General features: G+C 70.9%; 98 protein-coding genes, 3 tRNA genes, 3 pseudogenes and 1 riboswitch (2 of these 105 only partly in view). Of the genes and pseudogenes, 46 read left to right on the top strand and 58 right to left on the bottom strand.

Annotated features, from left to right (window positions below):
• From trxB to ACFU97_RS22665, 6 genes are all read right to left on the bottom strand, one after another.
• Positions 1-473: the start of a thioredoxin-disulfide reductase gene (gene trxB, locus ACFU97_RS22690; protein WP_384259279.1), read on the bottom strand. Its footprint begins 496 nt before the window's first position; only the first 473 of its 969 coding nucleotides appear in the window; it begins with the start codon at positions 471-473; the stop codon falls past the left edge of the window.
• Between the two features lie 169 nt (positions 474-642).
• On the bottom strand, positions 643-1587 hold the full coding sequence (locus tag ACFU97_RS22685; RefSeq protein WP_384259276.1) for an anti-sigma factor family protein: 945 nt from the start codon (positions 1585-1587) through the stop codon (positions 643-645).
• Complete coding sequence (gene sigM / locus ACFU97_RS22680) at positions 1584-2309, bottom strand: RNA polymerase sigma factor SigM (protein ID WP_384259274.1); 726 nt, start codon at positions 2307-2309, stop codon at positions 1584-1586. The genes ACFU97_RS22685 and sigM overlap by 4 nt, the downstream gene beginning before the upstream one ends.
• Positions 2310-2340: 31 nt before the next feature.
• Positions 2341-4059 (bottom strand): serine/threonine protein kinase, encoded by a 1719-nt coding sequence (locus ACFU97_RS22675; protein ID WP_384259272.1) that lies wholly within the window; start codon positions 4057-4059, stop codon positions 2341-2343.
• 138 nt (positions 4060-4197) lie between these two features.
• On the bottom strand, positions 4198-6477 hold the full coding sequence (gene murJ / locus ACFU97_RS22670; RefSeq protein WP_384259269.1) for a murein biosynthesis integral membrane protein MurJ: 2280 nt from the start codon (positions 6475-6477) through the stop codon (positions 4198-4200).
• A 43-nt stretch (positions 6478-6520) separates the two neighbouring features.
• Positions 6521-8911 carry a DUF6049 family protein gene (locus ACFU97_RS22665; protein WP_384259267.1) on the bottom strand — a complete coding sequence of 797 codons (2391 nt, stop codon included), beginning with the start codon at positions 8909-8911 and terminating at the stop codon, positions 6521-6523.
• Positions 8912-9189: 278 nt separating this feature from the next.
• On the opposite strand from ACFU97_RS22665, the gene ACFU97_RS22660 reads away from it, so the two are divergent.
• Entirely contained in the window at positions 9190-10635 is a 1446-nt protein-coding gene (locus ACFU97_RS22660; protein ID WP_384259264.1) for a CCA tRNA nucleotidyltransferase, read from the top strand.
• A 137-nt stretch (positions 10636-10772) separates the two neighbouring features.
• Here the strand turns inward: ACFU97_RS22660 and ACFU97_RS22655 are convergent, their stop codons facing one another.
• From ACFU97_RS22655 to ACFU97_RS22640, 4 genes are all read right to left on the bottom strand, one after another.
• Positions 10773-11114, bottom strand: coding sequence for a hypothetical protein (locus tag ACFU97_RS22655; RefSeq protein ID WP_384259262.1), 342 nt, complete (start codon positions 11112-11114; stop codon positions 10773-10775).
• Between the two features lie 243 nt (positions 11115-11357).
• Positions 11358-12620, bottom strand: a complete 1263-nt coding sequence (locus tag ACFU97_RS22650) for an MFS transporter (RefSeq protein ID WP_384259260.1) — start codon at positions 12618-12620, stop codon at positions 11358-11360.
• A 95-nt stretch (positions 12621-12715) separates the two neighbouring features.
• Positions 12716-13798: an inositol-3-phosphate synthase gene (locus ACFU97_RS22645; protein ID WP_384259258.1), complete on the bottom strand. Its 1083-nt coding sequence runs from the start codon at positions 13796-13798 to the stop codon at positions 12716-12718.
• A gap of 44 nt (positions 13799-13842) precedes the next feature.
• The gene (locus ACFU97_RS22640; RefSeq protein WP_384259256.1) at positions 13843-14526 is read right to left on the bottom strand and encodes a PadR family transcriptional regulator; all 684 of its coding nucleotides are present in this window, start codon (positions 14524-14526) and stop codon (positions 13843-13845) included.
• 353 nt (positions 14527-14879) lie between these two features.
• On the opposite strand from ACFU97_RS22640, the gene ACFU97_RS22635 reads away from it, so the two are divergent.
• Positions 14880-17540, top strand: coding sequence for a transglycosylase domain-containing protein (locus tag ACFU97_RS22635; RefSeq protein WP_384259253.1), 2661 nt, complete (start codon positions 14880-14882; stop codon positions 17538-17540).
• Between the two features lie 167 nt (positions 17541-17707).
• Positions 17708-19216 carry a glycosyltransferase family 87 protein gene (locus tag ACFU97_RS22630; protein ID WP_384259250.1) on the top strand — a complete coding sequence of 503 codons (1509 nt, stop codon included), beginning with the start codon at positions 17708-17710 and terminating at the stop codon, positions 19214-19216.
• A gap of 145 nt (positions 19217-19361) precedes the next feature.
• On the opposite strand, the gene ACFU97_RS22625 is transcribed toward ACFU97_RS22630, so the two are convergent.
• The 3 genes from ACFU97_RS22625 to ACFU97_RS22615 all read right to left on the bottom strand — a co-directional run bounded on the left by ACFU97_RS22625 (position 19362) and on the right by ACFU97_RS22615 (position 22110).
• Entirely contained in the window at positions 19362-20393 is a 1032-nt protein-coding gene (locus ACFU97_RS22625) for an alanine racemase (protein ID WP_384259248.1), read from the bottom strand.
• Positions 20394-20494: 101 nt separating this feature from the next.
• Positions 20495-21616, bottom strand: coding sequence for a peptidoglycan bridge formation glycyltransferase FemX (femX, locus tag ACFU97_RS22620; RefSeq protein ID WP_384259246.1), 1122 nt, complete (start codon positions 21614-21616; stop codon positions 20495-20497).
• A 179-nt stretch (positions 21617-21795) separates the two neighbouring features.
• Positions 21796-22110 carry a hypothetical protein gene (locus tag ACFU97_RS22615; RefSeq protein WP_384259244.1) on the bottom strand — a complete coding sequence of 105 codons (315 nt, stop codon included), beginning with the start codon at positions 22108-22110 and terminating at the stop codon, positions 21796-21798.
• A gap of 287 nt (positions 22111-22397) precedes the next feature.
• Here ACFU97_RS22615 and rpsF point away from each other — a divergent pair, with 287 nt between their 5' ends.
• From rpsF to rplI, 4 genes are all read left to right on the top strand, one after another.
• Positions 22398-22688 carry a 30S ribosomal protein S6 gene (rpsF, locus tag ACFU97_RS22610; protein WP_006604399.1) on the top strand — a complete coding sequence of 97 codons (291 nt, stop codon included), beginning with the start codon at positions 22398-22400 and terminating at the stop codon, positions 22686-22688.
• Positions 22689-22763: 75 nt separating this feature from the next.
• Complete coding sequence (locus ACFU97_RS22605; RefSeq protein ID WP_384259241.1) at positions 22764-23354, top strand: single-stranded DNA-binding protein; 591 nt, start codon at positions 22764-22766, stop codon at positions 23352-23354.
• A gap of 56 nt (positions 23355-23410) precedes the next feature.
• Complete coding sequence (gene rpsR / locus ACFU97_RS22600; protein ID WP_003949403.1) at positions 23411-23647, top strand: 30S ribosomal protein S18; 237 nt, start codon at positions 23411-23413, stop codon at positions 23645-23647.
• Between the two features lie 18 nt (positions 23648-23665).
• Entirely contained in the window at positions 23666-24112 is a 447-nt protein-coding gene (rplI, locus tag ACFU97_RS22595; protein WP_010032778.1) for a 50S ribosomal protein L9, read from the top strand.
• A gap of 123 nt (positions 24113-24235) precedes the next feature.
• Here the strand turns inward: rplI and ACFU97_RS22590 are convergent, their stop codons facing one another.
• A complete protein-coding gene (locus ACFU97_RS22590) occupies positions 24236-25582 on the bottom strand; it encodes an MATE family efflux transporter (protein WP_384259239.1) in 1347 nt (448 codons plus the stop codon).
• A gap of 452 nt (positions 25583-26034) precedes the next feature.
• Here ACFU97_RS22590 and dnaB point away from each other — a divergent pair, with 452 nt between their 5' ends.
• Together dnaB and ACFU97_RS22580 are read left to right on the top strand one after the other, a co-directional pair.
• On the top strand, positions 26035-27513 hold the full coding sequence (gene dnaB, locus ACFU97_RS22585; RefSeq protein WP_384259237.1) for a replicative DNA helicase: 1479 nt from the start codon (positions 26035-26037) through the stop codon (positions 27511-27513).
• Positions 27514-27603: 90 nt separating this feature from the next.
• Positions 27604-28989 (top strand): serine hydrolase domain-containing protein, encoded by a 1386-nt coding sequence (locus ACFU97_RS22580; RefSeq protein WP_384259235.1) that lies wholly within the window; start codon positions 27604-27606, stop codon positions 28987-28989.
• A 54-nt stretch (positions 28990-29043) separates the two neighbouring features.
• Here ACFU97_RS22580 and ACFU97_RS22575 read toward each other — a convergent pair whose 3' ends face one another.
• Together ACFU97_RS22575 and ACFU97_RS22570 are read right to left on the bottom strand one after the other, a co-directional pair.
• Positions 29044-29496, bottom strand: coding sequence for a GNAT family N-acetyltransferase (locus ACFU97_RS22575; RefSeq protein WP_384259233.1), 453 nt, complete (start codon positions 29494-29496; stop codon positions 29044-29046).
• Between the two features lie 38 nt (positions 29497-29534).
• A complete protein-coding gene (locus ACFU97_RS22570; RefSeq protein WP_384259231.1) occupies positions 29535-30401 on the bottom strand; it encodes a GNAT family N-acetyltransferase in 867 nt (288 codons plus the stop codon).
• A 146-nt stretch (positions 30402-30547) separates the two neighbouring features.
• Between ACFU97_RS22570 and ACFU97_RS22565 the strand changes: the two are divergent.
• Both ACFU97_RS22565 and ACFU97_RS22560 read left to right on the top strand, forming a co-directional pair.
• Positions 30548-31068: pseudogene (locus ACFU97_RS22565) on the top strand (HAD family hydrolase); the annotation flags it as partial.
• A 243-nt stretch (positions 31069-31311) separates the two neighbouring features.
• Positions 31312-32469 carry a globin domain-containing protein gene (locus ACFU97_RS22560; RefSeq protein WP_384259229.1) on the top strand — a complete coding sequence of 386 codons (1158 nt, stop codon included), beginning with the start codon at positions 31312-31314 and terminating at the stop codon, positions 32467-32469.
• Positions 32470-32517: 48 nt separating this feature from the next.
• Here the strand turns inward: ACFU97_RS22560 and ACFU97_RS22555 are convergent, their stop codons facing one another.
• From ACFU97_RS22555 to ACFU97_RS22535, 5 genes are all read right to left on the bottom strand, one after another.
• Entirely contained in the window at positions 32518-33000 is a 483-nt protein-coding gene (locus ACFU97_RS22555; RefSeq protein WP_384259227.1) for an NUDIX domain-containing protein, read from the bottom strand.
• An 88-nt stretch (positions 33001-33088) separates the two neighbouring features.
• The gene (locus tag ACFU97_RS22550; protein ID WP_384259224.1) at positions 33089-33994 is read right to left on the bottom strand and encodes a LysR family transcriptional regulator; all 906 of its coding nucleotides are present in this window, start codon (positions 33992-33994) and stop codon (positions 33089-33091) included.
• 242 nt (positions 33995-34236) lie between these two features.
• Positions 34237-35388 (bottom strand): cystathionine gamma-lyase, encoded by a 1152-nt coding sequence (locus tag ACFU97_RS22545; RefSeq protein ID WP_384259222.1) that lies wholly within the window; start codon positions 35386-35388, stop codon positions 34237-34239.
• A complete protein-coding gene (locus ACFU97_RS22540; RefSeq protein ID WP_384259220.1) occupies positions 35385-35876 on the bottom strand; it encodes a low molecular weight protein-tyrosine-phosphatase in 492 nt (163 codons plus the stop codon). The genes ACFU97_RS22545 and ACFU97_RS22540 overlap by 4 nt, the downstream gene beginning before the upstream one ends.
• 7 nt (positions 35877-35883) lie before the next feature.
• Complete coding sequence (locus ACFU97_RS22535; protein ID WP_384259217.1) at positions 35884-36261, bottom strand: phage holin family protein; 378 nt, start codon at positions 36259-36261, stop codon at positions 35884-35886.
• Positions 36262-36320: 59 nt separating this feature from the next.
• Between ACFU97_RS22535 and ACFU97_RS22530 the strand changes: the two genes are divergently transcribed.
• From ACFU97_RS22530 to ACFU97_RS22515, 4 genes are all read left to right on the top strand, one after another.
• Entirely contained in the window at positions 36321-36638 is a 318-nt protein-coding gene (locus tag ACFU97_RS22530) for a cupin domain-containing protein (protein WP_384259215.1), read from the top strand.
• 149 nt (positions 36639-36787) lie between these two features.
• A complete protein-coding gene (locus ACFU97_RS22525) occupies positions 36788-37000 on the top strand; it encodes a DUF5326 family protein (protein ID WP_384259212.1) in 213 nt (70 codons plus the stop codon).
• A gap of 197 nt (positions 37001-37197) precedes the next feature.
• Positions 37198-38184 carry an IclR family transcriptional regulator gene (locus tag ACFU97_RS22520; RefSeq protein ID WP_384259210.1) on the top strand — a complete coding sequence of 329 codons (987 nt, stop codon included), beginning with the start codon at positions 37198-37200 and terminating at the stop codon, positions 38182-38184.
• A 98-nt stretch (positions 38185-38282) separates the two neighbouring features.
• The gene (locus tag ACFU97_RS22515; RefSeq protein WP_384259207.1) at positions 38283-38720 is read left to right on the top strand and encodes an SsgA family sporulation/cell division regulator; all 438 of its coding nucleotides are present in this window, start codon (positions 38283-38285) and stop codon (positions 38718-38720) included.
• A gap of 104 nt (positions 38721-38824) precedes the next feature.
• Here ACFU97_RS22515 and ACFU97_RS22510 read toward each other — a convergent pair whose 3' ends face one another.
• Positions 38825-40267 carry a YibE/F family protein gene (locus ACFU97_RS22510; protein WP_384259205.1) on the bottom strand — a complete coding sequence of 481 codons (1443 nt, stop codon included), beginning with the start codon at positions 40265-40267 and terminating at the stop codon, positions 38825-38827.
• A 70-nt stretch (positions 40268-40337) separates the two neighbouring features.
• A riboswitch (TPP riboswitch) is annotated at positions 40338-40527 on the top strand.
• Here ACFU97_RS22510 and thiC point away from each other — a divergent pair.
• Positions 40520-42334, top strand: coding sequence for a phosphomethylpyrimidine synthase ThiC (gene thiC / locus ACFU97_RS22505; protein ID WP_384259203.1), 1815 nt, complete (start codon positions 40520-40522; stop codon positions 42332-42334). It overlaps the preceding riboswitch by 8 nt.
• 324 nt (positions 42335-42658) lie before the next feature.
• On the opposite strand, the gene ACFU97_RS22500 is transcribed toward thiC, so the two are convergent.
• From ACFU97_RS22500 to ACFU97_RS22490, 3 genes are all read right to left on the bottom strand, one after another.
• Positions 42659-43525: a hypothetical protein gene (locus ACFU97_RS22500; protein WP_384259200.1), complete on the bottom strand. Its 867-nt coding sequence runs from the start codon at positions 43523-43525 to the stop codon at positions 42659-42661.
• Between the two features lie 194 nt (positions 43526-43719).
• Entirely contained in the window at positions 43720-44796 is a 1077-nt protein-coding gene (locus ACFU97_RS22495) for a metallophosphoesterase (RefSeq protein ID WP_384259198.1), read from the bottom strand.
• Positions 44797-44998: 202 nt separating this feature from the next.
• Entirely contained in the window at positions 44999-46111 is a 1113-nt protein-coding gene (locus tag ACFU97_RS22490) for a LacI family DNA-binding transcriptional regulator (protein WP_384259196.1), read from the bottom strand.
• A 397-nt stretch (positions 46112-46508) separates the two neighbouring features.
• Here ACFU97_RS22490 and hisC point away from each other — a divergent pair, with 397 nt between their 5' ends.
• Positions 46509-47588 carry a histidinol-phosphate transaminase gene (hisC, locus tag ACFU97_RS22485; RefSeq protein WP_384259194.1) on the top strand — a complete coding sequence of 360 codons (1080 nt, stop codon included), beginning with the start codon at positions 46509-46511 and terminating at the stop codon, positions 47586-47588.
• Positions 47589-47604: 16 nt separating this feature from the next.
• Here hisC and ACFU97_RS22480 read toward each other — a convergent pair whose 3' ends face one another.
• Complete coding sequence (locus ACFU97_RS22480) at positions 47605-47979, bottom strand: cyclophilin-like fold protein (protein WP_384259192.1); 375 nt, start codon at positions 47977-47979, stop codon at positions 47605-47607.
• A 210-nt stretch (positions 47980-48189) separates the two neighbouring features.
• On the opposite strand from ACFU97_RS22480, the gene ACFU97_RS22475 reads away from it, so the two are divergent.
• From ACFU97_RS22475 to ACFU97_RS22460, 4 genes are all read left to right on the top strand, one after another.
• Entirely contained in the window at positions 48190-49698 is a 1509-nt protein-coding gene (locus ACFU97_RS22475; protein WP_384259189.1) for a cytochrome ubiquinol oxidase subunit I, read from the top strand.
• Between the two features lie 18 nt (positions 49699-49716).
• On the top strand, positions 49717-50721 hold the full coding sequence (cydB, locus tag ACFU97_RS22470; RefSeq protein ID WP_384259187.1) for a cytochrome d ubiquinol oxidase subunit II: 1005 nt from the start codon (positions 49717-49719) through the stop codon (positions 50719-50721).
• A gap of 12 nt (positions 50722-50733) precedes the next feature.
• The gene (gene cydD, locus ACFU97_RS22465) at positions 50734-54225 is read left to right on the top strand and encodes a thiol reductant ABC exporter subunit CydD (protein WP_384259185.1); all 3492 of its coding nucleotides are present in this window, start codon (positions 50734-50736) and stop codon (positions 54223-54225) included.
• A gap of 71 nt (positions 54226-54296) precedes the next feature.
• Positions 54297-55982, top strand: a complete 1686-nt coding sequence (locus ACFU97_RS22460; protein WP_384259183.1) for a GAF domain-containing sensor histidine kinase — start codon at positions 54297-54299, stop codon at positions 55980-55982.
• A gap of 65 nt (positions 55983-56047) precedes the next feature.
• Here the strand turns inward: ACFU97_RS22460 and ACFU97_RS22455 are convergent, their stop codons facing one another.
• The 7 genes and pseudogenes from ACFU97_RS22455 to ACFU97_RS22425 all read right to left on the bottom strand — a co-directional run bounded on the left by ACFU97_RS22455 (position 56048) and on the right by ACFU97_RS22425 (position 62716).
• Positions 56048-56917, bottom strand: a complete 870-nt coding sequence (locus ACFU97_RS22455; RefSeq protein WP_384259181.1) for a Cof-type HAD-IIB family hydrolase — start codon at positions 56915-56917, stop codon at positions 56048-56050.
• 94 nt (positions 56918-57011) lie between these two features.
• Positions 57012-57917, bottom strand: coding sequence for an LLM class flavin-dependent oxidoreductase (locus ACFU97_RS22450; RefSeq protein WP_384259179.1), 906 nt, complete (start codon positions 57915-57917; stop codon positions 57012-57014).
• A 42-nt stretch (positions 57918-57959) separates the two neighbouring features.
• Positions 57960-58414, bottom strand: a pseudogene (locus ACFU97_RS22445) (hypothetical protein).
• A 26-nt stretch (positions 58415-58440) separates the two neighbouring features.
• Positions 58441-58989, bottom strand: a complete 549-nt coding sequence (locus ACFU97_RS22440; RefSeq protein ID WP_384259177.1) for an RNA 2'-phosphotransferase — start codon at positions 58987-58989, stop codon at positions 58441-58443.
• A 123-nt stretch (positions 58990-59112) separates the two neighbouring features.
• Positions 59113-60045, bottom strand: coding sequence for a MerR family transcriptional regulator (locus ACFU97_RS22435; protein WP_384259175.1), 933 nt, complete (start codon positions 60043-60045; stop codon positions 59113-59115).
• A gap of 71 nt (positions 60046-60116) precedes the next feature.
• Complete coding sequence (locus ACFU97_RS22430) at positions 60117-61877, bottom strand: SDR family oxidoreductase (protein ID WP_384259173.1); 1761 nt, start codon at positions 61875-61877, stop codon at positions 60117-60119.
• Positions 61874-62716: a M24 family metallopeptidase gene (locus tag ACFU97_RS22425; protein WP_384259170.1), complete on the bottom strand. Its 843-nt coding sequence runs from the start codon at positions 62714-62716 to the stop codon at positions 61874-61876. Before ACFU97_RS22425 ends, ACFU97_RS22430 begins: the two co-directional genes overlap by 4 nt.
• A gap of 260 nt (positions 62717-62976) precedes the next feature.
• On the opposite strand from ACFU97_RS22425, the gene ACFU97_RS22420 reads away from it, so the two are divergent.
• The 5 genes from ACFU97_RS22420 (at position 62977) to ACFU97_RS22400 (ending at position 66782) form a co-directional block, all read left to right on the top strand.
• Entirely contained in the window at positions 62977-63951 is a 975-nt protein-coding gene (locus ACFU97_RS22420) for an ABC transporter ATP-binding protein (RefSeq protein WP_384259363.1), read from the top strand.
• Positions 63941-64849 carry an ABC transporter permease subunit gene (locus tag ACFU97_RS22415; RefSeq protein WP_384259168.1) on the top strand — a complete coding sequence of 303 codons (909 nt, stop codon included), beginning with the start codon at positions 63941-63943 and terminating at the stop codon, positions 64847-64849. The genes ACFU97_RS22420 and ACFU97_RS22415 overlap by 11 nt, the downstream gene beginning before the upstream one ends.
• The gene (locus ACFU97_RS22410; RefSeq protein WP_384259165.1) at positions 64846-65757 is read left to right on the top strand and encodes an ABC transporter ATP-binding protein; all 912 of its coding nucleotides are present in this window, start codon (positions 64846-64848) and stop codon (positions 65755-65757) included. The genes ACFU97_RS22415 and ACFU97_RS22410 overlap by 4 nt, the downstream gene beginning before the upstream one ends.
• Positions 65758-65767: 10 nt before the next feature.
• The gene (locus ACFU97_RS22405) at positions 65768-66487 is read left to right on the top strand and encodes an ABC transporter permease subunit (RefSeq protein ID WP_384259163.1); all 720 of its coding nucleotides are present in this window, start codon (positions 65768-65770) and stop codon (positions 66485-66487) included.
• Positions 66488-66581: 94 nt separating this feature from the next.
• Entirely contained in the window at positions 66582-66782 is a 201-nt protein-coding gene (locus ACFU97_RS22400; RefSeq protein ID WP_384259160.1) for a hypothetical protein, read from the top strand.
• Between the two features lie 361 nt (positions 66783-67143).
• On the opposite strand, the gene ACFU97_RS22395 is transcribed toward ACFU97_RS22400, so the two are convergent.
• The 9 genes from ACFU97_RS22395 to ACFU97_RS22355 form a co-directional block, all read right to left on the bottom strand.
• The gene (locus ACFU97_RS22395; protein ID WP_384259158.1) at positions 67144-67962 is read right to left on the bottom strand and encodes an HAD family hydrolase; all 819 of its coding nucleotides are present in this window, start codon (positions 67960-67962) and stop codon (positions 67144-67146) included.
• Positions 67959-69236, bottom strand: coding sequence for a serine--tRNA ligase (gene serS / locus ACFU97_RS22390; protein ID WP_384259156.1), 1278 nt, complete (start codon positions 69234-69236; stop codon positions 67959-67961). The genes ACFU97_RS22395 and serS overlap by 4 nt, the downstream gene beginning before the upstream one ends.
• Positions 69237-69788: 552 nt before the next feature.
• Positions 69789-70721, bottom strand: coding sequence for a prephenate dehydratase (gene pheA / locus ACFU97_RS22385; protein WP_384259153.1), 933 nt, complete (start codon positions 70719-70721; stop codon positions 69789-69791).
• Positions 70722-70814: 93 nt separating this feature from the next.
• On the bottom strand, positions 70815-72104 hold the full coding sequence (efeB, locus tag ACFU97_RS22380) for an iron uptake transporter deferrochelatase/peroxidase subunit (protein WP_384259151.1): 1290 nt from the start codon (positions 72102-72104) through the stop codon (positions 70815-70817).
• A gap of 8 nt (positions 72105-72112) precedes the next feature.
• The gene (locus ACFU97_RS22375) at positions 72113-74110 is read right to left on the bottom strand and encodes a copper resistance CopC/CopD family protein (protein WP_384259148.1); all 1998 of its coding nucleotides are present in this window, start codon (positions 74108-74110) and stop codon (positions 72113-72115) included.
• 13 nt (positions 74111-74123) lie between these two features.
• A complete protein-coding gene (locus ACFU97_RS22370) occupies positions 74124-74585 on the bottom strand; it encodes a copper chaperone PCu(A)C (RefSeq protein WP_384259146.1) in 462 nt (153 codons plus the stop codon).
• Positions 74582-75235 carry an SCO family protein gene (locus ACFU97_RS22365; protein WP_384259144.1) on the bottom strand — a complete coding sequence of 218 codons (654 nt, stop codon included), beginning with the start codon at positions 75233-75235 and terminating at the stop codon, positions 74582-74584. The genes ACFU97_RS22370 and ACFU97_RS22365 overlap by 4 nt, the downstream gene beginning before the upstream one ends.
• Positions 75236-75324: 89 nt before the next feature.
• Entirely contained in the window at positions 75325-76056 is a 732-nt protein-coding gene (locus ACFU97_RS22360; RefSeq protein ID WP_384259141.1) for a YcnI family protein, read from the bottom strand.
• Positions 76057-76192: 136 nt separating this feature from the next.
• Positions 76193-77074, bottom strand: a complete 882-nt coding sequence (locus ACFU97_RS22355; protein WP_384259139.1) for a hypothetical protein — start codon at positions 77072-77074, stop codon at positions 76193-76195.
• A gap of 223 nt (positions 77075-77297) precedes the next feature.
• Here ACFU97_RS22355 and ACFU97_RS22350 point away from each other — a divergent pair, with 223 nt between their 5' ends.
• Entirely contained in the window at positions 77298-77735 is a 438-nt protein-coding gene (locus ACFU97_RS22350) for an ATP-binding protein (protein ID WP_384259136.1), read from the top strand.
• A 233-nt stretch (positions 77736-77968) separates the two neighbouring features.
• Positions 77969-78793: pseudogene (locus ACFU97_RS22345) on the top strand (triphosphoribosyl-dephospho-CoA synthase); the annotation flags it as partial.
• Positions 78794-78815: 22 nt separating this feature from the next.
• On the opposite strand, the gene ACFU97_RS22340 reads toward ACFU97_RS22345, so the two are convergent.
• From ACFU97_RS22340 to ACFU97_RS22330, 3 genes are all read right to left on the bottom strand, one after another.
• On the bottom strand, positions 78816-80183 hold the full coding sequence (locus tag ACFU97_RS22340) for a PLP-dependent aminotransferase family protein (RefSeq protein WP_384259134.1): 1368 nt from the start codon (positions 80181-80183) through the stop codon (positions 78816-78818).
• A gap of 131 nt (positions 80184-80314) precedes the next feature.
• Entirely contained in the window at positions 80315-81772 is a 1458-nt protein-coding gene (locus tag ACFU97_RS22335; protein WP_384259132.1) for an aminopeptidase P family protein, read from the bottom strand.
• 97 nt (positions 81773-81869) lie between these two features.
• Positions 81870-83381 carry a PP2C family protein-serine/threonine phosphatase gene (locus tag ACFU97_RS22330; protein WP_384259129.1) on the bottom strand — a complete coding sequence of 504 codons (1512 nt, stop codon included), beginning with the start codon at positions 83379-83381 and terminating at the stop codon, positions 81870-81872.
• Positions 83382-83873: 492 nt separating this feature from the next.
• Between ACFU97_RS22330 and ACFU97_RS22325 the strand changes: the two genes are divergently transcribed.
• Positions 83874-84539: a bifunctional DNA primase/polymerase gene (locus tag ACFU97_RS22325; protein WP_384259127.1), complete on the top strand. Its 666-nt coding sequence runs from the start codon at positions 83874-83876 to the stop codon at positions 84537-84539.
• A gap of 56 nt (positions 84540-84595) precedes the next feature.
• Positions 84596-85192, top strand: coding sequence for a hypothetical protein (locus tag ACFU97_RS22320; RefSeq protein WP_384259125.1), 597 nt, complete (start codon positions 84596-84598; stop codon positions 85190-85192).
• A 243-nt stretch (positions 85193-85435) separates the two neighbouring features.
• Here the strand turns inward: ACFU97_RS22320 and ACFU97_RS22315 are convergent, their stop codons facing one another.
• The 3 genes from ACFU97_RS22315 to ACFU97_RS22305 form a co-directional block, all read right to left on the bottom strand.
• Positions 85436-86398 (bottom strand): DUF5926 family protein, encoded by a 963-nt coding sequence (locus ACFU97_RS22315; RefSeq protein WP_384259122.1) that lies wholly within the window; start codon positions 86396-86398, stop codon positions 85436-85438.
• 116 nt (positions 86399-86514) lie between these two features.
• Entirely contained in the window at positions 86515-87075 is a 561-nt protein-coding gene (locus ACFU97_RS22310; RefSeq protein ID WP_384259120.1) for an ATP-binding protein, read from the bottom strand.
• Between the two features lie 254 nt (positions 87076-87329).
• On the bottom strand, positions 87330-88157 hold the full coding sequence (locus tag ACFU97_RS22305; RefSeq protein WP_384259118.1) for a glycerophosphodiester phosphodiesterase: 828 nt from the start codon (positions 88155-88157) through the stop codon (positions 87330-87332).
• Positions 88158-88414: 257 nt separating this feature from the next.
• Here ACFU97_RS22305 and ACFU97_RS22300 point away from each other — a divergent pair, with 257 nt between their 5' ends.
• A complete protein-coding gene (locus ACFU97_RS22300) occupies positions 88415-89950 on the top strand; it encodes a S1C family serine protease (protein ID WP_384259116.1) in 1536 nt (511 codons plus the stop codon).
• Between the two features lie 109 nt (positions 89951-90059).
• Positions 90060-90146 (top strand) — tRNA-Ser (locus ACFU97_RS22295).
• An 87-nt stretch (positions 90147-90233) separates the two neighbouring features.
• On the opposite strand, the gene ACFU97_RS22290 is transcribed toward ACFU97_RS22295, so the two are convergent.
• The 5 genes from ACFU97_RS22290 to ACFU97_RS22270 all read right to left on the bottom strand — a co-directional run bounded on the left by ACFU97_RS22290 (position 90234) and on the right by ACFU97_RS22270 (position 96096).
• On the bottom strand, positions 90234-90923 hold the full coding sequence (locus tag ACFU97_RS22290; RefSeq protein ID WP_384259114.1) for a GAF and ANTAR domain-containing protein: 690 nt from the start codon (positions 90921-90923) through the stop codon (positions 90234-90236).
• Between the two features lie 48 nt (positions 90924-90971).
• On the bottom strand, positions 90972-91967 hold the full coding sequence (locus tag ACFU97_RS22285) for a hypothetical protein (protein ID WP_384259111.1): 996 nt from the start codon (positions 91965-91967) through the stop codon (positions 90972-90974).
• Between the two features lie 117 nt (positions 91968-92084).
• Positions 92085-93926 carry an asparagine synthase (glutamine-hydrolyzing) gene (gene asnB, locus ACFU97_RS22280; RefSeq protein ID WP_384259109.1) on the bottom strand — a complete coding sequence of 614 codons (1842 nt, stop codon included), beginning with the start codon at positions 93924-93926 and terminating at the stop codon, positions 92085-92087.
• A gap of 814 nt (positions 93927-94740) precedes the next feature.
• Entirely contained in the window at positions 94741-95184 is a 444-nt protein-coding gene (locus ACFU97_RS22275) for a hypothetical protein (protein ID WP_384259107.1), read from the bottom strand.
• Positions 95185-95229: 45 nt separating this feature from the next.
• Positions 95230-96096, bottom strand: a complete 867-nt coding sequence (locus tag ACFU97_RS22270; RefSeq protein WP_384259105.1) for a bifunctional DNA primase/polymerase — start codon at positions 96094-96096, stop codon at positions 95230-95232.
• A gap of 343 nt (positions 96097-96439) precedes the next feature.
• Between ACFU97_RS22270 and ACFU97_RS22265 the strand changes: the two genes are divergently transcribed.
• The 6 genes from ACFU97_RS22265 to ACFU97_RS22240 all read left to right on the top strand — a co-directional run bounded on the left by ACFU97_RS22265 (position 96440) and on the right by ACFU97_RS22240 (position 101937).
• Entirely contained in the window at positions 96440-96751 is a 312-nt protein-coding gene (locus ACFU97_RS22265; protein ID WP_384259102.1) for a hypothetical protein, read from the top strand.
• Positions 96752-96922: 171 nt separating this feature from the next.
• On the top strand, positions 96923-97825 hold the full coding sequence (locus ACFU97_RS22260; protein WP_384259100.1) for a bifunctional MaoC family dehydratase N-terminal/OB-fold nucleic acid binding domain-containing protein: 903 nt from the start codon (positions 96923-96925) through the stop codon (positions 97823-97825).
• A complete protein-coding gene (locus ACFU97_RS22255) occupies positions 97822-98217 on the top strand; it encodes a MaoC family dehydratase (RefSeq protein WP_384259098.1) in 396 nt (131 codons plus the stop codon). Before ACFU97_RS22260 ends, ACFU97_RS22255 begins: the two co-directional genes overlap by 4 nt.
• On the top strand, positions 98214-99380 hold the full coding sequence (locus tag ACFU97_RS22250; protein WP_384259095.1) for a lipid-transfer protein: 1167 nt from the start codon (positions 98214-98216) through the stop codon (positions 99378-99380). The genes ACFU97_RS22255 and ACFU97_RS22250 overlap by 4 nt, the downstream gene beginning before the upstream one ends.
• A 181-nt stretch (positions 99381-99561) precedes the next feature.
• Positions 99562-100119: a SigE family RNA polymerase sigma factor gene (locus ACFU97_RS22245; RefSeq protein ID WP_384259093.1), complete on the top strand. Its 558-nt coding sequence runs from the start codon at positions 99562-99564 to the stop codon at positions 100117-100119.
• Between the two features lie 138 nt (positions 100120-100257).
• A complete protein-coding gene (locus ACFU97_RS22240) occupies positions 100258-101937 on the top strand; it encodes a long-chain fatty acid--CoA ligase (protein WP_384259091.1) in 1680 nt (559 codons plus the stop codon).
• 39 nt (positions 101938-101976) lie between these two features.
• Here ACFU97_RS22240 and ACFU97_RS22235 read toward each other — a convergent pair whose 3' ends face one another.
• Together ACFU97_RS22235 and ACFU97_RS22230 are read right to left on the bottom strand one after the other, a co-directional pair.
• The gene (locus ACFU97_RS22235; protein WP_384259089.1) at positions 101977-106053 is read right to left on the bottom strand and encodes a PAS domain-containing protein; all 4077 of its coding nucleotides are present in this window, start codon (positions 106051-106053) and stop codon (positions 101977-101979) included.
• 265 nt (positions 106054-106318) lie between these two features.
• Entirely contained in the window at positions 106319-106795 is a 477-nt protein-coding gene (locus ACFU97_RS22230) for an SSI family serine proteinase inhibitor (protein WP_384259086.1), read from the bottom strand.
• Between the two features lie 190 nt (positions 106796-106985).
• Here ACFU97_RS22230 and ACFU97_RS22225 point away from each other — a divergent pair.
• The 3 genes from ACFU97_RS22225 (at position 106986) to ACFU97_RS22215 (ending at position 107885) form a co-directional block, all read left to right on the top strand.
• Positions 106986-107076: transfer RNA gene (locus tag ACFU97_RS22225), tRNA-Ser, on the top strand.
• 197 nt (positions 107077-107273) lie between these two features.
• Positions 107274-107346, top strand: a tRNA-Arg gene (locus ACFU97_RS22220).
• 86 nt (positions 107347-107432) lie between these two features.
• Positions 107433-107885, top strand: coding sequence for a hypothetical protein (locus ACFU97_RS22215; RefSeq protein ID WP_384259084.1), 453 nt, complete (start codon positions 107433-107435; stop codon positions 107883-107885).
• Between the two features lie 102 nt (positions 107886-107987).
• On the opposite strand, the gene ACFU97_RS22210 is transcribed toward ACFU97_RS22215, so the two are convergent.
• The 3 genes from ACFU97_RS22210 to ACFU97_RS22200 all read right to left on the bottom strand — a co-directional run bounded on the left by ACFU97_RS22210 (position 107988) and on the right by ACFU97_RS22200 (position 109070).
• Positions 107988-108233: a hypothetical protein gene (locus tag ACFU97_RS22210; protein ID WP_384259082.1), complete on the bottom strand. Its 246-nt coding sequence runs from the start codon at positions 108231-108233 to the stop codon at positions 107988-107990.
• Between the two features lie 187 nt (positions 108234-108420).
• Positions 108421-108819, bottom strand: a complete 399-nt coding sequence (locus tag ACFU97_RS22205; protein ID WP_384259361.1) for a hypothetical protein — start codon at positions 108817-108819, stop codon at positions 108421-108423.
• A 47-nt stretch (positions 108820-108866) separates the two neighbouring features.
• On the bottom strand, positions 108867-109070 hold the full coding sequence (locus ACFU97_RS22200; RefSeq protein ID WP_384259079.1) for a hypothetical protein: 204 nt from the start codon (positions 109068-109070) through the stop codon (positions 108867-108869).
• Between the two features lie 268 nt (positions 109071-109338).
• Between ACFU97_RS22200 and ACFU97_RS22195 the strand changes: the two genes are divergently transcribed.
• The 5 genes from ACFU97_RS22195 to ACFU97_RS22175 all read left to right on the top strand — a co-directional run.
• Positions 109339-110214: a DUF2797 domain-containing protein gene (locus ACFU97_RS22195; protein WP_384259077.1), complete on the top strand. Its 876-nt coding sequence runs from the start codon at positions 109339-109341 to the stop codon at positions 110212-110214.
• A gap of 25 nt (positions 110215-110239) precedes the next feature.
• Positions 110240-111124 (top strand): amidohydrolase family protein, encoded by an 885-nt coding sequence (locus tag ACFU97_RS22190; protein WP_384259075.1) that lies wholly within the window; start codon positions 110240-110242, stop codon positions 111122-111124.
• Between the two features lie 183 nt (positions 111125-111307).
• On the top strand, positions 111308-112048 hold the full coding sequence (locus ACFU97_RS22185) for a response regulator transcription factor (protein WP_384259072.1): 741 nt from the start codon (positions 111308-111310) through the stop codon (positions 112046-112048).
• Positions 112045-113655: an ATP-binding protein gene (locus ACFU97_RS22180; protein ID WP_384259070.1), complete on the top strand. Its 1611-nt coding sequence runs from the start codon at positions 112045-112047 to the stop codon at positions 113653-113655. Before ACFU97_RS22185 ends, ACFU97_RS22180 begins: the two co-directional genes overlap by 4 nt.
• 14 nt (positions 113656-113669) lie before the next feature.
• A protein-coding gene (locus ACFU97_RS22175; RefSeq protein ID WP_384259068.1) for a glycosyltransferase crosses the window boundary here: on the top strand, positions 113670-115070 show its 5' portion. 126 nt of this gene lie beyond the right edge of the window; the window shows 1401 of its 1527 coding nt (coding positions 1-1401); its start codon is at positions 113670-113672; the stop codon falls past the right edge of the window.

Genomic DNA, 115070 nt, shown 5'->3' with positions numbered 1-115070 from the left:
GCGGTGTCACCGCCGCCGATGACGGCGATGTCCTGGTCCTTGAAGAAGAAGCCGTCACAGGTGGCACACCAGGAGACGCCGCGCCCGGAGAGCGCGTCCTCGTTCGGCAGACCGAGCTTGCGGTGCTGGGAGCCGGTGGTGACGATGACGGCCTTCGCCTTGTGGACGGTGCCCGAGGTGTCGGTGACGGTCTTGATCTCACCGGTCAGGTCGACGGAGACGATGTCGTCCGGGACGAGCTCGGCGCCGAAGCGCTCGGCCTGGGCGCGCATGTTGTCCATGAGCTCGGGGCCCATGATGCCGTCCCGGAAGCCCGGGAAGTTCTCCACGTCGGTGGTGTTCATCAGGGCGCCACCGGCGGTGACGGCGCCCTCGAACACCAGCGGCTTCAGCGACGCGCGCGCGGTGTAGAGCGCCGCCGTGTAGCCGGCGGGCCCGGAGCCGATGATGATCACGTTACGGACGTCGCTCACGGCTTGATTCCTCGTCTCTGGACTGCGTCGTCGGACCGGAGGGAGCCCCTCTTGAAGCTCTCACCCCACCCAACGGATCCTAAGGGGCGCGCATTCCCACTGTGTCCGGGCACACGGGGCCGCCACACCGTACGGGATACCACGCAGGGACAAGACCAAGCGTGCCCGTTCAGGGGCGCGTGTAGGAGTGCTTCAGAAGGACCTTCGCCTTGACGGAGGACGGATGGGTCACGCACGTCGTGTCCACGATGTACGCGTTCACTCGCGTGGCGACGGAAGGGTCGGGCATGACCACGAGAAGAGCGTCCGTCCCCTTGTAGGTCCCCTGCTGGGTGGCGAGCGCCGGATCGGATCGTCCGATGCCCTTCTGGACGCAGGGTGGGACCGTGGGCTCCTTGAAGACCTTGGGCTGGTTGGTGCCGCCCTCGACGCCGAGGCTGTGCGGAGTGTGCGAGCCGCTCCCCGAGCTCTGGCCCTTGAGGAGACCGGCGATCTGGTTGCCCAGCTTGCCTTCGGAGAAGGTGTCCGCGGTGGCGGACTGCCGGCCCTGAGCCTGGTTGGAGGGCGGATTGCCGTCGTCCAGCGTCGACAACAGGACGGAGCCGAGTCCCAGTGCGGCGACCGTGAAGACGGTGCCCAGGACGGCGATCCTGCGGCGACCGCTCCGCCGGCGCTCGGTGCGCTTGCGACCCGGACCGGTGGTCGAGGTGCGGGCGTGTCCTGCGGGACGGTCCGCCGTCGATGTTTCACGTGAAACATGGGCGCCGTCGCGGTCACCGTCGTCTTCGGCGCCGCGCGTAGAAGTAGAAGAAGAGGACGCGCTGACGAGTGCCGGAGCATCCGCGTCACCGGGAGCCGTCGCGCTCAGCAGCGCCTCGGCCGCGAGGGCGGCATCGATCCGCTCGGCGACATCGGTGGGCATGCGTGTGGGTCCCGGCAGGGAACCGAGCACCCCCCGGATCTCCTCCAGCGACGCGTAGACGTCCGCGCACAGTTCGCACGCTTCCAGGTGCTGCCGTACGGCGGCGGTCCGGGACGGCTCGAGCAGTCCTTCGGTGAGGTCGGAGATCTCGGTGACGTCCGGGTGCCCGGCCATGTCCGTCGTGGATGTCACGCTCGACCACCTCCGCCCTTCACTGCAGCTGAATCGCTCGGCCCGGTATCGCGTGGACCGTGGTTCGGCGGTCCCGCTGCGGGTGGGACGGATGTCCCCTGCGTCCGGTTCCGCCCGTCACCCCGTTCCTTGCCTTCGCCGGCGTTCTGCGGTCGGAGATGGGTGAGCAGCGGCAGCAGTCTGGCTCTGCCACGGGCGCAGCGGCTCTTCACCGTGCCGGTCGGCACATCGAGCAGGCGGGCGGCCTCGGCGACCGGATACCCCTGCATGTCCACGAGGACGAGGGCGGCGCGCTGGTCGGGCGGGAGGGTTCCGAGAGCTTCCAGCAGCTGACGGTGCAGATCGTTGCGCTCGGCAGGCGCCGATGCCTCCTCGTGCGGCTCCAACAGCTGCTCCAGCCGCTCGGTGTCGTCGACGGGAGAGGTCTTCCGGGAGGCCGCCTTCCGTGCACGGTCGAGGCAGGCGTTCACCGTGATCCGGTGCAGCCACGTCGTGACGGCCGACTGCCCCCGGAAGGTGTGGGCGGCCCGGTAGGCGGACACCAGGGCGTCCTGGACGGCGTCAGCGGCTTCCTCGCGGTCCCCCAGCGTCCGCAGGGCCACGGCCCACAGGCGGTCGCGATGACGCCGCACAAGCTCGCCGAAGGCGTCCGGGTCGCCCTTCACATGACGGGCCAGGAGGTCCTGATCGCTTGCGTCGCCGTATGCGGTGTCATCTGCCATCGGACCCCCTCCCCTGGGATGCGGTGCCTGATCAGCCGGTGAACTTCACGTCCGTCACGGCCTGCTTGTAGCCGGCGCCGCTGTAGCTGTCCTGGGGTGCCTGCGGCACGTCCGTGATCCACAGCAGCACGTACTGGGTCTTGAGCTCCTTGGAAGCCTTCACCGTGAGAGAGGTGCCATTGGTGGTGGCGGTTCCGATCTCCTTCATCCCGTCGACCGACGTCGAGGGGGACAGGGAGTCGGTGGCGTACAGGTGGACCGTCGTGTGGTCGCCCCCGTACCGGAGCCCTATCGTCGCCGTCGCGATCTGCTGAGGAGAGCTGAGCTGGTAGACGAGGCCCACGCCCGGCTTGTACGGCGCGAGCTTGGGACCTGAGTTGTAGCTCTTCGTCCGCCAGTAGGTGGAGCTGTTGCCGTCGTACGTCAGCTTGGCGTCCGCGGGCGCCTGGAGGGAGCCCTCGGCGGCGTACTCCTGCGCGTTTTCGATCTTGAGCAGCTTGATCGGCGCGTTCTTGCCGCCGCTCTTGTCGTTGCCGTCGGTCGTCTGCGTCTTGTTCGTGTCGTCGGACTTGCTGCCGTTGTCCATGAGCGCGTCCGCCAGCTGCCAGCTGCCGAGCCCCAGGGCGGCGATCAGCAGGGCCGAGACGGCCCACTTCAGGGCCTTGCCCGTACGGCTCTGCAGCGGGGCCGGAGGCGACGGCACCGGCTGAGTGGCACCGGGGTGCGGCGCCGGACGGCCGTACGTGCCCTGCTGGTACGTGGTGCGCTGGTACTCCGGCGGCCCCGCGAAGGTGGGCTCCGGCGGGCGGATGCGCGGCATCTCGCCGACCGCCTTCACCAGCTCCTCCGGCGTCGTGCACGGCGACTCGTGCCGGGAGGCGGTCGCCCCGTCGTTGGCGAGTGCGCGCATGGAGAGCTCGGACAGACCGCGGTGGACGTTGGCCCGCACCTGATCGGGTGCGATCAGGCCGATGTCCTTGGGCAGCCCGGACAGTCCGTAGGCGTCGCTCTCGTACGGCCAGCGCTGAGTGAGCCCGGCGTACAGGAGCGCGCCGATGGCTTCCGTGTCGGTGCGCTGCGGGGTGGCGGAGCTGATGCCGCGCAGCGCGGCGCTCACGGCGAGGCCACGGATGCGCCACTGGCCGCTGGAGGTGCGCAGCACGGCGTTCGGGTTCAGCCGCAGATGGGCCAGGCCCTCGCGATGAGCGGCGGCCATCGCCGAGGCGATCTGGCTGACCATCTGGTAGGCGTCGTGCGGCTCCATCGGGCCGGTGGCGATCAGGGTGGTCAGCTCGACGGCGTCGGGCAGCCACTCGTGGACGACGTAGACGAGTTCGTTCTCCTCGACGGCGTCCAGGACCTGGACGAAGCGAGGGTCGCCGAGCAGCGCCGCGGAACGGGCCGCGGCCAGTACCGAACGCGCCCGCGCATGGTCCGCGGGCAGGAGATGGACGCCGACGGCACGGCGAAGTTTCTCGTCCACGGCACGCCAGCTGCTGAATCCGTCCAGACGGGTGACGCACTCCTCGAGCCGGTACCGTCTGGCAAGTTTGTGGCCGCTGTGCAGCTCGAGTGGTGAGGCCTTCTCAGGACCTTCGGTCCCGCCGCTCCCCTGTGCCTCGTCGATCTCCGTGTCCCGCTCCCGGTTCTGGGCCACCCCGTCGGCCGTGGACTGGTCCGCCTCTGCGGTCAGCGGCTCGTCACCGCTGTTGTCTGCCACGTCGACGGCAGCCGTGCTCCGTTCCGCCACCGTCGTTCCTGCCTCCCCATTCCTTGCGCGCCGACCGACTTCCGTGCGCGCCGTCCGACGCCGAAACCAATTGTGCCCACAGTCCGCCGCTATGCACGACACACGGTGGCGGACGATGGTTGTGCGCGTACCCCTGTGTCAGCGCCCCAGACGTCCGCGCACCATGCCGACCAGCGAGTTCAGCTCCTCGATCCGCATCTTGCGGGCGGCGACGAAGAAGATCCCGAGCAGAACCGCCCCCCCGACCAGCAACGCAGCGAAGGATCCGACGACGCCCTGGCCCAGTGTGTGGCCGATCTCGTAGCAGGCAACGCCGCTGAGCAGCGCCGCCGGCACCGAGGCGATGGCGAGCCGGGCGTACGTCCGCAGGACACGGGCGCCGTCCAGATCGCCGCCCAGCCGCTTGCGCAGCCGGTTCCAGGCCACGCCGACGCCGATGGCGTAGGCGAGGCCGTACGAGGCGGCCATGCCGGCCACGGCCCAGCGGGCCGGCAGCGCCACGTAGCAGAGCACCGAGGCGCCCGCGTTGACGCCGGCCACGATGACCGTGTTGTAGAAGGGCGTCCGGGTGTCCTCGTAGGCGTAGAACGCACGCAGGACGACGTACTGCACGGAGTACGGGATCAGGCCGAGGGCGAAGGCCATCAGCATGAAGCCCATGTTGGTGGCCTCGCTGGTGCCCGAGGAGCCGAAGATCAGCGTGCACATCGGGATGCCGAGGGCGACGAAGCCGAAGGCGATCGGCACGATGGCGACGGCCGTGGTGCGCAGGCCCTGCGAGATGTCATCGCGTACGGCGCCGGTGTCGTTCTCGGCCGCGGAGCGCGAGATCCGCGGCAGCAGGGCCGCCATCAGGGAGACCGTGATGATGGCCTGCGGCAGACCCCAGATCAGCTGGGCGTTGGCGTAGGCGGCGAAGCCGGTGCCGTCGACGGGCGACTCCTTGCCCGCCGCGGTGGACAGCTGCGTGACGACGATGGCGCCCGCCTGGTTGGCGAGGACGAACAGAACGGTCCACTTGGCGAGAGTGACGGCCTTGCCGAGCCCGTGACCCCTCCAGTCGAAGCGCAGACGCAGCTTGAAGCCGGTCTCGCGCAGGTACGGGATCATCGCCAGCGCCTGGACGACCAGACCCAGCAGCACACCGATGCCGAGGAGCCGCTGGCCCTCCGGCGGGATCGAGTTGACCGTCATGCCGGAGTCGGCGGCGGTGCCGTAGACCCAGATGAACATGCCGAGCGTCACGATGATGACGATGTTGTTCAGGACCGGCGTCCACATCATCGCGCCGAACTTCCCGCGGGCGTTGAGGACCTGCCCCATCACCACGTGCACGCCCATGAAGAAGATCGAGGGCAGGAAGTAGCGGGCGAAGGTGACGCTGACGTCGTTGGCCGCCGGATCGCCGGCGACCGAGCCGGACAGCAGGCGGACCAGGAGCGGGGCTCCGAGGACCGCCACCACCGTGAGGCCGCCCAGCGCGACCATGACCAGGGTCAGCAGCCGGTTGGCGTAGGCCTCGCCGCCGTCCTCGTCCTCCTTCATCGCGCGCACCAGCTGGGGTACGAAGACGGAGTTGAGTCCGCCGCCGACGGTGAGGATGTAGATCATCGTCGGCAGCTGGTAGGCGACCTGGAAGGTGTCACCGAGCAGGCCGACGCCGAGGGCCGAGACGATCAGCGCGGAGCGGATGAAGCCCGTGAGGCGGGAGACCATCGTGCCCGCCGCCATCACGGCGCTCGACTTGAGCAGGCCTCCGGCCTTCCCGCCCTTCTGCGCGGGGACGGGCGCGGATGCGAGGGCCGCGACGGGCGTTGCGCCGAGGTTCAGGGTCTGGTCGGCCGCCGGCACGGGGGCGCCCGGCGGCGGGTACTGCGGCGCCGGTGACGGACCGCCCGGGGCGGGCGCGGGGCCTGGCACCGACGGGGTGTCCGACGGCAGGTAGCCGCTGCCCTGCTGCTGGTCGCGGAAGAGGTGCGCGAAGGCGTCCGGCTCGTGGTGCTCCTCGCCGGCCTGGGTGACCAGGTCGTCGACGCCCACGTACTGGGTCCTGCGGGGATCGTCGCCGTACGGCAGGTACTGCTGGGCCCGGCCGTCCGGTTCCGGCGCGGGGGTCTGGGCCCACACGTTCGGGTCGGGGGCGTACGGGGACTGCGGCGGCCGGGAGTACAGCGGCTGCTGCGGCTGGTAGGTGCCCGGGGCCGGCGGAGGGTGCGCGGCGCGGTCGTAGAGGGCCTCGGCGACCGGGTCCTGCGCGGAGAGGTCCTGCGCGCGGTAGGGGTCCTGGTCGTACGCGTCCTGGAGGTACATGTCGGCGGGCGGCTGCTGCTGCGCCTGGCCGTGCTCGGGCTGCGGACCCTCGGGCGGACCCGAGTCGCCCGCGGCCCGGCCGCGGTCACCGTCGTACGGCGCGTTCATGGTTACCCCACCTCATCGTCCCGGGCCCACTGGCCACGCATCCTCAACGGTCCACTCTCTCACCCGTGCCGGACGGGTCGGCGCTTTCGGATGCGGTGTCCGGTGTCGGGTCACTCGGCTGCTCAGGCTCGTCTGCCCGGGCGTCGGTGCCGGACTCCTCAGTGAGACGGTCGTCCGGGCCCTCGGGGTTCTCGGGGCCTTCGGCGGCCTCTCCCGCCTCGTCGGGGCCGTCGCCCTCGGCCTCACGGGCGGCCGCCCGCTTGCGCTGCGTGTACATGCGGAAGCCGGCGAGGACCAGCAGGAGGAAGCCGCCGCCGATGACCAGCATCACGGTGGCCGTGAACTCGGTGACCTTGACGTCGAAGGTGACGGGCTGGCCGTATTCCTGGCCGTCCTCCGTGTACAGCTGGGCGACCAGCGTCGCCTGTCCGTTGGCCTTGGCGGACGTGGTGAACTTCACCGTCTGGCTGTGGCCGCCGGAGACCGTCACGGGCTGCTCGTCGTAGGCGTGGCCGCCGACCTGGAGGCGGGTGGGGTTCGTCGAGGTGAGGCGCAGCATCAGGTGGCCGACGCCCTGCACGAGGTTGTTCTGGACGGTCACGGGGATCGTGGCGCTGCGTCCGGACAGCTTGGTGGGGGACTTGTCGATCAGTTTGACCTGGTCCGCCAGGACGTTGAGGTGCTCCTCCACGTTGGTGCGGAAGCTCTGGGCGGCTTCCGGGCGGCCGCGCCACGACGTGGACATCCCGCGGTTCGTCGCCCGTCCGAAGGGCGTCACCACACGGGACTCGTCGGAGAGGACCACCGTGAAGTTGTCGAGCTTGTCCTGGGTGGCCGCGATCGCCTCGAAGGCCGAGCGCGGCAGCTCCTGCTTGCGCAGCGAGCGGGGGTAGGCCGTGGTCGACGGCACCCTCGTCGTGGCGCCCGGGTCCGGCTTCGCCTTGGCGGCCGCCGTGAGCTCCTGGGCCTCGGACCAGGTGCCGCCCTCGAGGGCGGTGATCGCGGCGGCCATCGCCTGGGCCTGGCCCGTCGTGGGCATGCGCTGCGGCGCGACGACGATGCTGCGCTGCTTGTCCGACTGGAGGTCGAGGGCGAGGCTCTGGGCGAGGAAGCGCTGCTCGGCGAGCGTGCCGGCGGACGCCGTCGTGAGGTCGCCCTGGAAGGCCGTGGACAGGCGGGCGTCGGCGACCACCGCCGTGGTCCCGCCGCCGATCGGGCGGGCGGCGGACGGCGTGTAGGGCAGGCCGCCGGTCTCCTGGAGGCTGTCGCTGCGCGCGATCACCTGATCGGCACCCGCGGAGGTGGCGACCTTGACGATGGAGGGGTCGACGGCTCCGTCCACGGGCCAGGCGAAGTCGGTGACCGGCTTCACGTGGAGGATCGGCTCGACCGTGTTGTCGACGACGTCGGTGGCGTCCTTGAGGTGGCTCAGGGAGCCGGTGACGCTCGTGCCGTTGTGCGCGAGGGAGGCCACGTCCGGGTCGGCGAACGGCAGGGCGACGACCTCCTTGTCCGCCACCGCCGTCTGCAGATCGGCAAGCCACTGCTTGGCGACCGCCTGGTGCGTGCCCGGCGCCGTGGTGTTGGCGCCGGTCCGGACCCGGTAGCTGCGGGTCATCGCGTCGACGGAGGCGAGCAGGTCCGGGTCGATCACCCAGGTGACGTCGAGGTCCTTGCCGAGCGACAGCATCTCGTCGAGGCGGCCGCCCGGGGAGATCTCCTTGGCGAGGTCGTCGTTGAGGAAGACCGGCGTCTGCTGCTCGTTCGAACCCGTCTCCGCGGTCATGTGGACCGTGGAGATCAGAGGCCACAGGAACGTCGTCCGTGTCTTCGTGTCGGCCTCGCCGGGCTGCCACGGCAGGAAGGTCCGCTGGATGCCGAGGACCTGGTCCCAGGGCTCGGCGGACGTCTGGCCGTTCAGCGACACCGCGAACTGGTAGATCCCGTCGCTGCCCAGATCCAGCTTGTCCACCGGCACGGAGATGCTGAAGTGCTCGGCGACCCCCGGAGTGAGCTTGGGGAACTTCTCGACGTACTTGCCGCCGACCTCGATGCCGGTCGCGCCACGGAGGCTGTCGCTGCCGTTGGCGGCGTCGTCGACGGCCGAGCGCGTGGCCAGCTTGGGACCCAGGCGCACGCCCACATGGGCGCCGGTGACCGTCTGCTTGCCGTTGTTGGTCACCGTGCCCGACACGGTCAGCGTGTCGCCCTCCGTGGGTACGTTCGGCGTGAGCGTGTCCACGGAGACGGCCACCGAGCCTGAGCCGGAGGCGTCCTTCACCGACGTCTGACCAGCGGCTTCCGCGGATGACGCGGAGGGCAGCTGGAGGAGACCGGCCAGGAGAGGCGCCGCGGTGAGCAGCGCCCCGGTGCGCCGCAGCCAGCGGCGGGCAGGTGAGGGAGTCGTCCCCTGGAAGTCTGCCGCCTCGGCCACGCGCTCGCCCGTCCCTCGTCGTCGTCAGTGGTCGTCGGAATGTGCGTCCACGCATGGTAACGATGCGCGCTGAGGGGAAGTGCCGCGGACCGGCCCACAAGATCGGGGAACGGCGGCAGGTCGTCCCTTATGTACGTGTATAAAGCAGAGCGTCACCGTACGCGCCAGGGGCAGGTCTTGTACCCGTATCCAGGGAGATGTTCGTCCCTCTCTTAAGAGGGGTCCTCGGGCTTAATAGTTGCGCTTGCGCCCGCCGCCGCCACGTACCCTCTTCTGTTGTGCCGAACGCCAACGAAGCTCACCTCAGTGTCCCGAGCCAGGAGTCGCACCGCGTGCCGAGCGAGTCACTGCGGGTTGCCCCTGTCGCCGACGACCTCGCCCGCCGTTTCCAGGAGGCGGGATTTTCACTCGCTCTCGTCGGCGGTTCGGTCCGGGACGCCTTGCTCGGCCGGCTCGGCAACGACCTCGACTTCACGACCGACGCCCGCCCCGAGGACGTCCTCAAGATCGTCCGGCCGTGGGCGGACGCCCTGTGGGAGGTCGGCATCGCCTTCGGCACGGTCGGGGCGCACAAGGACGGCTTCCAGATCGAGGTGACGACCTACCGGTCGGAGGCCTACGACCGGACCTCGCGCAAGCCCGAGGTGTCGTACGGCGACTCCATCGAGGAGGACCTCGTCCGGCGCGACTTCACCGTCAACGCGATGGCCGTCGCGCTGCCCGAGAAGAAGTTCATCGATCCGCACGACGGACAGGCCGATCTGGCGGCGCGCGTGCTGCGCACCCCCGGCACTCCCGAGGCGTCCTTCTCCGACGACCCGCTGCGGATGATGCGCGCCGCGCGCTTCGCCGCGCAGCTCGACTTCGAGGTGGCTCCCGAGGTCGTCGCGGCGATGAAGGAGATGGCCGGGCGGATCGAGATCGTCTCGGCGGAGCGGGTGCGGGAGGAGCTGAACAAGCTGATCCTTTCCGCGCACCCGCGCAAGGGCCTGACCCTGCTCGTCGACACCGGCCTGGCCGAGCACGTCCTGCCCGAGCTGCCGGCGCTGCGTCTGGAGAGCGACGAGCACCACCGCCACAAGGACGTCTACGAGCACACGCTGATCGTCCTGGAGCAGGCGATCGCGCTGGAGGAGAACGGTCCCGACCTGACCCTCCGGCTGGCGGCGCTGCTGCACGACATCGGCAAGCCGCGCACGCGACGGTTCGAGAAGGACGGCCGGGTCTCGTTCCACCACCACGAGGTGGTCGGCGCGAAGATGACGAAGAAGCGGATGACGGCGCTCAAGTACTCCAACGAGCTCGTGAAGGACGTCTCGCGACTGGTCGAGCTCCACCTGCGCTTCCACGGCTACGGCACCGGCGAGTGGACCGACTCGGCCGTGCGCCGCTACGTCCGTGATGCGGGCCCGCTCCTCGACCGCCTCCACAAGCTGACCCGCTCGGACTGCACGACCCGCAACAAGCGCAAGGCGGCGACCCTGTCGCGCGCGTACGACGGCCTGGAGGAGCGCATCGCCCAGCTCCAGGAGCAGGAAGAGCTGGACTCCATCCGCCCGGACCTCGACGGCAACCAGATCATGGAGATCCTGGAGGTCGATCCCGGCCCGATCGTCGGCCGCGCGTACAAGCAGATGCTGGAACTGCGGCTGGAGAACGGGCCGATGGAGCACGATGCGGCGGTCGCGGCGCTCAAGGAGTGGTGGGCCGAGCAGCAGGCCTGACACACACGAGGGCGGCCATGTTTCACGTGAAACAGGACCGCACAGGAGCGCCGCACCGGATGAGTCCGATGCGGCGCTCTCAGTTCCTGGTGGCGATGTTTCACGTGAAACATCGCTCAACGTCGGTCGCTCCCGACCTACTTGATCGTCTTCAGGCAGAGGACGACGTCGTGGTTGTCACCCGTCTGGTAGTACGCGATCTCCGCGTCGGCGACCGTCTTGCACTTGTTGCTGTCGCTGGTGTTGTCGAACTTCTCGACGACCTTGTACTGGGAGTCGCTCGAGGAGCAGTCGACCGTCTTGAGCTTCGGGTCGCTCTGCGTGCCCGAGTTGTGCATGCAGCTGCCCTTGGAGGTGGTCTCGGCGTCCGTCTTGCCGAGCTGCCACTTGACCACGCCGATGATTATCGCGAGGACGATGATCCCGACGATGCGCAGCACCTTCTTGTTGAAGCGCTTGGCGGGCGGAGCTGGAGGCACCGGAGCGTAAGGCGCGCCGCCCTGGGGCGGGTACGGGGCCGGGGCCTGAGGCTGGCCGTACGGCTGCTGCTGGCCCTGTGCGAACGGGTTTTGGCCCTGGGGCGGCGGAGTCGTCACTTTGGGGGTCCCCCTAGAAGAGATTGGTGAGCAGCACACATAAGAGGTGCGTAAGACGCACGTAAGTTACCGGGCTCCACTGACACTTCTGTAGTTGAGGGGGACTCTGTGGCTTTGATGTGACACTTACCGACGTTCAAAGCGGGCCATAGCCGCAGCAACTGCCCCGTAGACAACGGCGACTGTGACCACGAGCGGTACGGAACGGCCGTCCGGCGGCAGCATCAGGGCGGCCACCGCGGCGGCGCCGACGAAGGCGACGTTGAAGAGCACGTCGTAGACGGAGAAGATCCGGCCGCGGAAGCCGTCCTCCACGGCGGACTGGACGATCGTGTCCGTCGCGATCTTCGCGCCCTGGGTCGTCAGCCCCAGAACGAACGTCGCAACGAGCATCGGGCCTATGGCGAACGGGAGGCCGAGCGCCGGCTCCAGGATCGCGGCCGCGGCGGCGCACGTGGCGATCCAGCGTCCCGGGCCGAGCCGTCCCGCGGCCCAGGGAGTCACCACGGCCGCCGTGAAGAAGCCGGCCGCCGACGTCCCCAGCGCGGTCCCCAGCAGCCGCAGGCCCTGGTCCGTGTTCGAGGTGAAGGAGTACCGGCACAGCATCAGCAGCATGACCAGCAGGGCGCCGTAGCAGAAGCGCATCAGGGTCATCGCGAGGAGCGACCAGGCGGCCTCCCGCCGGGGTGGGGCGGCGAGATGCCGTACGGCTGCCGCCAGGTCGCGCGCCGTGCCGGCGAGGGCCGCGGCCAGGTGCGGCTGCACCAACTCCTGGTCGGGACCGAGCTGTTCCGGCCGCAGACGCAGGGACGCCAGTGCCGCGCACAGGTAGAGGACCGCGCCCAGCAGGACCACCGCGGCGTCGGAGTCGGCCATCACGAGCCGTACGACGAAGGCGAGGCCGCCGCCCGCGGTCGCGGCGAGCGTACCGGCGGTCGGGGAAAGGGAGTTGGCCATCACGAGGCGCTCGGCGTCGACCACGCGCGGGAGTGCGGCGGACAGGCCCGCGAGGACGAAGCGGTTGACGGCGGTGACGCTCAGCGCGGAGACGTAGAAGAGCCAGTCCGGGACGTGACTGAGGATCAGGAGGGCCGTCGCGGACGCCATCAGGGCGCGCAGGAGGTTGCCGTAGAGGAAGACCTGGCGGCGGCGCCAGCGGTCCAGGAGGACGCCGGCGAAGGGGCCCACGAGGGAGTACGGGAGCAGCAGGACGGCCATCGCGGAGGCGATCGCGGCGGCCGAGGTCTGCTTCTCCGGGGAGAAGACGACGTAGGCGGCCAGTGCGACCTGGTACACGCCGTCGGCGCTCTGGGAGAGCAGCCGGACGGTGAGCAGGCGCCGGAAGTTCGCGAAGCGCAGAAGGACGCGCAGATCACGGACGACGGCCATGGGGCACAGCTTCACACATGGGGAGGTCCCCGGGTCGGGTGACCCGGGGACCTTCAGAGCCCTGGCAGGAGCGTTTTGAGCGAGGGGGGCGCGATTTAGCGCTCGACCTCTCCCTTGATGAACATCTCGACGTTCTCGCGGGCCTGGTCGTCGAAGTACTGGACCGGCGGGGACTTCATGAAGTACGAGGACGCGGACAGGATCGGACCGCCGATGCCGCGGTCCTTGGCGATCTTGGCAGCGCGCAGGGCGTCGATGATGACACCCGCCGAGTTCGGGGAGTCCCAGACCTCGAGCTTGTACTCCAGGTTCAGCGGGACGTCACCGAAGGCACGGCCCTCGAGACGCACGTAGGCCCACTTGCGGTCGTCCAGCCACGCGACGTAGTCGGACGGGCCGATGTGGACGTTCTTCTCGCCGAGGTCCCGGTCGGGGATCTGCGAGGTGACGGCCTGCGTCTTGGAGATCTTCTTGGACTCCAGGCGATCACGCTCGAGCATGTTCTTGAAGTCCATGTTGCCGCCGACGTTCAGCTGCATGGTGCGGTCGAGGATGACACCGCGGTCCTCGAACAGCTTCGCCATGACGCGGTGCGTGATGGTGGCCCCGACCTGCGACTTGATGTCGTCGCCGACGATCGGGACGCCCGCCTCGGTGAACTTGTCCGCCCACTCCTTGGTGCCGGCGATGAAGACCGGAAGGGCGTTGACGAAGGCGACCTTGGCGTCGATGGCGCACTGGGCGTAGAACTTCGCCGCGTCCTCGGAACCGACGGGCAGGTAGCAGACGAGGACGTCGACCTGCTTGTCCTTGAGGATCTGGACGACGTCGACCGGCTCGGCCTCGGACTCCTCGATGGTCTCGCGGTAGTACTTGCCGAGACCGTCGAGGGTGTGGCCGCGCTGCACCTTGACGCCCGTGGACGGCACGTCGCAGATCTTGATGGTGTTGTTCTCGGAGGCGCCGATCGCGTCCGCGAGGTCGAGGCCGACCTTCTTCGCGTCGACGTCGAACGCGGCGACGAACTCGATGTCGCGCACGTGGTAGTCACCGAACTGCACATGCATCAGGCCGGGGACCTTCGACGCCGGGTCGGCGTCCTTGTAGTACTCGACTCCCTGCACCAGCGACGCGGCGCAGTTGCCCACGCCGACGACGGCTACGCGAACCGAACCCATTCCGGTTGCTCCCTGTGTGTACGAGTGAGGCCCTGACCGGGCTCTCACGTGGCGGTGTCGCCGGGCGTATCCGTCCTGGGGGTGTCCCCGGGACGGGGCAGGCCGCCCGTCGATCCAGTGGTGTTGTCCTGCTGAGCGGACCCCCCGGAGGCAGGACCCTTCAGGTCCCGTCCGGCCCGCTCGCTCTCGATGAGCTCGTTCAGCCAGCGCACTTCGCGCTCCACGGACTCCATCCCGTGGCGCTGGAGCTCAAGCGTGTAGTCGTCGAGGCGCTCCCTGGTGCGCGCCAGGGAGGCGCTCATCTTCTCCAGACGCTCCTCCAGCCGGCTGCGGCGGCCCTCGAGGACGCGCATGCGCACATCGCGTGACGTCTGGCCGAAGAAGGCGAAACGGGCGGCGAAGTGCTCGTCCTCGTACGCGTCCGGACCCGTCTGCGAGAGCAGTTCCTCGAAGTGCTCCTTACCTTCCGCCGTCAACCGATAGACGATCTTGGCGCGACGCCCTGCGAGTGGTGCGGCGAGGGCGTCCTCGGAAGAGTGCCCCGGCTCCTCGATCAACCAGCCGTTGGCGACCAGCGTCTTGAGGCAGGGGTAGAGCGTCCCGTAGCTGAACGCGCGGAACACGCCCAGTGACGTGTTGAGCCGCTTGCGCAGCTCGTAGCCGTGCATCGGGGACTCGCGGAGCAGGCCGAGTACGGCGAACTCGAGGATCCCGGACCTCCGGCTCATCCCCTCGCCTCCTCGTCCTTATCTCGCTCCGATGTATCGACTCGATACATCAAGACGATAGAACGGCCATCCGGATGCGACAAGTGGGGAGACGGTGAACGGGATCACACCACTTATTCATCCGAGGCAAGTTGCCGGATTTGGGGTGAACTTGCGGGCTCGGTGGGTTTTGACGGTGCGTAGTCTGTGCGCCATGCACATCAGCGGGAACCGAGTGACGCAAGGGGGCGTCCTCGTCCTAGGTGCCGTACGGATGAATGAGCGATCGACCGCATCCGTATTTCGGGGGGACCGGAAACCAGCTGCCGTTTCCAGGCGCACAGGGGTGCGCCTGCCCGAGGAGTAGTCGTTCGATGAGCGAGCACCGTCGCAAACCGCCGCAGCCGCAGGGAGGAGGGCGTGCCGCAGCACGACGCGGCGCGTCCGGCTCGTCCTCCGGCCGCCGTGCGGCACCGCGAGGCGCCACCGGATCTCCCTCCGACGCATATGGGTCGGGAGACGAGGAGCGGTCCTACAGTGGCCGCGCCGAGGCCCGCCGCGCGGCACAGAGAACTGGAGGCGGCCGCCGTAGAGCAGCCGAGCCGGGCCGCGGAGGTCGACGCGGCGGACCCGGCGGTCCCACCGGACCCGGCCGGGGGCGCGCCGCTGCGCCGGCCCGGAAGCGCTTCATTGACTATCCGCGCGCCGGAAAGTACGGCGCGGCGCGCTGGATCCCGTCGTGGAAGCTGGTGACAGGCCTGTTCATCGGCTTCGTCGGCAGCATCGTGGCGGTGGCGGGCATCGGGTACGCCATGGTGAGCGTCCCGAACGTGGCGCTGGCCGCGAAGGCGCAGAACAACGTCTTCTACTGGAACGACGGCAGCGAGATGGTCGCCACGGGTGGTGAGACCAACCGCCAGAGCGTCAACCTCTCGCAGATCCCCAAGGCGATGCAGTACGCCGTCGTCTCCCAGGAGAACAAGACCTTCTACACCGACAGCGGCATCGACCCGAAGGGCATCGCCCGCGCGGTCTTCAACATGGCCAGCGGCGGCGCGACGCAGGGTGGCTCCACGATCACCCAGCAGTACGTCAAGAACGCGCGCCTCGACGACCAGTCGCAGACGATCACGCGCAAGTTCAAGGAGATCTTCATCTCCATAAAGGTGGGCGCCACCGTCCCCAAGGACGAGATCATGGCGGGCTACCTCAACTCCGCCTACTACGGACGCAACGCCTACGGCATCCAGGCGGCGGCACGGGCGTACTTCAACAAGGACGCCGTGAAGCTGAACCCGGGCGAGTGCGCGTTCCTGGCGGCGATGCTCAAGGGCGCCACGTACTACGACCCCGCCGGTGCGACCTCCATCGACCCGGCCGCCACGCCCCAGGACAACCAGAGGCGTGCCCTGAGCCAGATGCAGAACACGCTCGACAAGATGGTGGCGTACGGGCATCTGCCCCAGGCGGAGCGGGCCAAGTACACCAAGCTCCCGCCGGTGAAGAACCCGCGGTCGAACACCGCCCTCAGCGGCCAGACCGGCTACCTCGTCGACCTGGCGAAGAGCTACCTGATCAACAACACGAACATCTCCGCCAACGACCTGCAGCGGGGCGGTTACTCGATCTACACGACCTTCGACAAGAAGAAGGTCAAGCAGCTCGAGGCGTCGGTCTCCAAGGTCCAGAAGGGCAACATAAACCCCAAGGAGCGACCGAAGACGGACACTCACGTCCAGTTCGGCGGAGCCTCGGTGGACCCGACGACCGGCGCCATCAAGGCCATCTACGGCGGTGAGGACGCGACCAAGCACTTCACGGACAACGCCGACGCGACCGGTGCCCAGGTCGGTTCGACCTTCAAGCCGTTCGTGCTCGCGGCGGCCATGAAGTGGGGGGTGCGTGACCCCAAGCTCGGAGGCGAGCAGGCGCAGGACGAACGCACCCAGATCTCGCCCAAGAGCCTGTACAGCGGCCAGAACAAGCTCAAGATCAAGGAGTACAACGGGGACATCTGGAAGGACGACAAGGGCAAGGAGTGGCTGCAGACGAACGACGGCAACGAGTCCGTGGGCAGTCCGCCGAAGTACCAGATCGACCTTCGTCAGGCGATGCAGTTCTCGGTGAACTCCGCCTACGTCCAGCTGGGCATGGACGTCGGCCTGGACAAGGTCAAGGAGTCCGCGATCGACGCGGGCATCCTGAAGACCAGCCTCGCCGGCACCAACTACCCGTCGTTCTCCATCGGTATCTCCGACCCGAGCGCGATCCGCATGGCGGGTGCGTACAGCACCTTCGCGTCCAGCGGTGAGCAGCGTGACCCGTTCTCCGTCAAGAGGGTCACGAGCAAGGACGGCACCGTCTTCACCCATGAGGACAAGGTCAAGCAGGCCTTCACGTCGCAGGTGGCCGACAACGTCACCGACGTGCTGAAGACGGTGGTCGACAAGGGCACGGGTACCAGCGCCAAGCTGCCCGGCCGCCAGGTGGCGGGCAAGACCGGTACCACCGACGGCAACAAGTCCGCCTGGTTCGTGGGCTACACCCCGCAGCTGTCCACGGCCATCACGATGTTCCGCCTGGACGACAACGAGAAGAACAAGAAGCGCGAGTTCCTCGAGATGTACGGGACGGGCGGCCAGAAGAAGATCCACGGTGCCTCGTTCCCTGCGGAGATCTGGCACGACTACATGGCGGAGGCGCTCAAGAACGTGCCGGCGAAGGACTTCCCGACCCCGGTCCCGTTCGGTGAGGTCGTCAACGACGTGCCCAGCCCGACGCCCACCCCGACGGTGAGCGACACCCAGCAGGCCACGCCGACCCCGACGCCGACGCCCAGTGAGACGCTGACGAGTCCGACGCCGACGCCCACCGACTCCTGCCGGTTCGGCTGGCAGTGCACGGATACGGGCGGTACCACCACAGGTGGCACGGACGGGGGTGTCTCCCCGTCGCCGACGGTCACGGACACGAGTGGGACCGGCAACAGCAGAGGCAACGGCAACGGCGGCCTCTTCGGAGGGAACGGCGGCTAGCGCCAAAACGCCCGGCACGGGTGTTTCACGTGAAACCGGTCGATGTTTCACGTGAAACGAGGGCCGCCGCACCTGAACGGTGCGGCGGCCCTCGGCGTATAACGAGACCCTCGGCGTATAACGAGACCCTCGGCGTATACCTAGACACGTACGGCAGGATGTGCGGCATGCCCAGCGCAGAATCCACGCAAGCGAGCGTGCACGAACCGGACCCGGTGCGGCCGACCAGGGAAGACGAGGTCGCCGCGGCCGGCAGCGAGCTGATCGGTGGCCCCGTCGGGCGGCGCGCCCTGCTCGGGACGTCCTGGTGGACTCCCGTCCGGGTCGTCGCGCTGGTGGCGATCGGCATGTTCGCCCTCGGACTGGTCCAGAAGGCGCCGTGCTACAACGGCGCCTGGTTCTTCGGTGCCAGCTCGCAGTACACGAAGGCGTGCTACTCCGACATCCCGCACCTCTACCAGGGGCGTGGTTTCGCGGACGGGCTCGTGCCGTACTTCGACAAGCTCACCGGCGACATGCCGTACCTCGAGTACCCGGTGCTGACCGGCGTGTTCATGGAGGTGGCCGCCTGGCTCACGCCCGGCAGCGGCAGCATCCAGGACCAGGAGCAGTGGTACTGGATGGTCAACGCCGGCCTGCTGATGGTGTGCGCGGCCGTCATCGCGGTCTGCGTGGCCCGTACGCACGCCCGGCGACCCTGGGACGGGCTGCTGGTCGCCCTGGCGCCCGCCTTCGCGCTGACCGCCACCATCAACTGGGACCTGCTGGCGGTCGCTCTGACGGCCGCGGCGATGCTGATGTGGTCCCGGGGGCGCTCCGTCGCCTTCGGAGTCCTCCTGGGGCTTGCTACGGCCGCCAAGCTCTATCCCGTCTTCCTGCTCGGGCCGCTGTTCGTGCTGTGCTGGCGTGCGGGCAAGTGGCGGGACTTCGGCAGAGCGCTGACGGGAGCGGTCGTCGCCTGGTTCGTGGTGAACCTGCCGGTGATGCTCTTCGCCTGGGACGGCTGGTCGCAGTTCTACCGGTTCAGCCACGACCGGGGCGTGGACTTCGGGTCCTTCTGGCTGATCCTGGCGCAGAACTCGGACCACCCGCTGACCACCGACACCGTCAACAACCTGGCCACGGCGCTGATGGTGCTGTGCTGCGTGGGCATCGCGGTGCTCACGATGACGGCTCCACGCCGTCCGCGCTTCGCCCAGCTCGCCTTCCTGATCATCGCGGCGTTCATCCTCACCAACAAGGTCTACTCGCCGCAGTACGTGCTGTGGCTGGTCCCGCTGGCGGCGCTGGCCCGGCCCAAGTGGCGGGACTTCCTGATCTGGCAGGCGTGCGAGGTCGCGTACTTCCTGGGTATCTGGCTGTACCTCGCATACACGACCAGCGGCGACGCACACAAGGGACTGCCGCAGGACGGCTATCACTGGGCGATCGGCGTGCACCTGCTGGGGACGCTGTACCTGTGCACCGTCATCGTGCGCGACATCCTCATGCCGGAGCGGGACCCGGTGCGCCGGGCCGGCGACGACGATCCGTCAGGGGGTGTGCTCGACGGCGCGGAGGACGTCTTCGCCCTGGGCCCGGCGGCCCATCCCCCGCGGCACGCCGCCCACTTCGACGGACCGCAGGTCGAGTGGGGAAGCGGTGGAACGGCGTCCTCCACAGAGGGTTCGCTCTGAGCGAACAGGCCGAGGCGAGCAGGCGCACGGCGTCGACGAGCCACCGGTGAGCCAAGCGATGGGCCGTACAAGCGAAAGGCCGTACAAGCGAAAGGCCGTACACGGGACAGCCTGTGTACGGCCTTTCGGCTGCTCCCCGTCCCGCTCAGCGGTCCATGAGGCGGTCGAACTGCGTGGTGGTGTGCCGCAGATGGGCCACCAGCTCGTCGCCGACCTTCGGTTCGGGCGCGTCCGACGGCACGAACAGGATGGAGACCTGCATGTGCGGCGGCTCCGCGAACCAGCGCTGCTTGCCGCCCCAGACGAACGGAGAAAGGTTCCGGTTCACCGTGGCGAGGCCGGCCCGTGCGACGCCCTTGGCGCGCGGCATGACGCCGTGCAGCGCCTTCGGGGCCTCAAGCCCCACCCCGTGCGAGGTTCCGCCCGCCACGACCACCAGGAAGCCGTCGGAGGCCGCCTTCTGCTGGCGGTAGCCGAAGCGGTCGCCCTTGGCGACGCGCGTGACGTCCAGGACCGCCCCGCGGTACTCGGTGGCGTCGTGGTCCCCCAGCCACAGCCGCGTGCCGATACGGGCGCGGAAGCGCGTCTGCGGGAACTGCTGCTGAAGCCGGTGCAGTTCCTCGGCCTTGAGGTGGCTGACGAACATCGTGTGCAGTGGCAGGCGGGCCGCACGCAGGTGGTCCATCCAGCCGATGACCTCCTCGACGGCGTCCGAGCCGTCGGTGCGGTCCAGCGGCAGGTGGATGGCGAAGCCTTCGAGGCGGACGTTCTCTATGGCGGCGTGCAGCTGCGGCAGTTCCTGCGCGCTGATGCCGTGCCGCTTCATCGAGGACATGACCTCGATGACCACGCGGGCGCCCACGAGGCCGTACACGCCGTCCACCGAGGACACGGAGCGGATGACGCGGTCGGGCAGCGGTACGGGCTCCTCGCCGCGCCGGTACGGCGTCAGCACCAGCAGGTCCCCGCCGAAGAAGTCCTTGATGCGCGCGGCCTCGTACGTCGTGCCGACGGCGAGGATGTCCGAGCCGAGCCGCGTGGCCTCCTCCGCCAGCCGCTCGTGCCCGAAGCCGTAGCCGTTGCCCTTGCAGACCGGGACGAGCCCGGGGAACTGCTCCTGCACGTGCTTGTGATGCGCCCGCCAGCGCGCGGTGTCGACGTAGAGCGTGAGCGCCATGGCCGGACCTGGAACCTTTCTGGTGGCTGCGGTGTATCAGAGGTATGGAAGCGAACGAAGCTGTCGGACTTATCGAAGCAAACGTCCGGGGCCGATGGGGCTCAGCGGCGCGACATGTAGATGTCGAGCGCCTTGTGGAGCAGCTTGTTGAGCGGGAAGTCCCACTCGCCGAGGTACTCGGCGGCCTGGCCGCCCGTGCCCACCTTGAACTGGATGAGGCCGAAGAGATGGTCGGTCTCGTCCAGCGAGTCGGAGATGCCGCGCAGGTCGTAGACGGTCGCGCCGAGCGCGTAGGCGTCCCGCAGCATCCGCCACTGCATCGCGTTCGAGGGCCGGACCTCACGGCCGATGTTGTCGGAGGCGCCGTAGGAGTACCAGACGTGCCCGCCGACGATCAGCATGGTCGCCGCCGACAGGTTCACGCCGTTGTGCCGGGCGAAGTACAGCCGCATGCGGTTGGGGTCCTCGGAGTTGAGGGCCGACCACATGCGCTGGAAGTACGAGAGCGGGCGGGGCCGGAAGTGGTCGCGCACAGCCGTGATCTCGTACAGCCGCTGCCATTCATCGAGGTCCTGGTAGCCGCCCTGGACGACCTCGACGCCGGCCTTCTCGGCCTTCTTGATGTTGCGGCGCCACAGCTGGTTGAAGTTCTTGTGGACCTCTTCCAGGGAGCGGTTGGCCAGTGGCACCTGGAAGACATAGCGCGGCTGGACGTCGCCGAAGCCGGCTCCGCCGTCCTCGCCCTGCTGCCAGCCCATCCGGCGCAGCTTGTCGGCGACCTCGAAGGCGCGCGGCTCGATGAAGTCGGCCTCGATGTCGCGCAGCCGCTTCACGTCCGGGTTCTGGATGCCCTGCTTGATGGAGCCGGCCTCCCAGCGCCGGATGATCACCGGCGGGCCCATCTTCACGGAGAAGGCGCCCTGCTGCTTGAGGTGGGCGAGCATCGGTTCCAGCCACTCGGTCAGATTCGGTGCGAACCAGTTGATGACCGGGCCCTCGGGCAGATAGGCGAGGTAGCGCTTGATCTTGGGCAGCTGACGGTAGAGGACGAGACCCGCGCCGACCATCTCACCGGTACGGTCGTCGAACCAGCCGAGGTTCTCGGAGCGCCACTCCGCCTTGACGTCCGCCCAGGCCGGAACCTGCATGTGGCTAGCCGACGGCAGGCTCTGGATGTATGCCAGATGCTGCTCGCGGCTGATCGTCCTCAGGGTCAGGCTCATTCGGGGCGCTCCTCGGGCTGGTGTGTCCCCATGGGTTCAGGGGCTCCGGCTCTCGCGCCGAAGCCTACTGCGCCTTGCGAGCGCCCCGAGTGGGCGTACGAAACCTGCGCCCCGGCTCGTGGGCCGCCGGGGCGTTCCGTGGCATTTTATGGAGAGTTGGGGAGACGGTGTCCCTGGCGTCAGTTGATGACCCCACCGAAGAGACCGCCGTGCGCCATGCCGAGGAAGAAGCCGACACCCGAGGCGCCGAGGCCCAGGACGAGCCCGAAGCGCTCACGTGTCGTCTCCGAGATCCACTGGCCGTACGCACCGGTGAGAATCCCCACCAGGCCGGCCCAGGAGCTCAGCAGATGCAGGTGGTCGAAGAAGCCCGTCACGAACGCCACCAGGCCGAGCACCAGGGTCACCGCGAGCAGCGTGTCCTGGAGGGGGTGGGGCTTTCCGTCCGTGGCGAAGAGGCCTCCGACGGTATTGGGTCGCAATGCTTGTGCCATGGGGCACCTCCTGCGGAAGACGGCGCATCGTAGCGCCATGCACACCCGATGTGTACAGACTGACGGCCCTGGTGGTCGGATTTCAACCGGAAGCCGGTGTGCGGGTACTCTGTACGGTCTGCACCGGTGTCTGCCCAGGCACTGCCGGGGAAACCGCCCAGGCCAGACCGGGGAAGCCGCTCGCCGGCCCCCGATTGTCAGTGGCGGCCGATACCGTTGCGTACGCATCACGACCCTCCTGCCACGGAACGACCGTGGCCGCTGAGTCCAAAGGAGGTGGGTTCCACATGCGTCACTACGAGGTGATGGTCATCCTCGACCCCGATCTCGAGGAGCGCGCTGTCTCCCCGCTGATCGAGAACTTCCTCTCCGTCGTCCGTGAGGGCAACGGAAAGGTCGAGAAGGTCGACACCTGGGGCCGTCGTCGTCTCTCGTACGAGATCAAGAAGAAGCCCGAGGGCATCTACTCGGTCATCGACCTGCAGGCCGAGCCTGCGGTCGTCAAGGAGCTCGACCGCCAGATGAACCTGAACGAGTCGGTCCTCCGGACCAAGGTCCTCCGTCCCGAGACCCACTGAGCTTCCGCTCGGTCGATCCCGGGATTCGAGTAGCAGCACAAGCAGCCAGCAGCAAACCCGCCGAGAGGTTCCCCCATGGCAGGCGAGACCGTCATCACGGTCGTCGGCAATCTTGTCGATGACCCCGAGCTGCGCTTCACCCCTTCCGGTGCGGCGGTCGCGAAGTTCCGTGTCGCGTCCACTCCCCGCACCTTCGACCGTCAGACGAACGAGTGGAAGGACGGCGAGAGCCTGTTCCTGACCTGCTCGGTCTGGCGTCAGGCGGCGGAGAACGTCGCCGAGTCGCTCCAGCGAGGCATGCGCGTCATCGTGCAGGGCCGGCTGAAGCAGCGGTCCTACGAGGACCGTGAGGGCGTCAAGCGCACGGTCTACGAACTGGACGTCGACGAGGTCGGCGCCAGCCTGCGCAACGCCACGGCCAAGGTCACCAAGACCAGCGGCCGCGGTGGCCAGGGCGGTTACAACGGCGGCGGTGGCGGCGGCCAGGGTGGCGGCGGCTGGGGCGGTGGCTCCGGCGGCGGTCAGCAGGGCGGCGGCGCTCCCGCCGACGACCCGTGGGCGACCGGCGCTCCCGCCGGTGGCAGCCAGGGCGGCGGCGGTGGCGGCTGGGGTGGAAACTCCGGCGGCGGCGGTGGCGGCGGCTACTCGGACGAGCCCCCCTTCTAGGCCTCGGGCCGAGGGTGGGTCGTACCCAAACTTCTTGATCACACAGGAGAAACACCATGGCGAAGCCGCCTGTGCGCAAGCCTAAGAAGAAGGTCTGCGCTTTCTGCAAGGACAAGGTCACGTACGTGGACTACAAGGACACGAACATGCTGCGGAAGTTCATTTCCGACCGCGGCAAGATCCGTGCCCGCCGCGTGACCGGCAACTGCACGCAGCACCAGCGTGACGTCGCCACGGCCGTGAAGAACAGCCGTGAGATGGCGCTGCTGCCCTACACGTCCACCGCGCGCTAAGGGAAGGGTGACCGACTCATGAAGATCATCCTCACCCACGAGGTCTCTGGCCTCGGTGCCGCCGGCGACGTCGTCGACGTCAAGGACGGTTACGCTCGCAACTACCTGATCCCGCGGAAGTTCGCTATCCGCTGGACCAAGGGTGGCGAGAAGGACGTCGAGCAGATCCGTCGTGCTCGCAAGATCCACGAGATCCAGACCATCGAGCAGGCCAACCAGGTGAAGGCCCAGCTCGAGGGCGTCAAGGTCCGCCTGGCTGTCCGCTCCGGCGACGCCGGTCGTCTCTTCGGTTCCGTCACCCCGGCCGACATCGCTTCCGCGATCAAGGCTTCCGGCGGTCCCGAGGTCGACAAGCGCCGCATCGAGCTGGGCTCGCCGATCAAGACGCTGGGCGCCCACGAGACGTCCGTGCGTCTGCACCCCGAGGTTGCCGCCAAGGTCAACATCGAGGTCGTCGCGGCCTGACCGCTGCGCTCTGCTTGAGCAGTTGTGAGAGGGGCCGCACCCCTGTGGTGCGGCCCCTCTTCCATGCCGTGCCGCTCGTTTCACGTGAAACGTGGCAGCCCGCGATGTTTCACGTGAAACGGCTCAGCGGGTCGCGCCGGTGACGATCCAGCGGCCCGAGCGGGCACGCAGCCAGAGAGTGATCAGGCGGACCGCCATCATCAGTGTCATCGCTCCCCACAGGGCGGTGAGTCCGCCACCGAGGACCGGGATCAGGAGAGCCACCGGGCTGAAGACGGCCAGGGTGACGACCATGGCCCAGGCAAGGTAGGGGCCGTCGCCCGCGCCCATCAGGACACCGTCCAGGACGAAGACGACGCCGCTGATCGGCTGTGAGAGCGCCACGATGACCAGAGCGGGCAGGGCCGTGTCCTTGACCACGGGGTCACTGGTGAACAGGGGCAGGAACACGGGACGCGCCGCGATCACCAGGACACCGAGTACGAACCCGACCGCGATGCCCCACTCGACCATCCGTCGGCAGGCGTCCCGGGCGCCCTGGGCGTCACCGGCGCCGAGATAGCGCCCGATGATGGCTTGGCCGGCGATGGCGATGGCGTCCAGGGTGAAGGCGAGCAGACTCCACAGCGACAGGACGATCTGGTGGGCCGCGATGTCGGCGTCTCCGAGGCGGGCGGCGACGGCCGTGGCGATCATCAGGATCGCCCGCAGTGAGAGCGTGCGGACGAGGAGAGGCGCACCGGCCTGGGCCGAGGCCCGGATCCCGGTGGCATCGGGGCGCAGGGAGGCTCCGTGCCGGCGTGCTCCGCGGACGACGACCGTGAGATAGACGAGGGCCATGCCGCACTGGGCGATGACGGTGCCCCAGGCCGACCCTGCGATGCCGAGGTCGGCGCCGTAGACCAGGCCGGCGTTGAGGGCGGCGTTGGCGACGAAGCCTCCGACGGCGACGTAGAGAGGTGTCCTTGTGTCCTGCAGGCCGCGGAGGACGCCGGTGGAGGCGAGGACGACGAGCATGGCCGGGATGCCGAGGGCGGAGATGCGGAGATAGGTGGTCGCGTAGGGTGCCGCGGTGTCCGAGGCGCCGAAGAGCTCCACGAGAAACGGTGCCGCGGGGAGGACGACGGCTATGACGGCCGCGCCGAGCAGGAGGGCCAGCCAGATGCCGTCCATGCCCTGGCGGATGGCGGCCTGGAGGTCGCCGGCGCCGACGCGTCGGGCGACGGCCGCCGTGGTGGCGTACGCGAGGAAGACGAAGACGCTGACCGCTGTCGTCAGGAGGGCGGAGGCGACGCCGAGACCGGCGAGTTGGGCGGTGCCGAGGTGGCCGACGATCGCGCTGTCGGCCATGACGAACAGGGGTTCGGCGACGAGTGCACCGAAGGCCGGGACGGCCAGCGCGACGATCTCTCGATCGTGCTGTCGCCGGGTGGCCTTGGGGGTCGCTGGAGCCTGTGTCATGTGCACCAATGTAATCGTCCACAGGTAAGAGATGCAACGCGTCAATGACCCTTACGACGCTCCGTTGTGGTTGCTCTTTCGGGCGTCGTTCGAAGAGATCTTGGTCCGACTGGGGAAGTTTTTCTTCTGCACAGCCGGTGGACGGGAAAGTTGCAGGTCAGGAGAGGTTTCGTGGGTGACGTCCGAGCTTGTTCACAGGGCTGTCCACCGGGTCGTGCACAGGTTTTGCGGAGTTCTCCACAGCATCGGGGCCGTCGTCCACATGGCCTGTGGATAACCAGATTGGCTGACGTCGTCAGCGGGCCTACCGTGGTCCGGCGCCCGCTCCGTTCGTCGGCAGGGAGACCAGCCCAAAACCGACGTCCAACAACCGGAGTTGGGCCTCTCATTTGTCAGTGCCGTGCCGTAGAAATAGGGGCATGGCTAGGTCCGCTCGGGGGCGGACGGGAGGAGGTGGCTCGGTGAGCATTTCCGAGCCCTTGGACGACCCGTGGGCCGACAGCGGTCCCAGCGATCGTCTGCCCGCCTCCCGTCGTCGCGGCGACGGGGGACGCGGACGCGACGAGCAGCACGACCGAGGCAGTGACGGTGGTGAGTGGGAGGGCGGCAGCACCTCCTTCGAGCGGGTGCCGCCCCAGGACCTTGACGCCGAGCAGTCCGTCCTCGGCGGCATGCTGCTGTCGAAGGACGCCATCGCCGACGTCGTGGAGATCCTCAAGGGCCACGACTTCTACAAGCCCGCGCACGAGACGATCTTCGTCGCGATCCTGGACGTCTACGCCAAGGGAGAGCCGGCCGACCCCATCACCATCGCCGCCGAACTCACCAAACGCGGCGAGATCAACAAGGTGGGCGGGGCGTCGTATCTGCACACCCTCGTCCAGACCGTGCCGACGGCGGCCAACGCCGAGTACTACGCGGAGATCGTGCACGAGCGCGCGGTCCTGCGCCGCCTGGTCGAGGCCGGCACCCGCATCACACAGATGGGATACGCGGCCGACGACGACGTCGACGAGATCGTCAACCGCGCCCAGGCCGAGATCTATGCGGTCACTGAGCAGCGCACCAGCGAGGACTATCTGCCGCTCGGCGACATCATGGAGGGCGCGCTCGACGAGATCGAGGCGATCGGCTCCCGCTCCGGCGAGATGACCGGTGTCCCCACGGGCTTCACCGACTTCGACTCGCTCACCAACGGACTGCACCCGGGCCAGATGGTCGTCATCGCCGCCCGTCCCGCCATGGGTAAGTCCACCCTCGCGCTGGACTTCGCCCGGGCCGCGTCGATCAAGCACAATCTCCCGAGCGTCATCTTCTCCCTCGAGATGGGGCGCAACGAGATCGCGATGCGTCTGCTGTCCGCCGAGGCCCGCGTGGCGCTGCACCACATGCGCTCCGGCACCATGACCGACGAGGACTGGACGCGTCTGGCCCGCCGGATGCCGGACGTGTCGGCCGCGCCACTGTTCATCGACGACTCACCGAACCTGTCGATGATGGAGATCCGGGCCAAGTGCCGTCGCCTCAAGCAGCGCAACGACATCCGGCTGGTCGTCATCGACTATCTCCAGCTGATGCAGTCCGGCGGCTCCAAGCGCGCCGAGAACCGTCAGCAGGAGGTCTCGGACATGTCCCGTAACCTCAAGCTCCTCGCCAAGGAGCTGGAGATCCCGGTCATCGCGCTGTCCCAGCTGAACCGTGGTCCCGAGCAGCGCACCGACAAGAAGCCGATGGTCTCCGACCTGCGTGAATCCGGATCCATCGAGCAGGACGCCGACATGGTCATCCTGCTGCACCGCGAGGACGCCTACGAGAAGGAGTCGCCGCGTGCGGGCGAGGCCGACCTGATCGTGGCCAAGCACCGTAACGGCCCGACGGCGACGATCACGGTCGCCTTCCAGGGCCACTACTCGCGGTTCGTGGACATGGCGCAGACCTGAGCCGTCCGGGGCGGTCACCCTCCATAAGTCGGTCTCTGACCCGCACAAATGGACTCGACGCTCGAGCGCCCCGCGGGATGGACTGTGCGCATGACGACACCTCAGGAAGAGCTGCTCCCCGGCACGCGTCGAGCGCTGCTGCACCGGATCGCCGTGGCCCAGGCCGAAGGACGAGCGCCGTCACTGGTCGCGGCGGTCGTACGAGGCGGCCGGGCGGTCTGGCACGGTGCGCGGACGTCGGTGGAGGGGCACGGTCCGGACGAGCACGTGCAGTACCGCATCGGCTCGATCACCAAGACCTTCACGGCCGTTCTCGTGCTGCGGCTGCGGGACGAGGGCGCACTCGACCTCGGTGATCCGCTGGAGAAGCACCTGCCGGGAACCGGCGCGGGGGAGGTGACCATCGCCGATCTCCTCGCCCACACGAGCGGACTGGCGGCGGAGTCGCCCGCCCCGTGGTGGGAGCGCACCCCGGGATCGCTGCGCCCCGAACTCGCCGATGTGCTCGGCGAGCAGCCCCTCGTGCATCCGGTGGGCCGCCGCTTCCACTACTCCAACCCCGGTTACACCGTGTTGGGCGCGCTCGTCGAGAAGCTGCGCGGGGAGCCGTGGGAGGAGGTACTTCGGCGTGAAGTGCTCGAACCCCTGGGCCTCGACCGTACGAGCGCCCACCCGAAGGCACCCCACGCCGGCGGCTGGGCCGTGCACCCCTGGGCCGACGTCCTGCTACCCGAACCCACCGAGGACCTGGGACGGATGGCCGCCGCCGGACAGCTCTGGTCCACCACGGGTGACCTGGCGCGCTTCGCCGTCTTCCTGGCCCGGGGAGATGACAGGGTGCTCAGTGCCGAGAGCGTGAGGGAGATGCGGACACCCGCGGCTCCGGCCGAAGCGTCCGATGTGCTGGACGGCGCGGCGTACGGACTGGGGCTGCAGATCCAGCGCCGGGACAGCCGGTTGCTCGTGGGGCACTCCGGGTCGCTGCCGGGCTTTCTGGCCAACCTCACCCTCAGCGTCGAGGACGACGTCGCGGCGGTGGTGCTGGCGAACTGCACGTCCGGCCCGCTGCTGTCCAACGTCGGCGCCGACCTCGTACGGATCGTCGCCGACGCCGAGCCCCGCATTCCCGATCCGTGGCGACCGCTGTCCGAAGTGGACGCGTCCGTAATGGAGTTGGCGGGACCGTGGTACTGGGGGACGTATGCCTTCGCCCTGCGGCTGTCCGTCGACGCGGGCGTCTCGCTGGAGCCGCTGTCCGGCAGCGGCCGCCGCTCGCGCTTCAAGGCGAACGGCGACGGCACCTGGACCGGATGGGAGGGCTACTACGCCGGAGAGCTCCTGAAGGCCGTACGGCGCCCTGACGGAACGGTGAGCCACCTGGACCTCGGGTCGTTCGTGTTCACCCGTCAGCCGTACGAGGAGGAGGCTCCTGTGCCGGGTGGGGTGGACCCGGAGGGATGGCGGGGGATCGGCTGACGCCGACGCTCCGGCTAGAAGCCTGTTTCACGTGAAACATGAGGCTTCACGGACTCACAACGGAAGCTTGAAGCCCACGTGCGAGGCCGTGAAGCCGAGCCGCTCGTAGAAGCGATGGGCGTCGGTGCGGGAGCTGTCGGAGGTCAGCTGGACCAACTGGCAGCCCTGGCGCCGGGATTCGTCGATCGCCCACTCGATGAGCCGTGTGCCCAGGCCGCTGCCGCGCTCGTCGGCGTGGATGCGGACGGCCTCGATGATCGACCGGGTGGCACCGCGGCGCGACAGGCCGGGAATGATCGAGAGCTGCAGCGTCCCGACGACGCTGCCCTCCCGCACCGCGACCATCAGGTGCTGGTTCGGGTCGGCCGCGAGGCGCTCCAGCGCCGTCAGGTAGGGCGTCAGATCGTCCGGTGACTCGCGCTGGGCCCCCAGCGGGTCGTCGGCGAGCATCGCGACGATCGCGGCCACGTCGTCCGCCGTGGCGGGCCGTATCTCAAGATCTCCCATGCCCGCACCTTACGCACAGCCGAGCTCGTGGGCAGGGTTCAGCCCGCCGCCACGGTCAACGGAGCGAACCGCCTGGTCCAGTCACCGGGCAGTTCGGCGACCCCGTACGTCATCACCGAGTTGAACGCGACGCTCGCCAGCCCACGCTCCTTCGCCCAGGTCAGAAGCTCTTCGTGCCGTACGTCGATGTCAGTGCGCACGGGGCGGTCCGTGTGGGCGGCGAGAGTGGCGATGAGCGCCTTGGCCGTCTCCGTGTCGCGGGCGATCAGCGGGCCCACGACATGCGTGTCCATGTTGGGCCAGGCGGCCGCGTAACCGATGAGCCGGCCGTTCTCCTCGGCGACCCTCATGCGATCCGCGAAGGCCGGCAGCCGCGTGATGACGGGCGTGCGGTCGGCGCCGAACACCTCCTCGTCGAGGCGGAGGATCGCCGTGAGGTCCTCGGCGGTGGCCGCCCGTGTGACGACCTCGGGCGCCGGACCGACGGGCGTGAAGTGCCCTCGGAGCATCTCGGCCCGGCCGGTGACCTTGAAGCCGAGCTCCTCGTAGAGCGGGCGACCGTACGGGGTCGCGTGCAGGGTCAGTGGAGTGGTGCCCATCAACGAGACGACGTGCCGCATCAGTTGGCGTCCGATGCCCTGGCGGGCATGGCGTTCGGCGACCAGAACCATGCCGATGGCCCCAAGAGAAGGCTGGTCCTGAGGCCCGTACTCGGTGACGACGCAGGCGCTGATCAGGCCCCCCTCGGGGTCGTCGATGCCGTATCCCTTTCCGGCCGTGAGGAGGAAGCCCCACTTGTGCTCCTCGCGCGGCCACCCCCGGTTCTCGGACAAGTCGGCGCAGGCGGCGAGATCCCGGAGCGTCAGACGGCGGATGGGGAGTCGAGAGAGGGAGTCAGTCGGCACGCAGGTCAGGCTGTCCGACAGGCGGCCTCGCCGTCCACCGGTTTCCGACGAGAAGCAGGAGCTTTTGGCCATGTCGTGGGCAAGGGCATAGCCGTCGGCAACGGTGGACGTTTCACGTGAAACGTGGACCGGCCTCGGCCGGCTTGCTGGGGCTGGAAGCCGAGGCCGTGGCGCTCGACGAGGCCATCTCCGCGGGCCTTCTGGATCCGTCGCAGTACGCGACGCAGGTTCATACGCTTTGGGCGGACCTGACCGATGCGCATGTGTCGGCGGCTTTCGAGGATGCGCCGTGGCTGGCGCTATTCGCGAGGTCTGGGTGGAAATCCGGCAGGCGGGCGAATACTGCGCGGTTGTGTCGCTCTCGCCGTCCTTCTTTGTCGAGCGGCTCACCGCGTGGGGTGCACATGCGGCTTTCGGATCGCGTTTTCCCGCCGTTCCGTTCACCGAGCCGGTGGATCCTTCCGGAGTTCTCAGTGCCGCGGCCAAGGTCGAGATAGCCGACCGGCTGTGCCGGGAGTTCGGGGTGACGCGGGCCGATTGCATCGCCTATGGCGACTCCTTGTCGGACCGCGACCTGTTCGGTGCGGTTCCGGTCCCCGTCGCGGTCAATGCGGACCGGCATTTGTCCGGTCTGGCGACGCATGCGTACCGGGGTGGAGATCTCTAGGAGGCGTACGCATTGGTGCGCCGCGCCCGGTAATCGAATCCCGCTGCCAACGGGGAGAAGGGTGACCGGAGTTTAGCGGCACAGGGAGATCGAAGACCCGTATACGCGGTTATGCCAAAGGGGCGCCTCAGCACGATGGGATGCTGCGCCAAGAGTGCCGCGGCGAGAGCGCTGCACCTCTGTCAGTCACCCTCCGGCGAAAGTGCGCGGACCGGCTGAAAGACGTTCGAGGCGAGGCACACCATGGACAGCGGCCCGTTCCCCGTCCCGATCCGGGCCGGAAGTGCTTCGCCGGATGCCCTGCTCATCCGCCGGACCCTGGCCGAGGTGGCACCGATCGCCGACCAGGTCACCTCGTACTTCTACGCGATGCTCTTCGTCCGCCACCCGGACCTGCGAGCGCTGTTCCCGGCGGCGATGGACGTGCAGCGGGACCGGCTGTTCAGCGCCCTGCTCAGGGCGGCCGAGCTCTTCGACGACACCGAGGCCCTCGCCGCCCAGCTGCAGAGCCTCGGCCGTGGCCACCGCAAGTACGGCGCCGCCGCCGCGCACTACCCCGCCGTCGGCGAGTGCCTCATCGGCGCGCTGAGCAGGCATGCCTCCGCCACCTGGGACGCCAGGGCGGAGGCGGCCTGGGTCCGGGCGTACACGACGATCTCGCAGATCATGATCGACGCCGCGGCCGCGGACGAACTGCGCGCGCCGGCCTGGTGGCAGGCCGAGATCGTCGCGCACGAACGCAGGACCCCGGACGTGGCGGTTGTGACGGTCCGCCCCGACCAGCCGTACCCGTTCCTCGCCGGTCAGTACACGAGCCTGGAGACGCCGTGGTGGCCGCGGATCTGGCGCCACTACTCCTTCGCCTCGGCGCCGCGTTCCGACGGCCTGCTGACGTTCCATGTGAAGGCCGTCCCCACCGGCTGGGTCTCGACCGCGCTGGTGCACCGCGCCCGCCGCGGTGACGTCGTCCGCCTCGGCCCGCCGGAGGGTTCGATGACCGTCGACCACACCACCGACAGCGGACTGCTGTGCCTGGGCGGCGGCACGGGCATCGCGCCCATCAAGGCCCTCGTCGAGGACGTGGCCGAACACGGTGCGCGGCGGACGGTCGAGGTCTTCTACGGCGCCCGTACCGGCGGCGACCTGTACGACATCGAGACGATGCTCAGGCTCCAGCAGGCCCATCCCTGGCTCTCGGTCCGCGCGGTGGTCGACCAGCAGACCCGGCTCCAGCTTCCGGACGCCATCCGCGAGCACGGGCCGTGGAACGGGTACGACGCCTATCTGTCGGGGCCGCCCGGCATGATCCGCAGCGGCGTGGACGCCCTGAGGTACGTCGGCATCCCGTCGGAGCGCATCCGGCACGATTCGGTCGAGGACCTCATCGCCGCATGGGAGTGACCCGGCGGCGGTGTCGATCCCGGTTCGGTGCGTGACCCGGCGGTGGTGTCAGCCCAGGTCCGGTGCGTGCATGGCGCGTACGCCCTCGATGTTCCCGTCGAGGTAGTGCCGCAGGGACAGTGGCACGAGATGCACCGAGGCGATCCCTACACGGGTGAACGGGATCCGCACGATCTCGTACTCGCCGGCGGGCTCGTCCACCTCGGGGCCGTGCCGCAGGGCCGGGTCCATGGACTCCAGATGACAGACGAAGAAGTGCTGCACTTTCACGCCGGTCGCGCCGCCGTCCTCACCGATGTGCTCCACGGTGTCCACGAAGCAGGGCACCACATCGGTGATCTTGGCGCCGAGCTCCTCGTACACCTCGCGGTGCAGGGCGTCGACGACGGTCGAGTCCTCGGGTTCGACCCCGCCACCGGGGGTGACCCAGTAGGGATCGACACCGGGCTTGGTGCGCTTGATCAGGATCAGATGGTCGCCGTCCAGCAGAACTGCACGGGCGGTGCGCTTGACCACGGGTCGGACGGTCATGGGGGAAATGTGGCCCGGCTGGTTCCACGTGAAACATCGCGGGACGTGACCGGCTGGGATCTCCCTGTGACGGACGTAAAAGCGCAGGTCAGCACCAGTCGTTGGCGGCCCGCAGCAGCCATTCGTGGGCCCGCGCGACATGGGGCATCGCGAGTGTGCCGGTACGCACCACCAGGAAGTAGGTCCGCAGGGGAGGTACCGCGGGTTCGTGCAGGGCGACGATCTCGCCGCGCTCCAGGGCGGCGGCGCACAGATAGCGGGGCAGGACCGCGAGTCCCGCGCCCGCGACGGCGCAGGCGAGGACCGCGCGCAGATCGGGCACGATGACCGTGCCCGGGGCGCCGGGGCGGGAGTCGAAGACGGAGGCCCAGTAGCGGGAGACGAAGGGCAGCGACTCGTGCACCTCGATCACCGGGACGTCCTCCAGGGCCGGTGCCCCCTTGAGATCCGGCTTGTCGGAGCCGATCTGCTCGGCCCGCTGCGGGGTGGCGACGAGGACGTGCTCCTCGTCGCACAGCGGAGTCGCCGTGAGCAGGGCGCCGCGCGGACGAGCCGTGGTGATGGCCAGATCGTGATGTCCGGCGGCCAGCCCCTCCAGGGTTTCTTCGGCATTGCCGAAGGAGGCGCGCAGGGCGAACCCCTGGCCCTCCTCGCCGGTCAGCTCCGTGAGTGCGGGAAGAGCCCGCTCGGCGGTGAACTCGGGAGGACCGGCGAGATGCAGGGTCCGTAAGGAGGACTCGTCGTCGAGACCGGTCTCGGCGATCTCCACCAGGGCGTCCAGATGCGGGGCGGCCTTGTGCGCGAGCTCGTCGCCGATGGTCGTCGGGGTGACGCCGCGGGCCTGCCGCAGGAACAGGGGGCGGCCCAGCTGCCGTTCCAGCGTGCGAATCTGGGAGGTCACGGCCGGCTGCGACAGACCGAGCAGGGCGGCGGCGCGGGTGAAGGAACCGGCCCGGTGCACGGTCACGAAAGTGCGCAGCAAGGCCAGATCCATGTTTCGTCCTCCCCAGTTCCCTGCCCTTCTCCCGGCCCCCAGGCAGGGCCCAACTATAAATAAGTCGATAGGTCTCTGTCGCTACCGTGATTGGACACTGACACAGAGTCAACTAGCCTTGGTCGCGCGGTTCTTCGCGCGCAGGACCGGGGACGGTCCGAGCCACGAGGGGGGAGGCTCGGACCGTCCGTTGTACGTAGCCGCGCACCGTCCGGAGATCGCCGCACGGGGGCGCGCCGCGCTCATCGCGCCGACTCGTCCAGCGCGCGGAACACATCGGCCACCAGGTCCTCGGGGTCCTCGGCGCCGACGGAGAAGCGGATGAAGCCCTCGGGCACCGCGTCCCCGCCCCAGCGTCCGCGCCGCTCGGCCGTGGACCGCACCCCGCCGAAGCTCGTCGCGTCGTCCACGAGCCGCAGCGCCTCGAGGAAACGCTCGGCACGCGCGCGCGTGGCCAGCGTGAAGGACACCACGCAGCCGTAGCGGCGCATCTGCTGCGAGGCGATCTTGTGCGAGGGGTCGCCAGGCAGCCCCGGGTAGCGCAGCCCGGTCACCTCGGGCCGCCGGAGCAGCGCCTCGGCGAGGGTCTGCGCCGTCGCGCACTGCCGGTCGACGCGGAGCTGGAGCGTGGCGATCGAGCGGTGCGCGAGCCAGGCCTCCATCGGCCCCGGAATCGCGCCGACGATCTTGCGCCAGCGGCGTACGGCGGCCATCGCCTCGGCGTCGCGGCCGACGACGTAGCCGAGCAGGACGTCCCCGTGGCCGGTGAGCTGCTTGGTGCCGCTGGCCACGGAGAAGTCCGCGCCGAGCTCCAGCGGGCGCTGCCCCAGCGGCGTCGCGAGCGTGTTGTCGACGGCGACGAGCGCGCCCCGCGCGTGGGCCGCCTCGGCGAGACGGCGGACGTCGCACACGTCGAGCCCGGGGTTCGAGGGCGTCTCCAGCCACAGCAGCTTCGCGCCGTCGAGGACGTCCAGCTGGGCGTCCTGGCCGGTCGGCGCCGTACGCACCTCGATGCCGTAGGCCTCCAGCTGTGCGCGCACCAGGGGCAGGGCCTGGTAGCCGTCGTCGGGCAGCACCGCCATGTCCCCGGCGCGCAGCTGGGAGAACAGGACGGACGAGACGGCGGCCATGCCGGAGGCGAAGACGAGCGTCTCCACGTCGTCCTGCCCGGGCGCCTCCAGCTCGCCGACGGCCCGCTCCAGCAGCGTCCAGGTGGGGTTCTCGTCCCGGCCGTAGGTGTAGGGGCCGCCCACCTCTCCGGGCAGATGGAAGTGGGCGGCGAACACCGGTCCAGGCAGGGTCGGTTCGTTCTTGACCGCTTCGGGCAGGCCCGCCCTGACCGCGCGCGTGCCGTCACCGTCGCCCGAAGGCCCGCCCGCAGCGGAAACACTCATGCCGCCCGTCCCTCCACGTGCTTGCGTACCGCGGCGAAGAGGCCCTCGCTCGCCGCCTCCACCATCTCAAGGCACTCCTCGAACCCGTCCAGGCCGCCGTAGTACGGGTCCGGGACGTCGAGATCGCCGTCGGCCGCCGGGTCGTAGGAGCGCAGCAGCCGTACCTTCGCCGCGTCCTCCGGAGTGGGTGCGAGGCGGCGCAGCGCCTTGAGGTGACCGGTGTCGAGAGCGATGACCAGATCGAGGCGCGAGAACCACGACGCCTCGAACCGGCGCGCCCTGTGGTCGCTCTCGTAGCCGTTCTCCTCGAGGACGGAGACGGTGCGTGGGTCGGCGCCGTCCCCCTCGTGCCAGCCGCCGGTGCCGGCGCTGTCGACCTCGACCCGGCCGTCGAGCCCCGCCTCCGCGACGCGGGCGCGGAACACGGACTCGGCCATCGGGGAGCGGCAGATGTTGCCCGTGCAGACGAAGCAGACGCGGTAGCTCATCGCGGTCTCAGTCCTCGTCGGGCAGGACGACGTGCAGCGCCCACGAGACGATCGAGATGATCAGGCCGCCCAGCACCGCGGTCCAGAAGCCCTCGACGTGGAAACTCAGGTCGAACTTGCCGGCCAACCACGAGGTCAGCAGCAGCATCAGGGCGTTGACGACCAGCGTGAACAGACCCAGGGTCAGGATCATCAGCGGCAGGCTCAGGAGCTTCACGATCGGCTTGACCAGGAAGTTCACGAAGCCGAAGATCAACGCGACGATGATCAGGGTGCCGGCCTTCTTGCCCGTGCTGTCACCGGTCAGGGTGATCTTGTCGAGCAGCCATACGGCGATCGCCAGGGCACCCGCGTTGGCGATCGTCTTGACTACGAAATTCTTCATGTGTCTGATCGTGGCAGACGAGATCGGCTACGAGCAGTGGGGCGAGGGCGGCAACAGCGATGAAGGCATTCCGGCTGGACGAACTTGAGGCGGAGCGTGCCGCCAACGAGGGCGCCTACCTGCAGTTTCTGCGCGAGCGGAACATGTCCGTCGGGCTGTACGCACTCGATGCCGGCGAACATGATCCACAGAAGCCGCACAACCAGGACGAGATCTACTTCGTCGTGAGCGGCCGTGCCTCGATCTCCGTCGGCCTGGAGACCACCGAGGTGGCGCGCGGCAGCGTGGTGTACGTGCCGGCCGGCGTCTCCCACAAGTTCCACCACATCAGCGAGGACCTGCGGGTCCTGGTGGTGTTCTCTCCCCCCGAAAGCTGAGGCGGCGTCTCGGGGTTCCCTAAGGGTTCAGTCAGGGGACGACAAGGGATGCGAGGCCCCCGCCGGCACCCCTGCCGGCCCTAGCATCGAGTGCAGGACATCGAAGCGGCCCTGCGCAGAAGCCGGGCGGAGAGGTAAGGACGAGGGCAATGGGAGAGATCTTCGGCGGACTGCCGTGGTGGGTGAAGTGGGTCGCGGTGCCGGTCATCGCCCTCGTCGTCTTCGGCGGGCTGATAGCGAGCGTGGTCGGCTTCGTCATCGGACTGCTCTTCAAGCTGCTGGTCTTCGTGGCACTGGTCGGCGGACTGATCTACGTCGTGCGGAAGTTCATGTCGAGCTCGTCGTCACGAAGCGACTGGTGAGACCCCTGGGACACCGGTGACCGGTAACAGGAATCACCGGTTCCCTCGCGCGAGGGAAGTTTTCCGGACAGGCCGTCTCCAGGCGGCGACTGGCTATTAGAGTCCGGAAATCGACGCGGGGAAGACCCCGCGAGCGGCGTACCTTCCCACCCGTGTTCCCCCGCACGGGCTGCCCCCTCGCGCTACGGGAGTAATCCTTGGTCACGGTAGACACCGCACTCTCGGACCCCCACGCACCTCCCGCTCCACCACCGCGACACCGCATCAGGCCCCCCGAGCAGCCGGGGCCCTCGACGCAGGAGCGCGCGACGACGGCCCCCGCCCGCCCCCGCCCGGCGGCGGCGCCACCGCAGCCGTCGCGTCCGGCCTCACCGCCACCGTCGCGCTCCACGGCCCCCACGGAGCCGTCCACGGACGCCTCCGCCGCCTCCTCGCAGTCCGCGACCCTGATCGGATCCGTCCAGCGCGCGATGCGCCTGCTGGAGTGCGTCGCCGGCCACGAGAACGGCGCCCCCGCCAAGCAGCTGGCCCGCGAGACGGGCCTGGCGCTGCCGACGGCGTACCACCTGCTGCGCACCCTGGTCCACGAGGGCTATCTCTGCCGCGACAAGGGCCTGTTCTTCCTCGGGGACGCGGCGGTACGGCTGAGCAGCGGCGCAGCCCAGCAGAAACGTCGCGTCACGATCGTCGACGCGCTCGCCCGCTGGCGGGATGCGATCGGTGTGCCCGTGTACTACGCGGTCTACCAGGAGGGCGAGATCGAGGTCGTGTGCGTCTCCGACACACCGGGCAATCCGGCGGTCGAGGAGTGGGCGGACTTCCGCGAGACCGCGCACGCCCACGCGATCGGGCAGTGCCTGCTCTCCCAGCTGGACGAGAGCGCCCGCCGCGACCACCTCGACCGCTACCCCGTGCAGTCCATCACCCCGTACACGGTGCGTGACAACCACGCGTTGCTGAAGCGGCTCGAACGGGCGAAGCGGCTGGAACCGGTGACGGAACGGCAGGAATACGCACTCGGGACGGTCTGCGCGGCGATCCCCATCACCGTGGGCACCTCGGCCGCGACGATGGCCATCTCCTTGCCTGCTCAGCAGGCCGATCGGCTGGCGTCGGCGGTCGAGCAGCTCCAGCGTGAGATCGGCCAGTTGCTGGGGTCACTGGCGCTCTCTATCAGCATCTGAAAACTCACTCCTTGTGATCTGCCGTGTACTTTCAGCAAGATGCCACCAGAGTCTGGGGACGATTCCCAGCCGTGCGGTTTCACAAGACGGGGTAGGCGATGCGCGAGTCCGTACAGGCAGAGGTCATGATGAGCTTTCTCGTCTCCGAGGAGCTCTCGTTCCGCATCCCGGTGGAACTGCGTTACGAGACCTCTGATCCGTATGCCGTACGGCTGACCTTCCACCTGCCCGGTGATGCGCCGGTGACCTGGGCGTTCGGCCGCGAACTGCTCATCGACGGGGTGGGCCGGCCGTGCGGTGAGGGGGACGTGCGGGTCTCGCCCGTCGAACCGGACTCGCTCGCCGAGGTGCTGATCCGGCTTCAGGTGGGCTGTGACCAGGCGCTGTTCCGCTCGTCGACGGCACCGCTCATCGCCTTCCTCGACCGCACCGACAAACTGGTGCCGCTTGGCCAGGAGGGCTCCCTCGCGGACTTCGACGCCCATCTCGACGAGGCGCTGGACAGGATTCTGGCGGAGGAGCAGAGCGCGGGCTGACGGACCGGTGCCAGTCAGTGGCCGTAACGCTTCTGCGTGCGACGGAGGGTTGCAGGAACGCTTCTGCGTCGGGTGTGCCCGCACCCGGCGCAGCAGGAGCCCGCTCAGCGCTTGCGGCGCCTGCCCCTCCCCGACCGCGCCGGAACCGGCGCTGCGGCGCCCGGCGACCTCCCCGCGACCGGCTCGGCCGCCGGACGGTCGGCCGCGACCACCAGGGCCGCGAGCAGCGTCGTCACCGGGACCGAGGCGACCAGGCCGATCGAGCCCACCAGCGTGCGCACGATCTCCTCGGCCACCAGCTCGCTGTTGGCGACCGTCCCCACGCCGCTCTGCGCGATGGAGAAGAGCAGCAGCAACGGCAGGGCGGCGCCCGCGTAGGCGAGGACGAGGGTGTTGACCACGGACGCGATGTGGTCCCGGCCGATGCGGATGCCGGCCCGGTACAGCTCCCGCCGGCCCATCGACGGGTTCGCCTCGTGCAGCTCCCAGACCGCCGAGGTCTGGGTGACCGTCACGTCGTCGAGGACGCCGAGCGAGCCGATGATGACGCCCGCGAGCAGCAGACCGCTCATGTCGATCGACGGGTACAGGCCGTGGATCAGGCCGGTGCTGTCGTCCGTGTTGCCGGTCAGCGCCGCCCAGCCGATGAATCCGGAGCCGAGCAGGCCGATCAGCGCGAGGGAGAGCAGCGTGCCGAGCACCGCCACGGAGGTACGGGCGGACAGGCCGTGGCACATGTAGAGGGCGAGCAGCATGATGGCGCTCGACCCGACCACCGCCACGAGCAGCGGGTTCGAGCCCTGCAGGATCGCGGGCAGGATGAAGAAGGTCAGCACCATGAAGCTGACGGCCAGCGCGACCAGCGCCATGACCCCGCGCAGACGGCCCACCACCACGACGGCGAGCGCGAAGATGCCGGCGAGCAGCGCCATGGGGAACCGCCGGTTGACGTCGGTCACCGAGTACTGCAGGTCCCTCGGGGCGGACGGCTCGTAGGCGGCCACGACCTTCTCGCCCTCGTGCAGCTGCCGTGACTGGTCCGGTTGCACGATCTCGGTGAACGTGCGGCCCTTGTCCTTGCCGGTGTCGACGCGGATCGTCGCCTTCTTGCAGGTGCCCTTCTCCGGCTGCTGGGCGGAGGAGCTCGCGGCGCCGGAGGCGTTGCCCGACGCGGCCTGGCCGGAGGCGTTCACCGACTTGCAGTCCACGTTCACGACCTTGGCGACCGTCGCCTGCTGGGTCTGCCGGTCGAAGCCCACGCCGGAACGCTGATGGGCCGGTGCGCCGCCGGGCCACAGCACCACGAGCCCGACCACCACGGCCGCGGTGAACGGGATGAGCACCGCCGCGATGACCTTGCGCAGGTGCTTGGAGACGGGCGCCGCAGGACCGTGGCTGTGCGAGTGACCGTGGCCGGCAGCGGCATTGGCGCGCTGCCCGTGACCGTGTCCATGGCCTGCACCGTGACCGTGTTCCTGGCCGCTGTGGGAGGTGTGCTCAGGGCGCGGCTCGGGGGGTGGGTACGGGTGCTGGCGTGTCGTGGTCACCGCCCGATCATTGCAAGAACGCCGGGGCCCCCTGTTCAGCTCGCCGGAATTGACGCTAGCGTGGAGACACCTTTGCACACGCGGGAGCTCGGAGCACCGGGCTGAGAGGGCGCTGACCTCCGTCCCTGCGATGTTTCACGTGGAACATCACCGAAGTCGGGTGATGGCCCCAACGAGACGTCGACAGACGGATATCGCTGCGTCGACCGCCGAACCTGTTACCGGGTAATGCCGGCGTAGGGAGTAGGTCTCATGACCAACAAGGACGCACGCACGCCTGCCTCCAACCAGGACGAACTGTCCATTCCGGGCGAACAGTCCGGTGAACAGTCCTCGGAGGCCGGGAAGTCCATCGGCTGGCACAAGGCGTATGTCGAGGGCTCACGCCCCGATCTGCGGGTGCCGGTCCGTCAGGTGCACCTCACCAACGGGCAGTCGGTCACGCTGTACGACACCTCCGGCCCGTACACCGATCCGCTCACCCACACCGATGTCCGCAGGGGGCTCGCCCCGTTGCGGGAGAACTGGATCGTCGCCCGCGGAGACACCGAGGAGTACGCGGGCCGCCCCGTCCGCCCCGAGGACGACGGCATCAAGCACACCTCGCCGCGTGGCGGGCTGCGCAACCTCGACGCGGTCTTCCCCGGACGCCCGCGCCAGCCGCGGCGAGGGCGCGAGAGGATGCCGGTCACCCAGCTCGCCTACGCACGCCGGGGCGAGATCACGCCCGAGATGGAGTTCGTGGCGCTGAGGGAGAACGTGGCGCCCGAGGTGGTCCGCGAGGAGATCGCGGCGGGCCGCGCGGTGCTGCCGGCCAACGTCAACCACCCGGAGATCGAGCCGATGATCATCGGCAAGAGGTTCCTGGTGAAGGTCAACGCCAACATCGGCAACTCCGCGGTGACGTCCTCCATCGAGGAGGAGGTCGAGAAGATGACCTGGGCGACCCGCTGGGGCGCCGACACGGTCATGGATCTGTCCACCGGCCGCAACATCCACACGACCCGTGAATGGGTGCTTCGCAACTCCCCCGTGCCCATCGGCACCGTGCCGCTCTACCAGGCCCTGGAGAAGGTCGACGGCCGGGCCGAGGAGCTGACCTGGGAGATCTACAAGGACACCGTCATCGAGCAGGCCGAGCAGGGTGTGGACTACATGACGGTCCACGCGGGTGTGCGGCTGCCGTACGTCCCGCTCACCGCGAACCGCAAGACCGGCATCGTCTCGCGCGGCGGCTCGATCATGGCCGCCTGGTGCCTCGCGCACCACAAGGAGTCGTTCCTGTACGAGAACTTCGAGGAGCTCTGCGAGATCCTCGCCGCCTACGACGTCACGTACTCGCTGGGCGACGGCCTGAGGCCGGGTTCGATCGCGGACGCCAACGACGAGGCACAGTTCGCCGAGTTGCGCACGCTCGGGGAACTCAACACGATCGCCAAGCGCTTCAACGTACAGACCATGATCGAGGGCCCGGGGCACGTCCCGATGCACAAGATCAAGGAGAACATCGACCTTCAGCAGGAGATCTGCGAGGAGGCTCCGTTCTACACGCTCGGCCCGCTGACCACGGACGTCGCGCCGGCGTACGACCACATCACCTCCGGCATCGGTGCCGCGATGATCGCCTGGTGGGGCACGGCGATGCTCTGCTACGTCACGCCCAAGGAGCACCTGGGCCTGCCCAACCGCGACGATGTGAAGACGGGCGTGATCACCTACAAGATCGCCGCCCACGCGGCCGACCTCGCCAAGGGGCACCCCGGTGCCCAGGACTGGGACGACGCGCTGTCCGACGCCCGCTTCGAGTTCCGGTGGGAGGACCAGTTCAACCTCGCCCTGGACCCGGACACGGCAAGGGAGTTCCACGACGAGACCCTGCCCGCCGAGCCGGCCAAGACCGCCCACTTCTGCTCGATGTGCGGGCCGAAGTTCTGCTCGATGAAGATCTCCCAGGACATCCGCCGTGAGCACGGCGGGAACCGGGACGAGATCGAGGCGGGCATGGCGGAGAAGTCGAAGGAGTTCGCCGCCGCTGGGAACCGGGTGTATCTGCCGATCGCCGACTGACGGCGAGCGCCGCGTGTGCGCCGGAGCCCTTGAGGAGGGTTCCGGCGTGCGCCGCCCGTCGACTTGCATGCACCGACGTCGCGCATGCGGCTGAACATCTCGCCCGGTGGCGCCTTCGAGCGCCTGCGCGCCTACGCCTTCACCACAACCTCCCCCTCGTGGACATCGCCCACGACGTCGTGCACGAGGGGTCCGACCTGGACGGTCCGCCCGGCTGACACGGTGCGAGCAGACCGAAGAGGGCGTGGCGAAAGGGGTGTTCGGCTTGCGCTCCCCCGGCCGGCCCCCACGGGCCGCTCCGATGCGGAGGGCGCAAGCCGGCGCTCACTCCGGCTGGTGTTCCGGGCCTCCGAAGTCCGGGCTGGTGTAGTCCGGGCTCGAGAAGCTCGGGCGTGATCCGCCGGAGCCGTCGTCCGGGCTGCTGAAGCCGGGGCGGTCGTAGCCCAGGCTCGGCATACGGCTGGTCGGCGTCCGCGGTGTGGTGCTGTGCAGGGCCGCGGCGGCGCCCGGGTCGGCGAGTGCCTCCCTGAGGAACGGCATGATGCCGCGCTCCAGGAGTGCCTCGCGCCAGGCTTCCCTGGCCAGGGCCACGTCCCCGCGCAGTTCGCCGTACGGCCCGTCCTCGAGCGACGGCCTGTTGCGCAGAGCCGTGAGCAGCAGGCCGACGGCGGCGACCAGGATCGCGGCCGCGGTCAGGACGCCGAACACCCAGCCGGCGGTGATCAAGGTCTTGCCGAAGACCTGGCCGGGGTCGAGCGACCGGATGACGTAGCCGACGAGCAGGAAGATCACCGCTGCTGTTCCGGCAAGGACCGGCGTGAGGACGGCGGCGACGGCGACGGCGCCCGCGCCGGCCGTCTCGGCGGCCTCGCCGAGGGTGGTGGCGAGCCCCATCGCCGGCCCGCCGGGCTCCGAGGAGCCCGCTTCGCGGGTGGGCGACGGGGTGGACGACGCCGGCTGGCGCAGTTCCTCGCGCACCTTCACGTAGTGCTGGTACTCGGTCGCCGCGGCCGCCGTGATGAGCGCGGAGGCGTTGAGCGCCATGGTGCGCAGCTGTTCGGCGTTGAGCCGCTGTCCGACAGCGGCCAGTTCCGGGCGGTGTGGGGCGGAGCGCAGCGCCTCGTCGAGGACCCGCTCGTACTCCTGGCGGTCCTCACTCAGCAGGTGCTGCGGAACGCTGTTCATGTGCATCCCCCGATGCTCCGTAGGGCTTGGGGCTCGCATGCCAACGAGCCGTCGGGCAGAAACGGAGGGGAGCCTGCTACGGATAAGCCGATGGTAGAGCGGTCACGGCACGTGGTGACAGGGGGTTTCCAGAAATTGGCCTCTGGCCTGCACCGTTCGTCGCGATTCCTCCCGCCGGAGGACGCCTGCCCTGTGAACGTTCAGATATCCAGGGGAAGTTGTTGCACCAGTAGCTTTCCGGCCATGGTCACTCCGCCGTCCATCGCGATGGCCAGGCCGTCGGCGTAGACGTGCGGTCCCTCGACCACCGGGCCCGCGCTGTCCTCGCCGTCCTCGGACCCGACCTCGCCCAGCAGGTACGGGATGGGGCTGTGACCGTGAACGATGCGTGTGCCGCCGTACGTATCCAGCAGGGAACGGACGGCGTCTGCACCACCTTCGTCGCGGAAGGAGAACCGCTTGGTGAACTTGCGGAACAGATCCCAGCACTCGTCGGCGTCGTTGCGCGTGAGCGTCTCGCGGACGGTGTCGTTGACCGCCTCGATCGAGTCGCCGTAGTCGAGGTAGGCGGTGGTGTCCGAGTGGACGAGCAGATAGCCGTCGACCGACTCCATGGCGTCGAGGCGGGCCATCCACTGCAGATGGTGGTCCTGGAGGCGGTCCATGTCGGTCTTCTGGCCGCCGTTGAGCAGCCAGGCGGCCTGGAACGTGGCCGTGCCCGCACCGGAGTTGACGGGGGTGTCGCCGAACCGCTTGGCGCCGAGCAGCAGCAGCTCGTGGTTGCCCATGAGCGCCTTGCAGTAGCCGCCGGCCGCGGCCGCCTCCGCCGACAGCCGCATCACGAGCTCGATGACGCCGATGCCGTCGGGACCGCGGTCGGTGAAGTCGCCGAGGAACCACAGCCGGGAGGTGCCGGCGCACCACTGTCCCGCGGCGTCGACGAGGCCCTGCTCGCGCAGGGCGGCGAGCAGCTCGTCCAGATAGCCGTGCACGTCGCCGACGACGTAGAGCGGGCCGGTGCCGTCCGTCTCCTGCGGGGCGGCCACGGGCTCGGGCGCGACGGGCACCTGGAGCGTGTCGCCGCGGTTGATGACGGGCAGGTCGCGCTCGGTCGGCGTGTACCCCTCGGGAAGCGCGGCCTCCTCGGGCGGGACGACATCACCGGGATGGGTGTTCTGGCCGTACGGACCGGTCTCGTGGACATACGCCGGTACCCGGAAATCGCGCAACGTCGCCGTCCGTTCCGCTTCGGGTCCCTGACCGGCCCCCTGAGTCATCAGACCCCTCCACCATCGCGCCGCATCTGCACCGCTTCGGACTGCCTGGTCGCAGCGGCCCGCGGTGTCGTGGGCCCATCATAGGAATGCCGATCGCGCCATGTGATGACCCAGGGGTGGTGAATCGGAGTAAGAGTCCAGTTCACCGCGGCTTTCGCCCCGATTGGGCAGGGCTTGGACCGCATGCTGACGGGACTCCGCTCTACTCCTCCTCGGGTGATCGCGGCGCACTGACCGTCGTGCGCGGCGGGCGCCGCTGCGACGAGGTGCGCACGATCAGCTCCGTCGGTATCACCTGCTCGACCGGCTGGTCCGAGTCGACCCCCTCGATCGCGTCGATGAGGAGCTGCACCACCGCCGTGCCGATGCGCCGCGGCTTCAGCGAGAGCGTGGTGATCGGCGGCTCGGTGTTGGCGTACACGGTGGACTCGCTGCAGCAGACCAGAAGCAGGTCGTCCGGTACGCGCAGGCCGTAGCGGCGGGCCGCGGCGAGCAGGTCGGTGCCGTTCGGGTCGAACAGGCCGTAGACGGCGTCGGGCCGGTCCGGGCGGGCGAGCAGGCGGTCCGCGGCGACGGCGCCCGCGCAGGGGTCGTGCGCCGGGTAGGCCTCGTACACCGGGTCCTGGCCGACGCGTTCGCACCAGCGCAGGTAGGCGGTCGTCGACAGATGGGTGTACGTGTCGGTCGTCGTCCCGGTCAGCAGGCCGATACGGCGGGCGCCGGCGGCGGCCAGATGGTCGAGGATGCCGAGCACGGCGGCCTCGTGGTCGTTGTCGACCCAGGCGGTGACCGGGAGGGCGCCGGCCGGGCGGCCGTCGGAGACGACCGGTAAGCCCTGCCGGACCAGCTCGCTGACGACCGGGTCCTGGTCGGAGGGGTCGATGACGACCGTGCCGTCCAGCGCGACGTTCGACCACACGTCGTGGCGCGAGGTCGCGGGCAGGATGACCAGCGCGTAGCCGCGGGCGAGGGCGGCCGAGGTGGCGGCGCGCGCCATCTCGGCGAAGTAGGCGAACTCGGTGAAGGTGAAAGGTTCATCCCCGTACGTCGTCACGGTCAGGCCGATGAGGCCCGACTTGCCGGTACGGAGCGTTCGGGCCGCTGCCGACGGGCGATAGCCCAGCCGGTCGGCGACCTCGCGGACATGGCGTCGGGTGGCGTCCGGGAGCCGGCCCTTGCCGTTGAGGGCGTCGGAGACGGTCGTGATGGAGACTCCGGCGGCGGCGGCAACGTCCCTGATGCCCGCCCGGCCCGGCCGGCTGCCTCGGCGTGAGGTTTCCGCGCGGCTCACCTGGTGCTTCCCTGCTGCTGTCATGGCGAGCCGATAGTAGGGCTCATGCAGTGGGGTAGGGCGGACGCATATGCACGCGTTGACAGGCACGTTTCTGCAAGGTCATCTCACGTCAACTGCCTTTGAAAACAAGTCAGTTGAACGATCCAATGGCACTACGTGACTTGTCTGCACGCATGAGCCTGCCAAGCTCCGGATGTCTCGAAGAGGTCTCAACTCACCTGCACGGGTGATGCGCGCTACGGCGCGAGCCACCGGCGCGTAGATATATGTGAAGGCGCCCCGCGATTCGTCTGCCTAAGGGTGGTGTTGCCCCTGATGCGGCTGTGACGGAGGAGGTCCGGCTCAGCTGTACGCACGGGCGCCGAATCCTCATAAGGTAAGCAGTATTGAACGCCGGTGGGTCATGAGGAGGACTGCGGTGAGCGAGACGAGCCCCAAGCTGCGCGCCGAGCTGGAGGGTATCCCCACCTACAAGCCGGGCAAGCCCGCCGCGGCCGGTGGGCCGGTGGCCTACAAGCTGTCCTCCAACGAGAACCCCTACCCGCCGCTGCCCGGTGTGATGGAGACGGTGACGGCAGCGGTCTCGTCCTTCAACCGCTACCCGGACATGGCCTGCACGGGCCTGATGAACGAGCTGTCGGACCGCTTCGGCGTCCCGCTGTCCCACCTGGCCACCGGCACCGGTTCGGTCGGCGTCGCCCAGCAGCTGATCCAGGCCACCAGCGGCCCCGGCGACGAGGTCGTCTACGCCTGGCGGTCCTTCGAGGCGTACCCGATCATCACGCAGATCAGCGGCGCGACCTCGGTGCAGGTGCCGCTGACGCCGGGCGATGTGCACGACCTGGACGCGATGGCGGACGCGATCACCGACCGGACGCGCCTGATCTTCGTCTGCAACCCCAACAACCCGACCGGCACGGTCGTACGCCGGGCGGAGCTGGAGCGCTTCCTCGACCGGGTGCCGGGCGATGTGCTGGTGGTGCTGGACGAGGCGTACCGCGAGTTCATCCGCGACCCCGAGGTGCCCGACGGCGTGGAGATCTACCGCCGGCGGCCGAACGTCTGCGTGCTGCGCACGTTCTCCAAGGCGTACGGCCTCGCGGGGCTGCGCGTCGGCTTCGCGATCGCCCATGAGCCGGTGGCGGCGGCGCTGCGCAAGACGGCGGTGCCGTTCGGCGTGAGTCACGTCGCGCAGGAGGCGGCCATCGCGTCGCTGCGGGCCGAGGACGAACTGCTCGGCCGGGTGGGCTCCCTGGTCTGCGAGCGCAACCGCGTGGTCGACGCGCTGCGGGCCCAGGGCTGGACGGTGCCCGAGACCCAGGCCAACTTCGTGTGGCTGCGGCTGGGGGAGCGCACGACGGCGTTCGCGCAGGCGTGTGAGCAGCACGGCGTGGTGGTCCGGCCGTTCCCCGGCGAGGGTGTGCGGGTGACGGTCGGCGAGACCGAGGCGAACGACATCTTCCTGAAGGTGACGGAAGCGTTCCGCAAGGAGTTCTGAGACTCCGCGACCGGCCTCAGCCGGTCACGAGTTCCACGCGTACGGGGTCGCCGTCGCGGACCGTGGCCAGGAGCCGGTGGTCGCCGTCGAGGCGGCCGAGGACATTGCAGGGACTCGCGAGGCGGCACTCGTCGCCTCGCGAGATCGGTGTGGGCCCGTAGGGGAGGGCGAGGGCGTCGCCGTCGGTCCAGAAGGCGACGGTGCCCGCCTCCACGACCTGCCGGGCCGTCGTTTCACGTGGAACACGCACGCCCGTGTCGAAGTAGACCTCCTCGCCCCAGGTGCGGGCGGTGGAGGCCAGGGGCAGGGCCTTGCCCAGGGACCGGGCGGTCGGGGTGTCGTCGAGGGTCGCGGTGAGGTGGCCGGCGGGCCACGAGATCAATATCTGCACGGCAGGCAATTCAACAAGATGTTGAAGTCGCTGCCAAGAGGGGTGCCGATCGGCCCAAGCGTGACCCCACTGCAGGCTTCGATAATCAGTGCGTCATAATTGCTTGTGAATGTGAACGCGTTCACAAGCGTGTCCCGGTTGCTCCAGTGATGTGTGTAACAAAAGGGGCAAACTGCCGCTGTACCACGGCGACGTAAGGAGAATGACGACGTGGACCTGGCTCTGGCGCCGGAGACACTGGCGCGATGGCAGTTCGGCATCACCACCGTCTACCACTTCCTGTTCGTTCCCCTGACGATCTCTCTGGCCGCTCTCACGGCCGGCCTGCAGACCGCCTGGGTGCGCACGGAGAAGGAGAAGTACCTCAGAGCGACGAAGTTCTGGGGCAAGCTCTTCCTGATCAACATCGCGATGGGTGTGGTCACCGGCATCGTGCAGGAGTTCCAGTTCGGCATGAACTGGTCCGACTACTCGCGCTTCGTCGGCGACGTCTTCGGCGCCCCGCTCGCCTTCGAGGCCCTGATCGCCTTCTTCTTCGAGTCGACCTTCATCGGCCTGTGGATCTTCGGCTGGGACAGGCTGCCCAAGAAGATCCATCTGGCCTGCATCTGGATGGTGTCGATCGGCACGGTCCTGTCGGCGTACTTCATCCTCGCGGCCAACTCCTGGATGCAGCACCCCGTCGGCTACCGCATCAACAAGGCCAGGGGGCGTGCCGAACTCACCGACTTCTGGCACGTGCTCACCCAGAACACCGCCGTCGCCCAGGCGTTCCACACGCTCTCGGCCTCGTTCCTGACCGGCGGCGCGTTCATGGTCGGCATCGCGGCCTTCCACCTGTTCCGCAAGAAGCACGTCTCCGTGATGAAGACCTCGCTGCGGCTGGGGCTGGTCACCGTCGTCATCGCCGGCCTGCTCACCGCGATCAGCGGTGACACGCTCGGCAAGGTCATGTTCAAGCAGCAGCCGATGAAGATGGCGGCCGCCGAGGCCCTGTGGGACGGCCAGGACTCCGCGCCGTTCTCGGTCTTCGCCTACGGAGACGTGAGCAAGGGCCACAACACGGTCGAGCTGTCCATCCCCGGCATACTGTCGTTCCTCGCCGACGACAACTTCAACTCCTACGTCCCCGGCATCAACGACACCAACAAGGCCGAGCAGGAGAAGTACGGCCCCGGCGACTACCGGCCCATCATCCCGGTCACCTTCTGGGCGTTCCGCTGGATGATCGGCTTCGGCATGGCGTCCTTCGGGGTCGGTCTGCTCGGACTGTGGCTGACCCGCAAGAAGTTCATGCTGCCGCAGCACCTGAGGGTCGGCGACGACGAGGTGCCGCATCTGGTCCTGTTCCGCAACAAGGCCCTCAGCCCCAAGCTCGGCAGGCTCTACTGGCTGCTGGCCATCTGGACCCTGGGCTTCCCGCTGATCGCCAACTCCTGGGGCTGGATCTTCACCGAGATGGGCCGCCAGCCGTGGGTCGTCTACGGCGTCCTGCAGACCCGGCACGCGGTCTCCCCCGGCGTCTCCCAGGGCGAGGTCCTCACCTCGATGACCGTCTTCACCCTGCTGTACGCCGTCCTCGCGGTCGTCGAGGTCAAGCTGCTGGTGAAGTACATCAAGGCAGGACCGCCCGAGCTCACCGAGGCCGACCTCAACCCGCCCACGAAGATCGGCGGCGACACCCGTGACGCCGACAAGCCGATGGCCTTCTCGTACTAGGCCGAGGGAGATCGAGTCATGGAACTGCACGACGTCTGGTTCGTCCTGATCGCCGTCCTGTGGACCGGCTACTTCTTCCTGGAGGGCTTCGACTTCGGGGTCGGCGTGCTCACCAAGCTGCTGGCCCGCAACCGGCCAGAGAGGCGGGTGCTGATCAACACGATCGGCCCCGTCTGGGACGGCAACGAGGTGTGGCTGCTCACGGCGGGCGGCGCGACCTTCGCCGCCTTCCCCGAGTGGTACGCCACGCTCTTCTCCGGCTTCTACCTGCCGCTGCTGATCATCCTGGTCTGCCTGATCGTGCGGGGCGTCGCCTTCGAGTACCGGGCCAAGCGGCCGGAGGAGAACTGGCAGCGCAACTGGGAGCACGCGATCTTCTGGACCTCGCTGATCCCCGCGTTCCTGTGGGGCGTCGCCTTCGGCAACATCGTGCGCGGCGTGAAGATCGACAAGAACTTCGAGTACGTAGGGAACGTCTGGGACCTGCTCAACCCGTACGCCCTGCTCGGCGGTCTGGTCACCCTGACGCTGTTCACCTTCCACGGTGCGGTGTTCACGGCCCTGAAGACCGTCGGGGAGATCCGTGAGCGGGCGCGGAAGATGGCCCTCCAGGTCGGTCTCGTGACCGCCGTGGCGGCGCTGGTCTTCCTGCTGTGGACCCAGGTCGACCAGGGAGACGGCAAGAGCCTGGTGGCCATGATCGTGGCGGTGGTCGCGCTGGTGGCCGCCCTGGCGGCCAATCAGGCCGGGCGTGAGGGCTGGTCGTTCGCCCTGTCCGGCGTCACCATCGTGGCGGCGGTCGCGATGCTCTTCCTGACGCTGTTCCCGAACGTCATGCCGTCGTCGCTCAACGAGGACTGGAGCCTGACCGTCACCAACGCCTCGTCGAGCCCGTACACCCTGAAGATCATGACCTGGTGTGCCGGTGTCGCCACCCCGATCGTCCTGCTCTACCAGGGGTGGACCTACTGGGTGTTCCGCAAGCGCATCGGAACGCAGCACATCGCCGAAGCCGCGCACTGAGGTGTGTTTCACGTGAAACCAATCGATCCGCGTCTGCTCCGGTACGCCCGCGCCACCCGCCTGTTCATGGTGGCGGTCGTCGGTCTGGGTGCTGTCGGAGCGGGCCTGGTCATCGCGCAGGCGATGCTCATCGCCGAGGTGGTGGTGGGTGCCTTCCAGCAGCGGATGACGGTCTCCGAACTCGGCACTCCCCTGCTGCTGTTGGCCGCCGTCGCCTGCGGCCGGGCGCTGGTGTCCTGGCTCACCGAGCTCGCCGCGCACCGGGTGAGCGCGGCGGTGAAGTCGGAGCTGCGCGGCCGGCTGCTGGAGCGGGCGACCACGCTCGGGCCCGGGTGGCTGGGCGGGCAGCGGACCGGCTCCCTGGTCGCGCTGGCCACCCGCGGAGTCGACGCACTCGACGACTACTTCTCGCGCTATCTGCCGCAGCTGGGACTCGCGGTGGTCGTACCGGTCGCGGTGCTGGCCCGGGTCGTCACCGAGGACTGGGTGTCGGCGGCGATCATCCTCGGCACCCTGCCGCTGATCCCCGTCTTCATGATCCTGATCGGCTGGGCCACGCAGTCCCGGATGGACCGGCAGTGGCGGCTGCTGTCCCGCCTGTCCGGGCACTTCCTGGACGTCGTCGCGGGACTGCCGACGCTGAAGGTGTTCGGGCGGGCCAAGGCGCAGGCCGAGTCGATCCGCCGGATCACCGGCGAGTACCGCCGGGCTACGATGCGTACGCTGCGGATCGCCTTCATCTCGTCCTTCGCGCTGGAGCTGCTGTCCACGCTGTCCGTCGCCCTGGTCGCCGTGACCATCGGCATGCGGCTCGTGCACGGCGAGATGGACCTCTACGTCGGTCTGGTCATCCTCGTCCTCGCGCCGGAGGCGTATCTGCCGCTGCGCCAGGTCGGGGCGCAGTACCACGCGGCGGCGGAGGGGCTCGCGGCGGCGGAGGAGATCTTCACCGTCCTGGAGACGCCCGTGCCGGCGTCGGGCACGGTGGACGTGCCGGCCGGCGCCATCGCCTTCGAGGACGTGACGGTCCGCTATCCCGGGCGGTCCGAGGATGCGGTGTCGGCGGTGTCCTTCACGGTCGAGCCCGGGGAGACCGTCGCCCTCGTCGGGCCGAGCGGCATCGGCAAGTCGACGCTGCTGAACGTCCTGCTCGGCTTCGTGCGGCCGGCCGAGGGGCGGGTGCGGGTCGGGGGAGTCGATCTCGGCGAGGCCGACCTGGAGCGGTGGCGCTCGCGCATCGCCTGGGTGCCGCAGCGGCCGCACCTGTTCGCCGGGACGGTCGCCGAGAACGTACGGCTCGCCCGTCCGGACGCCGACGACGCGGCCGTGGAGCGGGCGCTGGCGGACGCCGGAGCCCTGGAGTTCGTCCGGGCGCTGCCCGACGGCACGGACACCCTGCTCGGTGAGGACGGTGCCGGGCTCTCGGCCGGTCAGCGCCAGCGGCTCGCGCTGGCCCGGGCGTTCCTGGCCGACCGGCCCGTGCTCCTTCTCGACGAGCCGACGGCCGCGCTGGACGGCGCCACCGAGGCGGAGGTCGTGGCGGCGGTACGGCGGCTGTCGGCGGGGCGCACGGTCCTGCTGGTGGTGCACCGGCCGGCCCTGCTCGGACCGGCGGACCGCGTGGTGCGGCTGGACGCTCCCGCTGCCCCCGCGCCCGTGGAGCCCAGGCCGGCCGAGGCGCGCCCGAACCCGCAGGAGACGTACGAGACTTCCGTGCCGCAGGGGCCCGAAGCCGCCGCCTCCGCCGCGGGCGGACGCGGTGTGCTGGCCCGTGTCCGCTCCCTGTCCGGCCCCCGGCGCAGCCGGCTCGCGCTCGCCCTGCTGCTCGGCAGCCTCGCGCTGGGCAGTGCCGTCGGGCTCATGGCCACCTCCGGGTGGCTCATCTCGCGCGCCTCGCAGCAGCCGCCCGTGCTGTACCTGATGGTGGCCGTCACGGCGACGCGCGCCTTCGGCATCGGGCGGGCCGTCTTCCGGTACGCCGAGCGGCTGGTGTCGCACGACGCCGTGCTGCGGATGCTCGCCGACACCAGGGTCGCCGTCTACCGGCGTCTGGAGCGGCTGGCCCCCGCCGGGCTGCGCCGCACCCGCCGGGGCGACCTGCTCTCGCGTCTGGTCGCCGACGTGGACGCCCTGCAGGACTACTGGCTGCGCTGGCTGCTGCCGGCCGGCTCCGCGGCGATCGTGTCCGCCGCGGCCGTGGCCTTCACGGCGTGGCTGCTGCCCGTGGCCGGTCTCGTGCTCGCCGTCGGGCTGCTGGCGGCCGGGGTCGGCGTCCCGCTGGTCACCGGCGCGGTGGCCCGCCGCGCCGACCGCAGGCTGGCACCCGCCCGCGGGGAGCTCGCGACGCGGGTGACCGATCTGCTCTCCGGCACCGCCGAGTTGACGGTCGCGGGCGCCCTGCCGGCCCGTGCCGCCGCGGCGCGGCGGGCCGACGGCAGGCTGACCCGGATCTCCTCGCGCGCCGCCACCGCGACCGCGCTCGGCGACGGGCTCACCTCGCTGCTCTCCGGCCTGACGGTCGCCGCGGCCGCCCTCGTGGGCGCCCAGGCGGTCGCGGACGGGCGGCTCGGCGGCGTGACGATGGCCGTCGTCGTGCTCACCCCGCTGGCCGCCTTCGAGGCCGTCATGGGACTTCCCCTCGCCGTGCAGTACCGCGGGCGGGTGCGCAGGAGCGCGGAGCGCGTGTACGAGGTCCTGGACGCGCCCGAGCCCGTACGGGAGCCGGAGCGGCCCCGGCAGGCGCCCGCCTCCCCCTTCCCGGTGGCCCTCAAGGGCCTGACCGCCCGGTACGAGGGGCAGCGGCGCGAGGCGCTCGACGGCCTCGACCTGACGCTCGGACAGGGGCACCGGATCGCCGTGGTCGGAGCGTCCGGCTCCGGCAAGACGACGCTGGCGCAGGTGCTGCTGCGCTTCCTGGACCCGAGCGCCGGTTCGTACACGCTGGCCGGCGTGGACGCGTACGCGCTCGACGGCGACGCCGTACGGCGGCTGGTCGGGCTGTGCGCGCAGGACGCGCATCTCTTCGACAGCTCGGTGCGCGAGAACCTGCTGCTGGCGAGGAAGGACGCCACCGAGGACGAGCTGCGCGAGGCGCTCGGGCGGGCCCGGCTGCTGGAGTGGGCCGACCGCCTTCCCGACGGTCTCGACACACTGGTCGGCGAGCACGGGGCCAAGCTGTCGGGCGGGCAGCGGCAGCGGCTGGCGCTGGCCCGCGCCCTGCTCGCGGACTTCCCCGTCCTCGTCCTCGACGAGCCCGCCGAACACCTCGACCTGCCGACGGCCGACGCCCTCACCGCCGACCTGCTGGCCGCGACCGAGGGCCGTACGACGCTGCTGATCACGCACCGGCTGGCCGGTCTGGAGGCGGTCGACGAGGTCGTCGTCCTGGACGAGGGGCGCGTGGTGCAGCGCGGAACGTATGCCGAACTGGCCGCCGTTCCAGGACCGTTGCGGCGGATGGCGCAGCGGGAGGCGGAGGCCGAGTCGCTGCTCACGGCGGCGTAGGCAGGGCGTGCGGGCATCGCGCCCGCCGCTCCCGACTTTCTGTGGCAAACAGGACTAATTACGCTCGGGGCATGTCCGTCGTTCCGCTCCCCGGTCCCGGCCGGCCGGCCCCGGGCCCGCCGGCCGACCCGGCCGCCCGCGTCTCCCGGCTGCTGGAGGCCATGCGGTCCGTCGGCAGCGGGCTGGAACTGCACTCCACCCTGGAGCGGATCTGCGAGACCGCGGCGGCCCTGACCGGCGCCCGCTACGCGGCCATCGGCGTCGTCGACGAGCACGGGGACGGTCTCGCCGACTTCGTCCAGCAGGGCGTCGACGAGGCGACCGCCCGCCGGATCGGGCGGCTGCCCGACGGGCACAGGGGACTGCTCGGCGCGCTCATCCGCGAGCCGGAGCCGGTCCGGCTCGCGGATCTGACGGCGGACCCGCGTTCCTGGGGCTTCCCCGAGCACCATCCGCCGATGCACAGCTTCCTCGGTCTGCCGATCCGGGTGCAGGGCGAGGTCTTCGGGAACCTGTATCTGACGGAGAAACACGGCGACGGCCCGTTCGACGACGAGGACCTCGACATGGTCCGGGTGCTCGCCACCGAGGCCGGCATCGCCGTCGGCAACGCCCGGCTGTACGAGGCGGCCCAGCAGCGGGAGCGCTGGATCGACGGGTCGGTCGCCGTCACCACCGCCCTGCTGGCCGGCGGCGACGCCGACGACGCCCTCCAGGTCGTCGCCGAACAGGCCCGCCGGCTGTCCGGGTCCGCGGCCGGGATCGTGCTGCTGCCCGCCGACGAGGGCGGCCTGGAGATCGCCGCCGTCGCCGCCGACCGGGCGTCGGGGCTGCTCGGCACCGTCGTCCCGCCGGAGAGCGAGGTCGTCGTCGAACTCCTCGCCGGACGGGCCGTGTTCACCGACGACGCGGCCACCGACCGGCGCATGCTCACCGGGCTCGCCCGCCGCTTCGGGCCGGCCATGATGCTGCCCCTGCACAGCGACGGCCGGGTGCTGGGGAGTCTCGTCATGCCCCGTGCGCGCGGGGAGCACGCCTTCACCGAGGCGGAGCGCACGCTCGCGGTCCAGTTCGCCGCGCAGGCCGCGCTCGCCCTGATGATGGCCGAGGCGCAGCGCGACCGGGAGCGGCTCGCGGTGTTCGAGGACCGCGACCGCATCGCCCGCGACCTGCACGATCTGGTGATCCAGCGGCTGTTCGCCACCGGGATGCTGCTGGAGAGCGCGCAGCGCGGCTCGGCCGTGCCCGAGGTGCGGGACGGGGTCGGCAAGGCCGTCGACGAACTCGACATCACCATCCAGGAGATCCGCAGCGCGATCTTCGCCCTCCAGCAGGGGCCCGCCGAGGTGCCCTCCGGGCTGCGCACGCGGGTGCTGCGGGAGATCAACATGGCCGCCGTGCCGCTCGGTTTCCGGCCCTCGCACCGTTTCGCCGGCCCGGTCGACACCCTGGTCGGCGAGCTGACCGGCAAGAACCTCATCGCCGCCCTGCGCGAGGCGCTCTCCAACGCCTTCCGGCACGCGCGGGCGGCCCGGATCGACGTCGTCGTCGACGCGACCGTGACCCTGCCCGACGGCCGCCCCGGCGTGCGCCTGACCGTGGCGGACGACGGCGTCGGCATCCCGGAGGGCGGCCGGCGCAGCGGCCTGAGCAACCTCAAGAGGCGTGCCGAGTCCCTGGGCGGCGACAGCAGCCACGGTCCGGGACTCGGCGAGAACGGCGGCGGTACGACGGTGGTGTGGCAGGCGCCGTACTGAACCGTCCCCGCCGAACCGTCCGCGTGCAACCGTCCGCGGCAGGCGCCCTGGTGGGCCCGTCGGCGTTACGGCCGCCCGGCCAGCATCCGCTCGATCACGACCGCCACGCCGTCGTCGTTGTTGGCGACCGTGCGGCCGGAGGCCGCGGCCACGACGTCCGGGTGCGCGTTGCCCATCGCGAACGACCGGCCCGCCCAGGTCAGCATCTCGACGTCGTTGGGCATGTCCCCGAAGGCGACGACCTCCTCGTGCGAGATGCCGCGCTCGGCGCAGCACAGCGCGAGCGTGCTGGCCTTGGAGACGCCGGGGCCGCTGATCTCCAGCAGGGCGCTGGGGCTGGAGCGGGTGACGTTGGCCTTGTCGCCGATGGCGAGCCGGGCCGTCGCGAGGAAGGCGTCCGGGTCGAGGGACGGATGGAACGCGAGGATCTTGAGCACCGGCTCGGCGCCTCCGGGACCGTCCGGGCCCAGCAGTTCCTCCGCCGGTGCGAGGTGGTCCGGGATCTCCATGTGCATCTTCGGGTAGTCCGGCTCCTGGTGGAAGCCGTAGGTCTGCTCCACCGCGTACATGGTGCCGGGGGCCGCGTCGCGCAGCAGCCGTACGGCGTCCAGCGCGTTGTCCCGGGCCAGCTCGCGCACCTTCACGAACCGGTGGGCGCCGGGGCCGCCGTGCAGGTCGACCACGGCCGCGCCGTTGCCGCAGATCGCGAGGCCGTGGCCGTGGACGTGGTCGCTGACGACGTCCATCCAGCGGGCCGGGCGGCCGGTGACGAAGAAGACCTCGATGCCCGCCTGCTCGGCGGCCGCGAGGGCGGCGACCGTGCGCGGGGAGACCGACTTGTCGTCCCGCAGGAGGGTGCCGTCGAGATCGGTGGCTATGAGCCGCGGCGGGACGGCCGGGGCCGGGGTCTCGGGCTGTCGAGTCGCTGAGGTCACCGGGTCATTCTCCCGCATATGCCTGCACGACCGTGCGGGACTGCGCACATCTGAGTGGTTACCGTCCTCTCCAGCACCGTCACCCTCCGTCGGCTCAGCCGAGCTGCGCCAAGGCGTCCATGGCGATCTGCTCGAAGACCTTCTGCTCGGCGGCGAAATAGGTGTCGGGGACGGGCCAGTGGATCACGATCTCGGTGAAGCCCAGCTCGTGGTGGCGGCCCGCGAAGTCCACGAACGCGTCGAGCGACTCCAGCGGGCGGGCGCGGTCCGGGGTGAACCCGGTGAGCAGGACCTTGTCCATTTCGGCCACGTTCCGGCCGGTCTCGGCGCAGGCGTCGGCCAGCTTCGCGACCTGTCCGCGAATGGCTTGAATCGACTGTTCAGAAGTGCCGTTCTCGTACAGCCTCGGGTCGCCGGTGGTCACCCACGCCTGTCCGTGGCGGGCCGCGAGCCGCAGTCCGCGCGGCCCGGTGGTGGCCACCGCGAAGGGCAGCCGGGGCCGCTGTACACAGCCCGGGATGTTCTGCGCCCCGTGCGCCGAGTAGAAGTCGCCCTCGTACGAGACGGTGTCCTCGGTGAGCAGCCGGTCGAGCAGCGGCACGAACTCGGCGAACCGGTCGGCGCGCTCGCGCGGGGTCCAGGGCTCCTGGCCGAGCGCGGTGGCGTCGAAGCCGGTGCCGCCCGCGCCGATGCCGAGGGTGACACGGCCGCCGGAGATGTCGTCGAGGGAGATCAGTTCCTTGGCGAGGGTCACCGGGTGCCGGAAGTTCGGCGAGGTCACCAGGGTGCCCAGGCGCAGCCGGTCGGTGGCGGCCGCGGCGGCGGTCAGGGTCGGCACGGCGCCGAACCAGGGCCCGTCGCGGAAGGGCACGCGCCAGGACAGGTGGTCGTAGGTGTAGGCGGTGTGGAACCCGAGCTGCTCGGCCCGCTGCCATGCCGAACGGCCGCCTTCGTGCCAGCGGCGGTAGGGGAGGATCACGGTGCTCAGACGCAGACTCATGCGTGCGAGCCTACGGGCCTGTACCGGTAAGGGACGAAACGGTCACCGTGCGCGTGCGCTCAGCCACGGAGTGAGGCCGGGCGCCGGCAGGTACTCCCGGTGGGTGCGGTCGTGGGGCAGCGGCACGATCAGGAAGCGGCCGGGCGGGAAGCGGCGTGACCTGACGAAGGCGCGGTCGTCGAAGAGGGAGCGGACGAAGGCGGGGACGTCGTCCCGGCCGACGTCGGGGCACTCGACGCCCTCGACGGTGATCAGCGCGTCGTCGTCGGGGTGGAGTCGGACGCTCACCCGGGGCAGGCCGCCGAACGCGACGTGGGCCTCGTGCGGGAGGGCCGTCCGGGTCGGCGGTGACGCCGACGCCCGCGGCGCTGCGGCGGGAGGTCCGGTCGGCGCCGATGTCGTGCTCGACCTGGAAGGCGCGCGTACTCGTCGGCGAGGGCGCGCAGGACGGTGACGGCGGCCTCGGTGGTGGGGAGGTGGTCCATGCCCTCGACCATGCCGGGGCCGCAGGGCCCGGTGGGCGTCAGTGCGCCTCGGGAAAGCGCAGGTAGCGCGGTGGTACGGCCCGCGTCAGCCATACGCCGTTCGCGCTGACGTGGAAGACGTGTCCGTCGCGGTGCATCGCGCCGGCGTCGACCGAGAGGACCACCGGCCGGCCGCGCCGGGCGCCGACCCGGGTGGCGGTCTCGCGGTCGGGCGAGAGGTGCACGTCGTGGCGGTTCATGGGGCGCAGTCCCTCGGCGCGGATCGCGTCCAGGCAGCGGGCCACGGTGCCGTGGTAGAGGTACGCGGGCGGGGTCGCCGGGGGCAGTCCGAGGTCGACCTCGACGCTGTGGCCCTGGCTGGCGCGGATCCTGGTGCCGTCGACCGCGAAGCGCTTCTTGTCGTTCTCGGCGACGACCTGGTCCAGCTCTTCCCGGGTGAATCGGAAGCCGTGGGCGGCGGCGGCCGCCATCAGCACGTCGATCTCGACCCAGCCGGCCTCGTCGAGCGTCAGCCCGATCCGCTCGGGCTGGTGGCGCAGGTGTTTCGAGAGGTACTTCGACACCTTCACGGTGCGTCTTTCGTCCATTCGCTCAGCATGACGGGAGAGACGCGGATCACGCAGATTATTTTTGCCGCGCAGGTTTGATCCACAACCAACTGTAGTTATCCACAGGCTAGTTGACGGATCTGTGGACAACTCCCTGACACGTCAGCGCCGTTCGTCAAGATCGTCTGGGGGCCCACCCCTTGACGTGAGCGCGTCCAACGCCCGTGCCCGCACCTCCCGTTCGGCCGCCAGCGCCACGAACTCCGCCGCGCTCCGCTCCCCAACGAGCGCCTCCACGGCCCGCATCGTCTCCTCCGGCAACGACACGGAGCGTGACGTCCGGCGGGTCGTCTCCGGACCGTCCTCCCCCAGCTGCCGTCGCAGCTGCCGGACCGCCAACGCCCTCATCGCGCGCGCCAGTTCCGCGTCCACCGTCTGCTGCGCGAGGGGCCGCAGGCGGCGCACCAGCGAGGCCGCTTCCGCCGCGTCCGCGTCGGTCGGACGGTGCGGTCCGTCGAGGTAGCGGGCGAAGACGTGCTCGGTGGTGAACTCCAGGAAACGGGCGGCGATATGTTCGACCTGGACCCTCAACTCCCGCAGATGGGCGGAGATCGCCGACAGCGGTACGCCCGCCGCGTGCAACTCCACGGCCACGGCGAGCTCTTGGGGGCTCGGCACCAGGAAGGAGCCGGCGTCGCCCGGGACCGGTTCCAGCACGCCGAGTTCGACGGCCTCGGTGACGGCCGCGTCGTCGGGGGAGCCGCCGAAGCGCTCGTCCAGGTCGGCACGGGAGATCCGTACCGCCTCCTCGTCGGTCCACGGCCGGTCGATCTCGGCGACCAGGCCGAGCACCCCGCCCAGGCCGCGGCCCGCGTCCCAGGCCTCCAGGAGCTCCTTGATGGAGGCCAGGGTGTAGCCGCGGTCCAGGAGTTCGGCGATCTGGCGCAGCCGGGCCAGGTGCGCGTCCGAATAGAGGTTGGCACGGCCGCTGCGCTCGGGACGGGGGAGCAGGCCGCGGTCCTGGTAGGCGCGGATGGTGCGCACCGAGGCGCCGCTGACGTGTGCCAGGTCCTCGATCCGGTACGGCGTCCCCATGCTCGCCGCCTCCCTCCGCAGATGGTGCCTCGTGTCGGCCGGCCCGGTCGCGGACGACCGGGCCGCCTTGCTCACAGCGGCGGTTCCATCCGCGCGATCGCCCGCAGCGCGCGCGGGGTGAAGCGGGACATGAGGTGGGCGCCCCGGGCCTCCGGGGTGACCGGCACGACGGCCTCGTTGCGCACGACCGCGCGCAGGATGGCGTCGGCGACCTTCTCCGGCGGATAGTTCCTGAGGCCGTACAGGCGCGCCGTCCTCTTCTGGCGCCGCTTCTCCTCCTCGGCGTCCACGCCCGCGAAGCGCGCGGTGGAGGTGATGTTGGTGTTGACGAAGCCGGGGCAGATCGCGCTCACGCCTATCCCCTGGCCCGCCAGTTCCGCGCGCAGGCACTCGCTGAGCATCAGCACGGCCGCCTTGGAGGTGCTGTAGGCGGGCAGCGCCCTGGAGGGCTGATAGGCCGCCGCCGAGGCGGTGTTGACGATGTGGCCGCCCTGTCCGCGCTCGGCCATCTGCTTCCCGAACAGCCGGCAGCCGTGGATCACGCCCCACAGGTTGACGTCGAGGACCTTCTTCCAGTCCTCGGGGGTGGTGTCGAAGAAGGAACCGCCCAGTCCGATACCGGCGTTGTTCACCAGGACGTCCACCACGCCGTACTCGGCGGCGACCTTGGCGGCGAGTTTCTCCATGGCCTGCTCGTCGGAGACGTCGACGGTCTCCGCCCAGGCCTCGGGGGCGCCGACCAGGCGGGAGAGTTCGGCGGTGCGGGCGGCCGCCTCGGCGTCCCGGTCGACGGCCACCACGCGCGCACCCGCCTCGGCGAAGGCGAACGCCGTGGCCCGGCCGATGCCGCTGCCCGCGCCGGTGACCAGGACGAGCTGCCCGCCGAAGCGCTCGGCGTGCTTGCCGGTGGGCCGCACCGCCTCGGGCCGGCCGCCCTCGACGGAGGTGACGAACTCGGTGATCCAGGACGACAGCTGGTCGGGGCGGGTGCGCGGGACCCAGTGCTTGGCGGGCAGGGTGCGGCGGGTCAGCTGCGGAACCCAGTGCTCCAGGTCGTCGTAGAGCCGCTCCGACAGGAACGCGTCCCCGAGGGGCGTGATGAGCTGCACGGGCGCGTGCGCGTACGCGTCCTGGCGGGGCCTGCGCAGCCGGGGGCGGACGTTGTCGCGGTACAGCCAGGCGCCGTGGGCCGCGTCCGAGGGCAGCGAGGCGGTCGGGTAGTCGCCCGCGGGGAGCTTCTCCACGCGCCGCAGGATGCCGGGCCAGCGCTTGCCGAGGGGGCCGCGCCAGGCCAGTTCGGGCAGCACGGGCGTGTGCAGCAGGTACACGTACCAGGACTTGGCGCCCTGGCCGAGGAGCTGGCCGACCCGGCCCGGGGTGGGCCGCTTCAGCCGCTGATCGATCCAGTGCCCGAAGTGGTCGAGGGACGGTCCGGACATGGAGGTGAAGGAGGCGATGCGTCCCTCGGTGCGCCGGACGGTGACGAACTCCCAGGACTGCACCGAGCCCCAGTCGTGCCCGACCAGGTGCACCGGCCGGCCGGGGCTGACCGCGTCGGCCACGGCCAGGAAGTCGTCGGTCAGCTTCTCCAGGGTGAAGCCGCCGCGCAGCGGCTTCGGCGCCGTGGAGCGGCCGTGGCCCCGGACGTCGTAGAGCACGACATGGAAGCGCTCGGCGAGCCGGGCGGCGACCTCGGACCACACCTCCTTGCTGTCCGGGTAGCCGTGGACGAGGACCACCGTCGGCTGTGCGGCGTCTCCCAGTTCGGCCACCTGCAGCTCGACGCCGCCGGTCCGGATCCGGCGCTCGCGTGCGCCCTTCAGCAACGTCACTTGTCCTCCGCCCAGCGCCGCACGTGCGGCAGATCGTCGTCCAGCCAGAAGGCGCTCTGCTCGGGGTCCCGGGAGTCGGTGACGACCAGGATCTCCTCGAACTTCGCGCCCGTGCCCCGGAATCCGAGGTGGGGTTCGACCGCCCACAGGCCCGGCTGCGGCGGGTGGTCGGAGAAGCGGTACGGCGACCACAGTGGGGACCAGCCGTCGCGGTGGCCGTGCAGCGCGTCGGAGGCGAGCCCTTTCAGGGACTGCGTGCCGAACCCGAACAGGTGCGGCGACCAGCGGCGCTCCTTCACCTGGTCCACCTTGTGCGCGATCACGCCGAAGGGGTACGCGCGGTGCCGGTTGGCGTAGCCCTGGCGGACCATGAGGCGGTCGACGTCCTCGTAGATGGTGCGCAGCGGCCGCCGCTCGCGCACCTCGCGCAGGATCAGCTCGCGGTGCGCCTCCAGGTCGGCCATGAGCCGGTCCTGCACGGGGTTGATCCCGAGCGAGCCCGAGTAGCCGATGTCGGCGGTGAAGCCGTCGTAGACCGGGGCCATGTCGAGGATGAACGGCATCCCCGGCTCCAGCCGCCGGTCGGTGGGGAAGAACTGGAGCGGGATGCGGAAGTTCACGAAGGCCGTGCGGTCGCCGAACCAGGCGAAGGGCAGATGGAACCAGTCCCGCACGCCGCGCTCGCGCAGCCACTCGCGCTGCATGCGGGCCGCCGCGCGCTCGGTCACACCGGGCTGGAGCTGCGCGGCGACCGCCTCCGCGCACTCGTAGGCGAGGCGCTGCACCCGCCTGAACCCCGCCAGCCGCGCGGAGAGTTCACCTGCCACTGCCGTCGTCATGCCACCGCCCCAACCTCGCCCGTGCCGACTGCGGTACGTGTCCGTAACTTGACACCGATGAATGTGACAGTTGTTAGAGGTCGCGTCAATAGCGGGTGCCGGGGCTGTGGACAACGGCACGGCCGGGGCGGTGGGCCACGCTCCGTAACTCTCAGGTAGGGGGCACCCCTACGGACCCGTACATCTGGAGTCTGAGGCCAAGACAGCTCTGCGGTCTGACGACCGGCGTGGTGCGCGTCACTATCGTCGAGGACGTGACTGTGATCGCGACCGAAAGCCTGAGCAAGCGGTTCCCCCGGGTGACCGCGCTTGACCGGCTCTCCGTCGACGTCGGGCCCGGTGTGACCGGGCTCGTCGGAGCCAACGGAGCCGGCAAGTCCACGTTGATCAAGATCCTCCTGGGTCTGTCCCCCGCCTCCGAGGGCCGCGCCGAAGTGCTCGGGCTCGACGTCGCGACCAAGGGCGCCGCCATCCGTGAGCGGGTCGGCTACATGCCGGAGCACGACTGCCTGCCGCCGGACGTCTCGGCGACCGAGTTCGTCGTCCACATGGCGCGCATGTCCGGGCTGCCGCCCACGGCCGCGCGCGAGCGCACCGCGGACACGCTGCGCCACGTCGGTCTGTACGAGGAGCGCTACCGCCCCATCGGCGGCTACTCGACGGGTATGAAGCAGCGCGTCAAGCTCGCCCAGGCCCTGGTGCACGACCCGCAGCTGGTCTTCCTGGACGAGCCGACCAACGGCCTCGACCCGGTCGGCCGCGACGAGATGCTCGGCCTCATCCGCCGCATCCACACGGACTTCGGCATCTCGGTCCTGGTCACCTCGCACCTGCTGGGCGAGCTGGAGCGCACCTGCGACCACGTGGTGATCATCGACGGCGGCAAGCTGCTGCGGTCCAGCTCCACCACGGACTTCACCCAGACCACGACGACGCTGGCGATCGAGGTCACCGACACCGACGACCACCCGGACGGCACGCGCGCGGTGCGCGAGGTGCTGCACGCGCGCGGGGTGGAGGTCCTCGACGGCAGCAACGGCCTGCCGGGCGCGGGGCACATCCTGCTGCTCACCGCGCAGGGCGAGGAGACCTACGACCTCGTGCGCGACGTGGTCGCCGACCTCGGCCTGGGCCTGGTGCGCATGGAGCAGCGCAGGCACCACATCTCGGAGGTCTTCCACACGGACGCCGAGGACCGGGACGTGACGAAGGAGGCGGCCGTCCATGGCAGTTGAGCACCCCATGCCGGCGACCCCGGGCGACCAGACCCGGATCCACAACATCGGCTACCGCAACTACGACGGCCCCCGCCTCGGCCGCGCCTACGCCACCCGCTCGCTCTACTCGCAGTCCCTGCGCGGCGCCTACGGCCTCGGACGCTCCATCAAGTCCAAGGTCCTGCCGATGCTGCTGTTCGTGGTGATGTGCGTGCCCGCCGCCATCATGGTGGCCGTCGCGGTCGCCACGAAGGCCAAGGACCTGCCGGTCGACTACACGCGCTACGCGATCATCATGCAGGCCGTCATCAGCCTGTACGTCGCCTCGCAGGCACCGCAGTCCGTCTCGCGTGACCTGCGCTTCAAGACCGTGCCCCTGTACTTCTCACGGCCGATCGAGACCGCCGACTACGTGCGCGCGAAGTACGCGGCGCTGGCGTCCGCGATGTTCGTCCTGACCGCGGCACCCCTGATCGTGCTCTACGTGGGCGCGCTGCTGGCCAAGCTCGACTTCGCCGACCAGACCAAGGGATTCGCACAGGGACTCGTCTCCGTGGCACTGCTCTCGCTCCTCTTCGCCGGCATCGGCCTGGTCATCGCCTCGGTGACCCCGCGCCGCGGCTTCGGCATCGCGGCCGTCATCGCCGTCATGACCATCTCCTACGGCGCGGTCTCCACGCTCCAGGCGATCGCGGACGCGCAGAACAGCACGGGTGCCATCCCCTGGATCGGCCTGTTCTCACCGGTCACGCTCATCGACGGCGTGCAGTCCGCGTTCCTCGGCGCGAGTTCGGCCTTCCCCGGGGAGGTCGGCCCGAGCAACGGCCAGGGTGTCGTCTACGTCCTCGTCGTCCTCGGCCTGATCGCCGCCTGCTACGGCCTCCTGCTGCGCCGCTACCGAAAGGTCGGACTGTGACCACGCTCAGCATCGACCACGTCTCCCGCTGGTTCGGCAACGTGGTCGCCGTCAACGACATCACCATGACCATCGGCCCCGGCGTCACCGGCCTGCTCGGCCCCAACGGCGCCGGAAAGTCCACCCTCATCAACATGATGGGCGGCTTCCTGGCCCCCTCCACCGGCACCGTCACCCTCGACGGGCAGCAGGTGTGGCGCAACGAGGACATCTACCGGCACATCGGCATCGTCCCCGAACGTGAGGCGATGTACGACTTCCTCACCGGACGCGAATTCGTCGTCGCCAACGCCGAGTTGCACGGCCTGGGCGCCAAGGCAGCCCAGAAGGCCCTGGCGACGGTCGAGATGGAGTACGCGCAGGACCGCAAGATCTCCACGTACTCCAAGGGCATGCGCCAGCGCGTGAAGATGGCGTCCGCCCTGGTGCACGACCCCTCGCTGCTGCTGCTCGACGAGCCCTTCAACGGCATGGACCCGCGCCAGCGCATGCAGCTGATGGACCTGCTGCGCCGCATGGGCGACGAGGGCCGCACGGTGCTGTTCTCGTCCCACATCCTCGAAGAGGTCGAGCAACTCGCCTGGCACATCGAGGTCGTGGTCGCGGGGAGGCACGCGGCCAGCGGCGACTTCCGCAAGATCCGCCGCCTGATGACCGACCGGCCGCACCGCTACCTGGTGCGTTCCAGCGACGACCGCGCCCTCGCGGCCGCGCTGATCGCCGACCCGTCGACGTCCGGCATCGAAGTCGACCTCGCCGAGGGCGCGTTGCGTGTCCAGGCCGTCGACTTCGGCCGCTTCACGGCGCTGCTGCCGCGGGTGGCCAGGGACCACGGCATCCGGCTGCTCACGGTCTCGCCGTCCGACGAGTCCCTCGAGTCCGTCTTCTCGTACCTGGTCGCGGCGTAGGAGGCCGAAGATGTACGACCCCACAGTCGCCCGACTCACCTACCGGGCCCTGCTCGGCCGTCGCCGGGCCCTCATCCTCGGGGCGCTGCCCCTGCTGCTGATCGCGATCTCCGTCGTCGTCCGCGCCCTGGCCGGCGCCGACGACCAGACGGCCTCCGACCTGCTGGGCGGGCTCGCGCTCGCCACCATGGTGCCGATCATCGGCGTCATCGCCGGTACGGGCGCGATCGGCCCGGAGATCGACGACGGCTCGGTGGTGTACCTGCTGTCCAAGCCGCTGAAGCGGCCGACGATCATCTTCACCAAGCTGATCGTGGCGATCGCGGTGACGATGGTGTTCTCGGCGCTGCCCACGCTCGTCGCGGGCTTCATCCTGAACGGCAACGGCCAGCAGATCGCGGTCGCCTACACGGTCGCCGCCCTCGTCTCGTCCATCGCCTACGCGGCGCTCTTCCTGCTGCTCGGCACGGTCTCCCGGCACGCGGTGGTCTTCGGCCTCGTCTACGCGCTGGTCTGGGAGGCCCTGTTCGGCTCCCTGGTGCCCGGTGCGCGCACGCTGAGCGTCCAGCAGTGGTCGCTCGCCGTCGCCCACAAGGTGGCCGGCGGGGACCTGGTGACGTCGGACGTCGGGCTCACGACGGCGACGGTGCTGCTGATCGCGGTGACCGTCCTGGCCACCTGGTACGCGGGCCAGAAGCTGCGGTCGCTGACGCTCGCCGGCGAGGAGTGACAGGTCCCGGCTCTTGACAGGGACTTCACCCCTGTCCGGGCAGAGTGGACATACAGGGCTGTACGGCTGGAAGGACGCACAGGAGGCAGCGGGGATGGCAGACGACTTCGACGACCTGGTCCTCGACGAGGACTTCGTACGGTCCGCAGGGACCACCGAGCCGTCTGCCCGGGCCCGTATGCTCGCCGCCCGCTGGCGCGAGGAGGAGCCCGAGCCGCAGCCCTGGCGTTCCGACGAGCCGCCCGCCGGCTGGTTCTTCAGCAAGGCGCGCCGGCGCAGGTGGCGCCGGCACTGACCGTCGCGGGGCCGATTTATTCGGTGGCGCCCAACTTGCCCGACAGGCACAGTGGTTGTGTCCACGCCGCCGGACGGTGAGTCCGGCGCCGCACACGGGGAGAGGAGCCGGGCGATGTCCATGCACGACAGTACGTCCAGCTCCCGACAGGGCAGCCCGCGGCGGTCTCCGGTGTAGTTACCCCACCGTCGAGCCCGCTCCGCACACCGGAGCTGCCCGGGGCGGCCGCTTCGAGCACGCGGCGCGCTGCGCTCGCGTGGGCCGCCTTCCCACGTCGCCCCCGGTATCCGGGGGCACCGTCCGCTGGGGTGGCCGACCGGCTCTTGCGCCGGAGCCGCCCCAGCGGCATGACTCCCGGCCGCTACGGCAGCAAGCGCTCCAGCACCACCGCGATGCCGTCCTCCTCGTTGGAGGACGTCGTCTCGTCCGCCACCGCCTTGAGCTGCTCATGGGCGTTGGCCATGGCCACGCCGTGCGACACCCAGGCGAACATGGGGATGTCGTTCGGCATGTCGCCGAAGGCGATCGTGTCCGCGGCCTTCACGCCGAGCCGGCGCGCCGCCAGGGACAGACCCGTCGCCTTCGACAGGCCCAGCGGCAGCAGTTCGACGATGCCCTCGCCCGCCATCGCGACCGTGACGAAGCCCCCCGCCGCCTGCCGGGCGGCGGCCGCGAGCTCGTCGTCGGTCAGGTCCGGGTGCTGTATGTAGATCTTGTTCAGCGGGGCCGCCCAGAGGTCGGACGCGTCCGTGAAGGGCGTGGCCGGCAGCGCGCCGGTGACCGCGTAGCCCGGGCCGACCAGCACCTCGCCCGACAGCCCGTCACGGCTGGCCGCCAGGTGCAGCGGGCCGACCTCCGCCTCGATCTTGGCCAGCGCCACGCCCGCGAGCTGCCGGTCCAGGGTCACGGAGGTCAGCAGGCGGTGCGCCCCGGCGTCGTAGACCTGGGCGCCCTGGCCGCAGACCGCGAGGCCCTGGTAGCCGAGGTCGTCGAGGATGTGCCGGGTCCAGGGGACGGCGCGGCCGGTGACGACGATGTGCGCGGCGCCCGCCGCGGTGGCCGCGGCGAGCGCTTCACGGGTGCGCGGGGAGACCGACTCGTCGGAGCGCAGGAGCGTTCCGTCGAGGTCGGTCGCGATCAGCCGGTACGGGAAACCCCCCGCGGGAGACACCTCGCTCACTTCGCGACCGGCTCCAGGACCTCCCGGCCGCCGAGGAACGGACGCAGCACCTTGGGCACGTACACCGAACCGTCGGCCTGCTGGTGGTTCTCGAGGATCGCCACGATCGTGCGCGGTACGGCGCACAGCGTGCCGTTGAGCGTCGCGAGCGGCTTGACCTGCTTGCCGTCACGGACGCGGATCGACAGGCGGCGGGACTGGAACTCGGTGCAGTCCGAGGTTGAGGTCAGCTCGCGGTACTTGCCCTGCGTCGGGATCCACGCCTCGCAGTCGAACTTGCGGGCCGCGGAGGCGCCGAGGTCGGCCGAGGCGACGTCGATCACGCGGAAGGGCAGCTCCAGCGACGTCAGCCACTGCTTCTCCCAGTCCAGCAGACGCCGGTGCTCCGCCTCCGAGTCGTCGGGGGCGACGTAGGAGAACATCTCCACCTTGTCGAACTGGTGGACGCGGAAGATGCCCCGGGTGTCCTTGCCGTGCGAGCCGGCCTCGCGGCGGAAGCAGGGCGAGAAGCCGGCGTAGCGCAGCGGCAGCTTGTCGGCGTCCAGGATCTCGTCCATGTGGTACGCGGCGAGGGGGACCTCGGAGGTGCCGACGAGGTAGAGGTCGTCCTTGTCGAGGTGGTAGACGTCCTGGGCCGCCTGGCCGAGGAAGCCCGTGCCCGCCATGGACTGGGGCCGGACCAGGGCGGGCGTCAGCATCGGCGTGAAGCCGGCCGCCGTCGCCTGGGCCATCGCCGCGTTGACGAGGGCGAGTTCCAGGAGGGCGCCGACGCCGGTGAGGAAGTAGAAGCGGGAGCCGGAGACCTTCGCGCCGCGCTCGACGTCGATCGCGCCGAGGAGCGTGCCGAGCTCCAGGTGGTCCTTGGGGTCGAAGCCCTCGGCGCCGAAGTCGCGGATCGTGCCGTGCGTCTCGAGGGTGACGAAGTCCTCCTCGCCGCCGACCGGCACGTCCGGGTGGACGAGGTTGCCGAGCCGGAGCAGGAGCTCCTGTGTCTCGGCGTCGGCCGCGTCGCGCTCGGCGTCGGCCGCCTTGACGTCGGCGGCGAGCTGGCCGGTCTTCTTCAGCAGCTCGGCCTTCTCGTCACCGGTGGCCTTGGGGATGAGCTTGCCGAGCTGCTTCTGCTCGGCGCGCAGCTCGTCGAAGCGGACGCCGGACGACCTGCGCCGCTCGTCGGCAGACAGGAGAGCGTCGACGAGCGCGACGTCCTCTCCACGGGCGCGCTGGGACGCGCGCACACGGTCGGGGTCCTCACGGAGCAGGCGAAGGTCAATCACGCGGTCAAGGCTACCGGTGCGGGGATACGGCCCACGACACGTCATTGCCGCCAGTCCTGAATTGCGTCTTACGTTGCGTTATGAGCGAATTGCGGACAGTGTCAACAAAAAGTGTCTCACTCCCTGGAACGGGGAGGGGCGGTCAGTGTGGGGTTGACTCGAATCCCTTGTGCGGAGCGGGACTTGGGGGGTCGTTTGTCCACAGCGATCCACACCCTCCGAAGAGTTATCCACAGGGTGTGCGGACGGTCTGTGGATTTCGGAATTGATCACTCCGAAACCGCTGCGTCACCCTGCGGATTCCCTGCGCAAACCCGCTTTTACCACCACTTTCGGTGGAAAGCGGTCGCCCCAAAGGATTGCCTATAGGAAACGAGTGGACGAACGGTGACATGCGCGCGAGTGGACGCCGTGGAGGCTCGCAGAGCGATTTGTCGACTGACTGACGCTTCACTGTCGACTTGTCCCCAGGTCGAGAAGCGCGCCTGTGGATAACTCCTGTGGACAACGAAAATCTGCAGGTAGGACTGGCGGGTGCACGGCCGCGACTGGCTAGAAACGGCCGTCCTGGCAGCGGGCCACCCAGTCCGCCGCCGCCACGAACTCCTGGTCGGACGTGCCCTTGCACGGGGCGCTCACGTCCTCGATGCCGAGGTCCGCACGCGGGTACGAACCGAGGAACCGCACCTCCAGGCAGATCCGCTTGAGCCCCATCAGGGCCTCGGCCACCCGGCGGTCGGAGATGTGGCCCTCGGCGTCGATGCAGAAGCAGTAGTTGCCGATGCCGGCGCCGGTGGGCCGGGACTGCAGCAGCATCAGGTTGATGCCGCGGGTGGCGAACTCGCCGAGCAGATCGCGCAGACCGCCGGGGTGGTCGTCGCGCTGCCACAGCACGACCGAGGTCTTGTCCGCGCCGGTCGGCGCCGCGGGCCGGGCGGGCCGGCCCACCAGCACGAAGCGGGTCTGCGCGTTCTCGGCGTCGTGGATCCCGGTCTCCAGCGCCTGCAGGCCGTACAGCGCGGCGGCGAACTCGCCCGCGAAGGCGGCGTCGTACTGGCCCTCCTGGACCAGGCGCGCGGCGTCCGCGTTCGAGGCGGCCGACTCCCAGTGGGCGTCCGGGAGGTTGTTCCTGAGCCAGTTGCGCACCTGCGGCTGGGCGGCCGGGTGCGCGGAGACCGTCTTGATGTCGGACAGCTGGGTTCCCGGCCTGACCAGCAGCGCGAAGGTGATCGACAGCAGCACCTCGCGGTAGATCATCAGCGGGGCGCCCGCGACCAGTTCGTCGAGGGTGGTGGTGATGCCGCCCTCGACGGAGTTCTCGATCGGCACGAACGCGGCCTCGGCCTCGCCGACGCGGACCGCGTCCAGCGCCGACTGCACGGACACGTACGGGATCAGCTCCCGGGTGGCGGCCTCGGGAAGGGTGCGCAGGGCGGCTTCGGTGAAGGTGCCCTCGGGACCGAGATACGCGTAGCTCGCTGGCATGCCTTCACCCTAATGGGCCCACGGGGACGCGGCTCACACGTCTCACGCGGGCCCCTCGGGCGGGTGAATCGAGCCGTGCACCGAGCCGGTTCCTCATCCCTCCAGCAGCCGCTGCCCCACGTACTCCCCCTGCGCGGCGCCGCCCGGCACCGCGAACAGGCCGCTCGCCTCGTGGCGGATGTACTTCGACAGGGCGTCGCCCCGGTCGAGCTTGCGCTGGAGCGGGACGAATCCGCGCAGCGGGTCGGCCTGCCAGCAGACGAAGAGCAGGCCCGCGTCGGGCACCCCGTCCGCGTCGATGCCGTCGTGGTACGAGAACGGGCGCCGCAGGATCGCCGAACCGCCGTTCTGGTCGGGCCGGGTGATGCGCGCGTGGGCGTTGATCGGGACCACGTACTCGCCCTTGGCGTCGGTCTTGTCGAGGTTCATCGCGGTCGTCCCGGAGCCGCCGGACAGGGGCGCCCCGTCGGCCTTGCGGCGGCCGATGACGTTCTCCTGGGCCTTCAGCGTCAGCTTCTCCCAGTCGTCGAGGAGCATGCGGATGCGGCGTACGACGGCGTAGGAGCCGTTCGCCATCCAGGACGGGTCGGCCGAGCCGGACGCGGGCACGAAGATGCGCCGGTCGAAGTCGGAGTCGGCCGGCTTCGGATTGCGGGTGCCGTCGATCTGGCCCATCAGGTTGCGCGCCGTCATGGGGTGCGCGGTGGCGCCCGGTGAGCGGTTGAAGCCGTTCATCTGCCAGCGCACCCGGGCGGCGCCGCCCGCGTCCTTCTGGATCGCGCGCAGGGCGTGGAAGGCCACGAGCGCGTCGTCGGCGCCGATCTGGACCCACAGATCGCCGTTGCTGCGGGCCTTGTCGAGCTGGTCGGAGGAGAAGTCGGGCAGTGGGTCGAGGGAGGCCGGGCGCTGCTTCTCCAGGCCGGTGCGGGAGAAGAAGCTGTGCCCGAAGCCAAAGGTGATCGTCAGCGACGAGGGGCCCGCGTCCCGGGCCACGTCCGTGTCGTCGTGCGCCGCGGGCTCGCCCGCCATCAGCCGCTCGGCCGTGGCCGACCAGCGACGCAGCAGCGCCGCCGCCTCCCTGCGGCCCGCGCCCGACGCCAGGTCGAAGGCGACGAGGTGGCCCTTGGCCTGGAGGCCCTCGGTGATGCCGGGCTGATGTTTCCCGTGAAACATCGCCCGGCCGGAGCCGACGGACGACAGCGGCGTGGCCGCGGCGGGGGCGGCCGCGTGGCCGACGGCGGCACCCGCCGCGCCGAGCACGAGCCCGGTGGCGCCGGCGGTGCCGATCAGGGTGCGCCGCGAGACGCCCCGCGCGGCGGGGGCCTCGGGCGGGACGCCCCCGTCCACAGGGGTGCGGGCCTGCGGGGTGGACTGGTCGGTCATGGTGCGGTTCAGCCGATCTGCGCGTTCTTGGAGACGGTCACCTGGTCGATGTCGGAGGTGCGCACGGTCACGGCGACCTTCCAGTCCCCGGCCATGGGGATCTGCACGTTGTTCGCCGTCCAGTGTCCGGTGGTGACGCGGTCGGGCGTGATGGGCAGCGGCCCGATCTTCCTGGCCTCGAGCGTGAGGGCGAGCTTGACCTCGGGGACGTCGAAGGCGCGGCCGTTGGGCCGGGTGACGTAGACGTGCAGTTCGTTGCCGCCCACGCGCGCGGGGTCGACGTCCACCGACACGACGCCCTTGCCGTCCGTGCCGCCGGTGTCGAACGGCATGGTCAGCGTCAGGGCGCCGGACGACGCGTCGGACGACGAGGACGAGGCCGACGAGGCCGCGGTGGCCGCCTTGGCGTCCAGCTCGGTGCGGCCGGGCTCCGTCTGCGTCAGGACGGTGGTGACGGCGAGCAGAGCGACGGCGACACCCGCCTCGGCGAGCACCGAGCGGCGCAGCCCGGAACGGTGCGGGTCCGCGTCGCGCAGCCGCTTCTTCTCCGCGGTGGCCACCGCGGCCTGCTGGCGGGCGAGTTGGGCGGCGCGCTCGGGGTCGTCGGACGCGCCGGAACCGGAGGCACCCGAACCGGACGCCGCGGAACCGGATGCCGCGGGCTTCTTGCCGCCGCCCGTGGTCCCGCCGCCCGTGGTGCCCTCGGCCGCCGCGTCCTCGGACGTGGCGGAGCCGGCGCTGACGCGCGCCTTCTCCCGCCGCGGGGTCTCGACGGGCGCCGTGTCCGCCAGCTGCGCCGTCCACCGCCGGGAGAACCACGCGATGCCGACCAGCACGCACACCAGGCCGATCTTCACGAGCAGCAGCTGCCCGTACGACGTGTCGGTGAACGCCGTCCAGGAGCCGAGCTGGCGCCAGGACTGGTAGACGCCGGTCGCGACGAGCGCGAGGACGCTGCCGAAGGCGACCTGGGAGAAGCGCCGTACCGCGGCGGACTCGATCAGGGTCTGCGAGCGGTACAGCGCGACCAGGAGTGCGCACAGTCCGCCCAGCCAGGCGGCGACGGCCAGCAGATGGACGACGTCGACCGGCATGGCGATGCCGGGCTGGAGCCCGGTGGAGGCGTGCTCGGCCATGGCCCAGCTCGCCGCGAGCCCCGCCGACACGACGAACCCGCCGATCGCGAGCCCGAAGGTGAGGTCCCGCTTCTCCTCGTCCTCGCGCTTGTCGTACGCGCCGAACAGCACGGCGATGAAGAGCGCCGCCGCGGCGAGCAGCAGCAGCCGGGACACCAGTGCCGCGCCCGTCTTGGTCTGCAGCACCTGCCCGAGCAGCCCCAGGTCGAAGATGTCGCCGACCTTCCCGGAGCTGGTGTAGGAGCCGCGCAGCAGGAGCAGCAGCAGCGTCGCGGCGGTCAGCGAGAGCCATCCGGAGACGACGAGCCGCTGCAGCGGCCGTACCCCCGAACCGCGCTGCCAGCAGGCGAGGACGAAGGCGGCGCCGCCGACCATGACGATGAAGCCGGCGTAGGAGAGATAGCGGCCGAAGCCGTACAGCCAGCCGACCACCCCGCCGCCGACCTCCTGGCCGACCACCTTGACCGAGGTCGTGGACGGGGCGCCGATGGAGAAGGTGAAGGCGCCCGCGACGGGATGGCTGTCCGCGGACACGACCTGCCACGACACCGTGTAGGTGCCGTCGGGCAGGCCGCTTCTGAGCTGCACGGCGTAGGACGTGCCGCTGACGTTGGACGGTTTTCCGGCGTCGACGCGCTTGCCCTTGGGGTCGAGCACGCGCAGCGAGTCGTCCGACGTGGCGACCTTCTCCGAGAAGGTGAGCGTGACCTGGCCGGGTGCCTTGTCGACCACCACCCCCTGCGCGGGGTCGCTGCCGGTCAGCGCGGCGTGCGCGGAGGCCGGCCCGGCACCGGCGAGGAGCACGCCGATGACGGCCAGGCACAGCAGCACCAGGGTCCGCAAACGGCGCGGGGTGATGGTCTGCGTCACGGTGGTCCCTCCCTCAGTGTCCGTTCGTGGGGTTGTACGTGGCGGCCTTCACCGGCATCTCAACCTTGATCGGCCCGGAGTCGGCGAAGTGGAGCTCGACGGTCACCTTCTCGCCCTCCTTCGGCTTCCGCTTCAGGTTCTCGAACATCAGGTGGTTGCCGCCGCTCCGGAACACCAGCCGGCCGTGGGCGGGGACGTCGAGCGACGTGACCTCCTCCATGGACTGTCCCACCGTCCTGTGGACGGTGACGCTGCCCGCGGCGTCGCTGGTGACGGAGGTCAGTTCGTCCTTCGCGCCGCCCTTGTTGGCGATCGTGAGGAAGCCCGCGGCCATGTCGGAGACCGGCTGCGGCATGTAGGAGGAGCTGACGGACAGATCGGCCTTCGCGTCGCCGGAGCCGGACCCGGAGCCGCCGCAGGCCGTGAGGGCCAGGGCTCCGGCTATCACGGTGGCGGGCACGGCGAGGTGCCTCACGGGTTCTCCCCCTTGACGATCTTGGGCAGATCCTTGGTGTAGTCGTCGACGGTGGCCTGGTCGTCGTAGAGGAGGTAGCCGCCGTCGTTCTTCGGCGAGAACGCGATGACCTGGGTGCCGTGCACCGAGACGGTCTTGCCGGTCTTCTTGTCCTTGTGCGTCGGCTCGATGGAGATGCCCATCGTGCGGGCGCCGGCCTGGATGGTGGCGAAGTCGCCGGTCAGGCCCACGAACTGCGGGTCGATGCCCTTGAGCCACTTGCCGAGCTCGGCGGGGGTGTCGCGTCCCGGGTCGGTGGTGACGAACACGACCCGCAGCTTGTCCTGCTCGGTCTTGGGCAGCGCCTTCTTCGCCACCGCGATGTTGTTCATCGTCAGCGGGCAGACGTCGGGGCAGTGGGTGTAGCCGAAGTAGATCAGCGTCGGGCGGCCGGCCGTCTCCTTGCGGAGGTCGTACTTCTTGCCCTGGGTGTCGGTCAGGACCATGTCCGGCTTCTCGAAGGGCTTGTCGAGTACGTACGCGGCCTTGTGCGAGGTGTCCTCGGAGACCACCGACACGGGCGACTTGCCGTCGTCACCGCTGCCGCAGGCGGAGAGGGTCAGGGTGGCGGCGGCGAGCAGCGCGGCCGCGGCGAACGTCTTCTTGCGCATAGAAAAATGTCCCAGATGTGAGAGCTCCGGTGTGCACCGGGGGGCGTGCGGGGCACGCGCCCCCGGCGTCACACGCGGACGGACGGTCCTCAGGCGTCGCTGCGGCGGCGGCCGGCGAGCACGCCGTACGCCACGCCCAGAGCGCCGACGACGATGCCCACCACGCCCAGCACGCGCGCGGTGGTGTCGGTGCCGTCGGAGCCCGCCGAGGTGTCGGCAGCCGTGTTCTCGGTGTTCTTGGAGTTGTCGGACGCGTCCTCGGCGGTCGAGCCGTGATGGCCGTCCTCGGCGGCGGTGAGGGTGAGCACCGGGGCCGGGTTCTCCGGCTCCTCCTGGCCCTTGTGCTGCACCTCGATCCAGCGGACGACGTCCTTGTCCGAGTACGTCTGCAGCGCCTTGAACGTCAGCTGGTCGGCGTCCTCGGGCAGGGTGCCGACGGAGACCGGGAACTTCTGGAAGAAGCCGGGTCCGACGCCGCCGTTCTTCGCCGTCCAGGTGATCTTGGAGACGGCCTCGTCGATCTTCTCGCCGTGCATCTCGATCGGCTTGGCCAGCTTGGCCTTGGTGACCTTGATGTCCCAGCCGTCCATCGGCTGCGGCATGGCGGAGGCCAGCGGGTGGTCGGCGGGGAACGTGACCTCGAGCTTGGTGGTCGAGGCGTCGTCCCGCTCGTTGGGGACCTTGAAGTCGATGACCGCGTAACCGCCCTTGGCGGCCGTGCCCTCGGGCTGCACGCTGACGTGGGCGAGCGCGGGCGACGACAGGACGAGGACGGCCGAGGCGGCGAGGACGCCGGTGGCCGCGAGGCGGGAAGCCTTCATGAACGGATGCACTCCACTTCGGGTTTCGAGTGAGGTTCGGTGACGAGGGACGCGCGGCGCGGATACGCGGGCACGCGCGTGGGCCGCACGACGGCGGCCCCTCTCCCGGTCTCGATGGAGTGGCGGTGCCGTCGTGTCAGGCGGCGAGGCGGAGCGCCGCGGTCGGCGGGCCGCGCCTGATCACCGTGTGCTGAAGTGCGGTGGTACGGGGCTTCGGTGGCGCGAGCAGGGCGGTGCGCGGCGGGCGCGGGCCCGTCTCGGGAGCGGCCGGGAGCCCGGCGCGCAGGGCGCGCACCAACGCGAGCGCCCCGCGCAGGGAGCGTACGAGCGCGCCCTCGGCGACCGACTGGGCCGACAGCGCGGACAGTTCGGAGAGCTGCAGCAGGGCCAGGTCCCCGCGGCGCAGCAGCCAGCCCGCGGCGATCGCCGCGAGGACGTGGGCGAGCAGCATCGGCAGGGACGGCAGCAGCGACGTCACGGAGCCGGAGCCGGCCAGCGCGTCCGCCGGGTGGCGCATGGAGCTCATGTCCATGCCCGGGGCGGTCTCCGGTGACAGGCGCGCGTCGGCGAGGATCCGGCGGGCCTGGGCGGGGCTGATCGCCGCGGCGGTGGTGCCGCACACCAGCCGCGCCGCGCGTTCGACGAGTGTGGCGTCGGCCGCCGTGTGCACCGAGGCCATGGACGGCATCGAGGCCATCGACGGCATCGAGGCCATGGAGGACGGCGAGGCCGCGGACGCCGTGTGCTGCCCCAGCCCGAACAGCGTGTGCAGCGCGGTCTGTCCGGCCGCGAGCAGGGCCACGATGCCGGGCAGCGAGCGGACGCGTCCGGCGAGCGGCACCACGACCAGGACGGTGCCCAGGAGTGCCGCGCCCAGGGTCCACAGCGGGACCGTGGCGCAGGAGGCGAGGGTGTGGCCGCCCGCGGCCAGCACGACGCAGACCGCGGCGAACACCGAGGCCCTGAACATCCGGAGACCGTTTCCGGAGCGCGCCGCGCGCTGGTGGGGGGCAGTCATGGCGGCCCAATCATCGCACTGGCGCCAGGAGCGCCGTACGGCAGGTCCGCAAGGTTCCGCAGGGTCCGGAAGATCACTCTCTGGTACGAGCCGCCCGCACATACACCGATTCCGTTCCGGACGCATCGCCCATATGGGCTGCATCACGTCAACTCTGTGCTTACACAGGTGTACGCGCGGCAATAAGAAACGGTATGTCGAGCCGCGGCCTGGAGGCTGGAGCATGAGCATCTGGTGGTCACTCCACTTGCGGCGTGACGCTGCGAGCGTTCCGCTCGCGAGACGCCTGCTGCTCGGCACGATGGAGTCGGCGGGCGTCGACCCCGACATCTCCTACGACCTCTCGGTGGCCCTCAGCGAGGCCTGCGCGAACGCCGTGGAGCACGGCGGGGGCACCGTGCCCTCGGAGGCGTACCGGGTCACCGCCTATCTCGACGGCGAGAAGTGCCGCATCGAGGTCACCGACTCGGGACCGGGCTTCGCCCCCTCCCCGGCCCCGCGCCCCGTCCGCGCCGACTCCGAGCACGGCCGGGGCCTTTATCTGATCCGCGAACTCGCCGACCACGTCCACATCGCCGTCAAGCCCGGCCGCGAGGGCACGATCGTCAGCTTCGACAAGATCCTCAAATGGCGGGAGGACGCACCGCTGATGGCGGTGTGAGGCACTCCGGCCGACCGGCGGCGGAGTTGCCGGACCCGAACGCCGAATCCCCGTGGTACGCGACCACCGGGGGAGGTCAGTCACCGACCAGGGGCGTAGCGCCGTGGGAGCTCACGGCCGCCGCACAAGGCTGACTTCCGCGGATTCACAGCTCGTTCTCAGTCCCGCCCTACGTCCCTGACGGGCGGTGTCCCTACGGTCGCGCCCATGACGGGCAACCGCGAGGCACGGCGTTGAGCGACCGTGCGGACGAGACGCTGGCGCGGGCCGCCGTGGCCGCGCTGACCGGGCAGCTCGCCCTGGCCCCCAAGCCGGGGCTGCCCGACCCGCGCGACCTCGGCGCCCGCGCCCTGTGCCCGGACCACGATTCCCTGCGCTGGTCGGCCAAGGCCCTGGCGCCGGGCCTCGCGGCGATGGCCGCCGCCGCCCGCCGCACCGGCGCGCCCACGCCGGTGCTCCGCGTGGAACTGGGTGCGATCGGCCGGTCCACCGAACACTCGGTGGGCCTGGCCGGCGGCGGTCACCGGGGCGCCCTGTGGGCGCTCGGTCTGCTCGTCGCGGCGGCCGCGTTCGACCCCCTGGCCGGGGGACGCGACGTGGCCGCGGCCGCCAAGAAGATCGCCGCCTTCAGGGACCGGGGCGCCCCGCGCCGGCCTTCGCGCGGCTCGTCGGTCTCGGCGAAGTACGGCGCGGCGGGCGCCCGGGGCGAGGCCCGCGCCGGCTTCCCGCACGTACGCCGGGCGCTGGACGCCCTCGCCCGGTCCCGCGCGGCCGGCGCCACGGAACCGCAGGCACGCCTCGACGCCCTGCTCACCGTGATGTCCACCCTCCAGGACACCGAACTCCTGCACACCGCCGGACCCTTGGGGCTGCGGCACGTGCAGGCGGGAGCCCGCGCCGTCCTCGACGCGGGCGGCACCGCGACCGAGGCCGGCGCCGCGGCGCTGCGGACCCTGGACGGAGACCTGCACGCGCGCGCGTGGAGCCCACGCGGCAGCGCTGGCCTGCTCGCGGGCGCCCTGTTCCTGGACTCGCTGCCGGCGGCCACGCCGGTCCGGCCCGGCCGGCCGCGCGGCGGGGTCACTCCCCCGCGAGCACCTTCCGCAGCACCTCGAGCGCCTCCGGGTACGCCCGCTCCCGGGGCGTCCCGTACCCGACGACGAGCCCCTGCGCCCGGTCCGGACCGGGCGTGTGCCAGTGGTCGCCCAGGTGCCCGACCGCGAGCCCCTCCGCCGCGGCCCGCTTCAGCGTCTCCTCCTCGTCGGCGACCTCCACGAGCGCGTGCAGCCCGGCGGCGATCCCGCGCACCTCGCACCGGTCGCCGAGCCGGTCGAGCAGCTGGTCCCGGCGTCTGCGGTAGCGCAGCCGGCAGGCGCGCACATGGCGGTCGTAGGCATGGCTGTCGATGAGCTCGGCGAGCGCCAGCTGGCCGATGGACTCGGTGTGGTGGTCGCTGTGCAGCTTGGCGTCGGCCACCGTGTCGACGAGATGCGGCGGCAGGACCATCCAGCCGAGCCGGAGCGCCGGCCCGAGCGTCTTGGAGGCCGTGCCCAGATAGACGACCTGCCCCGGCGCCATCCCCTGCAGCGCGCCGACGGGCTGCCGGTCGTAGCGGAACTCCCCGTCGTAGTCGTCCTCGACGATCAGCCCGCCGCGCGCGCGGGCCCAGTCCGTGACCGCCCGCCGCCGCTCGGGGTGCAGCGTCACACCGGTCGGGTACTGATGGGCCGGCGTCACGACCACGGCCGCGGCGTCCCCCAGCTCCCGGGCGCACACGCCCCGTTCGTCGACCCGAACGGGCACCACGTGCCCGCCGTTGCGCCGCACCACCTCCCGGTGGAAGGGCAGCCCCGGGTCCTCCATGGCGATCGTGTCCCCGTCGAGCACGCGCGTGAGCAGCGCGAGCCCCTGCACGTACCCCGAGGTGATCACGATCCGTTCGGGCGGCGCGATGACGCCGCGGGCCCGCCCCAGATACTCCGACAGCGCGGTGCGCAGCTCGAGCCGGCCGCGCGGGTCCCCGTAGTCGTAGGCCAGCAGCGGGGCCGTCGCTATGGCCCGGCGCAGCGCCCGCAGCCAGGCCGCCGCCGGGAACGCCCCGACGTCCGGGCTGCCCGGCCGCAGGTCGAAACGCGGCGTACGCGCGCGTGCCGCCGCCTCCGGCGCCCCGGCGTCGAGCGAGGGCAGGGAGGCGACCTGCGTGCCCGACCCCTGCCGGGCGGTCAGGTACCCCTCGGCGACGAGCTGGTCGTAGGCCGCCTTGGCCGTGCCCCGGGAGATGCCGAGCTCCTCGGCCAGCCGCCGGGTCGCCGGCAGCCGGGTCCCGGGCGCCAGCCGCCCGTCCCGCACGGCGTCGCGCAGAGCCCGTTCGAGCCCGACCCGCCGCCCCTCGCCGTCGTCGGTCTCCAGATGCAGATCGACACCGACACCGGCCAAGAAGCCGTCCACCTATCAACCCCCGTGAGCGAGAGCGCCCCTTCTTCCGGGGGCGCGAGGAACTGCGCGACCGGCCCACGACTACCCGCGGACCGCATGGAAATGGCCGGGCACCACCTTCGTACCCGGCCATCGATCCGACGTCAGCCCTTGAGCGAGGCCATCCAGGACTCGACCTCGTCGGAGCGGCGCGGCAGCCCCGCCGACAGGTTCCGGTTGCCGGACTCCGTCACCAGGATGTCGTCCTCGATCCGCACCCCGATGCCGCGGTACTCCTCGGGCACCGTCAGATCATCGGCCTGGAAGTACAGCCCCGGCTCGACGGTGAGGCACATGCCCGGCTCCAGCGTGCCGTCGACGTACGACTCCACCCGCGCGGCGGCGCAGTCGTGCACGTCGAGACCGAGCATGTGCCCGGTGCCGTGCAGCGTCCAGCGCCGCTGGAGCCCGAGCTCCAGCACCCGCTCCACGGGGCCCTCGACGAGACCCCACTCGACGAGCCGCTCGGTGAGCACGCGCTGCGCGGCGTCGTGGAAGTCGCGGTACTTGGCACCCGGCCTGACGGCCGCGATGCCGGCCTCCTGGGCGTCGTACACGGCGTCGTAGATCTTCTTCTGGATCTCGCTGAAGCGGCCGTTGATCGGCAGCGTGCGGGTGACGTCCGCGGTGTAGTACGTGTGCGTCTCGACGCCCGCGTCCAGGAGCAGCAGCTCGCCGGAGCGCACCGCCCCGTCGTTGCGCACCCAGTGCAGCGTGCACGCGTGCGGACCGGCGGCGGCGATGGTGCCGTAGCCGACGTCGTTGCCCTCCACGCGCGCGCGGAGGAAGAACGTGCCCTCGATGTAGCGCTCCGAGGTCGCCTCGGCCTTGTCGAGGACCTTCACGACGTCCTCGAAGCCGCGCACGGTCGAGTCGACCGCCTTCTGCAGCTCGCCGATCTCGAACTCGTCCTTCACCAGCCGCGCCTCGGACAGGAAGACGCGCAGCTCCTCGTCCCGCTCGGCGGTGACCTTGTCGGTCAGGGCCGCCTCGATCGCGGCGTCGTACCCGCGCACGACGCGCACCGGGCCGGTGGCCTCGCTCAGGGCCGCGGCCAGCTCGCGCACGTCGGAGGCGGCGATGCCGTACAGCTTCGCGGCCTCGGTGAGGGAGTGCCGGCGCCCGACCCACAGCTCGCCCTGGCCGGACAGCCAGAACTCGCCGTTCTCGCGGTCGGAACGCGGCAGGAGGTAGATCGTCGCCTCGTGGCCGTCGGCGGTGGGCTCCAGGACCAGGACGCCGTCCTCGGTCTGGTTGCCGGTGAGGTACGCGTACTCCACCGACGCGCGGAACGCGTACTCCGTGTCGTTCGAGCGCGTCTTCAGGTTGCCCGCCGGGATCACCAGCCGCTCGCCCGGGAAGCGCGCGGAGAGCGCGGCGCGGCGCGCGGCGGTCTCGGCGGCCTGGGCGATCGGCTCCAGGTCGTGCAGCTCCGTGTCGGCCCAGCCGGACTTCATGCTCTCGGCCAGCTCGTCGGAAACGCCCGGGTACAGGCCGTTCTTGCGCTGCTTGATCGGCTCTTCGCTCTCTTCCGGGGTCTCCGGTGTGAGCTCGTCGGCCACGGTCATCCTCCTCGATACGGCACTGGACCCCCTCCATCGTACGGTCGTACGGAAGGGGGCCCAGGGTCGGAAGTCCTGTTCCGGCGGCTGCCGGCAGCTACTCGAAGCGTGCCGCCAGCAGCACGACGTCCTCCTCGTCCGCCGCCTCGTCCAGCCCGTCGGGCAGCACCGTGCGCAGCACGTGGTCCGCGATCGCGTCCGGATCGTCGCGCAGCGCCCTCGGCACCCCGGCCGCCGCCGCGTGCAGCCGGGCGAAGGCGCGGTCGGTGGGGTCGCCGGTGCGGTGCAGCAGCCCGTCGGTGTAGAGGAGCACCGTCTCGCCGCGCTCCGCCTCCAGCTCCACGCTGGGCGCCTCCCAGCAGGCGAGCATGCCGAGCGGCGCGGACACCGACGTCTCCACGAACTCCGTGCGCCGCTCGCCCACCAGCAGCGGCGGGCAGTGCCCGGCACCGGCCAGCGTGATCTTGCGCAGCGCGGGCTCGCAGTAGGCGAACAGGGCGGTGGCGGAGCGCGCGGGCTCGGTCAGCCGCAGCAGCAGTTCGAGATCGGACAGCACGGCGACCGGGTCCTCGCCCTCCATCACGGCGTACGCGCGCAGGGAAGCTCTCAGCCGTCCCATCGCGGCCACCGCGCTCGGCCCGGAGCCCGTCACCGAGCCCACCGCGAGTCCGAGGGCGGCGTCCGGCAGCGGCAGCGCGTCGAACCAGTCGCCGCCGCCGCGCGGACCGGTGCGGTGCCGGGCGGCGAGCTGCACGCCGGCCACGCGGGGGAGCCGGGACGGCAGCAGCTCCTCCGACATGGTCGCCATGCACGCGCGCGTGCGCTCCACCTCCACCAGCCGGGCCAGGTGCTCGCCGGCGTAGCGCGCGTAGAGCCCGACGAGGTGGCGCTGGCGTTCGTTCGGCTCGGCGGGCTCGTCGTAGAGCCAGACGGCCGCGCCCAGCCGGCCCGCGTTCTCGCGGGACAGGGGGAGCGCGTAGCACGCCGCGTAGCCGAGGCGGGCGGCCACTTCGCGGTGGCGCGGGTCGAGCCCGTCCTCGGCGAAGAGGTCCGGCTCGGCGATCTCGCCGTCCGCGCCCGGCAGTCCGTCGAGGATGCGGCCGTAGGACATGGCGCTGCGCGGCACCGTCTCGATGTGACCGAGATCGGCGCGGGCGAGGCCGAGGCCGATCGTCGTGTCGGGGCCGAGCCCGTCACCGGGCTCCAGGACGACGAGACCGCGCCGGGCGCCCACGAGGGCGGCTCCGGCGCGCAGCACCTCCGTCAGGGCGTCGGACAGTGCGTCCGTGCGCGCCAGGCGTTCGGTGAGTTCGTGCAGTGTCGTGAGGTCCGAGACCCAGCCGGCGAGCCGGTCGGTGAGCAACGCACCTGGTGGGTGCGGCGGAGAGACCGGGGACGCACCGGAAGCTGCGGGCGCGGGCGCGACAGTGTGTGCGGGCGAGGGAACCGTTGAATCGATTCCAGCCACTTTCGGAAGGTGAGGGGCGTTCATGGCGTCCGGCTTTCCGACCGGTGCGTACTGCTCAAAAGCATCGCAAACCCCCATGTCATTCTGCGTCGCCAGCAGTGTCTCCACATGTACACGCACTCGTGAGGGGATGTCCAGCATTGTCCTGCCGGGATTCCTGGTGTCCAGGGGCAACCAGTGGTCCCTCCGTCCAAAAGCAAATTTGGCTTAAAACTGACTCGGGTTACGGCCTATTGCGGTCGACTGGGTTTGCTCCACAGAGCGTCACAGCGGTCGTGATGGGTACGTACTCGGTGAAGGCCAGGGGTGGTTGCCGCCACCCGGAACCTGGTGCCCGACCCGGGCGTCTTAGCCACCGACGACCGTGCCCCATCCTCCCGTGGCAGAGGCGAAGAGAAATACACGGGACGGCAAAACGCCAGACTTCGCCACCCCCGCGCCACGCCCATGCTTTTGATGGATGCAGCATGGACGAGGCTGCCACGGATGCAGTCAACGTTCGACCCATAGGGGTTCCCCGTGCCCATGGCCGGGGTGTGATGCGCCAACAGGTACGCACAGTGCAGTGATCGACACATGGTGTGATGTGGCCCACGGTGTTGCCAGCGGTGCAACGGAAAGGAACGAGCGCTCATGCGCGAGATCCTCGGAAGGCGACGCAGGCTCCTGTCCCAGCGCAACGACGGAAGGCCTGAGTTGATCGGCGCGGCCCTGACCTTCGCGACGGAATGGCAGTGGCCCGTACTCCCGGGCGTGACGGCGGACCCGCAGGGGCACTCCCGCTGCGGCTGCCCCGACGCGGACTGCACGGTGCCCGGTGCGCACCCCTTCGACCCCGGCCTCCTCGCGGCCACCACCGACGCCCGGATGGTGCGCTGGTGGTGGAGCAACCGGCCCGCCGCGCCGATCGTCCTGGCCACCGGCGGCAAGGCCCCCTGCGCGGTGAGCCTGCCGGCCCTGGCCGCCGCGCACACTCTGACCGCGCTCGACCGGATGGGCATGCGCCTCGGCCCGGTCGTCGCCTCGCCCAGCCGCTGGGCGATCCTGGTGCGGCCGTACTCCATGGAGCAGCTCGGCGAACTGCTCTACGCCAAGGACTTCGTCCCCGGCTCCCTCCGCTTCCACGGCGAGGGCGGCTACCTCGCCCTGCCCCCGTCCGAGACCGGCGAGGGCGAGATCCGCTGGGAGCGCGCGCCGCTGCCCGGTTCGGCCTCCCCGTGGGTGCCCGACGTCGAGGCCGTGGTGGACGCCGCCGTCGAGGCCCTCACTCGTACGGGTGTGAGCGCGCCCGAGTTGTAGGGGTGTCGGGCGCGCACGGGTCCGCGCGCCCTCCGGCGGTGGCTATCTTCCGCATCATGCTGCGACATTCCGGGACACGACCCACAGACCCCAAAAAGGTCCGCCTCCTCGCGCTGGCGGCCGTCGTGGCATGCGCGGTCGCGCTGCCGCTGGCCGTGGCGTCCGCCGGGCCTGCGGACGACGAGGGCCGCACCGTCGTCCGCGCCCCCGCCCGCGAGGCCGTACGGCCCTCCCCGGTCGACGAGGACGCCAAGGCGGGTTCCGCCGCCCCCTCCAGCTCTCCGCTGCTGCTCGGCCTGGGCCTGGCCACCGCCGTGCGCTGCGGGCCCGAACTCACCTCCCCCGACGGCATCGAGGCGCAGACCTGCGTGCTCACGCAGGGCGACGACACCTGGGCGCGCACCTACTACCGCAATGTGACGGGCGAGGCGCTGGACTCCGTGCTGAGTCTCATGGGGCCGGGCGGCCGGACGGTGCAGATGAAGTGCGCCGTGGGCGCCGACGACGAGCCGGGCATGTGCGAGACGCCCCGGCAGCACAGCCGGAGCGGGCCTTCCGCCTACACGGCCGTCGCGGAATTCGCGGGGCGGGCGGCGAACGGTCCGCTGCTGCTCCGTTCCGGAAGCAACTCCTCGGCGGCCACCGGTAGTTGACGCCCAGTTGCATTCTGTAAAGAAGCTCCGGACAGAAAAAGGCCCGGTTGCTGGCGACGGGGGATGCACCAGCAACCGGGCTACTCGAACGGTAACAAGAGATCGGCGGTTCGCAAATTCGATCCCGCCTTTCCAGTCACGTATTTGCTGGAACCGGGCGGGACTTGCGAGCGGATCAGGCAAGTCCGGATGATCGGGTTCAGCTGACCGGTCGGTCAGCCGGACCCGATCGTGCCGGATCGGTCAACTGAGCGTGACCTGCCGGTTGGTGAGGCCGCCACGGGCGCGGCGCTCCTCGGCGGTCAGCGGCGCGTCCGTGGCGAGGGCCGCCGCGAGACGCTCGGCGAACTCGGCCGCCGGCTTCTCGACGTCGTCCGCCGAGACGCCGCTCGGCAGGTCCCAGACCGGCACGGTGAGCCCGTGAGCGCGGAAGGAACCCACGAGGCGGGTGCCGTCACCGAGGCTCGAGCGGCCCGCCGCGTGCAGCCGTGCGAGGGCGTCCAGAAGCTGCTCCTCCGGGTGCGGCATGACCCAGCGCAGGTGGTTCTTCTCCGGGGTCTCGCACCAGTAGGCGGCGTCGACGCCGGTGAGCCGGGCGGTCGGGATGGCCGCGGCGTTGGCCCGCTCCAGCGAGGCGGTCACCTCCGGCGTGGCGTTGTCCGCGTCCGGGACCCAGAACTCGAAGCCGCTGTGCACAACTGGCTCGAACGCGCCTTCGGGGTCGAGCAGATCCTGCAGCCGCGGGCCGTCGGCCGGAGCGCGGCGGCCCTCGACCGGCGTGCCCGGCTTGGCGGCCAGCGCGCGCTGCAGGTTGTCGGCGAGGTCGCGGCTGACGTCGCCGGACGCCGTGTCGTTCTGCAGGCCCAGCAGCACCGAGCCGTCGTCGCGGCGCAGCGCCGGCCACGCCATCGGCAGCACGGTCGCGAGCGTCACGGAGGGCACACCCTCGGGCAGGCCGTCCTTCAGGGTCAGTTCGACGGTGGCCGCGGGCACCAGCTCGCGCAGCGCCACCCAGTCGCACTCGCCGGTGATGCCCTCGAAGGGGCGGTGCACCAGCTCGGTCGCGGCGTGCGCGGCGGCCCGTCCGTGACAGGCCTTGTAGCGCCGGCCACTGCCGCAGGGGCAGGGCTCGCGCGCGCCGACAACCGGGACCTCTCCGTCCGTGATCTGCGGCTTGGCCTTCGTCTGAGGTCGCTTCTTGGCCATCGTGGGTGTCTCCCGGTTACGGCTCGTCTGGTACGGCGGGAGCCTAGCCGTTCACACCGTGACCCACGGAAACCCGCGACCCGTTCGTTTCGGATCCTGCGGACGACGCCGTCCGGTCAGTCCCGATCGTCGAAGGCGTCGGCGAAGCCCCGGGACGGCATCTGCGGAATCCGCGACGCCGACGGGGAGGTGACGCGCGTAGGAAAAGGCTCGCGCACCGGCCCGGCCTCGCGGTCCGGGATGCCCTCGTGCACCACGACCCACACCGTGACCTCGCCGCGGGCGTCGTCCCGGACGCCCCAGTCGTCGGCCAGTGCGGTGATGATGTTCAGGCCGCGGCCGCCGTGCGCCGTGATCGACGGGGTGGCCGGAGCCGGGCGGGTGGGTCCGCCACCGTCCGTGACCTCCACCGTGAGCCGGCCGCCGCGATCCACCTGCCAGGCCGCCCGTACGTCGCCGTCACCGGAGAGGGCGTCGCCCAGCGGCCGGCCGTGCTTGCACGCGTTGCTCAAGAGTTCGGACAGAATCAGAACGGCATCGTCGATGACCGCGTCCGACACACCGCCCGTGCGCAGTTGCTCGCGCATACGGTGTCTCGCCTGCCCCACGCCCGCAGGCCCATGGGGTACGGCCATGCTCGACGACGTGGGCACCTCCTGTGCCACCACCAACGCCACCCCCGAGACCTCCTTTGCCCCACGCCACGGTGTGGATGCCCCAATGGCCTGTACCGGAAACCGGCCATTCCACGTTCAGTGACGCATTCGCAACGATCGAACACGGAGCGAACGCGCCGGAGCACTCCCTGTAGCCGTATGGCTGGATTTCGACTGTGGCCAAGTCAGGAGAATGGTGCCGAAGGGGTGCATGGGTCAAGGGTTCTTCACAGGTCTTTACCACTGAAGCGGGTTCGGACAGTGACGAAAGCGGCTCAGCGGTCGAGCCGGTGCAGAACGGCGCGTGGCCGGTTGGTGATGATGGCGTCGACGCCCAGGTCGGCGCAGAGGTCCACGTCCTCGGGCTCGTTCACGGTCCATACGTGCACCCGGTGGCCGGCCCGCTTCAGCCGCTCGATGTACGCGGGGTGGTTGCGCACGATGCGGATCGAGGGGCCCGCGATCCGGACACCCGCCGGCAGCCGTCCGTCGCGCAGCCGCGGGGAGACGAACTGCAGCAGGTAGACCGTCGGCAGCGACGGCGAGGCGGCCTGTACGCGGTGCAGCGACCGCGCCGAGAAGCTCATGACGCGCACGGGGGACTCTTCGGCCGAGGCCGGGGCGTCCAGGCCGAAACGCTTCAGCTGCACCAGCAGCCGCTCCTCCACCTGACCGGCCCAACGGGTCGGGTGCTTGGTCTCGATCGCCAGCTCCACCCGCCGGCCCGCGTCCGCGACCAGCTCCAGCAGCCGCTCCAGCGTCAGTACGGAGGTGTCCTGGCGGTCCTCGGGCAGGAACTCCCAGTCGGGCTCCTCGTCGCGGTTGCGCCAGAACTCCCTGTTCTTGCGCGAGCCGAAGTCCAGGGCGGCGAGGTCGGCCAGCTCCAGCGCGGACACCGCGCCCCGCCCGTTGGACGTACGGTTGACGCGGCGGTCGTGGACGCAGACGAGATGGCCGTCGGCCGTCAGGCGCACATCGCACTCGAGGGCGTCGGCGCCGTCCTCGATCGCCTTCTTGTACGCGGCCAGGGTGTGCTCGGGAGCCTCTTCGGAGGCTCCGCGATGGGCGACGACTTGGATCCGGTGCTGCCGTGCGTGAGTCACCGCGTCATGGTGCCACCGCTGCCGGGTAGTCGTGCGATCGGAGGAGCATAGATTGCGCCCCTTTTGCCTGTCATGGCCTATATAAAGAATGGCCCCGGACCCACAGGCACGGCTTATGGTGCCCTGACGGCTCATGGGAAAGGCTGACGGCATACAAAAGAACATGCACAGCTGCATCGCGCCGGACCGTCGACCAACGTGAACGAGCGTGACCGAGTGCGACCGAGAAGAACAGCCGTGGACCGAGGAGACAAGCTGTGAGCACCGAGAACGAGGGCACCGCGGTACCCCCGGCCCCGTCCGCACCCCCCGTGCCGGTGGACGCTCCCACTCCCTCGGCACCCGACGCCTCCGGGGGGAGCGCCCCGACGGCGCCGCTTCCGCCGGTGCCTCCGAGCGCCCCCGGCGCCGCGGAGCAGGAGCTGGTGCACGCGGGCCACACCCCCGCCTACGCGGCCGCGGGGTCGCAGGACCCGCAGGGGCCGGGCGCCCCGCAGGGCCACGGGCCCGGAGAGTCCCAGGGCTCGGCCCCGGACGCCTCCTGGCCGCCCCCGCCGCCCGCCACCCCGTCCTACGCGGACCCGGGTTCCGGCGGCGGTGCGCACGCCGGCGGTTCCGACACCGGCGGCCCGGGCGGCGGTTGGGGCACCACCTACCAGCAGCCCGCGCCGAAGTCGGGCCGCGGCGGCATCGTCGCCGCGATCCTGGTGGCCGCGCTCGTCGCCGGCGGCCTGGGCGGCGGCCTCGGCTACACGCTGGCCAAGAACAACGACTCCTCCGGCTCCACGACGGTCTCGGCCTCCGACAGCGGCGGCTCCGTCAAGCGCGACCCGGGCACGGTGGCGAACGTGGCCGCCAAGTCCCTGCCCAGCACGGTGACCATCCAGGCCGAGTCCACCAGCGGCGAGGGCGGCACGGGCACCGGCTTCGTCTTCGACACCCAGGGCCACATCGTCACCAACAACCACGTCGTCGCGGACGCGGTCGACGGCGGCAAGCTCACGGCCACCTTCCCGAACGGCAAGAAGTACGACGCCGAGGTCGTCGGCCACGCACAGGGCTACGACGTGGCGGTCATCAAGCTCAAGAACGCCCCGTCCGACCTCAAGCCGCTGACCCTGGGCAACTCCGACAAGGTGGCCGTGGGCGACTCCACGATCGCCATCGGCGCCCCCTTCGGCCTGTCCAACACGGTGACGACGGGCATCATCAGCGCCAAGGACCGCCCGGTCGCCTCCAGCGACGGCACCGGCAGCAACGCGTCGTACATGAGCGCCCTGCAGACCGACGCCTCGATAAACCCCGGCAACTCCGGCGGCCCGCTCCTGGACGCCGCGGGCAACGTCATCGGTATCAACTCCGCGATCCAGTCCACCAGCAACGGCGGACTCGGCGGCAGCGGCAGCCAGTCCGGCTCGATCGGCCTGGGCTTCGCGATCCCGATCAACCAGGCCAAGTTCGTGGCCCAGCAGCTGATCAAGAACGGCAAGCCGGTCTACGCGAAGATCGGCGCGTCGGTCTCCCTGGAGGACTCCAGCAGCGGCGCCAAGATCACCGAGCAGGGCGCCAGCGGCTCCGACGCCGTCGAGTCGGGCGGCCCCGCCGCCAAGGCTGGCCTCAAGCCCGGCGACGTGATCACCAAGCTCGACGACCACGTGATCGACTCCGGGCCCACCTTGATCGGCGAGATCTGGACGCACAAGCCCGGCGACCAGGTCACGATCACCTACGAGCGCGACGGCAAGACCCACACCGTCCAGCTCACCCTCGGCTCCCGCACCGGCGACAGCTGACCCACCGACCCACGCGCGCGTGCCTCCCCGGGTTCGCGACATCTGGCCCACGCGCGCGCGTGCCCACCCGTTACTCTGGTCCCCGCGCTGCTCGTGATCGGCGGCGCGGGGAGGCGTGCCCGAGCGGCCGAAGGGAACGGTCTTGAAAACCGTCGTGGCAGCGATGTCACCGTGGGTTCAAATCCCACCGCCTCCGCCCACGTCCTGGACGTAGCGGGTCTGCAGGGGTGCCACTTCTCCGAGTGGCGCCCCTGACCGTTTTCCGGGCTCCGGGCGTCCTGGGTCAGGTCAGGCCGCCGCGTTCGCAGACCAGGCGGGCGACCTCGCGGAGCTTGACGTTGTTCTCCTGCGAGTAGCGGCGCAGCACGTCGAAGGCCTGGTCCTCGGAGAGGCGGTGGCTGCCCATGACGATGCCCATCGCCTCGCCGATGGTGTGGCGGGTGGAGAGGGCCTTCTCCAGCTGGGAGTGCGTGCGCGCGCTGGAGAAGGAGACCGCGGCGTGGGAGGCCAGCAGCCAGCCCGCCAGTTCACTGGCCTCGGTGAAGACGCCGGGGCGGCGCGAGTAGATGTTCAGCGCGCCGAGCTCTTCCTCGTCCGTGTAGAGCAGGAAGCCCATCATGCTGCCGATGCCGAGCTCGTGGGCCTGGGGCCCGAACGCGGGCCAGCGTGGCTGTTTCTCGGTGAAGTCCGGGATCCGGAACACCCGCTCGCCGTCCTTGGTGCGGGCGGCGTCGAAGCACGGCCCCTCGCGCAGCCGTTCCTGCAGCCGGTCGCTGTCGTTGACCAGTTGCTCCGTCGGCGCCAGCGTCTGCACCTGACTGCCGTGCAGGACGAGGATGCCGGCGGCGTCGCAGCCGTCCACCAGCTCCACGGCCGAGGCGGTGATCCGCTCCAGCGTGGCGTCGACCGACGTCTGCGCCAGCAGGTCCCGGGCCAGCGACGCCATCTGCTGTGCGAACTCGGCCCAGTTCATCGTGTCCCGCCTTCCTGCCGGTTTCCGGGGAGCCGTACCTTCACCATGTCACGCGTGCCCCACGGAGCGCGGTGGCGTCTGTGCGCGGAGGCGGGTGACCCGGCCGGCGGCGGTCCCGGCGCGGCGGCGGGCCTCACGGACCCGCCGGTCGGCGTCGCGGGCCCGCTCGCGCGCCGTCCGGGCGGCCGCCTCGGCCCGGTGCCGGTCCTCCTCGACGCGGCCGAGTTCCTCGGTCAGTTGCCGGACGCGCCGGCCGAGCGACTCCGCGCGCTCCCGCGCGGTGTCCGCGTCCCGGTCGGCCTCCGCGGCCTCCTGCCGGCGGGCCTCCAGCTCCCGCTCGGCGTCCTCGGCCTTCCGGCGGGCCTGTTCGAGCCGGCGGCGGCGTTCCTCGCCGGCCTTGTCGCGCTGTTCGTTCCGGCCGTCGGCGCGGTCGTTCCTGCCGCCGCGCCGTGCGGGCCGGGCCTCCTGCTCCCTGCGCGCCGAGCGGGCGGGCCGCGGGCGGGCACCCTCCGCCGCCGCGGGGAACCCCGCGACCTGGTCGAAGGCCCTGACCAGGCGCCCGGTGGCCCACTCCGCCGCGGCGCCCGGGTCGGCGAGCACCGCGTGCAGGATGGCGGCCACCTCGCGCCGGGTGTCCTCGCCGATCGGGTGCCCGGCCCGGTCCGCCAGCTGCTGCGCCTGCCGGGACATCGCGTCGATCACGACGTGCTGCTGCCGGCTCAGCTCGCGCAGCTGCGCCCCGTCCAGGTCGCGGTGGGCCTGGCGCAGCCCTTCGCCGAGCCGCAGCAGGGACTCGGCCTCCTCGGGCCGCTCGCGCACCAGCAGGTTGCTCGCCCAGGCGGCCAGGGCGGGCCGGCGCAGCTTGCCGATCCGCCCGGCCAGCGTGCGGTCGCCGGCCCTGCGCGCCTCGGCCGCACGCGCGTCACGGGCGGAGGTGAAGTCCTCCGGCCGCAGCCCGTACAGCTCGTCGGCGACCGAGTCCAGGTCCACCGGGTCTCTCGCGATCGGGGCCACCGTGCCGAGTCCCTCCGCGATCGACGTCACTGAGGCGCGTTCCACGTCACTGAGGCGCGCCCACCTCACGGGGGCGGGTTCCGCGCTTCCCGCTCCTTATGCTGCCGTCCGGCCCGGGCCCGGGCACCTCGGGACGCGGACCGCGGATCAGCCCAGACGGATCTCCGGGCGGTACATGTCCAGCCACTGGGCCAGGTCGAGCGCCCGTTCCAGGCCGCGCCGCTGGGCCTGGTTGCTCACGGGGGCGTCGTGGTGGGCGACGCGGCGCAGCCGCTCGCGGTCGACGAGGTCGAAGACCGGGTGGGAGGGCCGCGACAGCAGGTCCTTGGCCTGGTCCTGGAGCGCGACGGCGTACTTGGGGTCCTGGGTGGAGGGGTACGGGCTCTTGACCCGGTCGTACACCGACTTCGGGAGCAGGTCGGCGGTCGCCTCCCGCAGCAGGCTCTTCTCCCGCCCGTCGAACGACTTCAGCGCCCAGGGCGTGTTGTAGACGTACTCGACGAGCCGGTGGTCGCAGAACGGGACCCGGACCTCCAGGCCGACGGCCATGCTCGCGCGGTCCTTGCGGTCCAGCAGGATGCGGACGAAGCGGGTGAGGTGGAGGTGGCAGATCTGCCGCATCCGGAACTCGAAGTCGCTCTCGCCGTCGAGGCGCCGGATGCCGTCCACGGCGGTGCGGTAGCCGTCGGCGACATAGCCCTCCAGGTCGAGCCGGCCGAGCAGATCGGGGCGCAGCACCTCGGCGTCCTCGCCGAAGTGCCGGCCGAAGCGCACCAGCCAGGGGAAGGTGCCGCCGCGGCGGGCCTCCTCGTCGAAGAACTGGAGGTAGCCGCCGAAGACCTCGTCGGCGGACTCGCCTGACAGGGCGACGGTCGACTGGTCGCGGATGGCCCGGAAGAGCAGGTAGAGGGAGGCGTCCATGTCGCCGAGCCCGGCGGGCAGGTCGCGGGCCCTGATCACCTTCGCGCGCACCTCGGGGTCGGCGAGCGCCTGCGCGTCGAGCACGATGTCCTGGTGCTCGGTGTGGGCGGTGCGGGCCACGTCGTGCACGAACGGGGTGTCGGGGGTGCCGCGCAGCTCGTCGGCGACGAAGTGGTCGCTCTGGCCGACGAAGTCGACGGCGAAGCTGCGCACCTTCTCGCCGTGCGCGCCGAGTTGGCGTGCGGCGAGCGCGGTCATGGCCGAGGAGTCGAGGCCGCCGGAGAGCAGGGTGCAGCGCGGCACGTCGGCGACGAGCTGGCGGCGCACGATGTCGTCGAGCAGCGAGCGGACCGTGGCGATCGTGGTGTCGCGGTCGTCGGTGTGCGGCCGGGTCTCCAACTGCCAGTAGGCGCGGCGGTGGACGCCGGAGCGGTCGACGGTGACGACCGTGCCGGGCTCGACCTCCGCCATGCCCTCCCACACGGCGTGCCGCGGGGTCTTGATCATCGTGAACAGCTCACGCAGTCCGTCCAGGCCGACGCGGGCGGGGGCGAGCGGGTTGGCCAGGATCGCCTTGGGCTCGGAGCCGAACAGGACGCCGTCGGGGGTGGGGTAGTAGTAGAAGGGCTTGATGCCCATACGGTCGCGGATCATCACCAGCTTGTCGTGGCGGCCGTCCCACAGGGCGAACGCGTACATGCCGTTGAGGCGCTCGGCGACCTGCTCGCCCCATTCGAGGTAGCCGTGCAGGACGACCTCGGTGTCGGAGTCGGTGGTGAAGCGGTGGCCGCGGGCGGTGAGTTCGCGGCGCAGCTCGGTGAAGTCGTACGTCTCCCCCGAGTACACGAGTGCCACGCTCCCGTGCGGGGTGTCGGCCGCCATCGGCTGCCGGCCGCCGGGCAGGTCGATGATCGCGAGCCTGCGGTGCCCGAGGGCGGCGGGGCCCTGCACCCAGGTGCCGCGGTCGTCGGGGCCGCGGCAGGCCATCGTCTCGGTCATTGCATCCAATACGGCGGACTCGGTCCGCAGATCGCGGTCGTAGGAGATCCAGCCGGTGATGCCGCACATGGGGCGCCTCCCGATACGGGTTTGCCGCGGGGCCCTTCTCGCGTGCGGTTTTCCGCGCGCAACGACACCCGTGAGCAAACAAGATGTAATTGCCACCTATATGCGAGGGTGCGCCGTGCTCGGGAGATGGTCAACACGGCTGTAACGTGCGGGGGTCTCGGACCCGGCGTTTTCGGCCGCACTTTGCTCGCGCGAAACCCGTCGGCCCCGCTCCTGCCGGGCCGCCCCCACCGCATATCGGCCACAGGCAAAAACTTCCCCGGCAGGGGGCCGGACGGGGGGCGGAACGGATCCGGGGTCCTGGCGCTCGTCGCTCCCATGGAAACGCAGAACCCCCGGGCCCCCGTGGTCCTGCTCGCTCCCGCCCTCCTCGCTCCCGCGCTCCTCCTCGCGGCCTGCACGTCGTCGAACGGCACCCACGCCGACCGCGCGGCGTCACCGTCGTCCAGCCGGTCCCCCGCCTCGGCGGCGCGGGTGGCGCAGCAGGAGAAAGCGCTCGGGGATCGGGCCCGGTCGGCCCTCGGCGCCACCGACGGGGCGTCGGCCTCCGGGCTGGAGCGCGCATCGGAGGGGCTGTACGCCGAGCCGGGGATCACCGCGGGCGCGGCGTACCGCCTGACCGTCGTGTGCGCCGGCACCGGAACCGTCGCCATCGGCTTCGCCGCGGCGGGCGGAGCCGTGAAGAAGCCGGTCCCCTGCGACGGCACCCAGGTCCAGGAGCGCTTCACCCGTCGACGTGACCGGAGCGCACGGCGCCACGGGGATGATCGCCTGGCGCATCGACAAGGTGTGAGCCGGGGGCCGGTTCAAGCGGCTAGAACTCCTGGTCCCGGGCCAGGGTCTCCCAGTCCACCGCCCGCAGCGCCGCGTCCGCGTCGCATTCGGACGGGACGCGGGTCGTGCGCTGGAACCAGATGACCGTGAGGGCCGAGTAGGCCAGGGCCGGGTCGAGCGGGGTCGAGCGGAAGGAGCCGACGCAGGCGACGGGAGGCAGCACCTCGACCGGGCCGTAGGCGCCCGGGTAGTGGTGGGGATACTCGCGCGGGGGCGGGACGAGGTGCACCGGGGCGGTGGGGAAGGACCGTTCCGTCGCGCTGAGGAGCCCCCTGATCACCAGGTCGTTGAACGGCTTGCAGGGGTAGCCGTCCAGCCCGCCGTACGTCGAGGTGAACCGCACGTCGGCGAGGTCGACGGAGCGGCCGGTGGCGAGGACCACACGCGTCAGCGACATGGTCCGCACCCCAGAGCGGTCGTGCATGGAGCTCCTCATGGTTCTTGCGCTGCCACGGCGAACCCGTGGTTCTCACGGCCGGTGCCCCGTCATCCGGGCCGCCGAAGCGATCGTCGCCCGCGCCTCACGTTCGGTCAGGCCGGCGTTCAGGGCCGCCTCGACCAGCGGGTCGACGAGCGCGGGCCCGATGCCGTCCTCATAGGCACGGCAGGCCGCCCAGAACAGGCGGGTGTTGCGCTGCCCCTCGTGCGCGGCGAGGACGAACTGGACCAGCCCCTGTCCGTGGTCGCCCGCCGCGGCCGGCGTGGGCCGGTGCGCGCGCGGTGGCGGCAGCAGCAGCCGTAGCAGGGCGGGCGGGCACGTCGCGGGCGCGAGGTGGGCGGTGCCGGGCGCCGTGTCGTAGACGCCGTGCTCGGTGCGGGAGCCGGGGCCGACGAGGTAGCCGCCGGCGCCGCGGATGTCGATGCCGGGCGCGAGCCGGCCGGCGGAGTTGGGGACGACGACGTCCGGCGGCCCGCTCAGCCACAGGTGGCGGCCGCCGCTGGGGGTGATGACGACCACCGTCTCCGGGATCGTGAACAGGTGGCGCAGCGCCAGCTCGCGCAGGGCGGCCGAGGAGTCCGTGCCCACCTTGGTGTCGAGGTCGACACCGATCAGATGGTGCGGCGGGAGGCCGCACGCGATGCCGTAGCCGGTAGCCCGCGGGGCCGCGGCGAACAGTTCGCGGATCCGGGCCGGGTCGGTCGAGGCGTCGTACACCCCGTGCCCGAGGCGGCCGCACTCGCCGTGGCAGGGGTGGGGGTCGGGATCGTCGTGGTGGGGGGAGCGCAGGGCCGGGAGCTTCGTCCGGGACAGGGGCAGGACGGCCAGACCGCGCTCGGCGGCTGACAGGGCGTGTGCGAGGGCCAGCGTCGTGGCCTGCCGGTCGGTGGTGGCCATGCCTCTATGTTCGTACGTACGTTCGAAAAAGGGAAGCCGAAATCGAGCGCGACGCGCCCGGGGCGGGGAGGTTGGCCGGAAAAGTGACGGAGCGGTTCTCCTCTTGCGGCGCTTGAGGCCGGACCGTCCGGACTGTCCTGACCTGGGCGGCAGAAGTCGCGTTAGGGGTTTATCGACTTGTCGTAGCACTTGAGGGCGAATCGCGCCTTCCGGGGTGGTTCGCCGGGGATTCGGTGGGCAACTCTGATCTTGCGACGTCGAGCACAGCGCCGGGGCGGTCGGCCAACTGCCCTGGTGACAGCGGTACTTCACGTACTTCACGTTGGTGTTCTGGAGGAACAACATGGCAAGCATCCGTACGGCCCGCGTCATCGCCGCCGTCTCCGCCCTTCCGCTGGCAGCCGCTCTGTTCACCGGCGTCGCGGCGGCGGACAACGGCGCCATCGCGGACAACGGATCGAACGCGGGTGTGGCGAGCGTCATCGGCAGCGGTGTCGGCCACGACAACAACGGCAACTCGTCCACCACGCAGCAGAACGCGGTCGGCAACGGCGCCTCGAACCAGAGCAACACCGCCCAGGTCAAGGGCTCCGCGTTCACGGCCATCAACCAGGGGAACAGGAACGTGGCCATCAACTTCAGCGAACTGTGGTGAGCCGGCGCCCCTGACGCAGGGGATGCGGGGTGCGCACGCTGGGGTGCAGGGCGTCTGCGCGGCGGTGCTTCGGCATCGCCGCGCAGGCGTTTTCCCATGTCCAACCGTGACCTTGACAGTGCATCGGATCTGACGGACAGTCAGAAACCCGACGGTCGGAGGTGCGGTGTCGTGGACGACGAGCTGGGCGCACGGCTGAAGTCCTACGAGGGACGGCCCGCAACCCTCACCGGACGAGGCCGGGACCCCGTCAACCTGCCGATGATCCGGCACTGGTGCGAGGCCATGGGCGACACCAGCCCCGCCTACACCGGCCCCGGCGCCGTCGCCCCGCCGACCATGCTGCAGGCCTGGACCATGGGCGGCCTCGCCGGTCACGAGGGGCGCGCGGCGGCCCACGACGAGATGTTCGCCCTGCTCGACGAGGCCGGCTGCACCTCGATCGTGGCGACCGACTGCGAGCAGGAGTATCTGCGCCCGCTGCGCCCCGGCGACGAGGTCACCTTCGACACGGTCATCGAGTCGGTGTCACCGCGCAAGACGACCAAGCTCGGCACGGGCTACTTCATCACGACCCGCACCGACGTCCGGGTCGGCCCGGACCTCGTGGGCACCCACCGCTTCCGCGTCCTCAAGTACGCCCCGGCCGGGGCGCCTTCGAAGCGTCCGCCCCGCCCCCGCCCCGTCGTCAACCGCGACAACGCCGGCTTCTGGGAAGGCGTCGGCCGGGGCCGCCTGCTCATCCAGCGCTGCACCGCCTGCGCGGCCCTCCGCTTCCCCTGGCTGCCGGGCTGCAACGCCTGCGGCGGCCTGGACTGGGACACCGTCGAGGCGAGCGGCGAGGGGACGGTGTACTCGTACGTCGTCATGCACCACCCGCCCTTCCCGGCCTTCGACCCGCCCTACGCGGTAGCCCTGATCGAACTCGCCGAGGGCGTGCGGATGATCAGCGACGTGGTGGGCGTGCCGTACGACAAGGTGCGCATCGGCCTGCAGGTGCGGCTCGAATTCCACTCGTACGACGAGGAGTTGGTGCTGCCCGTGTTCCGCGCCCGCGAGGAGGCCGCCGTATGAGAGCCGGTGAGGAGCTGCCCCCGCTGGAGATCCCGATCACCCGCACCCTGATCGTCGCCGGCGCCATCGCCTCCCGCGACTACCAGGACGTCCATCACGACGCCGAGCTGGCCCGGCAGAAGGGCTCCCCGGACATCTTCATGAACATCCTGACGACCAACGGCCTGGTCGGCCGCTACATCACCGACCACTTCGGCCCGGCGGCCGTCCTGCGCAAGGTGGTCATCCGGCTGGGGGCACCCAACTACCCAGGCGACACGATGGTGTTGACCGGCACCGTCGAGGAGGTCGACGGCGACACCGCGACGGTCCGCGTGGTCGGGGCGAACGGCATCGGCAGCCATGTCACCGGCACGGTCACCGTCACCGTCCCGCCGGGGGGTGCCGGATGAGCGTGCGCGGGAAGGACGGCCTCGGCGGGCGCGCCGCGATCGCCGGCATCGGGGCCACCGAGTTCTCCAAGGACTCGGGGCGCAGCGAGCTGCGGCTGGCCGTGGAGGCGGTGCGCGCGGCGCTCGACGACGCGGGGCTCGCGCCGGGCGACGTGGACGGGATGGTCACGTTCACCATGGACACCAGCCCGGAGATCACCGTGGCCCAGGCCTGCGGGATGGGCGAGCTGTCCTTCTTCTCCCGCATCCACTACGGCGGCGGCGCGGCCTGCGCGACCGTCCAGCAGGCGGCGCTCGCCGTCGCCACCGGGGTGGCCGAGGTGGTCGTCTGCTACCGCGCCTTCAACGAGCGCTCCGGCCGCCGCTTCGGCTCCGGCGTGCAGCACCGCGAACCCTCGGCGGAGGGTGCCGCGCTCGGCTGGGCCCTGCCGTTCGGGCTGCTCACCCCGGCCTCCTGGGTGGCGATGGCCGCCCAGCGGTATCTGCACACCTACGGCCTGACCCCGGAGGCGTTCGGGCACGTGGCCGTGGTCGACCGCCGGTACGCGGCGACCAACCCGGCGGCGTACTTCCACGGCCGCCCCATCACCCTCGCCGACCACGCGGCCTCGCGCTGGATCGTCGAACCGCTACGGCTGCTGGACTGCTGCCAGGAGACCGACGGCGGCCAGGCGATCGTCGTCACGACGCCGGAGCGCGCCCGCGACCTGCGCCGTCCGCCCGCCGTGATCGCCGCGGCCGCCCAGGGCGCGGGCCGCGGCCAGGAGCAGATGACCAGCTTCTACCGCGACGACCTCACCGGCCTGCCCGAGACCGCCGTGGTGGCCCGCCGGCTCTGGCGCACCGGCGGGCTCACCCCGGCCGACGTGGACGTGGCGATCCTCTACGACCACTTCACGCCGTTCGTGCTGATGCAGCTGGAGGAGTTCGGGTTCTGCGGGAAGGGTGAGGCGGCGGACTTCGTCGCCGGGGAGTCGCTGCCGATCAACACGCACGGAGGCCAGCTGGGGGAGGCGTACCTCCACGGGATGAACGGCATCGCGGAGGGGGTGCGCCAGCTGCGCGGGACGGCCGTGAACCAGGTCCCCGGGGCGGAACAGGTGCTGGTGACGGCCGGGACGGGGGTGCCCACGTCGGGCCTGGTCCTGACCGCGGACGGCTGAGCGTCCCGACCGCGGGCGGCCGAGCGCCCGGGCGGCCCCCAGGGGTCATCCCGCAGTATCCCCGGGCCGCTCGTCCACCTTCAGGAGGTGCAGCCACCTCCACCCCTACAACCTGAGGCGGACCCGGCTTCGGGACCTGCGGCCGATCCGCCGGAGGTACCTCCGCTCCTAGCGTGGAGCCATGACCACACCCGTCTGCACCCGCGCTTCGAACGCCGCCGCACCGGCGACGCAGACCCTCGCCTACCCGTCGTTCGCGTCGTACGTGAGGGCCCGGCAGCCGGTGCTGCTGCGCACCGCCCGGTCGCTCACCGCGAACCCGAGCGACGCGGAGGACCTGCTGCAGACCGCGCTCACCAAGACGTACGTCGCCTGGGAGCGCATCGAGGACCACCGCGCGCTCGACGGCTATGTGCGCCGGGCCCTGCTGAACACGCGCACCTCGCAGTGGCGCAAGCGCCGGGTCGACGAGTTCGTGTGCGAGGAGCTGCCCGAGCCGGAGCCCGTGCGCGGCGGGGACGACCCGGCCGAGCAGCAGGCGCTGCACGACGCGATGTGGCGGGCGATCATGAAGCTGCCCGCCCGGCAGCGGGCGATGGTCGTCCTCAGGTATTACGAGGACCTGAGCGAGGTGCAGACGGCCGAGGTGCTGGGCGTGTCGGTGGGCACGGTCAAGTCCGCGGTGTCCCGTGCGCTGAGCAAGCTGCGCGAGGACCCTGAACTGGGGCTTGTGCGGTAATGAGCCCACTTGGTGGCCCCTGAGGGGCCGACCTGGGCGCTATTGGGACCCGACATGTTTGATCGATCACCCGGGCCCTAGTGACATACCACGCGGTATGTGCGCAGAATCAGCGCAACCCTTACCGCCGCGTAGGCAATGTCGCCCCGGGAGGACACCGTGCTGAGCACGATGCAGGACGTACCGCTGCTGATCTCGAGGATCCTGACCCACGGGTCGACGGTCCACGGGACATCGCAGGTGACCACCTGGACCGGCGAGGGCGAGCCGCACCGCCGCTCCTACGCCGAGATCGGGGCCCGGGCGGCCCAGCTCGCGCACGCCCTGCGCGACGACCTCCAGGTCCAGGACTCCGACCGGGTGGCGACGCTCGCCTGGAACAACGCCGAGCACGTCGAGGCGTACTTCGCGATCCCCTGCATGGGCGCGGTGCTGCACACGCTGAACCTGCGGCTGCCGGCCGAGCAGCTGGCGTTCATCGTCAACCACGCGGCCGACAAGGTCGTCATCGTCAACGGCTCGCTGCTGCCGCTGCTCGCCCCGCTGCTGCCGCGGCTGCCCACCCTCGAGCACATCGTGGTCACCGGCCCCGGCGACCGCTCCGTCCTCGAGGGCGCGAGCGCCCAGGTCCACGAGTACGAGGACCTGATCGCCGCCAAGCCGACCAGCTACGACTGGCCGGAGCTGGACGAACGCCAGGCCGCGGCCATGTGCTACACCTCTGGCACCACCGGCGACCCCAAGGGCGTGGTCTACAGCCACCGCTCGATCTACCTGCACTCCATGCAGGTCAACATGGCCCAGTCGATGGGCCTGACCGACCAGGACACCTCCCTCGTCGTGGTCCCGCAGTTCCACGTCAACGCCTGGGGCCTGCCGCACGCCACGTTCATGACCGGCGTCAACCTGCTGATGCCGGACCGCTTCCTGCAGCCGGCCCCGCTCGCCGAGATGATCGAGAGCGAGCGGCCCACCCACGCGGCCGCCGTCCCGACCATCTGGCAGGGCCTGCTCGCCGAGCTGACCGCCAAGCCGCGCGACGTCTCCTCCCTCACCCAGGTCACCATCGGCGGCTCGGCCTGCCCGCCCTCCCTGATGGAGGCGTTCGACAGCCTGGGCATGCGGGTCTGCCACGCCTGGGGCATGACGGAGACCTCGCCGCTCGGCACGGTCGCCCGCCCGCCGGCCCACGCGGTCGGTACCGACGAGGAGTTCGCCTACCGCCTGACCCAGGGCCGCTTCCCGGCCGGCGTCGAGGCCCGCCTCACCGGCCCCGGCGGCGAGCGCCTGCCCTGGGACGGCGAGTCCGCGGGCGAGCTGGAGGTGCGGGGCAACTGGATCGCGGGCGCCTACTACAACGGCCCCGACGCCGAACCCCTGCGCCCCGCCGACAAGTTCAGCGAGGACGGCTGGCTGAAGACGGGCGATGTCGGGACGATCAGCTCCGAGGGCTTCCTCACCCTCACCGACCGCGCCAAGGACGTCATCAAGTCCGGCGGCGAGTGGATCTCGTCGGTGGACCTGGAGAACGCGCTGATGTCCCACCCGGACGTCGCCGAGGCCGCGGTGGTCGCCGTACCGGACGACAAGTGGGGCGAACGCCCGCTGGCCACCGTCGTGTTGAAGGAGGGCTCCACCGCCGACTTCGAGTCGCTGCGCGCCTTCCTGGCGAGCGACGTCTGCAAGATCGCCAAATGGCAGCTCCCGGAGCGCTGGACGATCATCGAGGCCGTGCCGAAGACCAGCGTGGGCAAGTTCGACAAGAAGGTCCTGCGCAGACAGTACGCGGACGGGCAGCTGGACGTCACCCGGCTCTGAGACGCCGACCGGACGGCACCGACCGGCGCGGCCTCCGCGTCAGTTGGTGCCGATCCGCGAGAGCAGGTCGACGATCCGGCTCTGCACCTCGGGGCTCGTGGAGCGTTCCGCGAGGAAGAGCACCGTCTCGCCGGAGGCGAGCCGCGGCAGGTCGGCCTGGTCGACGGCGGCGGTGTAGACGACGAGCGGGGTGCGGTTGAGCTGGCCGTTCGCCCGCAGCCAGTCGATGATCCCGGCCTGGCGCCGGTGCACCTGCATCAGGTCCATCACGACCAGGTTGGGGCGCAGCTGCCCCGCCAGCGCCACCGCGTCGGCGTCGCTCGCGGCCCGCGCCACCTGCATCCCGCGCCGCTCCAGCGTCGCGGTCAGCGCCAGCGCGATCTCCGCGTGCTCCTCGATCAGCAGCACCCGCGGCGGGTGCTGCTCGCTGTCCCGCGGCGCGAGCGCCTTCAGCAGGACGGCCGGGTCGGCGCCGTACGCCGCCTCGCGCGTCGCCTGCCCCAGGCCCGCGGTCACCAGGACCGGCACCTCGGCGGCCACCGCCGCCTGGCGCAGCGACTGCAGCGCGGTCCGGGTGATCGGCCCGGTCAGCGGGTCCACGAACAGGGCGGCGGGGAAGGCCGCGATCTGCGCGTCGACCTCCTCGCGCGAGTGCACGATGACGGGCCGGTAGCCGCGGTCGCTCAGTGCCTGCTGCGTCGTCACGTCGGGCGCGGGCCACACCAGCAGCCGACGCGGGTTGTCCAGCGGCTCCGGCGGCAGTTCGTCGTCCATCGGCTGCGGCCGCGGCGGGTCCGCGATCTCGACGGCCCCACCGGGTCCGTCCAGCGGCTCGGGCCCCTCGGCGGCGTTCTCGTCCGGGGCTCCTATGGCGTACGACCGCCCGGCGGCCTCGGTCGCCTGCGCGAGCCGCGACTGGCCGGCGAGCGACGGCTGAGGCTGCGCCTGTGCCTGGGCCGCCGCGGGGGCCTGCTCGGCCTGCGGATGCGGACGGGCCGCCTGCTCCGGGGCCGCCGCCGCGGCGGGGTCGGTCCGGGTACCCAGCTTGCGGCGCCGTCCGCCACCGGCCGGGTTGTGCGGCGCGGGCGTCGCCGTCGGCTGCTGGACCTGCGCGGCCTGCCGGGTGAAGGGCACGCCCTGTCCGAGCGTCCGGACGCTGATCGCCCGTCCCTGCGTGGAGTTGGGGTCGACGGGCGCGCCGGGAGCGGCCGGTGCCGCCTCGGCGGGCAGCGGCTGGGCGGGACGCGCCGGAGCCTGCGCCTTCGCGGCCGGGGCCTCCGGCGGGAGCGGGGTGGCCGGGGTATGCGCGGGCTGCTGCGGCTGCGCGGACGCGGGCCGGCCGGGGGCGGCCTCGACCGGGAGCGGCCCGGCGGCCTTCTCCTGGACGGGAGCGCCGGGCGCGGGCAGCGGCTGGGCGGCGGCGGGCTGCGCGGCGTTCGCGGCCGGGGCCGCCGGGGCCGCTGCGACCTGCGCGGGGACCGGCTGGGCGGGGGCCGCTTGCGCCGGCACGCCCTCCTGAGCCGTCGCGGGCTGCGCCACCGCACGGCGACGGCGTCCCGTCGGCGCGCTGGTCGGGTGCGGCTGGGGCGGCGTGTGATCGCCGGACTGGTCGTGCGGCACGGCGTCGTGCCGGCCGTCCTCGCCGCGGGCACCGGCGGCCCGGGCGTCGTCGGCCTGGGCGTCGGCGGAGTCGGCAGAGGGGTCGTGGCCGGTCCGGCCGGGCACCTGCGCCGCGACGGGCGCCGCCGCCTGCCCCGGAATCTGCGGCTGGGCCTGCGCCGGCCCGGGCCCATGCCCCGGCGCCGGAACCGGAACCTGCGCCGGCCCGGGCTCGGCGGGACGGTCCGCGTCCGCCGGAGGCAGCGCGAACACCGAACGGGGAGCCGCCTCCTGGGCCGCGGCGCGGTCCTGCGCGGCGGCCAGGGCACGGCGCCTGCGCCCGGTCGGCTCGGCCTTCTCGGCGAGCGCGGGCTGGTCGCCGGGTGCGGCGGGGGCCGAGGGAGCGGGCAGCGCGGCGGGCAGGGCGTTCTGCTCACCGCTGCCGTGCCGGGCCCGCCGGCCGCCCGGCGCGGGCACGCCCTGCGGAGGCACCGTCCCGCCCAGGCCCGTACCGGCCGCGGCCGTTCCCGCGGAGTTCTCGCCCGCCATGACGACGGAGCCCTCGGCCGGCCGGCCGCGCCGCCGCCCGGTGCCACCGGCCACCTCCAGGGCGCCCGCGGTCGAGGCCGCGGCGGCCTCCGACTCCTCGACGGCACGCCGGCGCCGCCGGCCGGTGGGCGCGGCGGCATCCGTGTCCTCGTGCTCCGCCTGCTCACCGGACTCGCCGGTGCCGTCGCCGTCCAGGAACGCGTCGACGGAGGAGCGCCGGGCACGCCGCCGGCCGCCGGAGGTCTGGTCGGCAGTGCCGTCGTCGGCACCCGAGGCCTGCGCCGGGATCTCGGCGGTCACGGCCCCGGCACCGCCGCCGATGGGCACCTCCAGGACATACGCGTTGCCGCTCATGCCCGGCACCTCGTGGGTCTGCAGCACACCGCCGTGGGCCCGCACGATCCCGCGCACGATCGGCTCGTGCACCGGGTCGCCCCCGGCGTACGGCCCGCGCACCTCGATCCGTACGACCTCACCGCGCTGCGCGGCGGCCACCACCACGGTGTTGTCCATGTAACCGCCCGCCGACACGGGCGCGTTGCCGGTCGCGTCGACGCCTGCGACGTCCGCGATCAGATGCGCCAGCGCGCTCGCGAGGCGCTGCGGGTCGACCTCGGCCTCGATGGGCGGCGCGTGCACGGCGAACTGCACCCGGCCCGGCCCGATGAGATCGACGGCGCCGTCGACACCGGCCGCGACGACCGCGTCGAGCATCACCTTCACCCGGGTGATCTGCTCGCTCCCGGAGTCGATCAGCTGGTAGCCGAGCACGTTGTCGATGAGCGTGGTGATCCGCGAGTAGCCGGCCGACAGATGGTGCAGCACCTGGTTGGCCTCGGGCCACAGCTGCCCGGCGTCGTCCGCGGCGAGGGCGGCCAGCTCGCGCCGCAGCTCGTCCAGCGGGCCGCGCAGCGACCGTCCCAGCAGCGTCAGCAGCTGGTCGTGGCGCGCGGCGAGCGCCTCGTAGCGGTCCTTCTCCCGCTCGCCGAGGGCGGCGTAGCGCTCCTCGCCCGCGGCGATCTCCTCGTCGTGCTGCTCCTGCAGGTCCTCGAGTTCGGTGACGTGCTTCTGGCGCAGGGCGGTGAGCTCGGAGGCGTGCTCCTCGTCAAGCCGCTCCAGCTCCTCGGCGTGCCGCCTCTCCAGGTCGCTCTTCTCGTCGGCGAGCGAGTCGTACGGCCGCCGGTCGGTGAAGGTCATCACGGCGCCGACGAGCTGGTCGCCGTCGCGCACGGGCGCGGTGGTGAGGTCGACCGAGACCCGGTCGCCGCCCTTGGCGAACAGCACCTGCCCGCGCACCCGGTGCTTGCGCCCGGAGCGCAGGGTGTCGGCGAGGGGCGACTCGGTGTAGGGGAAGGGGGAGCCGTCGGCGCGCGAGTGCAGCACCAGCTCGTGCAGCTCCTTGCCGCCCAGGTCGCTCGCCCGGTACCCCAGGATCTGCGCGGCGGCCGGATTGACGAGCACGATCCGCCCGTCGGTGTCCGTCCCCACCACGCCCTCGGACGCGGCCCGCAGGATCATCTCGGTCTGCCGCTGCGAACGCGCCAGCTCCGCCTCGGTGTCCACGGTCCCGGTCAGGTCGCGTACGACGAGCATCAGCAGCTCGTCGCCGCTGTAGCCGTAACCGTCGTAGGCCTGCTGGCCGTTCTCGAGGTTGGCGCTGGTGACCTCGACGGGGAACTCCGCGCCGTCGGTGCGCCGCGCGATCATGCGCGTGGGCTTGGTCCGCCCGGCGGGGTCCATGTGGTCGGGCCGGCGCATGGAGCCGGGGATCAGCTTGGAGTCGAACTGCGGCAGCAGATCGAGCAGTCCCCGGCCGACGAGTGCGGTCCCGGGCGCTTCGAACGCCTCGAGCGCGATGGTGTTCGCGTTGACGACGGTCCCGTTCGCGTTGACCAGCACCAACGCATCGGGAAGCGCGTCCAGTATGGCTGCGAGGCGAGCAGCGCCTCGGGATGGCCTGCTGCTCACGAGACGCTTCCTCCCTGTTACCGCACCTTGCCGACCGCTCGGGCCATCTTGCCAACCTGCCCGCGACGTGTCACGCGAGGGAGTCTACGGGCACTGCTCGCGGTCGCGGCGGCGGATGAGAGGGAGGTCGCACGAGGAAGTGAAGTAGAACGTGTGACCGCATCCCCTGGCCTGCGGCCCTTGCGGTCCCTTGACTCCAGGCCCACAGACCGACCACGCCGGCTCCACGATTCCGCCGCCACGCCGGTGCCGCGACGCTTCGCTTCTACGGCAGCCCGTGGGGCCGCAGATCGGGCAGCAGAGGTACGAGCCGGTCCCAACGCCCGATCTCGCACCCGTCACTCCGGTCGTACGTGGCATCGACCGGCCGCCCGGCCCACCTCCCGGTGACGTGCGCGGTGGCGGGACCGCCGTACTGCATGGTGCAGACGCTGTCGCCGGGCACGGGCGCGAAGGTGTCCTTCCCCCACGTCGTGCCGCGGTCGAGCGCCTCGCAGGCGGCGTCCGGGTCGGGATGGGTGCCGCCGCCGGGATGGCAGGAGAGCTCGTACGTCCCGTCGAGCCCGTGACCGGCGTGCCGGACGGTGACGGTGAGGTGATCGCCGTCCTGGTCCTCGTTCTCCGTGGGGGGCGGTGCGAGGGCGGGACGGCCGGCGTCGGCGTGCGCGGCGGCGGGGGCGACGCAGGGCACGACGGAGGCGGCGGCGGTGGCGGCGACGACCAGGAACCGGGCGAGCGACATGCCCTGACTAACGCCGCACCCACCAGGACGTTGCGCATCCCGCCCCACCGGCGGCGGGAGCCCGGCGCGACCGGGAAGGGCTTTGCTCTGCGACCCGCCTGCCTAGTACCGTAGGAGCCGATTGGTGACACCACGCTCGACTGTGTCATCATCTGCACGCACCACTCGCGCTCGCGCGAGCGGCTGTGCTGGAGGCGTCGCCTAGTCCGGTCTATGGCGCCGCACTGCTAATGCGGTTTGGGCCTTAAAGCCCATCGAGGGTTCAAATCCCTCCGCCTCCGCCCCTGATCGACAAGATCACCGAAGCCCCGGTCCACGCGACCGGGGCTTCGTCGTTCCGGCAACCGTCCTGACGGCCGTTCCCGCAGGTCACAAGGGGTGCGGCAAACGGATTTCACATGGCGGCGGCAGTCATGTAATGTTCTTCCTGTCGCCGCGAGCGGGCCGAAAGGACCAGGACCGGCAGAAAACAAAACAAGCACTCGTAGCTTAACGGATAGAGCATCTGACTACGGATCAGAAGGTTGCAGGTTCGAATCCTGCCGAGTGCACACAACCAAGAGGCCCCGCAGAGATGCGGGGCCTCTTGAGTTACGTCCGGGTCTCGGTGTCGGACGTGCGCTGTACGTTCCGGTCCATGGCCGAGAGACCAACGACGCTGTGGCGCGAGGGCATTGCCGAGGAAGCAGGTGAGCTCGCCGCCGGAAGCCTGGGTCCGGAGTGCGCAGGCATGGCCGAACCGGTTCCTGCGGGCCTGCTGACGCTCTTCGATCTCCCCGCGCCCGAGGAGCCGGAACATTCCGTCATCGCTCGCTACTGCCTGAGTGACGATCAGTACGGCTCCCCGGCCGAACGCCTGGCGATTTTCGATGCCGAGCGAACGATGGCTGCAGCGGTCACGGAGGCAGGGGTCGGTGAGGTCGACGGGAACGGGTTCGGCAGCGGCGAGGCCGAGTTGTTCGCCTACGGGCCCGACGCCGAAGCGCTCTTCAAGGTCATGGAGCCGGCCCTTCGGGGCCTGCCGTTCAGGCCCGCGTACGTCGTGCTGCGGCGGGGAAGCCGCGGGAGGGAGTCCCGGGTGGACCTGTGAGGCGGTGCGGCACGCGGTGGCCGTGGAGTGTGCGCAGGTGAGAGGCCCCGGACCGGGGTCCGGGGCCTCTCCATGGCTATGGGATGCCGATCCCGGTGCTCGTCAATCGCATTCTGAGCCGACGTGATTGGCTTGGCCGCCTGGATTGCCCTCGCCGTTGATGGCGTTGCCCAGGAGGCCGTTGAGAAGGCCGACCTGGCCGAGGACGTCCAGGTTCAGGTCGTGGGACCTGCATCCGCCGCCGTGTCCTGCTGGTGCGCTCGGGGCTGCGCTGGCGGAGCCGGTGCCTATGAAGCCGACGAGAGCGATGACGGCGGCCGCGACAGCCGCCTTGGGGAGCTTGCGCATTTCTCCTCCTTGGGTTGGGGCGAGCGCACCGTCGAAGGACCCACTTCACAAAGATCCACTTTGCGCTCATTTCGGAGGCTAGTCCGATATGTTCCAAGGCGCTCTTCGAGACTGCCATCCGTGCCTCGGGGCTCGGCCAGTTGGCTGTCAGGGCTGGAGAGGGGCGGCTGCGAAACGTGTCGCGCCGTCAGGCGTAGGTCCAGCGCCAAGCGTTCGCGCTGTACGCGCACTTGATCGCCGGTCCGCCGGCGGTGGTGGTCACGGCTCCGTGGTCCCTGCTGCGGCAGAACCGGCCCGCCGAACAGCAGTTGCCCGCGGTGGAGACGATCGAGCACGTGCCGCTCCCGGTGCCACCGCTCCCGGTGGACGTGCCCGCGGCCCGCGCGGTGGCCGTTCGCGTGACGGTGACCGTGGGGCGGGGCTTCGGCCTGGCCGTGACGGTCTCGGTGGCCGTCGGCCCGGGCGCGGGCGTCGCCGCCCCGTCGCCGCAGCCGCTCGCGGTGAGGATCAGGCTCGCGACGAGCAGAGCCCCGCTGTCGAACCGCGCTGTGTGGGAAGTGTGTGAAAGGGGTGATGCGTTTGCGATGTCGCTGGTCAGCGAGGTGCAACCGGAGGCGGCCGGTGCCGCGAGTGCTATCCCGCCTCGGCCAGGCGGCGGAACGCCAGCGTGGTGCGCGGGTGCGCGATCTCGTCCAGCACGTGGCGCCACTCGGGGTCTGAAAGGGCCGGGTGAGCCGTGTCCCAGGCGGTCAGGAAGGGAGCCAGTTCGCTCTCGTCGGGGCCTGTGACCAGGTCGTTCACGGTGGATCCCGGCCGGGAGGACTGCTGCGGCTTCATGGGAGTCTCCCTTCGGAGAGAGCGTCTGCAGGAGTTGGTTCGCTGGGTTCTACGATGCCCCCACCGCCCTTCCGGCACCATGAAGCGCCCTACCGGGTCCGGGGTACGGCCAGCCGTACCCGCAGGGGGTTGTCCACCCCCCTTGCTCCCCCTTCCCCACCTTTCCTCGCCCCTTCAGCCCCTTCCGTGCGGCGTCGCTCCCGCAGGTACCCAGCCCGGCGGCCGGCTCACCTCCCGTTGTCGGTGCCGCCCTCTAGTCTCGACAGCGATGGCACAGGCATGGAAGTGCGCGGGGCTGCGGTGGTCGGCGGACGGTCCCGAGCTGGCGTGGGACGGCGGGCGGCGCAGCGCGCTGGCCCGGGGGAAGCGGGTGGCCTTCGGGGTCGCGGACGGGGGTGTGCGGCGATGCGTGGGAGCGCGGGGGCATGCGTGTCCGGTGCGGGCGGCCGTGCCGGGGCGGACCACGGGCGCGCGGTGCGAGGAGTGCGGGCGCCTGGACCGGGCGCATTCCGTGGCCGCCGACACGATCGCGGACGACCCGCGGCCGTACCACGTATATCTGGCGTGGTTCGGGCCCGGCATGGTCAAGGTCGGGATCACGGCCGGGGAGCGGGGCTCGGCGCGGCTGCTGGAGCAGGGCGCCGTCTGCTTCAGCTGGCTCGGCCTGGGTCCGCTGATGGCCGCCCGGCGCACGGAGGAGCTGCTGCGCGCCGCGCTGCAGGTCCCGGACCGGATTCCGTACGCCGAGAAGCGGGCGGTGCGCTCCCGGCTGCCGGAGTCCGCCGCCGAGCGGGCGGCCGAGATCCAGGCGCTGCACGCGCGGGCCGCGGCGCTGGACCGGTGGCCGGAGTCGCTGTCGCACGAGCCGTGTGAAGTCGTCGACCACACCGGGGTGTTCGGGCTGACCGGGCTGCCGGGCGCCTCGGGGGAGGTGAGCGAGCTGGTCGCCGGCGGACGGGTGGGCGGGGAGCTGCTCGCGGCCGCGGGGCCGGACCTGCATCTCGCGGCCGGGCGGGGGGTCGTCGTGCTGGACACCCGCCTGATGACCGGGTGGGAGATCGTCCCGGCCGTGGGTGAGGATGGATGCACCGTGCCTGTGCGGGAGTTCAGGGAGGCGGCGGGAGTTCAGGACGGCCTGTTCTGAAGCGGCTGAGGGTTCGAGAGGGCGTATGAAGCAGACAGCGGAGGTCGAAGAGGTCCGGCGGTTCTGGGAGCGGCTCGGCCTGCCCGGACTGGTGGACGTGCACACGCACTTCATGCCGGAACGCGTCCTGCACAAGGTCTGGGACTACTTCGACGCGCTCGGCCCGCTGACCGGCGGCGTCGAGTGGCCGATCACCTACCGCGAGGAGGAGGCGGAACGGCTCGCGCGGCTGCGGGAGTTCGGTGTGCGCCGCTTCACCGCGATGCTCTACCCGCACAAGCCCGGCATGGCGCAGTGGCTCAACGCCTGGGCGGTCGACTTCGCCCGCCGCACGCCCGATTGCCTGCACACCTCCACCCTCTTCCCGGAGCCCGGGGTCGAGACGTACGTACGGGAGGCCGTCGAGGCGGGCGCCCGGGTGTTCAAGGCCCATGTGCAGGTGGGGGCGTACGACCCGGCGAACCACCTGCTCGACCCCGCCTGGGGGCTGCTCGCCGAGGCGGGCGTGCCCGTCGTCATCCACTGCGGTTCTGGTCCCGCGCCCGGCAAGCACACCGGACCCGAGCCGATCGCGCGCGTGCTGGCCCGCCATCCCCGGCTGCGGCTGGTGATCGCGCACATGGGGATGCCGGAGTACGAGGACTTCCTCGACCTCGCCGAGCGGTACGGCGAGGTGCGGCTGGACACGACGATGGCGTTCACGGACTTCAGCGAGCGGTTCGCGCCGTTCCCGGTACGGGCCCTGCCCCGCCTCGGCGGCCTCGGCGACCGCATCCTGCTGGGCAGCGACTTCCCCAACATCCCCTATCCGTACGTCCATCAGCTGCACGCCCTGGAGCGGCTGGGGCTCGGCGAGGACTGGCTGAGAGCGGTCTGCCACGACAACGGAGCGCGGCTGTTCGGCCTGTGAGGAGCGCACAGGCAGGTTTTACGCCCTGATCACCCCGGCCCGGTCGATGATGGGTGCCGGTCCGTGCGGTGAGCGCCAGGCAGGAGCTTCCCAGGGGTTTGCTGAGAGGCCCCTGTGCGTTTCTCAGGCAATTCACAGGTTGCCGAAAGGGTGCTCTCAGAGCGCACCGACAGTGTTTCCACCATGACCACGACCTCGCCCCAGGGGCGCACCGAACTGCTGAGGCCGGACGGGAGCCCCGTCCGCGTGCTTGTGGTGGACGACGAGCTGTCGATCACCGAACTGCTGTCCATGGCCCTTCGCTACGAGGGATGGCAGATCCGGAGCGCGGGAGATGGCACGGGTGCCATCCAGACCGCACGGGAGTTCCGGCCGGACGCCGTCGTCCTCGACATGATGCTGCCCGACATGGACGGCCTGACGATCCTCGGCCGGCTGCGCCGCGAGCTGCCGGACGTGCCGGTCCTCTTCCTCACCGCCAAGGACGCGGTCGAGGACCGTATCGCCGGTCTCACCGCCGGCGGCGACGACTACGTCACCAAGCCGTTCTCCCTGGAGGAGGTCGTGGCGCGGCTGCGTGGTCTCATCCGCCGTTCCGGCGCCGCCGACCGGCGTTCCGACTCCGTGCTGGTCGTGGGCGACCTCACGCTCGACGAGGACAGCCACGAGGTGTCGCGGGCGGGGGACAACATCCACCTCACCGCGACCGAGTTCGAGCTGCTGCGCTTCCTGATGCGCAATCCGCGGCGCGTGCTCAGCAAGGCCCAGATCCTCGACCGTGTGTGGTCGTACGACTTCGGCGGGCAGGCCAATGTGGTCGAGCTCTACATCTCGTATCTGCGCCGGAAGATCGACGCCGGGCGGGAGCCGATGATCCACACCCGGCGCGGTGCCGGCTACCTGATCAAGCCCGCCGCGTCATGAGCGGACGGCGACGACCGCGGGCGCAGAGGCGGCGGGCGGGACAGCCGCGCACCCTGCGGGCGCGGCTCGTCGTCGCGTCCGTGGTGCTGATCGCGGTGGTGTGCGCGGTGATCGGCACGGTGACGACGCTGGCGCTGCGCTCGCATCTCTACGACCAGCTGGACGGACAGCTGCGTGAGGCCACGGCCCGCGCGTCGGGGAACTTCAAGCCGCCCGGCATGGGCAAGGACGGCGCACTGCCGGGACAGGGCGTCCAGAACCCGATCGGGAAGACGACCGATCTCGACGACTTCGTCAAACACGGTCCGCAGCCCAGCGGCACGGTCGCGGCCACCGTCGTCAACGGCAGCGTCACCGACGGCAAGGTGGGCAAGAAGTCCAGTTCCACCTACGAGATGAGCGCCAAGGACCTCACCGACGCCCAGAAGACCGCGCTCAACCAGGTCTCCCAGGACGGCAACCCGCACACCGTGGAGCTGCCGGGACTCGGCAGCTACCGGGTGGAGTACCGCAGCGGCTACTACGTCGGCCTCCCCACCCAGGAGACCGACAGCACCATCAACACCCTCATCCTCGTGGAAGTCAGCGTCACCGCCGCCGGGCTCGGTGCTGCCGTCATCGCCGGGTACGCGCTCGTCGGTGTCGCCACCCGCCCGCTGCGCCGCGTCGCCGCCACCGCGACCCGGGTCTCCGAACTCCCCCTGCACACCGGCGAGGTGAACCTCAGCGAGCGGGTGCCCGAGTCCGAGACCGATCCGCACACCGAGGTGGGCCAGGTCGGCGCCGCGCTCAACCGCATGCTGGACCACGTCCACAGCGCCCTGCACTCACGCCAGCAGAGCGAGATGCGGGTACGGCAGTTCGTCGCGGACGCCAGCCACGAGCTCAGAACGCCCCTGGCCTCCATCCGCGGCTACGCCGAACTGACCAGACGCGGCAGGGAGCAGGTCGGCCCCGACACCCGCCACGCCCTCGGCCGTATCGAGTCCGAGGCGGGCCGGATGACGCTCCTGGTGGAGGACCTGCTGCTGCTCGCCCGGCTGGACGCCGGACGGCCACTGCAGTTCGAGCAGACCGACCTCGTCCCGCTCGTCGTCGACACCGTCAGCGACTCCCGCGCGGCCGGCATGGACCACAACTGGCGCCTCGACCTGCCCGACGAACCCGCGCTGGTCAGCGCCGACGCGGCCCGTGTCCAGCAGGTGCTGGTCAATCTGCTCGGCAACGCCCGCAAGCACACCCCGCCCGGCACCACCGTCACCGCACGCGTGCAGCGCCGGGGGCCGTGGATGTGCGTCGACGTGGAGGACAACGGCCAGGGCATCCCGGCCGAGCTGCTCCCGCACGTCTTCGAGCGGTTCGCGCGCGGCGACTCCGCGCGCTCCCGCGCAACGGGCTCCACCGGCCTCGGACTTGCGATCGTGCAGGCCGTCGCGACCGCGCACGGCGGTGCGGTGACCGTGGACAGCGTGCCCGGACGCACCGTGTTCACCGTGCATCTGCCGGCGCTTGCCCCGGCGCTTCCCCAGCCGGCGCCCGAAACGAATGGGCAATCGCACTCACAGGCGCAGCACAGTGCCACCACATGGGTGCAACAGGGCGCTTGACCAGAGTCGTTCGCATGCGAACCGACTCTTCTCCCGGCACCTTGCCGGCGCGGGAGCACCTCCCGGCCGGCGACGCCGGTACGCCCGTCCTGGATGTAGTGATCCCCGTCTACAACGAGGAGAAGGACCTCCAGCCGTGTGTGCTGAGACTGCACGAGCACCTCAGGCGCACGTTCCCGTACGCGTTCCGCATCACGATCGCGGACAACGCGTCGACCGACGCGACGCCCCTGGTGGCGGCGCGGCTGGAGGCGGAGATCCCCGAGGTCGCCAACTTCCGCCTGGAGCAGAAGGGCCGGGGCCGCGCGCTGCGCACGGTGTGGTCCGCCGCCGAGGCGCCGATCCTCGCCTACATGGACGTGGACCTCTCCACCGACCTCAACGCCCTGCTGCCGCTGGTGGCGCCGCTGATCTCGGGCCACTCGGACCTGGCGATCGGCTCCCGGCTGGCCCGCTCCTCCCGCGTCGTGCGCGGGCCCAAGCGGGAGTTCATCAGCCGCGCGTACAACCTCATCCTGCGCGGCTCGCTGCAGGCGCGCTTCTCCGACGCGCAGTGCGGGTTCAAGGCGATCCGGCGTGATGTCGCGCAGGTGCTGATGCCGCTGGTCGAGGACACCGGCTGGTTCTTCGACACCGAGATGCTGGTCCTCGCCGAGCGGGCGGGGCTGCGTATCCACGAAGTGCCCGTCGACTGGGTCGACGACCCGGACTCGACCGTCCACATCGTGAAGACGGCGACCGAGGACCTCAAGGGCGTGTGGCGGGTGGGCAAGGCCCTGGCCACCGGTTCGCTGCCGCTGGACCGGATCACCCGGCCGTTCGGCGACGACCCGCGCGACCGCGACATCCAGGACGTACCGAAGGGGCTGGCCCGCCAGCTCGTCGGGTTCTGTGTCGTCGGCGGTCTGTCGACCCTCTTCTACCTGCTCCTCTACAGCCTCTTCCGGCAGTTCGGCGGCTCGCAGATCGCCAACGCGCTCGCGCTGCTGGTCTCGGCCGTGGCGAACACGGCCGCCAACCGGCGCCTGACCTTCGGGGTGCGTGGCCGCGGCGGCGCCGTCCGCCACCAGGCGCAGGGCCTCGTGGTCTTCGGCATCGGCCTCGCGCTGACCAGCGGATCGCTCGCCGCCCTGAACGCGGCGACGTCGAACCCCGCGCACTCCACCGAACTCGCGGTCCTGGTCGCCGCCAACCTCGCGGCGACGGTCCTGCGCTTCCTGCTCTTCCGCGCCTGGGTCTTCCCCGACCGCGCCGAGGGCGAGAAGTCCACCGTGGTGGTCTCGCACAACCCGTCCTCGCCGACCTACGCCACGACCGCCCACCCGCAATACCGGCAGCAGCCGTACGGGGAGCAGCCGTACGGGGAGCACGCGCACCAGCCCCCGCTGCCGCAGCGCCCGGTCGCGTACCCCGTC

It is taken from the genome of Streptomyces sp. NPDC057616 (assembly GCF_042800575.1).
In the GTDB taxonomy this organism is placed as follows: domain Bacteria; phylum Actinomycetota; class Actinomycetes; order Streptomycetales; family Streptomycetaceae; genus Streptomyces.
The sequence above is the reverse complement of the archived record's forward strand: the minus strand, read 5'-3'. Positions and strand labels throughout refer to the sequence as shown.

Bases quoted from the DNA above. Each gene is read 5' to 3' on its own strand.
- ACFU97_RS22315 (WP_384259122.1), bottom strand. From the start codon at position 86,398: ATGGCCAAGAAGCGACCTCAGACGAAGGCCAAGCCGCAGATCACGGAC.
- ACFU97_RS22525 (WP_384259212.1), top strand. From the start codon at position 36,788: ATGGGAGAGATCTTCGGCGGACTGCCGTGGTGGGTGAAGTGGGTCGCG.
- ACFU97_RS22255 (WP_384259098.1), top strand. From the start codon at position 97,822: ATGAGAGCCGGTGAGGAGCTGCCCCCGCTGGAGATCCCGATCACCCGC.
- ACFU97_RS22650 (WP_384259260.1), bottom strand. From the start codon at position 12,620: ATGGCCGTCGTCCGTGATCTGCGCGTCCTTCTGCGCTTCGCGAACTTC.
- thiC (WP_384259203.1), top strand. From the start codon at position 40,520: ATGACCAACAAGGACGCACGCACGCCTGCCTCCAACCAGGACGAACTG.
- ACFU97_RS22270 (WP_384259105.1), bottom strand. From the start codon at position 96,096: ATGGCCACCACCGACCGGCAGGCCACGACGCTGGCCCTCGCACACGCC.
- ACFU97_RS22495 (WP_384259198.1), bottom strand. From the start codon at position 44,796: ATGACTCAGGGGGCCGGTCAGGGACCCGAAGCGGAACGGACGGCGACG.
- ACFU97_RS22515 (WP_384259207.1), top strand. From the start codon at position 38,283: ATGCGCGAGTCCGTACAGGCAGAGGTCATGATGAGCTTTCTCGTCTCC.
- pheA (WP_384259153.1), bottom strand. From the start codon at position 70,721: ATGCCAGCGAGCTACGCGTATCTCGGTCCCGAGGGCACCTTCACCGAA.
- ACFU97_RS22490 (WP_384259196.1), bottom strand. From the start codon at position 46,111: ATGACAGCAGCAGGGAAGCACCAGGTGAGCCGCGCGGAAACCTCACGC.
- ACFU97_RS22265 (WP_384259102.1), top strand. From the start codon at position 96,440: ATGGCAAGCATCCGTACGGCCCGCGTCATCGCCGCCGTCTCCGCCCTT.
- rpsR (WP_003949403.1), top strand. From the start codon at position 23,411: ATGGCGAAGCCGCCTGTGCGCAAGCCTAAGAAGAAGGTCTGCGCTTTC.
- ACFU97_RS22645 (WP_384259258.1), bottom strand. From the start codon at position 13,798: ATGGGTTCGGTTCGCGTAGCCGTCGTCGGCGTGGGCAACTGCGCCGCG.
- ACFU97_RS22545 (WP_384259222.1), bottom strand. From the start codon at position 35,388: ATGAGTGTTTCCGCTGCGGGCGGGCCTTCGGGCGACGGTGACGGCACG.
- ACFU97_RS22425 (WP_384259170.1), bottom strand. From the start codon at position 62,716: ATGACGACGGCAGTGGCAGGTGAACTCTCCGCGCGGCTGGCGGGGTTC.
- ACFU97_RS22575 (WP_384259233.1), bottom strand. From the start codon at position 29,496: ATGGGAGATCTTGAGATACGGCCCGCCACGGCGGACGACGTGGCCGCG.
- ACFU97_RS22530 (WP_384259215.1), top strand. From the start codon at position 36,321: ATGAAGGCATTCCGGCTGGACGAACTTGAGGCGGAGCGTGCCGCCAAC.
- ACFU97_RS22415 (WP_384259168.1), top strand. From the start codon at position 63,941: ATGGCAGTTGAGCACCCCATGCCGGCGACCCCGGGCGACCAGACCCGG.
- ACFU97_RS22355 (WP_384259139.1), bottom strand. From the start codon at position 77,074: ATGACTGCCCCCCACCAGCGCGCGGCGCGCTCCGGAAACGGTCTCCGG.
- sigM (WP_384259274.1), bottom strand. From the start codon at position 2,309: ATGGCAGATGACACCGCATACGGCGACGCAAGCGATCAGGACCTCCTG.
- ACFU97_RS22615 (WP_384259244.1), bottom strand. From the start codon at position 22,110: ATGGCACAAGCATTGCGACCCAATACCGTCGGAGGCCTCTTCGCCACG.
- ACFU97_RS22330 (WP_384259129.1), bottom strand. From the start codon at position 83,381: ATGCTGGACATCCCCTCACGAGTGCGTGTACATGTGGAGACACTGCTG.
- ACFU97_RS22500 (WP_384259200.1), bottom strand. From the start codon at position 43,525: ATGCACATGAACAGCGTTCCGCAGCACCTGCTGAGTGAGGACCGCCAG.
- ACFU97_RS22560 (WP_384259229.1), top strand. From the start codon at position 31,312: ATGGACAGCGGCCCGTTCCCCGTCCCGATCCGGGCCGGAAGTGCTTCG.
- ACFU97_RS22210 (WP_384259082.1), bottom strand. From the start codon at position 108,233: ATGCGCAAGCTCCCCAAGGCGGCTGTCGCGGCCGCCGTCATCGCTCTC.
- ACFU97_RS22580 (WP_384259235.1), top strand. From the start codon at position 27,604: ATGACGACACCTCAGGAAGAGCTGCTCCCCGGCACGCGTCGAGCGCTG.
- ACFU97_RS22215 (WP_384259084.1), top strand. From the start codon at position 107,433: ATGGCCGAGAGACCAACGACGCTGTGGCGCGAGGGCATTGCCGAGGAA.
- ACFU97_RS22450 (WP_384259179.1), bottom strand. From the start codon at position 57,917: ATGAGTCTGCGTCTGAGCACCGTGATCCTCCCCTACCGCCGCTGGCAC.
- ACFU97_RS22275 (WP_384259107.1), bottom strand. From the start codon at position 95,184: ATGCACGACCGCTCTGGGGTGCGGACCATGTCGCTGACGCGTGTGGTC.
- ACFU97_RS22625 (WP_384259248.1), bottom strand. From the start codon at position 20,393: ATGGCGCTCACGCTCTACGTCGACACCGCGCGCTGGCGGGCGCATCAC.
- ACFU97_RS22540 (WP_384259220.1), bottom strand. From the start codon at position 35,876: ATGAGCTACCGCGTCTGCTTCGTCTGCACGGGCAACATCTGCCGCTCC.
- ACFU97_RS22240 (WP_384259091.1), top strand. From the start codon at position 100,258: ATGTCGCCCCGGGAGGACACCGTGCTGAGCACGATGCAGGACGTACCG.
- efeB (WP_384259151.1), bottom strand. From the start codon at position 72,104: ATGACCGACCAGTCCACCCCGCAGGCCCGCACCCCTGTGGACGGGGGC.
- ACFU97_RS22245 (WP_384259093.1), top strand. From the start codon at position 99,562: ATGACCACACCCGTCTGCACCCGCGCTTCGAACGCCGCCGCACCGGCG.
- rplI (WP_010032778.1), top strand. From the start codon at position 23,666: ATGAAGATCATCCTCACCCACGAGGTCTCTGGCCTCGGTGCCGCCGGC.
- femX (WP_384259246.1), bottom strand. From the start codon at position 21,616: ATGAGCCTGACCCTGAGGACGATCAGCCGCGAGCAGCATCTGGCATAC.
- murJ (WP_384259269.1), bottom strand. From the start codon at position 6,477: ATGAACGCGCCGTACGACGGTGACCGCGGCCGGGCCGCGGGCGACTCG.
- ACFU97_RS22435 (WP_384259175.1), bottom strand. From the start codon at position 60,045: ATGGGGACGCCGTACCGGATCGAGGACCTGGCACACGTCAGCGGCGCC.
- ACFU97_RS22535 (WP_384259217.1), bottom strand. From the start codon at position 36,261: ATGAAGAATTTCGTAGTCAAGACGATCGCCAACGCGGGTGCCCTGGCG.
- ACFU97_RS22605 (WP_384259241.1), top strand. From the start codon at position 22,764: ATGGCAGGCGAGACCGTCATCACGGTCGTCGGCAATCTTGTCGATGAC.
- ACFU97_RS22250 (WP_384259095.1), top strand. From the start codon at position 98,214: ATGAGCGTGCGCGGGAAGGACGGCCTCGGCGGGCGCGCCGCGATCGCC.
- ACFU97_RS22440 (WP_384259177.1), bottom strand. From the start codon at position 58,989: ATGGACGAAAGACGCACCGTGAAGGTGTCGAAGTACCTCTCGAAACAC.
- asnB (WP_384259109.1), bottom strand. From the start codon at position 93,926: ATGTGCGGCATCACCGGCTGGATCTCCTACGACCGCGATCTGCGGACC.
- cydB (WP_384259187.1), top strand. From the start codon at position 49,717: ATGGAACTGCACGACGTCTGGTTCGTCCTGATCGCCGTCCTGTGGACC.
- ACFU97_RS22290 (WP_384259114.1), bottom strand. From the start codon at position 90,923: ATGAACTGGGCCGAGTTCGCACAGCAGATGGCGTCGCTGGCCCGGGAC.
- ACFU97_RS22200 (WP_384259079.1), bottom strand. From the start codon at position 109,070: ATGAAGCCGCAGCAGTCCTCCCGGCCGGGATCCACCGTGAACGACCTG.
- ACFU97_RS22365 (WP_384259144.1), bottom strand. From the start codon at position 75,235: ATGCGCAAGAAGACGTTCGCCGCGGCCGCGCTGCTCGCCGCCGCCACC.
- ACFU97_RS22180 (WP_384259070.1), top strand. From the start codon at position 112,045: ATGAGCGGACGGCGACGACCGCGGGCGCAGAGGCGGCGGGCGGGACAG.
- rpsF (WP_006604399.1), top strand. From the start codon at position 22,398: ATGCGTCACTACGAGGTGATGGTCATCCTCGACCCCGATCTCGAGGAG.
- ACFU97_RS22350 (WP_384259136.1), top strand. From the start codon at position 77,298: ATGAGCATCTGGTGGTCACTCCACTTGCGGCGTGACGCTGCGAGCGTT.
- ACFU97_RS22360 (WP_384259141.1), bottom strand. From the start codon at position 76,056: ATGAAGGCTTCCCGCCTCGCGGCCACCGGCGTCCTCGCCGCCTCGGCC.
- ACFU97_RS22325 (WP_384259127.1), top strand. From the start codon at position 83,874: ATGCGCGAGATCCTCGGAAGGCGACGCAGGCTCCTGTCCCAGCGCAAC.
- ACFU97_RS22460 (WP_384259183.1), top strand. From the start codon at position 54,297: ATGTCCGTCGTTCCGCTCCCCGGTCCCGGCCGGCCGGCCCCGGGCCCG.
- ACFU97_RS22630 (WP_384259250.1), top strand. From the start codon at position 17,708: ATGCCCAGCGCAGAATCCACGCAAGCGAGCGTGCACGAACCGGACCCG.
- ACFU97_RS22405 (WP_384259163.1), top strand. From the start codon at position 65,768: ATGTACGACCCCACAGTCGCCCGACTCACCTACCGGGCCCTGCTCGGC.
- ACFU97_RS22195 (WP_384259077.1), top strand. From the start codon at position 109,339: ATGGCACAGGCATGGAAGTGCGCGGGGCTGCGGTGGTCGGCGGACGGT.
- ACFU97_RS22550 (WP_384259224.1), bottom strand. From the start codon at position 33,994: ATGGATCTGGCCTTGCTGCGCACTTTCGTGACCGTGCACCGGGCCGGT.
- ACFU97_RS22555 (WP_384259227.1), bottom strand. From the start codon at position 33,000: ATGACCGTCCGACCCGTGGTCAAGCGCACCGCCCGTGCAGTTCTGCTG.
- ACFU97_RS22640 (WP_384259256.1), bottom strand. From the start codon at position 14,526: ATGAGCCGGAGGTCCGGGATCCTCGAGTTCGCCGTACTCGGCCTGCTC.
- ACFU97_RS22635 (WP_384259253.1), top strand. From the start codon at position 14,880: ATGAGCGAGCACCGTCGCAAACCGCCGCAGCCGCAGGGAGGAGGGCGT.
- ACFU97_RS22320 (WP_384259125.1), top strand. From the start codon at position 84,596: ATGCTGCGACATTCCGGGACACGACCCACAGACCCCAAAAAGGTCCGC.
- ACFU97_RS22185 (WP_384259072.1), top strand. From the start codon at position 111,308: ATGACCACGACCTCGCCCCAGGGGCGCACCGAACTGCTGAGGCCGGAC.
- ACFU97_RS22190 (WP_384259075.1), top strand. From the start codon at position 110,240: ATGAAGCAGACAGCGGAGGTCGAAGAGGTCCGGCGGTTCTGGGAGCGG.
- ACFU97_RS22400 (WP_384259160.1), top strand. From the start codon at position 66,582: ATGGCAGACGACTTCGACGACCTGGTCCTCGACGAGGACTTCGTACGG.
- ACFU97_RS22230 (WP_384259086.1), bottom strand. From the start codon at position 106,795: ATGTCGCTCGCCCGGTTCCTGGTCGTCGCCGCCACCGCCGCCGCCTCC.